Raw genomic sequence first — 112,697 nt, forward strand, 5'->3', positions numbered from 1 at the left:
CGGAGCCGACGGAAGCGAGGAAGGCCAGATGCGATTCGAGCACGTCCATTTCACGCTGGAAGGCGGCGCGCATGGCGCGGCGGGCACCGTCGAGCACGGCGCCCACGTCCAGCGCTTCGCGCGAACCGTAGGATGCCTTGCCCTTGATGAATTCGCCCATGCCGGCGTCGAAGATGCGGGCCAGCGCGCCGCTCTGGTCGCGGTTGCCGCTGGCGTTTTGATGCAGCGCATGCAGGTTGCCGCCGGCCCAGAAGCTGCGTTCGAATTCGATGGTTTGCTTGCGCGCCTGGCGCACGGCAAACATCTTGCGGAAAATGTAGGTCCAGCTGGTCAGGGAAATCAGCAGCAGCAGGGCCATGATCAGTTGCACGATCAAATGGGCATTGGTGATGAGCGCGAGGAAAGAAAGATCTTGTGTAACGTTCATTGGCTGGCAGTCTGTTGGGTGAATTGTCCGGGGGTGGCGGGTAGGGCTCAGGCGGCGCGCATGCGGGCCGCCACTGCATCAGGCACGGCGCGCGGGCGCAATGCCGAGTCGACGCAGCCGATCTTGACGCGGGCCGTGTTCAGCAGGCGCTCGCCGCACCAGGCTTGTTGCAGGAAAACGATGGAGGCGCGCCCCATCTTTTCTATGCTTAAGGTTAATCTTACCGTGTCATCGAGCCTGGCTGGCGCATGATAGTCGGCGTTGACGCTTTTGACAACGAACATCGCGTCGTGCTGTTCCAGCAGCTCCTGCTGGCCCACGTCGATGGCGCGCAGCCATTCGGTACGCGCACGTTCGAAGAATTTCAGGTAATTTGCGTAATAGACGATGCCGCCGGCGTCGGTGTCTTCATAGTAGACACGTACGTTCCAGATAAAGACTGAAGGCATGTTTATTGCGCCAGTAGTGAGATTGAGCAACATTTTACGCGATTTTTCTTCTTGTGACGGTGGGCGCTTGCTGGAAAGCCATGCAAAAGCTGCATATAAGTTGCACCGCAGCATTGTAAATCGGGGGTGCATAATGGCAAGCTTCGTAACATACGCTTACATGCCGCAGCCAGGTTTAAGTTCAGCTTAAGAGCCGCAGGCAAGCCCCGGGGCGGTCTGTGGCCATGCCCGGGCTGCGATGGCGCGCGGCGATTATAGCTGCACGGTTGCATTCCTTGCTCAATTTGGGCACTTAACTTACAATTTGATTTCCATTACGTCTCACGTGACTGGCGAAAAGTCGGGCGATCTCCCTGGATGGTGATCGGCAAACCGGCGAAAGGTGGGCACCCACCGGGAAACGTGAGATTTTTCATCAGCCGTTCGCCTGGGTAGCCACTATGGAAAAGCACGAAGAGGCTGCCCGTCCAATGTTGTTATTCAATTAACGCCGGCTCCCCTCATTCGATCCAACCTGCCAGTACAAGCACCCTCATCCTTGGAGTTTTTACATGTTTGCAAAAGATCACACCCTCGCCAACGTCGACCCTGAATTGTTCGCCGTCATTCAAAAAGAGAACACGCGCCAGCACGACCACATCGAACTGATCGCGTCGGAGAACTACACATCGCCGGCCGTAATGGAAGCGCAAGGCTCGCAGCTGACGAATAAATATGCCGAAGGCTATCCAGGCAAGCGCTACTACGGTGGCTGCGAATACGTCGACGTGGCCGAGCAACTGGCCATCGACCGTGTAAAACAGCTGTTCGGCGCCGAATGCGCGAATGTGCAGCCGAACTCCGGCTCGCAGGCGAACCAAGGCGTGTTCTTTGCCGTGCTGAAACCAGGCGACCTGATCATGGGTATGTCGCTGGCCGAAGGCGGCCACCTGACCCACGGCATGCCGCTGAACATGTCCGGTAAATGGTTCGACGTCGTATCGTATGGCTTGACGGCGGAAGAAGACATCGACTACGAGGCTATGGAGCGCCTGGCCCGCGAACGCAAGCCCAAGCTGATCATCGCCGGCGCGTCGGCGTTCTCGAAAAAGATCGACTTCGAGCGTTTCGGCAAGATCGCCAAGGAAGTGGGCGCCTACTTCATGGTCGACATGGCCCACTACGCCGGCTTGATCGCCGCCGGCCTGTACCCGAATCCGGTGCCGTTCGCCGACTTCGTCACCTCGACCACGCATAAGTCCTTGCGCGGCCCTCGCGGCGGCATCATCCTGATGAAGGCTGAACACGAAAAAGCCATCAACTCGGCCATCTTCCCTGGCATTCAGGGCGGCCCGCTGATGCACGTGATCGCCGGCAAGGCCGTCGCCTTCAAGGAAGCGCTGAGCCCTGACTTCGTTGAATACCAGAAGCAAGTGGTCAAGAACGCCGACGTTCTGGCGAAAACCCTGATCAAGCGCGGCCTGCGCATCGTTTCCGGCGGCACCGAATCGCACGTCATGCTGGTCGACCTGCGCGCCAAGAACCTGACGGGCAAGGAAGCCGAAGCCATCCTCGGTTCCGCGCACATCACCTGCAACAAGAACGGCATCCCGAACGATCCGCAAAAACCTTTCGTCACCTCGGGCATCCGCCTGGGCAGCCCGGCGATGACGACGCGCGGTTTCAAGGAAGCGCAAGCGGAAGAAGTGGGCAACCTGATCGCCGACGTGCTGGACAATCCGCATGACGCCGCCACCATCGAGCGCGTGAAAGCGGCCGTGAAAGTGCTGGCCGATGCACACCCGGTGTACGCCGCGTAATTATTTGTCCAGAATGTGTCATACAGAGTAAGATTCTGTCTGACACATTCCAGTCGTGCCCAAGGGCGCCCGGAGTGATTCGGGCGCCCTTTCATTTAAGGGCGGCGATTTCCCGTAATTATTACTATAAAGTTGTAGCCAGCCCATGAAATGTCCATTTTGCCAGCACGGCGACACCCAGGTCCTCGATACGCGCGTATCGGAGGACGGGGATGCCATTCGGCGGCGCCGCCGTTGCGGTAAATGCGACAAGCGCTTCACCACCTACGAACGCATTGAACTTATCATGCCGGCCGTCGTCAAAAAGAATGGCAGCCGGACGGAGTTCGCTGCGGATAAGTTGCGCGGCAGTTTGATGCTGGCCTTGCGCAAGCGTCCCGTCGCGGCCGCCTCCGTGGATACGGCCATCGCTTCCATCCAGGAAAAATTGCTGACCAGCGGCTTGCGCGAAGTCGATTCCGGCTATATCGGCGAACTCGTCATGCAGGAACTCAAGCGCCTGGACAAGATCGCCTACATCCGCTTCGCCTCCGTCTACAAGAATTTCGAAGACCTGGCCGAGTTCCAGGATGCGATTGCCGAAGTGGGACAGGCGCGCGGCAAGCCCTGATGTCCCCTTTTTGAAAACGGGGCCGGTCCTGCGCCCCGTGTTCATCACGCCAGCGTTCGCCTGGCAAGCGATCCGATCAATCCCAACGCTGTTCTTCTCACCTTTTCGCCGTGCTGTTTGCGCTGGCGCAGACGCGGTTGTTTGCGCGCGCCTATCGTGTAAGTGGGCCGGGCGCCGGCGCGGCTCCCGTCCTGGTTACATTCTGTCGGCAGGAGAAGCTCATGCACAGTGGCACGCGTGGTCCCATGGATGGCAGCAGTCTTGTCGAGGTGCTGGTATCGCTGCTGCTGTTGGCGTTGGGCTTGCTGGGCGCCAGCATCCTGCAACTGAGTTCCCTGCGCGCGCGCCATGAGTCGGCGCTGTTGTCGGCGGGTGTGCAACTGGCCGCCGGCATGGCCGAACGCATGCGGGCGAACAGCGTGCTCATGCATGGCCCCGATGCGGGTAATCCCTACCTGAGCGTTGCCTACGCGGCGGAGGACGGCGCCGAGGCTGGCGGCGGCGCGCCCGGCTGCTTCGGCGCCGCCGTCTGCAGCGCGGCCGAGCTGGCGCAATTCGACATCGCCGAATGGAAACAGCAGCTGCAGTCGGCCTTGCCTGGCGCGCGGCTGCATATCTGCCGCGACCTTGCCGCGTGGGATGCCGCCGCCCAGGGTTTGCACTGGGCGTGCAGCGGCGGCAAGGGCGCGCCCATCGTCATCAAGCTGGGCTGGCGCGGCAGGCAGGCCGATGGATCACCCGCCGTGAATGCGGCAGGCGAATCGTTGCCCAGGCTGGCATTCCAGCTTGGGGGAGGCGGCGCATGAACACTGTCTTGCGCGGGCATCGAGGCATAAGCCTGCTTGAATTGCTGGTGGCCCTGTCGCTGGGCGCGCTGTTGATGCTGGCGGCCAGTACCGTGCTGCTGGCTTCCAGCGGCAGTTATGGTGAGCAGTCCGCCAGCGCGCGCCTGGATGACAATGGCCGCTATGCACTCGACACCATCGCCCGCGCCGTGCGCCAGACAGCGTATGTGAACTGGGACAGCAGCGCCGCGCCCGTCGCCCATGCGGATTACGACAGCGCGAGTATCGCCGGGCTCGACGCGCGTAGCCTGGGCAAGGACAGCGAAGGCATCAGCGGCGCGTTGCCCGACGCCGTGCAGGGCAGCGACGTGCTGGCCCTGCGCTATTACGGCGCCGGCAAGGAGGAGGGCGGCGACGGATCCGTGCTCAATTGCGCCGGCTTCGCCGTGGGCGCCGCGCAAACGGAGGCGCAGCGGGGCTGGAGCATTTTCTATGTGGCCCAGGGAGCCGATGGCGAAGGCGAGCTGCGTTGCAAATATCGCGGCGCGAACGGCTGGGGCGCGGACGCCATCATCCGCGGCGTCGACAGTTTCCAGGTGCTGTATGGCCTCGATACGGATACGCCACCCGACGGCGTGGCGAACCGCTATGTCAACGCCAGCGCGCTTGACTCCGACGATGCGGCGCTGGTACTGGCGGGCGCGGATGCGGCCGCGCGCCAGCGCGATTTTTACCGGCGCACGCACTGGAAGCGCGTGGCCAGCGTGCGCGTGGTGCTGCTGTTGCATGGCGAGGCGGGCCAGGTGGACAAGATGGCGGAACTGGGACCGGCGCAGTTCGACCTGTTCGGCAAGGCGTATGCCGAAGCGCACGGCGCCGGCGACACGGGCGTGCGCATCGCGCGCGCGGCCTTGCCCGCAGCAACGCGCTCCAGGCTGCGGCAACTGGTGCAGACAAGCATCATGCTGCGTAACGGGCCGGCATAGGCGGGCGCCACCGTGGCTTGCATGGGCGTCCGTTGTTGTCCTGGCTGCTACATTCCGGGCGCGCAAGGGCGTGGCGCCACCATGGTGTATGTGCTGTGCCTGCTTGTGATCATCTTGCTGCTGGGCATATCGGCGGCGCAGATGGCCTTGCAGGGCGAAAAGGCGGCACGCGGCGAGCGTGACCGGCAGATCGCGTTTCAGGCGGCGGAGGAGGCATTGGTGGATGCGCAAAACGATATCGAAGGCTTGCCTGGCGCGCCGGGCCGGGCAAGCCTCTTTGCGCCGGGCAGTGCGGCAGGGTTTGCCGCCGGCTGCGGCGAAGGGGGCGCACTGGGCCTGTGCCTGCCCGCGCCCGAGGATGCGCCGGCGCTCTGGCTGAGCATGGACCTCGATGGCGCGGACGCTGGAAGCCGTGCGGTACCGTATGGCCAGTTTACGGGCGCGGTCATGCAGACGGGGCAGGGTTTCCTGCCGTCGCGCCGGCCCCGCTACCTCATCGAACTGCTGCCGTTCCACCCTCCCGGCGCACAGGCAGCGGCAGTGGCCGGCGGCCTGGCCACGGAAAGCTATGTGTACCGCATCACGGCCATGGGGTTTGGCGCGCAGGAAAGCACGCAAGTCGTGCTGCAAAGCTACTACCGCAAAGAGGCGGCGGGAGCGGGGCCATGAGGGCTATGTGGTCTTTCTGCTTGATACTGCTGACTTGCCTGGCTAGTGGCGCCGCTGTCGCGGCCCAGCCGACGGTGACGCTGGCGCGGGCCGACGCGGGCTTGCAGGGCGCCAGAGTGCCGCCGAATCTGTTGCTTAACCTGTCCTTCACGCATGCGGCCGCTGCGGCTGCGTACGGCAGCGACTATGCGCCGCAGCGCGAGTACGCCGGTTACTTTCATGCGCGCATGTGCTACAGCTATCCGTACCGCAGCAAGGACGGCGTCATGCTGCCGGACTTGCGCGTAGCGACCGCTTACTTCTCCGTGCTGAAACCGGCCGATGCGCTGCACGGCTGCGGCGGCGATAGTTTCAGCGGCAACTTTCTCAACTGGGCCAGCGCCAGCATGCTCGACATCGTCCGTTACGCCCTGACGGGCGGCGACCGCGTCATTGACGAGGTGCGCAAGACGGTGCTGCAGCGCGCCTACCTGCCCGATGCCGACGGCCCCATCGACTATTTTGCCCATCCCACCTTTTTTCCCCGCAAGGTCTTGCATGCAGGCGTGGCGGCGGCGACGCCGTTTGCGCTGGCGCAACTGGCCATCGTGTCCTGCCGCAACCGCCTGCTGTTCGGCGATGCCAGCCTTGGCCAGCCCGCAGGTGGCAGTTGCGACGCGCCCGGCTTTGCTGCCACGCATGGCGTGTTTCTCGCGCGCGTGCGCGTTTGCGACGCCGATGAGGGGCCGCTGCGCGAGGATTTGTGCCTGGCATACGGCAAGAATTACAAGCCGGTGGGGGCCGTGCAGCGCCATGGCGGCAGGGTGCGCGTGGGCGTGTTTGGTCACTTGAACGGCACGCCCGCCAGCGCCGGTCCCGTGTATGGCGGCGTGCTGCGCGCGCCGCTGGCGCACGTTGGACGGCAGCGCTGGACGGCGCCCGACTATATGCCGCAAGACAACGCCGATGCCGAGTGGAATCCCGCCACTGGCGTCTATATGGCGCAGGCTGTGGCCCAGGGTGCGAGCCCTGGTGGCGGGGTGACCGCTTACATCAATGGCCTGGGCCGCAGTAATGCCGGGCACCCAGGTGCGTACGCCAGGGCGGCGCCGCTGGCTGAATTGCTGTATGAATCGCTGCGCTACTTGCAGGGGCGGCAAGCGAGTACCGCTGTGCCGCCTGCCAAGGCCGCGCCTGCCATCGATGAAGGCTTGCCGGTCGTGACGTATTGGAGCGACCCGCAATCGGCCAGCTGCCAGCGCCACATCGTCGTCAGCCTCGGCGATGCGGGCATGGCGGGCGACCGCTACGTGCCCGGCAATGTTCCGGCGACTCCCGCATCAAACGGCGACCGCGCACGCGCCGCCGATGGTTTTGCGCCGCCGCCGTTCGATGCGATGGCCTGGACGCATGCGGTGGGCAGCCTGGAAAGCAGTGGCGCGCAGGGTAATCCTGCGCCACGGACCGAACTGGCGGCACTGGAATTGCTGGCCGACGGGGCGGGCGGCGCCAGCTACCATGCTGCAGGGCTGGCCTACTGGTCGCATGTGCAGGCGCTGCGTCCTGGCGCCAGGAACGACGGCGTTGCAAAGGTCGAGCACTATGCGGGCGACTTGCGCCAGGGCGACCCCGCGGGCGTGTCCGCCGTCATGCCCGCCTCGACACCCTTGTTGCTGGTGGCCAAATATGGCGGCTTTCTCGATGCGAACGGCGACGCCAACCCCTACAAGAGCGCGACGGGCAACGCGCTGGAGGAGTGGAGCGTGGACGGCCGTTGGCCCTCACATTACTTGCCCGGCAGCGATCCGGCTGCCCTGATTGCGGGATTGCGGGCAGCTTTTGCGGCAGCCGACATGGGCAGCTTGCCGGCGACGCTGGCGGGGCCGGCCCTGATGGCCTTGGCCAGTGGCACGGAAGAGGCATACTGGTTCCAGACGCAGATGCGCCTGGCCGATGGCAGCATGAGCTTGTCGCGCACCGCGTTTGCCGTGGGTGCCGACGGCGCGCTGCTTCCCGGCAAACCAGGGTGGCGCGTTGGCGGCCAAGAGAAGTTGGTGCCGGATGGCACGCCCGTGTCCTTGCGTCCCGTCTACACGCTCGACGCCCGGGGCAGCCTGATGCCGCTGGCCTGGAACCGTCTCGACGCGGAACAGCGCGGCGCATTCGAAGGCGGCAATGGCCAGGCGGGCCAGGGAGAGGCGCGCCTGGCATATCTGCTGGGCAAGCGCACGCACGAGGTGGGCCAGCCGGGCGGCTTCCTGCGGCGCCGTTCAGGCAGCCTGGGTGCGGCGCCATATGGCAATCTGCTGTACGTGGGCGCGCCGGGGCTGGGCGTGCCGGGCGCCGGCTATGGCTTGCACCGCAAGTTGCTGCTGCAGCGTCGGAAAATGCTCTACCTGGGGGCCAACGATGGCTTGCTGCATGCGTTCGATGCGCGCACGGGCAGCGAATTGTTTGCCTATCTGCCGCAAGCGCTGCTGCACGCGGCGGCGGCCGCTGCGAGCACTCGCTACAGCCCCGGCCCGCTGCTCGATGGCGCGGCGGCCACGGCGGAAGTACAGGCATCGGGACGCTGGAAGACGGTGCTGGTGTCGGGCCTGGGTGGCGGAGCGCAAGGCGTGTTTGCGCTCGATATCACCGACCCGGCGCGCTTCGCGCAAGAAGGGGCGCTGTGGGAATTCACGGACCGCGACGACAAGCTGATGGGCAATGTGCGCGCGCCGCCCGCCTTTGCCCGTATCAATATGGGCGGCAAGGAGGGGGCGCCGGCTTTCCGCGATTTTGCCGTCGTCGCCAGCGGCTATAACAACCATGCGGACGACGGCAAGGACACGACGGCCCCCGCATCGGCCGCCGCCATCTTCCTGCTGGCGCTGGACAAGGCGCCTGGCACGCCCTGGCAATTGGGAAGTAATTACTTCCGGCTCAAGGTGCCCGTGGCCAGTGATGGCCATGGCGGCGATGCGGATGGGACGGTGGGCGCGGAAGCCGTGTCCCAGGCGCTGGGCCCGCCGGCCGTGGTGCCGGGCGCCGATGGCGAACAGGTTTATATCTATGCGGGAGATTTGCAGGGCAATATCTGGCGCCTCGGCATGGCTGGCGGGCCGCCGTGGAAGGAGGGACAGGCGCGCAAGCTGGTGTTTGTGGCGCGCGATGTGCAGGGCAGGCGCCAGCCCGTGACGCAGCGGCTGAATGTGGCGTATGCGCCCGGTGGCGGCTATGTGCTGCTGTTCGGCACGGGCAAGCTGGTCGAAGCGGCCGATACTTGGCCTTCCGCCTTTCTGCCGCAGTCGTTTTACGCCGTGCACGATGATTTGCGGGAGTCGTCCCACACACGCAGCCGGGCCGACCTGGAGCAGCGCAGCCTGGGCGAGGCGGTGGGCGGCGTGCGCGTCGACGGCGCCGAGTTGCGCTATACGGGCAGCGACGCCATGCGGGGCTGGTACCTCGATTTTCTCCATACCGCGCAGACGGGCGAACGCAGTGTCAACAGTCCCGTACTGGCTGCCGGCAAGGTGCTGTTCAATACCGTACTGCCGGGGCGCGACTCTTGCGTCAAGCCCGCCACGCGCCTGTATGTGCTCGATGTGCTGAGCGGTTTTGCCGCCGATGGCGCCGGTCTCGTGCAGGCGGGGGCACAGACAGGGCGCTTGTTCGATGGCCTGGCGCGCGCGCCGCCGCTGGCGTTGGAGCTGAACAGCACGGTGGGCGCCGTGACGGCGTCGGGGCGTGCCGAGGGGCGCAAGGAACTTGCCGTGCTGCAGCCTGGCTTGCCCGGCGCGGCCAGCGGGGTGGGGCTCAAGGTCGTCAGCGCGCCGCTGCCGGCCCGGCGCCTCAGCTGGCGGGAAGTGGCGAACTGGCGCGAATTGCACGAGGCGGCCAAGAAGAAATAGGCGCCGGCATGGCTGGCGTGCGGAAAGCTAAAGCGGTACTGGCTGGCGCAGCGGCTGGCACTTTTTTGGAGAGGGGGAGATCCCATGGGCGTGCTGGCAAGGCGGAATGAGCCCGCTGCAAACGGTGGCGCCCCTGCAGCCACCTTAGGCTTCAGCCTGATCGAACTGCTGGCCGCGCTGGCGATCATGAGCCTGCTGCTTGCGCTGGCCGTGCCCGCTTATCACGGCCATGTCGTGCGCGCCAAGCGGGTGCAGGGACAGGCGGCCCTGCTGCGGCTGATGCAGCAGCAGGAGCGCTATTATTCGCAAAACAATCACTATCTGGCCTTTTCTTCGGCGTCGCCGGCGACCCAGGCGCAAGCGTTTCCGTGGTGGTCCGGCGAAGGGGGGGCGCCCGGCAGCGCCTATGAAATCGAGGCGCTGGCCTGCCCCGGCTTGACGATCGGGCAATGCGTGCTGTTGCGGGCCATACCGGGCACGTCCAAGGTCGATGCGCGGTTCCAGGATGCCGATTGCGGCGTTCTCTCCTTGAACAGCACGGGCCAGCGCGGCAGCAGCGGTCCCGCCAGCCATTGCTGGCACTAGGCCATGGCCACGCATCAGCGCCCACGGTGGACAGGGCATACCTTGATCGAATTGCTGGCCGTGCTGGCGATGGCCGCGCTGCTGGCGGCCGCTGCCATGCCCGGCTTGCAGCATCTGCTGGCGCGCCAGCAGGTACGCGCGGCGGCCACGGACCTGTTTTCGGCCATCGAACTGACGCGGGCGCAGGCGATGGCGCGCAGACAGCGCGTACTGCTGATGCCGGCTGGACCAGGGGGCACGGACTGGGGCACGGGCTGGCTGGTCTTTATTGACCGCAATGCCAACCTGGCGTTCGACGACGGCGACGAATTGCTGTTTCGCCAGGGGCCGCTACCTGCAGGCATCACGGCGCAGTTCGCGTTTTCCTCGGCCACGGCGCCGTTTTATATCGCCTACAATGGCGCAGGACGCAGTTGCAGCGCGACCAATAGCCTGGCCGCGCGCTGGGGTACCTTGTCCCTGACTTTGGGAAAGCAGGTGCGCCATATTAAAATCAATATGCTGGGCAGGGTGCGTGTCTGTGACCCGCAGCAGCAAGCGGCCAATTGCAGCGGCGTGGCCGACAGTTCATAACCCGACTCACCTATCACTCACTATCAAAGAAGCCCGTGGAAATACTCAACGATATCGATGGCATGCGCCTGGCGCTGGAATGGGCTGCGCGCGGTTTATATACGACCTCGCCCAATCCCCGCATCGGCTGCGTGATCGTCAGGGATGGCCAGGTGATCGGCGCCGGCGTGACGCAGGCGGCGGGGCAGGATCATGCCGAGGTACAAGCCTTGGCGAATGCGGCTGCTCGCGGCAACGACGTGCGCGGCGCCACCGCTTACGTCACCCTGGAGCCGTGCAACCACCATGGCCGCACGCCGCCCTGCTCCGATGCGCTCGTGCGCGCAGGGCTGGGGCGTGTCGTGGCCGCCATGACGGACCCGAACCCGCTGGTGGCGGGGCAGGGGCTGGCCAAGCTGGAAGCGGCCGGCATCGCCGTCACCACGGGCGTGCTGGCTGACGAGGCGCATGAAATGAATATCGGCTTCTTTTCGCGCATGCAGCGTGGCAAGCCGTGGGTGCGCATGAAAACGGCGGCCAGCCTGGATGGCATGACGGCTTTGCACAACGGGCAAAGCCAGTGGATCACGGGGCCTGCAGCGCGTGCCGACGGCCATGCGTGGCGCGCGCGCGCCTGCGCCATCCTGACGGGCATCGGCACGGTCAAGGCGGACGATCCGCAATTGAACGTGCGCGCCGTCGAAACGCCGCGCCAGCCGCGCCGCATCGTCATCGACAGCCGGCTCGACATCAGCCTCGACGCGCGCATCTTGCAGGGCGGCGGCACCTGGATCGTGGCGGCCGTCGCCCATCCCGAGAAGGAAGCGCAGCTGCGCGCCCTGGGCGCGGAAGTCATCGTGCTGCCGAATGCGGCCGGCAAGGTCGACCTGGCCGCGCTGATGCTGGAACTGGGCCGCCGGCAATGCAATGAAGTCCACGTCGAGGCCGGCTCCAAGCTGAACGGCTCCTTGATCCGCGAAGGCTGCGTCGACGAGCTGCTGGTCTACCTGGCGCCCACCTTGCTGGGCGATGCGCAAGGCATGTTTGCCTTGCCCGCCTTGACGGATATCAAACAGCAGCGCACTTTGCAATTTCACCAGGTTCAGCAAGTGGGCGAAGATGTGCGTATCCTTGCCAGATTCGCCAAGCGCAATTAATACTTTCACACTTTTTATAGGGTATAGCTCCATGTTTACAGGAATTGTTGCCGCCATTGGCAAGATTGACACCGTGCAAGCACTCGAAGGCGGCCTCGATGCCGGCGTGCGCCTGACCATTCACGCGGGCGGCTTGCCGCTGGCCGACGTGGCCCTGGGCGATTCGATCGCCATCAATGGCGCCTGCATGACGGTGGTGGAAAAGTCGGACACGGGCTTTGCCGTCGATGTCTCGCGTGAAAGCCTCAATTGCACAGTGGGCCTCGATACGACCACGGAAGTGAACCTGGAAAAAGCCCTGACCCTGGCCGAGCGCCTGGGCGGCCACCTGGTTTCCGGCCACGTCGACGGCCTGGGCATCGTGCGCAAGTTCGAAGCCGTGGGCGAATCGTGGGAACTGGTCATCGAAGCACCGCACGAACTGGCGAAATACCTGGCCTTCAAAGGTTCCGTCGTCGTCAATGGCGTGTCCCTGACCGTCAACCGCGTGGAAGACCTGGGCGCGGGTGCCGTCAACGGCTGCCGCTTCTCGATCAACCTGATACCGCACACCATCGCCATGACGACCCTGAAACACTTGACGGTCGATGGCAAGGTCAACCTGGAAATCGACCTGATCGCCCGCTATGTCGAGCGCATGCTGTCGCTGGACAAGGCCGCCGCCTGACATGGCAGCGTAAAGGAGCAACACCCCCGTCGGCCTTTCGTCGTGCCAAGCGTGTGTTGCTTTTCTTCCAGACGCGCATACTATGAAGCTTTCCGCAGTGGAGGCTAGCCATGGACCCGATTTCGCGCGTAACCGTGCCCAATGCCATACCGGCGACGCCTCGCGTGGGCGGGATGGCACCGCTGGCGCCGGCGCAGCCTGTGCCGTCTTCCAGCGCGGCGGCGGCCCTGGCCATTCAGTCATCGACCCAGGTCGACCTCTCCCCGCTGGGCCAGTTCCTGTCCGGCGTGGCCTTGTCGCGCCGGCAACTGCTGGCCTTGCAGGGCGCCACCGAGCAGGCCGGCGCGGCAAATATCCCCGTCAACGTCAATGACGACTTGCTGGCGCTGGCGCGGCAGCTGACGGAATCGTTCACCCAGTTGCAAACGAGCGGCATCGATGCCAGCCAGCTGGCGACGGCTGGCGACACGACGGGCAGCCTGGCGCAGCGCTACGATTTGCTGTCGGGCGATGGCACGACGGGTGCGGCGGCCGCGCTGGCGCAGGACGGCGGCTTGCTCACGCAAGCACAGCTGGCCCGCATCGGCATCGATTTGCGCAATGAAGATGTCAATGCAGCAACTTTGCAAGCCGCATATGCGGCTGACAGTCATGCCACCCTGGACGCCTTGCAACAGGGAACGGACGTGCTGGCGCAGGTGGGCGCCATGCTGGCCCGGCAGCAGGGCGCGCCGCTGGCGGCCAGCGTCGAAGCGGATTTGGCGGGTGCCGCCGTGCCGGCGTATGCCGCGCAGGCCGTGGCTCAAGGGGTGCCGACGCAAACGGCTGCCATTGCACAACGACAACTGGAACTGCAGCAGCAGCTGGAGGCGGAAGAGCTGAACCTGGACTTGCAGGAATTGCGGCCCCCGCCGCAGGCGCAAGCCGCCACCGATGCAGCGCAATTGCTGCAGACGCAGCGCACGGACAAGCAGCGCGCCGATACCGCGCGCCTTGACGCCGAACGCCTGGACAGCGAACGCATCAATACAGATAAGCAGGCGCAGCAGCAGGAAGTTGCACGGGTGGACGATCTGCGCCAAGGACAAGTGCAGCAGCAGGGCTTGCAGCAGCGGGCGCAAGCGGCAGCGGATGATGCGGCGCGGGCCCAGCTGGCCGCAAGCGACGCGCAAATGGCGGCCCAGGCGGCCAGTGAGCGGGCGCAATCGCTGGCACGCGCAGCGCAAGTGCAAGCCGATGCGGGCCAGGCGACGGCGCAAGCCCAGCTGGCCCAGCAAAATGCGCAGGCGCAAGAGCTGGCCGCGCAAAACGCGGGCATGACTGTACCGCCGCCGTCAGCGCAAGATCCGTCGGTGGCGGCAGCCATCGCCGCCTATAACCTGAACAATGCAGCCCTGAATCCGGGCTTGATGAACCGGCCATTGCCGGCCAGCGACTCGCGCCTGCCACTGGTGGCGCCGGTGGCCGCCGTGGAACCCGTCAAGCCCGTGACTAAAATCTAGGGCAGCAGGCTGGCGTCCAGGGTAATGTTGGCTTTAAGTAACTTCGACACGGGGCAGCCGGCCTTGGCCTTCGCCGTCAATGCCTCGAATGTCGCCTGGTCGGCGCCCGGTATTTTTGCTTTCAGGATCAGGTGGACGGCCGTGATGGCAAAACCGTCGTCCCCCTTGTCGAGGGTCACTTCAGCCGTCGTCTCCATCTTTTCCGCCGTCAGGCCCGCTTCGCCCAGGATCAGCGACAGGGCCATGGTGAAGCAGCCCGCGTGGGCGGCGCCGATCAATTCTTCGGGATTGGTGCCGGGTTTGCCTTCGAAGCGGCTGGCAAAGCCGTAGGGATAGTCCTGCAAGGCGCCGCTGCGTGTGCTGATGGCGCCCTTGCCGTCCTTGATGCCGCCTGACCAGATGGCCGATCCGTTGGTTTTCATGTTGCCGCTCCTGTGTGGGTATCGCTGCGAGTGGGGTGTCAGCGCCGTGGTGGTGACTGGCTGATCTTATGCTCTTCGCAAGACTGATGGCGCGCGTTTTGCCGTCGCCGTGTGCGCTGGATCGGGGAAGCGGCGCTTTGCGGGGCAAGCAGGGCGGCGGCCTGCATATTGGTGTTGCTGGGCTGTCTTATTTCAGGTCTGCAAGCGCTAAATCCTTTAAAATAGCAGGTTATAAGAAAATTCCCGGAAATTCGCGGAATATTCGCGCTCGACGTTTCAATTTCAGTTTCAGTTTTTAGTTACATTAACAACGCCCGGAAAAACCGTCGCGAGCGGAAGGGAGAGGTGGCTGAGAAGCGCAACCGTACGAAGGTACGGTGAGCATCGCAGGCCGCCTATACCAACGCGCAGCAGGTTTTGCCTGGCGTCTCAAGAGGATGAATAATGTCTATATCCAGCACCGAAGAGATCGTCGCTGAATTGCGCGCCGGCCGCATGGTGATACTGGTCGATGAAGAAGACCGGGAAAATGAAGGCGATCTGGTGCTTGCCGCCGATTTCGTGACACCTGAAGCCATCAATTTCATGATTACGCATGCGCGTGGTCTGGTCTGCCTGACCCTGACGGAAGAGCGTTGCGACGAGCTGAACCTGTCGATGATGACCTCGCGCAACGGTACCGCCTACGGCACCAACTTTACCGTCTCCATCGAAGCGGCCGAAGGCGTAACGACAGGCATATCCGCCGCCGACCGCGCCAAGACCATCCAGGTGGCCGTGGCCAAGGGAACACAGCCCAGCGATATCGTCCAGCCTGGCCATATCTTCCCCCTGAAAGCGCAAAAGGGCGGCGTGCTGATGCGCGCAGGCCATACGGAAGCCGGTTGCGACCTGACGGCCATGGCCGGCCTGACGCCCGCGTCCGTGATTTGCGAAATCATGAAGGACGACGGCACCATGGCCCGCCTGCCGGACTTGCTGGTGTTCGCTGAGCAGCATGGCCTGAAAATCGGCACGATTGCCGACCTGATCCATTACCGCAGCCAGACGGAATCGCTGGTCGAACGCGTTGCCGAGCGTAAGCTGCACACGGCGCACGGTGAATTCCGCTTGATCGCGTTCCGCGACAAGCCCAGCGCGTCGGCCCACCTGGCCCTCGTGCATGGCGACCTGGCGCCCGGCCTGGAAGCGCTGGTGCGCGTGCACCAGCCTGTTTCCCTGCTGGATGTGCTGGAAAGCGAAGCGACCACTCACTCGTGGACGGTGGCCGCCTCGATGGCCGCCATCAAGCAGTCCGAGCGGGGCGTGATGGTTTTGCTGAACTGCGGCGAAACGTCGGGCGAACTGTTTGCCCAGTTCGCCGCGCTCGATACGCCGCAAGCCAAGCCGAAAGGCCGCGCCGCCAGCATGGACTTGCGTAGCTACGGCATCGGCGCGCAAATCCTGCGCGACCTGGGCGTGAGCAAGATGCAATTGCTGGCCAGTCCACGCAAGATGCCGTCGATGGCCGGTTTCGACCTGGAAGTGACAGGTTTTCAGTGCCATCCGGGCCAGGACGCCTAACTAAATCTACTGCGCGTCGCGATTTGCGGCCTGCGATGCTCACTGTACTATTCGTACAGTTGCGCTTCTCGGCCACAACTCGCTGCCGCTCGCTACGATTTTGTCAGGCGTCGATGTGAGAGTAAACGATGGCGGCATGTGCGTGTCGCCCAGAACCACCAGATTAAAGAGGCATATGATGACCGTAGGAACATACGAAACCAATTTTGCCGGCGAAGGTTTGCGCGTCGGTATCGTCCAGGCACGATTCAATGAAATCGTCGGTGGTGGCTTGCTGTCGGCATGCCTGGAAGAGTTGAGCAAGCTGGGCGTGGCCGATGAAGATATCCTGCACGTGACCGTGCCGGGCGCCCTGGAAATCCCACTGATTCTGCAAAAAATGGCAGAAACCGAGCAATTCGACGCCCTGATCGCACTGGGCGCCGTGATTCGCGGTGAAACCTACCACTTCGAGCTGGTATCGAACGAATCGGGCGCAGGCATCACGCGCATCGGTCTCGATTACGGCATCCCCATCGCCAACGCAGTGTTGACGACCGAAAACGACGAGCAGGCGGAAGTGCGCATGCTGGTCAAGGGAGCCGAAGCGGCACGTGTGGCAGTGGAAATGGCCAATCTGGCGCAAGCGCTAGAAGAGTTGCAAGACACAGACGAGGATTAATCGTGCTTGCGCCGCGGCGTGCTGTCCAACAGCACGCCGCGGTATTCGTCACTATTTGCAGTACATACGTATTTAAGAACAGGTAACAATCATGACTGAGAAAAATTTGCTCGCCAATCCCAGCAAAAACCGCACGCCGCGTCACCGCGCGCGCGAGTTTGCGCTGCAGGGCTTGTACCAGTGGCTGCTGAACAATGAAGACGCGACCACCGTCGTGAACAATATTCGCGCCGCGCATGGCTTTGACAAGGCCGATGGCGATCACTTCACGGTGCTGCTGTATGGCGCCATCAAGGATTCGCTGGCGCTGCGCGACAGCATGGCACCCTTGATTGACCGCAATATCGCGGAACTGTCGCCCATCGAACACGGCATCCTGCTGATTGGCGCGTTCGAGCTGAAGAACAACATGGAAATCCCGTACCGCGTCGTCATCAACGAAGCGGTCGAACTGGCCAAGTCGTTTGGCGGTATCGACGGCCACAAGTATGTGAACGGCGTGCTGGACAAGCTGGCAGTGAAATTCCGCGAGGAAGAAGTCAACGCCAACAAGCGCAAGTAATATAGGTAGGGATCCAGCGGCGAAGGCCGCAATGGATGCAAAAAGGGCAGACTGAAAAGTCTGCCCTTTTTGCTGTCGGAGTGTTGCGCATTAACGCATCGGCGCCTCTTCAAACCGTAGCGAGCAAGCCCGATGTCGGGTTGAGTAACGCAGCTGTACTGGAGTACAGCGAGTAACGCCGACCCGAGAGCGGGCTGCGCAGTAGGTTGGAAGAGCGCGCTACTACAGGCCGGCGATCTCGTTGTGGGGCAGCACTTTGATGGTGATGCCGCTTTCCGCTACCGGCGCCTTGGCTGGCGCTGGCGTGTTCGATGCCATCACCGGCGTCGTCGTCGGCACGCGCTGGCCTGCCGACACTTGCTTCAGGCGGCGGTATTCGGCCAGCACGCGCGAGCCGTAGCCCGAGTCGGTGGCGAAGTTGGCGGCGCCCACGTAGGTTTTCAAGCCCGCTTCGACGGAACCGCCACGCGTGACGTAGTCTTTCAGGATCAGGGAGCCGACACGGATGTTGGCGACCGGGTTCAGAGCTGCTTGTACGCCGCCCATTTCCTGGAAGCGCTCATGGTGCACTTTCGACATGACTTGCATCAAGCCTTGCGCGCCCACGGGGCTTTCCGCGAACGGGTTCAAGCCCGATTCGATGGCCATCACGGCCAGGATCAGCAGCGGGTCCAGCTTGATTTCACGTGCTGTCAGGTAGGCCGTCGACACGAGCATATTGGTGGCGTCGTTGGCCACGCGGTAGCGCTTGGAGAGCCAGTTGGTGACCCATTGCTGCTGCTTTTGCGTGCCCAGCAAGGCTTTTTCTTCTTTGCTCAGCGGTGCCTCTTTGGCGGCGGCCGTTTGCACGGATGCAGGCGCTTCCATCAGTGCCGACAGAGCCGGCGCTTCGACAGCTTGCGCTTCTGCCATCGGCAGCGGGAACAGGCTGTGCGTCAGTTGCTTGCCCAGGTCGGGGCGGAACATCAGCAGGGCGATCAGTGCCAGGGCGGAAATGCCGAAGACTGTCAGTGTATGTTGCGCCGTGGTCAATACGCCACGGGCCGAAATGGCTTGTGCGCGGGCGCGCAAACGCGCCAACGCTGGCTGGCCAGCCACGGTTGAAGCAGGCAAGGCTGCTTCAGTGCTACGATGAGTCATAGAGTTCCCCGAAATGTCGCGTCAACAGGCAGTCCCTCCGCGGTTTCGCGGTGTTGTGGGTACTGCCAATGCCGTGCATCAGAAATATCATCGTTTCCGCCGCGTATGGATGCGTGCGAGAAACGCCGTCATTGCTTGCTTGAGCTGATCGGTCCCATGCTGGTATTGGATCAGTCGCAATACAACTTTTACCGGGGGTAAGGCAGACGCCTTTTGAAAACACTCCTTAAAATGTCATGTGGAGCCCCGACTCCGTGAATGAAAGAGAAACGCTAAAATCAAGCTCTGGGCCGGCGTGCTCTTTCAAGTTGGGCGAATTGTAGAAGCCGTTTTATATCAAGTCAATACTAACGAATCGATTCTTTATTACTTTTATGTCTTACTTTTTGTCTTGCATTGTGCCAAAAGCCAATAAAATCAATTACTTGGCATAGATCCTTCAGCAACGGCGTCCGACGTCAAAAAAAATTAAAAACACATGAAATATTCAGATTTGCGAGATTTTATTTCTCAACTGCAACAAATGGGTGAACTTAAGCCCATTTCGACCCCCATTTCACCGATTTTGGAGATGACCGAAGTGTGCGACCGCACCTTGCGCGCAGGTGGGCCTGCCTTGCTGTTCAATAATCCCACGGGATACGACATGCCGGTGCTGGGCAATCTGTTCGGCACCACGCGTCGCGTGGCGCTGGGCATGGGGGCGGAGGATGTCAGCGAGTTGCGCAAGATCGGCCATGTGCTGGCGCGCCTGAAGGAACCGGAACCGCCGAAGGATTTCAAGGATTTGCTGGGCCTCGGCTCGCTGGTGAAATCCGTGTGGGACATGTCGCCGAAAGAGTTGCGCGGCGCCAAGTGCCAGGAAATCGTCTGGGAAGGCAACGACGTCGACCTGGCGCGCCTGCCCATCCAGCATTGCTGGCCCGGCGACATCGCCCCCCTGATCACCTGGGGCCTGGTCATCACCAAGGGGCCGAACAAGAAGCGGCAAAACCTGGGCATTTACCGCCAGCAAGTGCTGGGGCGCAATAAAGTCATCATGCGCTGGCTGGCCCATCGGGGCGGGGCGCTGGACTTCCGGGAGCATGCGATTCAAAGCAAGGGCAAGCCGTACCCGATCGCCGTGGCGCTCGGTGCCGATCCCGCTACTATATTAGGGGCCGTCACGCCGGTGCCGGACAGCCTGTCCGAATATCAGTTCGCCGGCTTGCTGCGTGGCAGCCGCACGGAGCTGGTGAAAGCCATCGGCAGCGAGCTGCGCGTGCCCGCGTCGGCCGAAATCGTGCTCGAAGGCCATATCTACCCGGACGAAAATCATCCGAGCGGCTATGAACACGCGCTGGAAGGGCCGTATGGCGACCACACGGGCTACTATAATGAGCAGGACAGTTTCCCCGTGTTTACCATCGACCGCATCACCATGCGCCGCGACCCGATCTATCACTCTACGTACACGGGCAAACCACCCGACGAGCCGGCCGTGCTTGGCCTGGCCCTGAACGAAGTGTTCGTGCCCCTGCTGCAAAAGCAGTTCAGCGAAATCACCGACTTTTACCTGCCGCCCGAAGGCTGTAGCTACCGCATGGCCGTGGTGCAGATCAAGAAGCAGTACGCGGGCCACGCCAAGCGCGTGATGTTCGGCGTGTGGAGCTTCCTGCGCCAGTTCATGTATACCAAGTTCATCGTGGTGGTCGACGAAGATGTGAATATCCGCGACTGGAAGGAAGTCATCTGGGCCATCACCACGCGCGTCGACCCCATCCGCGATACCACCCTGGTCGACAACACGCCCATCGATTACCTGGACTTCGCCTCGCCGGTCAGCGGCCTGGGCAGCAAGATGGGTATCGATGCGACGAATAAATGGCCGGGCGAAACGACGCGCGAGTGGGGCACGACGATAGCCATGACGCCGGAAGTGAAGGCCAAGGTGGATGGCATCTGGCAGGAGCTGGGTTTGTAGGTATTGGGTAGGTCGGAGTAGGTCGGGTTAGCGCTTGCGCGTAACCCGACGTTGCTTGCATGTTCACGATCTGCATACTCGGCAGTGTCGGCTTACGGCCTGCGGACTAAGCCGACCTACGCAGCATTGACACGGCAATTTCCCAATCCTGCGCAGACCGGTTATAATTGTCCCTGGCGGGCCCCTGCGCATCGTGGCATGGCTAACCTGGTCAGGTCGGGAACGAAGCAGCCACGGCTATTAACCATGAGTGCCGCAGATCAGGCTCGCCTCCTTCGGGATTGTTGTATCGGGATCGTCAATCAAGCTGCCATGGGCAGCTTTTTTGCTTTTACGGCCACATTTTCCCGTGGCGCCGCAGCATTGCCGGGCTTGCCGTGTTTTCCATATTTCCACCTGGCCATGTTATACAATTGCTGCTTTGCCGCGTTTGCCAAGTCTTGCTTGAACTTGACCTGGCCCGGCCATGAGGCTTGCGCCCGTCGCGCAGGATCACCCGCAAAATCGCATGGTAAAATCTCAGCATGTCCTATCAAGTCCTCGCCCGTAAATACCGCCCCAAGAATTTCGAGACGCTCGTCGGCCAGGAGCACGTCGTGCGCGCGCTCACGCATGCCTTGCACAGCGGCCGATTGCATCACGCCTATCTGTTCACGGGCACGCGCGGCGTCGGCAAGACGACCCTGTCGCGCATCCTGGCCAAATCGCTCAATTGCATCGGCCCCGATGGCACGGGCGGCATCACGGCCCAGCCTTGCGGCGTGTGTGTAGCGTGCACGGCAATCGATGCGGGACGCTTTGTTGACTATATAGAGATGGATGCGGCATCGAACCGCGGCGTCGATGAAATGGCGCAGTTGCTGGAACAGGCGGTGTATGCGCCAAGCAATGCGCGCTTCAAGGTCTATATGATCGATGAGGTGCACATGTTGACGAACCACGCGTTCAATTCCATGCTGAAGACGCTGGAAGAGCCGCCCGAGCACGTCAAGTTCATCCTGGCCACCACGGACCCGCAAAAGATTCCCGTGACCGTGCTGTCGCGCTGCCTGCAGTTCAACCTCAAGCAGATGCCGCCCGGCCACATCATCAGCCACCTGGACAATATCCTGGGACAGGAAGGCATCGCCTTCGAACAGCCGGCCTTGCGCCTGCTGGCCCAGGGCGCCCACGGTTCCATGCGCGATGCGCTCTCCTTGACGGACCAGGCCATCGCGTACGCGGCCGGTGCAGTCACCCTCGATGCAGTGCAAGGCATGCTGGGTGCGCTCGACCAATCCTATCTGGTGCGCCTGCTCGATGCGCTGGCGCAGCAGGACGGTGCCGATCTGCTGGCTGTGGCCGACGAGATGGCCTCGCGCAGCCTGTCCTACAACGGCGCCCTGCAGGATTTGGGCACCTTGCTGCACCGCATTGCGCTGGCGCAAACCGTGCCGGCCGCCTTGCCGCAGGATTTGCCCGAATACGCGGACATTGTCCGTTTGGCTGGTGCGTTTGACGCAGAAGAAGTGCAGCTGTTTTACCAGATTGCCGTGCATGGCCGCAATGAGCTGGGCCTGGCGCCCGACGAATACGCGGGCTTTACCATGACCTTGCTGCGCATGCTGGCCTTTCGGCCCGGCATAGGCGGCGCCGATGGCGTGCCGGCGGCCGCGCCAGCATCAGCTCCGGGCAACCGTCCCGGCTTTGTCGCCGCCGCGCGCGCCGCAGCAGGTTCGGCTCCCGCCGCCCGCGCCGCCACGAACAGCGTGGCCAGCCATGCAGCCGTGACACCGCCTGCCGTCGTGGCCGCCACTGCCGCCAGCATGGCCCGCAGCGAAGCGCCGCCGCCACGCGTGCCTGCTCCTGCACCTGCACCGGCACCGGCACCCGTTTCCGCCCCGGCGCCAGCTCCGGCCGCGCCTCCGCCAGCCGCTCCGGCTGCGGCTGCCCCGGCCGCATCGGGCGCCCCTATCAGTTCCGCCCGCGCCGCCATCAATGCCGCGCTGGAAGCGGCACGTGCCGCCTCGAAAGGCCGCCCGGGCAGTGCGCCGTCGGCGCCATCGTCGGCGCCCAAGCCAACCGCACCGGCACCGGCCGCTGCCGTAGCCACGCCAGCCCCAACCGCGCCCGTCCAGGCAGCGCCGCCACCGCCCGCCGCCGCGAAAGCGCCGGCGCCATGGGAAGATGCGCCACCCGTGGCCGTCATGGAAGCGCCCACACTCGTGCAGCCGGCACGCCAGGCGCCGCCGCCACAGCAGGCGCCGGCCGACGACGACTTGCCGCCGTGGGTCACCGAATTTTCCGACGATAGCGCCTCGGCTGCCGTGTCGGCGCCAGCCGCGCAAAGTGCCGAGCAGCCTGCTGTCGTCATGCCACAGCGTGCCGCCAAGCAAGCCGCGCCCAGCGGGCCGTATGTGATTACGCCCGTGCCGGGTCTGGACTGGGATGGCAACTGGCCGGCCGTCGCCGCCGTGCTGCCCTTGCGTGGCGTGGCCCAGCAACTGGCCGTGCAGGCCGAGCTGATCGAATGCCTGCACGACGGCCACAGCACCACGTTCCGCCTGCGCGTGCCCATCGACACGTGGCGCAGCCCCGCCAACGTGGAAAAGCTGGCTGCCGCGCTGACCGAACGCTTTGGCCGCAAGGTCAATGTCGACACGGAACTGGGCGCCGTCTGGTACACGGCCAGCGCGGAGGCGCAGGCCCACCGCGAGGCGTGCCAGCTGCAAGCGGAAGAAACCATCGCAAGCGATCCCTTCGTGCTCGACATGAAGCGTGCATTCGACGCTTTTGTCGTGCCGGGCACGATTACCCCTGCACCGGCCGGCTCCGCCGCGCCGACCCTGCATTGATGATTAACACACTCACAAACTGAATTGAACGGAGCATTCTCATGATGAAAAATCAACTGGCTGGCCTGATGAAGCAGGCGCAAGCAATGCAAGACAACATGAAAAAGGCCCAGGAACAACTGGCGCTGGTGGAAGTGGAAGGCCAGTCCGGCGCCGGTCTGGTGAAGATCGTCATGACGTGCAAGAACGACGTCAAGCGCGTCTCTATCGACCCATCCTTGCTGGCCGACGACAAGGACATGCTGGAAGACCTGGTGGCCGCTGCCTTCAACGACGCCGTGCGCAAGGCGGAAGCGACGTCTGCGGAAAAAATGTCAGGCTTGACCGGCGGCATGAACTTGCCAGCCGGCTTCAAAATGCCATTCTGATGCCATACCGCATGCGCTCGATCTGTGGCACGGGGCAGGGTTGATCCATGTCCAAGTCGCTTGAATTTTTGACCGAGGCGCTGCGGCGCCTGCCCGGCGTCGGCCCCAAGTCGGCGCAGCGGATGGCGTTTCATTTGTTGCAGCACGATAGGGAGGGCGCGGCCATGCTGTCGCGCGCCCTGTTCCAGGCCGTCGATGCCGTGCATCACTGCGGCCTGTGCAATACCTTTACCGAACACGAAGTGTGCGAGACCTGTCTCGACGAAGAGCGCGACAAGCGCTTGCTGTGCGTGGTGGAAACGCCCGCCGACCAGCTGATGATCGAGCAAACGCTGACCTACAAGGGCCTGTATTTCGTGCTCATGGGGAGATTATCTCCGCTGGACGGCATCGGGCCGAAAGATATCCACCTCGAAAAACTGCTGAGCCGTGCCAACGATGGCGTGGTCGGTGAAGTGGTGCTGGCCACCAATTTCACCAATGAAGGCGAAGCGACGGCCCATTACATCAGCGAAATGCTGAAGGCGCGGGGCTTGCGCGTGAGCCGTCTGGCCCGCGGCGTGCCCGTGGGCGGCGAACTGGAATACGTCGACGCGGGCACGATTGCCCGCGCGATGCTCGACCGCAGGGCAACCTAAATCATGCAAGAGAAAACGTCGGCTGGTCCTTTGGCGGGTATCAAAGTCCTGGAACTGGGCACCCTGATCGCGGGGCCGTTCTGTGCCCGCATGCTGGCCGAATTCGGCGCCGACGTGATCAAGATCGAGTCGCCCGATGGTGGCGATCCCATCCGTACCTGGCGCGTGCTGAAGGATGGCACCTCGCTGTGGTGGTCGGTGCAGGCGCGCAACAAAAAAAGTCTGACCTTGAACCTGAAAGCGCCGGAAGGCCGTGCCATCGCGCGCCAGCTGGCCCTGGAGGCGGACATCATCATCGAGAATTACCGCCCCGGCGTGCTGGAAAAGTGGGACCTCGGCTATGAGCAGCTCAAGCAGATCGAGCCCTCCCTCATCATGGTGCGCCTGTCCGGCTTTGGGCAGACGGGGCCGATGAAGGACTTGCCCGGCTTCGGCGCCATCGGCGAATCCATGGGCGGCTTGCGCTATGTGTCCGGCTTTGCCGACCGCCCGCCCGTGCGGGTCGGCGTATCCATCGGCGACTCCGTGGCGGCCCTGCATGGCGTAATCGGCGCCATGATGGCCTTGCGCCACCGCGACGTGACGGGCGGTGCGGTCGCCGGTATAGGCCAGATGGTCGACGTGGCCCTGTACGAATCCGTGTTCAACCTGATGGAGTCCCTGGTGCCCGAATACGACCAGGCGGGCGTGGTGCGCGAGCGCACGGGCGGCGCTTTGCCCGGCATCGTGCCCTCGAATACCTACACCACGGGCGATGGCGAAAACATCGTGATTGCCGGCAATGGCGATGCCATCTTCAAGCGGCTGATGCTGGCCATGGGCCGCATCGACATGGCGGGCGACCCGCAACTGGCGCGCAACGATGGCCGCGTGGCGCGCACGCAGGAAATCGACGACGCCATCGGCGCCTGGTGCGCCACGCACACGATAGACAGCGCGCTGGCCGTGCTGAAGGCGGCCGACGTGCCGTCCGGCAAAATTTACTCCGTGCGCGACATGATGAGCGATCCGCAGTTTCTCGCCCGTAATATGATCGAGCAACACCATTTCGCCGACGGCACGCCTGTCAAATTGCCCGCCATCAGCCCGAAACTGTCCGCCACGCCGGGCAAGACCCAGTGGCTGGGACCGACCCTGGGCCAGCACAACGATGAAGTGCTGGCGTCGCTCGGCTATGACGCTGCCGCCATCGCGCGCTTGAAGGCGGATGGGGTGGTGTAATTCGTTATTAACCCACACAACTAAAGCTGGGGTCAGACCCGGCGGGTCTGACCCCGGAATTTGCTTCCTGACTTATTTGATACCGATCATGCCTCCATTGTTCCGTACCGCGCTTGCCCTGGCGTCCGCCGCCATCCTTCTCTCCGCCTGTGCCAGCTTCCCGCATGACGCGCCGATTGCCGGCCTGCGCCTGATCGGCGAGCAACGCATCGCCTTGAAACAGGCATTCCAGGGCACCACCGTGGGCGGCTTGTCCGGCATCGACTATGATGCGGCCAATAATAGCTGGGTGATGGAAAGCGATGACCGCTCGGAAATCAATCCGGCCCGCTTCTACCGCGCCACCCTGGCCTATGACAGCAAGGCGTTTAGGAGCGTGACGCTGAGCAGCGTGCATTTCTTCACGCAGCCCGACGGCAGCCGCTATCCGAACCTGGCGCATGCCAAGCTCGACAGTGGCGACCAGGTGCCCGATATCGAAACCATCCGCGTCGATCCGCAGGACGGCAGCCTGTGGTACGGCAGCGAAGGAAACCGCAAGGTGGGCTTGCACCCGTTCGTGCGCCACGCCGATAGCGGTGGCCACTACCTGGCAACCTTGCCCACGCCCGCCATGTTCAATGTCTCGAAGGACGAGGTGGGTTCGCGCAACAACATGAGCTTCGAGGCACTGTCGTTCTCGTCGGATGGCAAGAGCCTGTGGCTGGGCATGGAAGCGGCCCTGTACCAGGATGGCCCGTTGGCCACGCCCGGCAACGGTTCCGTTGTGCGCATCACGCGCCTGGACCGCGCCGGCAAGGTGCTGCGCCAGTATGCGTATGCTATCGAACCGGTGGCGTCGCGGCCCGCGCCGGGGCGCGAAGCGGACAATGGCGTGTCGGAAATCCTCGCCGTGAACGACCACCAGGTGCTGGTAGTGGAGCGGGCCGGCGTGGAAAACGCGGACGGCATCTATACGAATCACGTGCGCGTCTACGCGATGGAAACGGATGGCGCCACCGATATCCAGGCCATCCCGGCCCTGGCGGGCGCGGCCTATGTGCCGGCGCGCAAGCGCTTGCTGCTGGACCTGGAAAAGATCGGCCTTGAAAGAGTCGACAATATCGAAGGCATCAGTTGGGGCCCGCGCCTGGAAAACGGCCGCCGCAGCCTGGTAATGATTTCCGACGATAATTTCAACGCCCAGCAAGTCACGCAAATCCTTGCTTTCGAAGTGCTCTAGATTGCAGGCTGGCCAGCGGACCCTTCTGCCTGGCCAGCATGGCCGTGATCGTGTCGTGCGGCGAGGGATGGCCCAGGAAATAGCCTTGCGCCATGTCGCAGCCGTATTTTTCCAGCATCAGCAGCTGCTCGTCCGTCTCCACGCCCTCGGCCACCACCACCATCTTCAAACCGTGCGCCATGGCGATGATGGCGCGCGTGATGGCCGCGTTTTCCGTATCCTGCGGCAAGCCGGCAATAAAACTCTTGTCGATTTTTAATGCCCGCACGTCGAAGCGTTTCAGGTAATTCATCGACGAGTAGCCCGTGCCGAAGTCGTCGATGGACAGGTACACGCCGATGCCGCGCAACTGCTCCAGGGTCACCATGGTGGCGCGCGCATCGTCCATCAAGGTTCCTTCCGTCAACTCCAGCTCCAGCAGGCGCGCGTCGAGGCCCGTGTCGGCCAGGGCCGAGAGCACGATCTGCATCAGGTTTTCATCCTTGAATTGTTTGGCCGACAGGTTCACGGCCATGCGGATGGCGCGTCCGCCATCGCTTTGCCAGGCCTTGGCCTGGTTGCACGCCGTGCGCAGCACCCATTCGCCGATGGGCACGATCAATCCCGTCTCTTCGGCCAGCGGGATGAATTCCGTGGGCGAGATGATGCCCCGCTCGGGGTGGCGCCATCGGACCAGCGCTTCCACGCCCACGATCTGTGTGCTCGGTACGTCTATCTGCGGCTGGTACAACAAGTACAGCTCGTTGTTCTGCAAGGCCTTGCGCAGCCCCACTTCCATCTTCACATGGCTCATGATTTCCATCGTCAGCGAAGAGCTGTACAGCTTGGCGTTGTTCTTGCCGCAGTTCTTCGCATGGTACATGGCCGTGTCCGCAAATTTGAGCAGCGAGTTGCAATCCTCGCCATCTTCCGGATACAGCGAGATGCCGATGCTGGCCGTGACGAAAATCTCGTGCCCCTCGATCATGAAGGGCCGCCGCATGGCTTCCTTCACCCTGTGCGCCACGTTCAGCGCGTCTTCCACCCGCTCCAGGTCGGGAATTAATATCGTGAATTCATCGCCGCCGAGACGCGCCAGGTTGCTGTCGCCGAAGGTGGCCTCACAATCGTGCTCGGTGCGCAGCACCAGGTCGCTGGGGCGGATGGTTTCGCGCAGGCGCTCGGACACCACCTTGAGCAGGTGGTCGCCCACGTCGTGGCCCAGGGTGTCGTTGATGCGCTTGAAGGCATCGAGGTCCATGAACAGCACGGCGAATTTCTTGTCGTGCTCTTTCGAGCGCAGCAGTTCGCGTTCCAGTGTTTCCAGAAAGGCTTGCCGGTTGGGGATGCCCGTCAGGCTGTCGCAATAGGCGAGGCGGCGGATCTGTTCTTCCGTGCGCTTGCGCTCGCTGATATCGCGCACCAGGCCCAGCACTTCGTCGGCCCCCGTCGCCACCAGGCGCGCCTCGAAGTGACGCGTGCTGTTTTCGTGGGTGAGTGTGTAGTCGACCGAGCCGATGTGCTGCGTGGCCAGCACGGCGTGCGCCTTGTCCAGCAGGCGCGCGGCGATTTCGGGCGGCAGCACGTCGCGGATATGGCTGCCCACGCAGTCGCTGAGGGAAAAGCCGGCGCTGGCGTCGTGGCCCTGTTCGTAGTCGAGATAAAAGCCTTCGCGGTTCAGGCGAAAGAAGGTGTCGGGGATGGCGGCCAGCACGGCGCGGTTGTGCGCGTCGGCAATGCGCAGGCGGGCGATGGCGTCGCTGGCGCGCAGGACGTACAGTGCGCGATGGCCCAGGATGGGCCAGTTGATGGGCTTGGAAATGAAATCCGTGGCGCCCACTTCGTAGGCACGCGTGACCGCATCCAGCTCGTCGTCGCCCGTGACCATGATGATGGGCACGGTGCCGCCCACTTCCTGGAGGCGGATTTCGCGGCATACGGCAAAGCCGTCCAGGGCCGGCATGTCGACGTCGAGCATGACCAGGTCCGGCCCGCTGTGCTTGTAGCTGGCCAGCGCCTGCACGCCGTCTTCGGCCTCGATCACGTCCAGGCCCACCTGCGTGAGCATTTTCCGCATCAGCATGCGCATCACGGGATCGTCGTCGGCAACCAGCACCAGGCCGCGTGGGGAAGGGAGGGGCGCTGTCATGTCAGTGTTCCTTCACGAGGATGGCGCTCAGCGATTCGCGTACTGCCAGGAAGGCTTGCTGCATCTGCAGCAGCAGGATAGTCGCACCGTCGGTACTGCCAGCGCGGCCCAGTTTTTCCATCTCCTTGCATAGCTGCGCCAGGCGATCGGCGCCCACGTTGGCGCTGCCCGACTTGAGGCTGTGGGCCACCTTGCGCAGCGCATCCGCATCCGCGCCGGCAATCGCTACGCGCATGGCGCTCAATTGGCGCGGCGTCTCGCTGGTAAAAGCGAGGATGACCCGCTCGAGCAGCGCATCGCCATCGGCGCGCGACAGGGTGCGGATGTTTTCCAGCGCCTGCCGGTTCAGCGGCTGGCACGCTGGGAGGGCGGCGGCCAAAGGCGGCGCCACCTCCGGCGGTGTCTGCGGCTCTGGCTCTGGCTCTGGCGCCACGCTGTGGTGCACGGTGGCCGCGCGCGGCAGGGTGATCCAGCGCGCAATCGTGTGGCCCAGGTCTTGCTGCGTAAACGGCTTGCTCAGGTAATCGTCCATGCCGGCCGCCAGGCATGCTTCGCGGTCGCCCTGCAACGCATTGGCCGTGATGGCGACGATCGGCAGCACGCGCGCATGGCCGCACTGCTGTTCATGGCGGCGGATTTCCGACGTGGCGGCAAAGCCATCCATCACGGGCATCTGGCAATCCATCAGTATCAAATCGAAATCCTCGGCCTGCGCCGCCTGCAAAGCCTCTTCGCCGTTGCCCGCACACACCACGTCCAGACCCAGGCTGTCGAGCATGGCCAGCGCCACTTCCACGTTGACGCGATTGTCCTCGGCCAGCAGCACGCGGCGGCGCTGGCGCCGGCCCACCTGGCGGGCCGTGTATGGCGGATGGATGCGCATGCCCTCGCTGGCCCGCGGCGGCGTGACGATGCAATCGAACAGGTCGCATTCGCGGGCCGGCTTGATCAGCTGGAAGGCCACGCCCGCCTCGCGCCGCTGCACGGGATCGGCCGCCGCCTGCTCCGTGCTCAGCAGCAGAAGCTTCAGGTCGGCCAGCAGCGGCTCGCTCTTGATGTTGGCCGCCAGGGCCAGGCCGCTGGTGCGCGGCAATTCCATGTCGAGCAGGGCCACGGCATACGGGGTGCCCGCCTGCGCGGCCGCGCGCAGCTTGGCCAGGCAGTCACTGGCCGTGCCGGCGCTGTCGCTGACGATGTGCCAGCTGGCCAGCTGCCGTTCCAGCACGGCACGCGTGGCGGGTGTGTGGTCGACGATCAAGGCGCGTAATCCTCGTGTGGTTTTCAGGTTGAAGGACGGGTCGTCGCTGTCGACCCGTCGCTTATCGAAATTTACTTCGAACCAGAAGATCGATCCTTGCGTTAAAGCATTATCAACGCCGATAGTGCCGCCCATCAGTTCCACCAGCTGTTTCGAGATCGTCAATCCCAGGCCCGTGCCGCCGTGCTTGCGCGTGGTCGAGCCGTCCGCCTGCGAGAATGATTCGAAGATGCGCGTCTGTGCCTCGTTTGACACGCCGATGCCCGTGTCGTGCACCTCGAAGCGCAAGCCCACGCTGGCCGCATCTTCGCTGCACACTGCCACTGTCACGGTGACCTTGCCCGTTTCCGTGAACTTGATGGCGTTGCCCAGCAGGTTGACGATGATCTGGCGCAAACGGTTGGGATCGCCGCAAATGGCAATGGGAATGTCAAACGCGATATCGAATTCCAGGCTGATATTTTTCGCTTCCGCCTGCGGCGCGAACACGTGCTCTATATCGTCGAGCAATTCGCGGAAATTGAAGCGGATGTATTCCACGCTCAGCTTGCCCGCCTCGATCTTGGAAAAGTCGAGGATATCGTTGATGATCACCAACAAATTCTGCCCCGAGCGCTGCACCATGCTCGTGTAGTGGCGCTGCTGCGGGCTCAAAGGGCTGGCCAGCAGCAGTTCCGTCATGCCCAGCACGCCATTCATGGGCGTGCGGATTTCATGGCTCATGGTGGCGAGGAAGGCACTTTTTGCCTGGCTGGCTGCCTCGGCTGCATCCTTGGCCTTTTCCAGCTGCGCCGTGCGCACGCCCACCTGGCGCTCGAGCTGGTCACGGTAATTGGCCAGGGTGCTGTCGCGGCTGTCGATCTGCGCCAGCATGTCGTTGAAACTGTCGATCAGCACGCCCAGCTCGTCGCTGCGCTGGTGCGCGATGCGGTGGCTGTAGGTCTGGCTGCGGGACACTTTTTGCGCGGTATCGATCAGCTTGGTGATCGGCTCGGCGATCACGCTTTTGAAACGCCGCGCCAGGAAGACGGCGATCAGGAAGGACAGTACGGTAGCGCCGCCGATGGCGCCCACGTGGCGGCCGATGTTGCGCCACATGTGGTTCAGGTCGGCTTCGATCAGTACGGCGCCGACGATCTGCTGCGGCGCGCCCAGCCGGTAGACGGGACGGTACAAGCGCATGGTGGGCGCCAGGGGCGTGCCCGCGCCTTGCGTGACGGGCTGCACGGCCATGTCGGCCAGCAAGGCCGGGTCCATGTCTTCCGGCGTCGCCAGGCCCGCCAGCTCCTTGTCGTGCTGCGGCGCGCGGTACAGGGCGAACAGGCGTCCGCCCCGGTCGAACAGGGCCGCCTGGGCGATCTCGTCGCGCGCTGCCAGCGCCGCCAGCATCTGTTCCGCCTGCGGCTGTGCCGATTTTCCCACCATCAATGGCGCCGCGCTGGCCGCACCGATCACCCCCGCCAGGGACAGCAGTTGCTTGCCTTCATCGTTCTTGTGGCTGAGCACGGACGTCAGGGCTAACGCCACGAACACCAGCAGCAGCGCGCAGCCCGACGACAGCACGGAGATCATGGTCAGCTTCTGGCTGATGCTGGAGCGGTGGAAATTGAACATGGTGGCGGCGCTTCCCCGGTCGGCCCCTTGACTGTTTTTTAATTCCTATTGGAAAAATATAGACGCGAAGACACACCCTGATGTTGATATGGGTCTAAGGGAGGAGAGGGGAGGGGAACTTATACGAGATGAAACAAATAGGGCGGTTCCGCAAGACCGCCCTCAAATTATTGCTGACCAACAACATCTGACCCAGCCGTAGCGAGCGGAAGGCAGAGGTGGCCGAGAAGCGCAACCGTACTGAAGTACGGTGAGCATCGCAAGCCGCCTATGCCGACGCGCAGCAGGCTGGGTCAGGTGTCACCACAACTAGCAACAGCCGCCGCGCTTGCCGGCTCCGCCGTAGCGGGCTTCCTGGCGTTCGCGGAAGAACTCTTCATACGTCATCATCGGCTCGCCGGGATGGGTCACTTCCCGGTGCGCCACATAGGTGTCGTACTCGGGCAAGCCGCACATCAGCCGCATGCTTTGCCCCAGATACCGTCCAGCCTTGATGATTTCATCGATCATCATTGCACCGTGGGCATGGCCTGGAACGGCGTTTCCTTGGTGCTCGGACGGCTGTCGGCGCGCGCCTTCATGATGGTGCGGATGCCGAAGAACAGCACGCTGATCACGACGATGACGAAGAAGGCGGCCAGGCCGGCGTCCAGGTAATCGTTGAAGATGATCTGCTGCATCTGCGCTACCGACTTGGCCGGCGCCAGCAGGGTGCCTTCATCCAATGCCGCCGAATATTTCTTCGCGTGCGCCAGGAAGCCGACGCGCGGATTGGCATCGAAGATCTTTTGCCAGCCGGCCGTCAGGGTGCACAGCAGCAGCCAGATGGTCGGCGTGATGGTGACCCATGCGTACTGGCCCTTCTTCATCTTGAACAGCACGCAGGTGCCGAGGATCAGCGCTATCGCCGCCAGCATCTGGTTGGCGATGCCGAACAGTGGCCACAGGGTGTTGATGCCGCCCAATGGATCGACCACGCCCTGGTACAGGAAGTAGCCCCAGGCCGCCACGCACAGGCCCGTGGCCAGCAGGTTGGCGATGACGTTTTCCGTCTGTTTCAAGCTTGGCACGAAGCTGCCCAGCAAGTCTTGCAGCATGAAGCGGCCCGCACGCGTACCCGCATCGACGGCCGTCAGGATGAACAGCGCTTCGAACAGGATCGCGAAGTGGTACCAGAAGGCCATCATGGCCTTGCCGCCGATGGCGCCGGAAAGAATCTGCGCCATGCCGACCGCCAGGGTGGGTGCGCCGCCAGCGCGCGAAATGATGCTGTGCTCGCCCACGTCCTTGGCCGTCTGCGTCAGCATTTCCGGTGTCACATAGAAGCCCCATTGCGAGATCGCCTGTGCGGCGGACTCTGCCGTAGTGCCGATCAGGGCGGCCGGGCTGTTCATGGCGAAATAGATGCCCGGCTCGATGGTCGAGGCGGCCACCAGGGCCATGATGGCAACAAACGATTCCATCAGCATGGCGCCATAGCCGATGAAGCGGGCATGGCTTTCGTTTTCAATCATTTTCGGCGTAGTGCCCGAGGAAATCAGCGCGTGGAAGCCGGAGACGGCGCCGCAGGCGATCGTAATGAACAGGAAGGGGAACAGATTGCCCGACCAGACGGGGCCGGAGCCGTCGATGAACTTGGTCATGGCCGGCATTTTCAGGTAAGGCGCGACGACGATGATGCCGATGGCCAGGCCCAGGATGGTGCCGATTTTCAGGAAAGTCGACAGGTAGTCGCGCGGCGCCAGCAGCAGCCACACGGGCAGCACGGAAGCGATGAAGCCGTAGCCGATCAGCATCCACGTCAGTTCCGTGCCGGTAAACGTGAACATCGGGCCGAGAACGGCGTGTTCCTGCACGTACTGGCCGCCGATGATGGCCAGCATCAGCAGCACAAAACCGATGATGGAAATTTCGCCGATGCGGCCCACGCGGATGAAGCGTGAATACACGCCCATGAACAGGGCGATAGGGATGGTCGCCATGACGGTGAAGCTGCCCCATGGGGAGCCCGTCAGCGCCTTGACCACGATCAATGCCAGCACGGCCAGAATGATGACCATGATCATGAAGCAGCCCAGCAAAGCGATCATGCCAGGAATTTCGCCCAGTTCAGCCTTGATCAGGTCGCCCAGGGAGCGGCCGTCGCGGCGCATGGAAATGAACAGCACGATGAAATCCTGCACGGCGCCGGCAAACACGACGCCCGCCAAAATCCACAGCATGCCGGGCAAATAGCCCATTTGCGCAGCCAGCACGGGGCCGACCAGGGGGCCGGCGCCGGCAATCGCTGCGAAATGGTGGCCGAACAGCACATATTTATTCGTCGGCACGTGGTCCAGGCCATCGTTGTGCTTGAAGGCGGGCGTCATGCGGCGCGCATCCAGTCCCAGTACCTTGTCGGCGATGAACAGGCTGTAGAAACGGTAGGCGATCAGGTAGACGCAGACGGCGGCGATGACGATCCAGATCGCGCTGATCGGTTCGCCACGTTGCAGGGCGACGACGCCCAGGGACCCGGCGCCGGCCAGCGCAAGCGCTGCCCAGCCGAGCTGTTTGAAAATGCGGTTCATGCTTCCTCCAGAGATTTGACGGGCGCTATGCCGTGCGATGATGGTGTTTTGCTCCTGGTCGTCGCCAGTTTGATGTTACTTTTGGTGTATTTGCAGCTTATGGCGAGTATTCAGGAATCGTATAATTGCCGCAAGCGCACGACTACGCAGTAACGCTCAGTATTACTACGCAGGGCGATTGCCACGCCGCGACGTAAAATCACGGATTCCCACCAGCATCGACGCCGCCGGAGCGCCAGGCCATGAAACTCAGACAGAAAGTCATCTTCCTGGCTATCACGCCGCTCATTCTTGCCCTGTGCGCCATCGCGTTTGCCGTGCGGCACCAGGCCATCACCCTGGCCGAGCAGCAGCGCGCCACCATCCAGCAAGCCTATCTGGCCAGCAAGGAAGCCGAACTCAAGCATTACGTGACCCTGGCCAGCCATTCCATCGCGTCCCTGTACCAGTCGGGGCGCAAAGATGCCGCCACGCAAGAGGAAGCCAAGCGCATCCTGTCCGCCCTCAGCTATGGCGACGATGGCTATTTCTTCATCTATGATTTGCAGGGCAAGTCGCTGATGCACCCGCGCCAGCCCGAACTGGTGGGGCAGAATCTGTGGCAATTGCGCGACGCGGACGGCAATCTGACCATCCAGCGCCTGATGCAGCGGGCGAAGAGCGGCGGCGGCTTCGAGCGCTACAACTGGATCAAGCCGTCGACGAACAAGTCCGCACCCAAGCTCGGCTATGTGATCTTGATGCCGGAATGGGGCTGGATGATGGGTACCGGCATTTACATGGATGACGTGGACCAGGCGCTGGCCAAGGTCGACGCCCAGCAGTCGCGCAATATCCGCTCGACCATGGAATTGATCGCCGCCATCGCCATCCTCGGCTCCCTGCTGGTGGCCGCCTGCGGCCTGGTGCTCAATTTGCGCGAATTGAGGGTGGCCGACGCCAAGCTGAAAGTGCTGGCGCAGCGGGTGGTCGAATCGCAGGAGGAGGAACGGGCGCGGCTGTCGCGCGACTTGCATGACGGCATCAGCCAGTGGCTCGTTTCCATCAAGCTGCAGATCGAGGCGGGCATCGCGCGCCTGGCCGGCAATGCCGAGCAGAAAGAAAAGGCGCCCGTCACCTTCGAGCGGGCCGCCGAGCAACTGAACAAGGTGCTGGGCGAGGTGCGGCGCATTTCGCACAACCTGCGCCCCGCCATTCTCGACGACCTGGGCCTGGCCGCCGCGCTCGACCACCTGGTGCATGAATTTAACGACAGCAGCAGCGCGCAAGCCAGTTTCACTGCCAGTCCGGCGGCGGCGGGCGAGGGCTTGACCGACATGGTCAATACCGTGTTGTTCCGTATCGCCCAGGAAGCGCTGACCAATTGCGAGCGCCATGCCCACGCCAGCGGCGTGGAAGTGAGCCTGCACGAGGCGGGCAAGGCGGTGGAGTTGCGCATCCAGGATAATGGCGGCGGCTTCGACTTTGACGGCATCGCCCTGCATCCGCAGCGCGGCATCGGCCTGCGCAACATGACGGAACGCATGGAAGCCATCGGCGGCAGCCTGCACATCACTTCCTCGCCGGCCGGCACCATGGTGCTGGCGCGGCTCGCCCTTCCACCCACACATTAATTAATAGATTCCGAGACATGACCGAGACGATCAACATCCTGCTGGTGGACGACCATCCCCTCGTGCGCGACGGCTTGCGCGCGCGCCTGGAGGCGGTGGCGCATTTCGACGTGGTTGCCGAGGCGGGCGGCGCCGACGAAGCCCTGGCCCAGGCGCGCCTCCACCAGGTGGACCTCGTGTTGATGGATATCAATATGCGTGGCATCAACGGCATCGAAGCGACGGCGCTGTTCAAGCAGGCGTTTCCGCAGATTGCCGTGCTGATCCTGTCCATGCACGACAAGCTCGAATATGTGTCGCAAGCCATCGCCGCCGGTGCGCGCGGCTATGTGCTTAAAGATGCTCCAGGGAAAGATATCGTCTTCGCCATCGAGACGGTGATGTCCGGCGGCATTTATTACAGCGCGGCCCTGGCGCGGCAACTGTCGCGCCCGCAAGTGCACGATTCCTTCCTCACCACGCGCGAACAGCAAGTGCTGCAGCACATCGCGGCGGGCCAGTCGAACAAGCAGATCGCCCGCGACCTGGACCTGAGTGTGCGCACGGTGGAGACGCACCGGCTGAACATCAAGCGCAAGCTGGGCATCGAAGGGCAGGCTGAATTGATCAAATATGCGGTCGAGCACGCGCATGGCGGCAGCAACTGACGAGGCGCACGCCGCGCCGTGCTTTATCAAACCCGCATGACAGGCGGGTCTCGCGGGGGAATGTTCTTTTTGAACATTTATTGCCAAAATTAAACTGTTTCGCGGGTGAGATTCGGATAGAATGATTCTCGCTGTCGAGGGCATCCCTGTCGGGCCAGGGTTGCCAATGCTGGTCAGTTTATTTACTATGGCGCCCTACCCACACTGAGATACCGATGTCAGCGTCTGAATCAAACCTGTTTCCGTTGGTGGGATTACAAGCAGTGGCCAATGCTCATAATGAGTGGGTCGCTGTCACCCTGCATGTACCGCAGGCATCGACGGCGCCGCTGCTGGCGGCGCTGGCCGCTGCCGATGCGTATGCGTTTCTGGCACCGCTCGACTGCATCATTCCCCTGGCCGACCCGCATGGCGTGGACGAGGCCGTGCTGGCGCAACTGGCGCCACAACGCACTATCTTCCGTTTGCCGGCCCAGCTTGCCGGCGACAAGCAGATCCAGAAAAAATGCCAGCAATGGCGCGACGCCGGCTACCGCATCCTTCTCGATGGTGCCGATGCCGGTCCCGTGGTGGCGGCGCAGGTGGACGCGCGCGCGCTGAGTTTTGACGCGGCGGGCGCACGCCCGGCCCTGCATCAGCTGCTGCCCTTGCCGGGGCCGCACCTGGCCTACAATATCGTCGACGCGGGGCAGTTTGCTGCCTTGCAAGAAATCGGCGTGAGCTGGTTTGCCGGCGACTATGCCCTGCACCATGCACGCCAGCAAAGCGAGCCGGAAGATGCCACCTCGCGCCGGCGCCTGCTGGCGCTGCTGGGCCTGCTGGCCCGCGATGCCGACGCGCACGAGCTGGAAGTGCCGCTCAAGCAAGACCCATCGCTCAGCTATCATTTATTGAAACTGGTCAACTCAGCCGCCTTCGGTTTCACGGCGCCGATTACCAGCTTCAGCCAGGCCATCACCCTGCTGGGACGGCGCCAGCTGCAGCGCTGGCTGCAACTGCTGCTCTATGCGCGCCAGCAAGACGACGGCAAGATCCATGCGCTGCTGCCGCTGGCGGCCGTGCGCGCGGCACAGATGGAAGCGCTGTGCCAGCTGCGCGGCGGCGATCGCGATGCGCAAGACCTGGCCTTCATGGCGGGCGTGTTTTCCCTGCTCGACGTCTTGTTGGGCATGCCGATGGAAGAGATTATCGCCACCCTGAACCTGGCGCCTGAAGTCAGTGTAGCCTTGTTGGAACGCAATGGCGAGCTGGGTACCTTGCTGGCGCTGGTCGAAAGCGCCACGCCGCCGCCGGAAGGCTTGCGCCGTGCCGGCATCGATGGAGAAACCTATTGGCGCAGCCTGCTACAGGCCTACCAATGGGCGATCCAGGTCAGCCGGAACCTGTAGCATGACCTTGCTGCCGGTGTCGGATTACCTTGGTGACAGCGCCGCCCTGTGCGATGCCGTCGTGCGTTTGCGCGGCCCCGCGCTGGTAGCTGAACTGGGCCGTATCGCCAGCGCCGTGATGGCCAGCCCGCATGGACAGTTCCTGCCCTCAGTCAGCGCCGATGGCGCCACGTCAGCAACGCTGCCCGCGCTTTTCCCACGCGATACGCCCGCCTTGCTGCAGGAAATCAGTTTCGACGGCCACTGCTTCGGCCATTACAGCGTGGCGGGACGCAGCCTGTACAACGACGCCGACCGCCGCCACCTGGCCAGCCTGGCTTCGTTGACGGCCGGCGTGCTGCAGGTGCATTCGCTGGCGCAACGCTCGACCCATGCTTTTGCGCAAGTTGAAGCCTTGCTGGCGCAGCAGACCCAAATCCTCGACCAGTTACACGAATCCGTGCTGACGATGGACTTGACGGGCTACATCACCAGCTGGAACAAGGGCGCCGAGCGCCTGTTTGGCTACACCTCGGTGGAAGCCGTGGGGCGCAACATCCTGTTCCTGTATGACGATGAAGACACGGCTTTCCACGACGCCTTCCTGGAGCAGGGAGGCCGCCTGATGGAGGTGCGCCGCCGAAAGAAGTCGGGCGAGATTTTCTGGGCCAGCCTGTCCTTGTCGCCGCTGCAGGACATGGACGACAAGCCCATCGGACTCATCGCCTACCTGACGGACATCACGGAACGCAAACTGGCCGAGGAGCGCCTGCACCACCTGGCCTATTACGACCCGCTGACCAGCCTGCCCAACCGCACCTTGCTGGCCAAGCTGGTCGACCAGGCCCTCAGTGTGGCGCAGCGCAGCAAGATGCTCGGCTGCGTGCTGTTCATCGATCTGAACCGTTTCAAACTGATCAACGACACCCTGGGCCGGCGCATCGGCGACGAACTGCTGCGCCAGGTCTCCTTGCGTTTTCGCAAGGTATTGCGCGATCAGGACTTGGTGGCGCGCCTGGGCGGTGACGAGTTTGCCGTTGGTCTGTTCGACATCGGCCAGCATTTCGAAGCCAGTATGGTGGCGCAAAAGCTGCTGGCATCCCTGGTGCAACCGTTCCTGATCGAAGGCCACGACTTGCGCGTGGGCGCCAGCATCGGCATCAGTGTGTATCCGCAAGACGGGCATGACGCGGAAACCTTGCTGCGCCTGGCCGACATCGCCATGTATCGCGCCAAGCAGGACAGCGGCGGCGAAGCGGAAAGCGTGGCCTTCTACAGCCAGGACATGAATGTGGGCATGCAGGCGCGCATGCGCCTGGAAACAGGCTTGCGCCAGGCATTGTCGGAAAAGCAACTTTTGCTGCACTACCAGCCGAAGTACGCTTTGGGCAGCGGCCGCATCATCGGCGCCGAAGCCCTGGTGCGCTGGCACCACCCGCAGCACGGCATGATTCCGCCCGCCGAGTTCATTCCCCTGGCCGAATCGACGGGCCTGGTGGTGCAAGTGGGCGAATGGGTGCTGGAAGCGGCCTGCGCCCAGGCGCAGGCGTGGAAGCTGGCCGGCCTGCCGCCCATTCGCTTGGCCGTCAATGTGTCCGCGCGCGAATTCACTTCGGCCCTGCCCGCCAGAGTGGCGGCCACTCTCGCCCGCTACGGCCTGGAAGCGGCCTGGCTGGAACTGGAAATCACGGAAAGCACGCTGATGCACAACATCGAGCGCGTGATCGGCATCATGGACCGCATCACGGCCTTGGGCGTGGCCTTGTCGCTAGACGACTTCGGCACCGGTTATTCAAGCTTGTCCTACCTCAAACGCTTCCCCATCGACACCTTGAAAATCGACCGATCGTTTACCACCGGCATCCCCACCGACGCCAGCGACTGCGCCATCGCCAGCACCATCATCAGCATCGCGCAGCAGTTGCATCACAAGGTGATCGCCGAAGGCGTGGAAACGGCCGAGCAGCTGGCCTTTCTGAAGAGTTCGGGCTGTGACGAAGTGCAAGGTTATTTGTTCTCGCGCCCGTTGCCGGCGGCGGAGTTCGAGAGGGCGCTGCGGGAAAACTGGGGCCTGTAGTTCATGCGTGTTGGCTCTTTCCTGTCAGAAGAACGAGTTGCGACAGTGCCAGCCATTGGTAAGCCACGGACCTTTATGTATAATGCTGCCATCAGGAAGCGTGGCCGAGTGGTTGAAGGCACTAGTCTTGAAAACTAGCGACGGGTTAAACTGTTCGTGAGTTCGAATCTCACCGCTTCCGCCAGAAACATGAAAATAAGCCCTTGATTATCAAGGGCTTATTTTTTTTGTGCTGTCGACTGCAAAATCCCTGATGTAAAACATCAGTTTCAACTTGGCGCCAATTCGCGGAAATGGTTTCCGCAACTCGCCGCTAGCGGGTAGGGCGGACAGCCTGGCCAATGCGCCGATAGACCTTTTCCGTGATGACTTTTTCACTATGTCCCAGCAGGGAGCTGGCGGCGCCCAGGTCGGCAATGTCGCTGGCAGAGCGCGCCCGGATATCGCGGAACTGGAATGCCTTGATGCGGCGGTCAGCTCTTCGTCTCCAGCCTTTAGCGCCAGATCGGCTGCAGCTTTCCGTGCGCTATCGAAGCGCAGGCGCAAATGCCACTTCTTGACCTGGCAACCATTCGGCAGCGCGACGATGAAGGTGGTGCGCGGCCGGTGCGGGCGCGCGTGGATGCGCTCGATGACCTTCGCCAGTTCGGACTTGATGCCGTCGTGCTCGAGCACGATGCGCAGATGCCAGTTTTGGGCACCAACTACATGGAACTGTGCTGACGAACCTATGCAGACACGCTCCCATTCGTCGCATAAGCGTTTGAGGCGGTCCACTGGCTCATGGATATGCCAAACTGGCGCACCGCGCTGACCATGACCGCCACGCCGCGATAGCTGGCAGGGCGGGGCCGCGATAGCCCAGCCGCGCCAGAGCGCGCCAGCCACCACCCAAGCCGCCCATGAGGCGGCTTTTTCACGTCCCGCCGATTAATGTTGCTCTTGGAGCAAGAAAAAGGTTGGTTTCGGCCCGGCGCACGCAGTTTTCCCCCTCCACTCCTGCCCGCTAGTTAGGGGTCTTTTGACTCAAATTTGCGCCATGGCCGGAGGCGCATGAGGACTGGCGTGGCGGGGCGAAGAGGGGGCGCGCGATTTGACGCATTTTGACGCACTTTGATAGAGAGTTAATGTAGCTAGTTCCTCGCTAAATCAAGCAACAACGCAATATTGTGAAACTTTGCCTATCCACGTTTAATTCATATCTCCGCAGATCGCGAAATTAACAAGTTAATAATATTTGTAATTCCGACAAAGTTTGTCGGGAATTGCTTAGGTTTGCTCAGATTCAAATTAACATAATGTGTTGGATTTTAAGTAATGTTTTGTGATAATCTTTTTAATTTACATAATTACAAAAATAGATGTAGATATAGTCAATCGGTTTGCTAATAGTGTCTAACTAAAGTGTTATTTTTTTTGACACTCTCTCTTTTATCAGAGGGGGAAGTCTGGAGAGTTCATGAGAGTATCAATTTTCAACTTCATTCCTTGGCTGACGAAGAGAATGGTGTCCGCCGGATTACTGCTCGTAGCCTTGCTGCTTGTGAATGTCGCGCAAGCAGCAGGTCCCACGATTGTCTCGCCACCGTCCGGCACTGTCTTGCCGACCATACCGGTAGGTCAGGTGATGAACATTGCGATCACAGCGGTATTAGATGGTGATGGGCGGCCGATCGACAGGTGGGCTGAATGCGACATCGACGACCCCGATTACGACGGTGTCACACCATGCCTACCACCAGGACTGATACTAGACGCTTCCCCTGGCAGTTTGACTACCAGGCTGTATGGTTCGCCTACCAAGGCGGGCAACTACACGTTTGCCATCGGAGTCAACGACCAGAGCAACCGCGGCGGCGTCGCAACCTATACCTTAGTCGTTACCGGTAGTGCCAATCCGACATTGACTTCGCTTACCCCTGCCAGTGGAAGTAGCTCCGGCGGAACTTCGGTGACACTGACTGGTACCAATCTGACTGGTGCAACAGCAGTCAGTTTTGGCGGTACTGCAGCCGCCAGCTTCATCGTCAACAGCGCCACGACGATTACCGCCACGACACCTGCCCATGCAGCAGGCGCGGTGAATGTGATCGTTACAACTTCAGGTGGAACAGCCACGCTGACCAACGGTTATACATATACACCACCACCTCCTCCTCCTCCGCTGGCCAATGCAGTCAGCGCCACGGTGGCGGCCAACAGCAGCGCCAATCCCATCACCCTGAGCCTCGGCGGCGGCGCAGCCACCAGCGTGGCGGTGGCATCGGCCGCCAGCCATGGCACGGCGACAGCCAGCGGCACGGCCATCACCTACACGCCAACAGCCGGCTACTCGGGCACGGACAGTTTTACTTACACGGCGACGAACGCCGGAGGCACCTCCAGCGCAGCGACGGTAACGATCACTGTCAGCGCACCCACCTTGATCCTGACGCCGGCCTCACTGGGCAATGGCACGACGGGCACGCCTTACGCTGCCACCATCAGTGCCGCTGGCGGCACCGCACCGTATAGCTTCGCCATCACCGCGGGCACCTTGCCGGCAGGCCTGAGCCTCAATACTAGCACCGGCGCGATTAGCGGCACGCCTACTACCAGCGGCACGACGAACCTGACCATCACGGCCACCGATGCCAACAGCGTGACGGCTTCGAAGCCTTACACCCTGGTGATCGGTGTCCAGGCGCCAGTGGCCAATGCCGTCAGCGTCACAGTTGCCGCTAACAGCAGCGCCAATCCCATTACGCTCAACCTGAGCGGTGGCACCGCCAGCAGCGTTGCCATCGCCAGCGCCGCCAGCCATGGCACGGCGACAGCCAGCGGCACGGCCATCACGTACACGCCAACAGCCGGCTACTCGGGCACGGACAGTTTTACTTACACGGCGACGAACGCCGGAGGCACCTCCAGCGCAGCGACGGTAACGATCACTGTCAGCGCACCCACCTTGATCCTGACGCCGGCCTCGCTGGGCAATGGCACGATGGGCACGCCTTACGCTGCCACCATCAGTGCCGCTGGCGGCACCGCACCGTATAGCTTCGCCATCACCGCTGGCTCCTTGCCGGCAGGCCTGAGCCTCAATACTGGCACCGGCGCGATTAGCGGTACGCCTACTGCCAGCGGCACGACGAACCTGACCATCACGGCCACCGATGCCAACAGCGCGACGGGTTCGAAGCCTTACACCCTGGTGATCGGTGTCCAGGCGCCAGTGGCCAATGCCGTCAGCGTCACAGTTGCCGCTAACAGCAGCGCCAATCCCATTACGCTCAACCTGAGCGGTGGCACCGCCAGCAGCGTTGCCATCGCCAGCGCCGCCAGCCATGGCACGGCGACAGCCAGCGGCACGGCCATCACGTACACGCCAACAGCCGGCTACTCGGGCACGGACAGTTTTACTTACACGGCGACGAACGCCGGAGGCACCTCCAGCGCAGCGACGGTAACGATTACCGTCAGCGCACCCACCTTGATCCTGACGCCGGCCTCACTGGGCAATGGCACGACGGGCACGCCTTACGCTGCCACCATCAGTGCCGCTGGCGGCACCGCACCGTATAGCTTCGCCATCACCGCTGGCACCTTGCCGGCAGGCCTGAGCCTCAATACTGGCACCGGCGCGATTAGCGGTACGCCTACTACCAGCGGCACGACGAACCTGACCATCACGGCCACCGATGCCAACAGCGTGACGGCTTCGAAGCCTTACACCCTGGTGATCGGCGCCCAGGCGCCAGTGGCCAATGCCGTCAGCGCCACAGTGGCCGCCAATAGCAGCGCCAATCCCATTACGCTCAACCTGGGCGGCGGCACTCCCACCAGCGTGACGGTGGCATCGGCCCCCAGCCATGGCACAGCCACGGCTAGTGGAACCAGCATCACGTACACGCCAAATGTCAACTATTCGGGCACGGACAGCTTTACTTATACGGCAACGAACGCTAGCGGTACCTCCAGTGCTGCCACCGTGACGATCACCGTCAACGCGCCGACGATCAGCGTAGGGCCGGCAAGCATGCCATTGGGTAAGGTTGCTCAATTGTATAGTGTTCAATTGACAGCGGCAGGCGGTACCGCACCATATGACTATGTGGTGGCGAATGGCAGTGCTTTGCCGCCTGGCATGAGCCTCGGCATCACGGGACAGGTGATTGGTACACCCACAGCCAGTGGCGAGTTCACCTTCGACATTCAGGCAATCGATGCGCATGGTTTTACCGGAAGCCGCACATATACGCTAGTCGTGGCGTCAGCGACCATTAGTCTGGCGCAGGCCCGCTTGCCCAACCCCACAGCGGAAAGTGTCTATGGCGCGAGCCTGACTGTGACTGGGGGCACCGCGCCCTATCATTTTGAGGTGAGCGGCAATTTGCCGCCCGGTCTGGTGCTCGACATGCTCACCGGTACGCTGTCCGGCACGACGAATGTGGCGGGCAGCTTCTCCTTCAGCATCAAGGTCACGGATAGCAGCACAGGCGTGGGTGCACCTTATAGTGTTAGCCAAAACTATACGCTGGTGGTAGCCGCGCCAGCCTTGACGCTCTCGCCGTCCAGCTTGGCCGGCACCCGTGCCGGCGACGCCTATCGTCAGCGGTTTACGGCTGCGGGCGGCGTCGCGCCGTACGCGTATTCCCTGAGCAGCGGCGCCTTGCCGGCTGGACTGACGCTCGATGCGGCGACCGGCATCGTCAGCGGCACGCCGACGGTGGCGGGCAGTTACAACTTCACCTTGCACGCCAGGGATGCGCACCAGTTCACGGTGCAGCAAGCGTTGACCCTGCAGGTGAATCAGGCGCCGCCACAGATTGCCAATGAAACGGCGACCACCCCGGTCAACCAGGGGTTGAGCCTGACCATCGTTTCCACCGATGGCAGCCCGATCACCGACGTCACCATCGTCACGCCGCCGCAGAACGGGCGCGTCACGGTGGTGTCGACGGGAGCACTGGCGCGCATGGCGCGCGCCGTGGGCGCGAGCTTCAAGTTGACGTATGTGCCGAATGCCGACTACTTTGGTCCTGACGCCTTCAGCTACACGGTCACGGGCCCTGGAGGCACGTCCGCGCCGGCCACGGTCAGCGTGACGGTGGCGCCGCAGCCAGTGCCCGTGCCTGTCGCCAAAACGGCGACGGTATTGGCCGGCACGCCGGTGACCCTGCATGTGACGGAAGGCGCCACCGGCGGCCCGTACACGGCAGTGGCCATCACCACGCAGCCTGTCAGCGGCACGGCAACGGTCAGCGGCATGGATATCCTCTACACGCCAGGCATCAACACCAGCGGCGACATCAGCATCGGTTACACCGTGTCGAACGTGTTCGGCACTTCGGCGCCGGTGAAATCGACGATCAGGGTCAATCCGATGCCGCAAGTGCTCAACCTGAGCGCCACGGTGGTGGCCGGCCTGACGGTAACCGTCGATCTCACTGCGGGCGCCACGGGCGGTCCGTTCACGGCGGCCAATGTGCTCAGCGTCACGCCGGCGGAGGCGGGCAAGGCGGAGGTGCGCGACGTGGGCACGGCCGGCAAGCCGTCGTACCAGCTGAGCTTTGCTGCGTCGGGCAAGTTTGCCGGCGCGGCTGTCGTCAGCTACACCCTGAACAATGCCTTTGCCACCTCGAAGCCGGGCGTGGTCAACGTGACCGTGACGGCGCGTCGCGATCCGTCGGTCGATCCGGAAGTGATCGGCTTGCAGGCGGCGCAAGCCGATGCGGCGCGGCGCTTCGCCAGCGCGCAGCTGTCGAACTTCACGCAGCGCCTGGAAAGCCTGCATGGTGACGGCTGGGGACGTTCCAACTTCGGCCTGAGCATGACGCCGCCGAACGATAGTGGCAACCCGACGGCGGCGCTGGCGCGCTGGCAGGAGCAGGAAGCAGACCGTGCTTTCGGCACGAATCCACGTAAACAAGGACGTCGCACCACCCTGAAAACGGGTGTACAGCAGCCGGGGGCAGCAAGAAGCGGTACCGAGGCGGACTCAGCCGCCTTGCCGGACATGCCGCAAAAGCCGGACGCACAGAAACGGGCCCTGTCCCTGTGGCTTGGTGGCGCGGTCGATTTCGGCCAGCATTATGTGAAGGGCCGCGATACGGGCTTCCGATTCCGCACCAATGGCGTCAGTGTGGGCGGCGATTACCGCCTCAGCGACCTGGCGACCCTGGGCGTGGGTGCCGGTTTCAGCCATGACCGCAGCGACGTGGGTCAGAACGGCAGCCGCAGTACGGCCGACAGCGCCGTGGCGGCCGTGTATGGCAGCCTGCGTCCGAGCAAGGGTGTCTTTGTCGATGGCGTGCTCGGCTACGGCACATTGCAATACGACGCCTCGCGTTACCTGAGCGATGGCAGCGGTTTTGCCACCGGCGAACGTGACGGCAAGCAGGTGTTCGGCGCGCTGGTAGGTGGCATGGAGATGCGCCAGGAAACCTGGATGTGGTCGCCATATGGCCGGGTGGAACTGATGTCGGCCAAGCTCGATCCGTACACGGAGAAGGCGGCGGGCATCAATGCCCTGAGCTACTTCAAGCAGACCGTGCGTTCGCGCATCGGCGCGCTGGGCGTGCGAGCCGAGGGCATCTATGTCGGCGGCCTGGGCACGTGGTTCCCGCGTGCGCGGCTCGAGTACCGCCACCAGTTCCAGGGCGCCGATGATGCGCGCCTGGCGTATGCCGACCTGGCGGCGGACGGTCCCGTGTATGTGATCCGCACCTTGCCGCAGCAGACGGGCAACTGGACGGCGGGGCTGGGCATGAAGCTGCTGCTGTCGAACGGTACGACACTGACTCTGGACTACAACAGCAATCTGAGTATCGATAGCGGGCGTACCCAGTCGGTTATGTTTGGCGTGGAAGTACCGTTGAAATAGTCGAAGGAAAAGTATACATATCGCCCCCCTAGCCTGAGCTCGTCGCAGGCAAGGGGCGTGATGCAATCACTCCACTGATCTTGAGGAGTCGTATTTATTTGATATCATTTTTTCACCGCCTCCTATATTATCTATAAGTTAAATCAGCAAAGCAGTTTGTGGATCGGTACCTTTGGTCTGAATAGTTCGCTCCACAAACGTAAAATGCACCGCATAGATGGCTGCTTATACGGACGTTAGAATGTCATTTTTACGAAGCAGAAACGGGCTGAAAGCCCGCGTGGTTGTTGAGTTCCTTGTCGAGTTTCCCAAGCTTGCGATAGAACGCTGTTAGCTTGGGCTAACGCATGCTTTGCAACGTTGTCTTTGCACAGCAAAATTGTTTCCGCATCATATGTATGTGGTCGCCAACACAGTACGTTGCATGGTTGTGAAAAAAACATTGCGTACGGAACGATATCGCGCGCCCAGCTTTCACGGCACGCAATGCACAAGTCTGTATCTGAATGCCAGAATTGCCCCTCGCGTCCTGTTCCTCAGCAAGTGCTACAAGAACGGCCCGCACGCCGGTTTCCTCCTATACATGGCCGACGTCGCCGCCGACACTCAGGACGTGGACAAGCTGCGCCAGGCCATGCGCGACAGCAAGGGGCCGGGCAACTTCCGTAAACTGTTCATGTACGCGGGCCGAACGGCAAGAAGGACGGCATCCAGATTCTGCCCGCTATATAGGGCTCTTTTGACTCAAATCTGCGCCATGGCCGAAGGCGCATGTGCACTGGCGGGGCGGGGCGAAGAGGTGGGCGTGCGTTTTGCCGGTTTTTGGCGCACTTTGAACGGATTTTCGCGCGCGTGGTGCGATGGTGGGAATGCTGATTTTTGTGCCCTGACGGGGCTGTATTGTAGGCCCAAAGCCTATGCCCATTCGATACTGGCCAGGGGAGTTGCAGGGGGCGTAGCGGTGTACTCTGGCTACAATAATAGGTGTTTTTCTCCTGTGCCTCCTCGCGTTCTTATCTGCATGATTTCATAGCCTTTTGATAGTTAAATTTTTACTGCTTCAAAAACTTGATTAAATAAAATATTTACTCAAAAATGGAAATATAAGTTATCTTTAAGGCAAATAAGAAGAGACATTTTTCTCTTTGTTAATGGGGCAAAAATGCACTCTAATAACTTTGATGTACCCATACCAGCTACTGCAGCTAACCAAAATTATGACTGTTTAAGGCATGACGGTCTTACTGCGCAAAAAGTCGACGTTGGAGTCATTTTTCAAGAAATGCTAGGCACAGCGACTGCGGCCGCATACCTGGCAAAAAACAAAGTTCCTATGCACGTGGCCCTCCGGGTATTGACCCAAACGCGCCGCAAGGCAATGAAATGAGGGTGTTGCTATTGGTGCAGAGTCACAGAGGTACGAAAAAAGGCTGTCAGTTTGTTGTCATTCCTACGCTGTAACAGCCTCTAAAAAATCCAAACAATGACAGCCTTATTTTTGCTAACTACTTGATTCTAAAAAGTTAAGTTGTGGAGGCGGCGGGAATCAAACCCGCCGCGCGCGAAGTCCACTTTGGAGCAGTCCAGGGCTACGGGTTCGGAAATACGCAAGCCGGTTCAGAATGCAAGCTGCAACAGCTTGCGGCCCTTAGCGGTTGCGTGCGTGAAGATGCGTGCTCATGGGGTTTAATTGTCGATCAAGGAACCCAGCATGGCGTGCGCTTGCAGATCGCTCCGGGCCGCCGCCTGTTCCTCGCCGCTTAAAATCCAGTGCGTCCTGCCGTCTTGCGTATGACTGCTGCCATATGCCTGCATCGCTTTGTGCAATGCCTGTTGACGCTCCGGCGGCAGCGCGTCGAGCCTGGACTGGCTGAAAATACTGATGGGATAAACGTCGCGTATGTGCTCATACTGCAGCCCTTTGCGCTTGATGGCGCCCCAGTTATTGCCAGGATCGGGCCTGGCTGGTACATACGGATGGGCTTCATCGATTATCCGGTAGCCGCGTGCGTAACCCGTACCATAGCCTAGCGTTTCGCTGTAGCCGTACACATAATCGCAATGATCGAGCAAGCCAGATATGCCCTCTGCGCATTGAAACAGCTGCGCCAGCGGCATCTTGCTGGCGTGGATAGCCAGCATCAGCGAACAGCTATGTGAATACAGGGCAAGAACGTCGCAGTTCGCCCACTCGTCTATATTGTCGGGTGGTACGACCCGAGGCGAATACAGGCTGATGCTGTCGGCATCAGGTGCGAACAGGGTTTTCTCGTAGTTTTTCTGCGAAAACTTGACGACCTTGCCGGTCTTGCTGCCGTAGCGGTCGACGCGCTCGCCCACTTGCTCAAACCAGGCAAACAGTTGCGCGCTGGCGGCGGCAGGCATAAATGGGCTATTCTTTTTGAATTCGCCTACCAGGAAATGAAATTGCTCCATGTGTCACCATAGTGAATGTGCTGCGCGCATGATGCCATGCGCGCGGCCATGCGGCTAGTGTGCGAGAGAGTGTGCGGGGGGCGAATGCTGTCGTGACTTTCATCGTAAAGCGGCCTGAGTAGACGGGAAATATTAGTTTGCCGATGGGGAGAATTGTTTGCGAGGTAGTCTGGTAGGTATGGTTGTTCAATTGTTCGTAAGAGGCGCATAAAACCTGTTTATTCGCATTACACGGTTTCCGCCACAACGATGAGAGTAAGCCCTTGATTATCAGGGAATAATTTTTTTGCTCAAAATTTCACGATGCATAGATCTGATATTGGCCCTGGTACCGAGGACTAGTCACCTTGCGTTTTCGATAATTTTTTTGCAAGAAATGTGACTGTTCAGCAGCTAAGCAGATCCAGGCATTGAGCTGGATAGGATTCAGCGGTGCCCCCCCGCCGCCGGCTGGTGTGGGTAACGCTTCCCCCCGCAAAATTCATCCGCATAATACTGAGCCGTTTTGGGACCGTAAACCCTATGAAAGGGCGGCTTGGCGCCACCATCGTGCAGAGAGGCGTTGAGGCGGTGCCTGTAGCGGGTATTATGGTCAATCCGAGTAACTGGGAGGTTCTTCCCAAAATGGAAGGAGGGGATGTTGAGAACGCAGAAAAGATGCATGGGCTATGTGGCCATCGTCGTCGACGATTACGATCGGGCGATCGAGTACTACACAGAAAAACTCGGATTTACGGTGGTCGAAGATACGCCACAAGCAGGGAAACGTTGGGTGGTTGTAACGCCGAACCCAGAAAGCGACTGTAATCTTTTGTTGGCGCGTGCCTCAAACGACAGGCAGGAGGTATTTATTGGCAATCAGTGTGGCGGGAGGGTTTTCCTATTTCTTCACACAGACGATTTTTGGCGAGATTATGGTGCCATGAAGGCTGCGGGCGTTCACTTTTGTGAGGAACCGAGGCAGGAAGAGTATGGAACGGTCGTGGTATTTGAAGATCTCTACGGAAATCGCTGGGACCTGTATCAAAACAAATGATGACTGGTCGCAGCGCATTCATTGTCTGCGGTAAACGCGATGGATGCCGCATCGCTCGTCCAGGTCGCCGGATGGTAAATCCTGACCCTCGCGCCCGCACAGCCCTCGCGCTCCGTACCGTGCTTTCTGTTTTGGGTTCTGAAAAATTCCACCAGGTGTACCTTGTCCGTCCAGAAGTACTGTGTAAAAATACAGTGTCAACATTCAAAAAGGACACTTCATGATCAAAGGCAGTTGCTGCTGTGGTTCGGTAAAGTTTGAATTGGCATCCCCCCCAAGCATGATGGGCATGTGTCACTGTTCTCGTTGTCGGAAGGCCGGAGCGAGTGCCTTGGCCTTCGTTGATAAAAATTCCTTTTCCTTGCTGGAGGGGCGAGAATTTATTCAACGATATGAGCCAGAGCCTCCCTTTAAATACGCAAGAACTTTTTGCAAAAACTGCGGGACTTCTTTGGGGGAAATTGGCTCAGAGAATGATTCATTTCCGGTGTCAGTTAACTGCCTGGATGATGACCCTGAGGTAAGAATACAATTTCATGTTTATGTTGGTTCCAAGCCGGCATGGTATGAAATTTGTGATCATGCAAAACAGTTCCAAGAAAGTCCAACATAGAAAAGAGCCAGTCAGTTGACTGGCTTTTTTATCGCACTCTTGATATTTTGAAGAATTTCGATGTTCGTTCTCTGCCTTCGCGCCCTGCCGTGAGATTCGAACGGCTGGGCCTGCCGGTCCAGCCCGCCCTTAATCCACCAACGGCAGCATCGCGTCCACCTCGGATCTCAAATCATCGACTCTTTGAAATCACACCACTCATGTATTGATTTAAATCGCGAAAATCCTGGACCTTCCATGCGTACGGCGATATTTTTACGCCATTTTCTCGCAAAGTTTTTGGAATCAAGTCGCCATTTGGGCGAAGTATGACTGATGAAACAATGACGCCCGGATAGTCTTTTAGTCGTTTTTTGAAAGCCGATGTTGTAAGATCAGGTGTTGGAGGAGCGCTTTTATTCGCCAATGGTCCGGTTCCTTTGATATCTATTCCGTGGCACATGGCGCATCTCTGTACATAGAGATTTTTCCCGTTAACATTATCCGCGAAGGATGGAGGCGTTTGAATGAGCGATAGCATTCCCAGGGAGGAAATGAAGAATATGTTGATTTTCATGGGGTATTGTCGCATCAATAAAATCTGAGTCGATTATTGTATATGCTGTTGTTCGCTTGCACTAGGCCGGAGATTTCAGGCGCGAAATTGTGGTGGCAGTGCCAAGGCAGTTCCGCGTACCGCAGGCGCGCGTTCGCGGTTCTGCTTATCTCATCGGCTGAGCCAGATTCTGCGACGTCCAGCACATCAGGTCGTGTACAAACAGCAGGCCTGATCCTCGCGACCATGGACAGTTAAATCGATCATGCCCCCGCCGTGATCATTTATGCGCCATCGGCCTCTTATCGATTGGTACGAACACTTGCCATTTCTTTTGCATGGTAGGCTTGACGGTCTTGTCGCAAATCACAGCGACATTCGGCCCAGACAGGCCATGGCTTTTCGGAACCCATGCCACCCGCAAAGATAGGGCACATTTGGCAACCAGAATCTTCCGGTTCGGCTCCATGGCCTGCCACCGTGTTCCATTTTTCAGATTCTCTGCTGCAATGAACTTTACAGCTGCATCCCTTATCTCAAACAATCCATGTATGTCACCTCTAGTCCGATCTTCGTCAAGCGTGCTAGCGAGTGGCGATGAAATACCCGCAACAAGAAAAAAGGAGCCAGCAAGGGCGGCGTACAGGCGTTTATTCAATCGTAACGGTAGCAACATATTTACAATCCTTGCCAAGTTTTCTCTTTATCAGACAGGTTTTAGCGTGCCTGCTACGTGACCTGAGCGCCCCGGTCTTGATGGGTGTTAATTGTGGGCATGCGTCTTGTCTATGGCACGGCTGGCACCGTACGACGCGCCAGCCCCTGCCCGCATGACGGAAGCGCTTATTGCGCCATGACCTGGCATGTGCGCGTTGGCGTGTTCCACGCCATGACAAAGTCAGGCTTCTTCATTCCGTCTGAATACGAATTGTTGGCGGCTAATGCCTTGCGTGACAAAGTCTGCATCCGGCGGTATCGTTTCCCAGAAAAATACATGTTTGAAAATTGGGATTTTGTTGAATTTTCGCGAACGAAATATCCATCTGTTTTTCGTAAAATCGCTGTAGCGGTCCCCTTTGAACTGCTGGTGTACAGCCGTGAAAGGAAGCAGTCTCTCCGCAATGTCCGGGAAAGAATAATCTGGATGGTCGTCTTTGATTTTTTCAAAAATGGCAAACTGATCTCTGCAGATGACTTGAATGGCCGTTTCCGGGAAACGATAGCGCGGCGACCACAGGACATTCCAGCCTGATTCTATTTCATTGATGAAATTTACCAGGCGAGGCGTCATGATATAGGCGTCAGACTCGATGTGGATGATTTTATCCACGCCTAATTCATTGGCCACCTTGACCGAGTGGAGAAAACTGCGCCACCAGCCAGGGTAGTCAGCCCCGCTTTGTCGTCCAAGATTGTTATCGAAGCGAATGATGAGATTTTTGTCTGTATTTGAAGCCAGCGGAGCGCTATGGGAAATTGTATTGATGATTTCGGCGGGTGGAAGAAATGGCGAGCCATCGTCAATCATTATTTTTTTTATTGCATTGATTGGTATGTCTTCGTAATAATCGAGCCACCGTTGATACCGGCTTTCCCATGATGGGGCATCTTTTATAAAGCTGGTGCAGAATATAATGGCTTTCATTTGCTAAGCACATTCCTTGTGGCTAAAAAATACGGGTTATTCATGATCTAATCACTAAATTTTTGAACTATTTTAACAGATTGGGGGCGCTTGAATAAGCGTGGCGGCATGCCAGCGATGTGGTCGTTGGCAGCATCGAGCCTCTGGCGCCTCTCGTTCTCGACGCTGGCGCTCAAGCATCGGCGCCAGGGACCCGACTTTTCACTTATGTCGTATCGTCCACATGCCTGGACCATCGCTGCCTGGTTATACTATTTGCATAGAAGAGATTTCGCATGGGCGATTTCCTTGCACCCGTGAACCGATGAAAAATATCACTGTCGAATATCGTCATAACTTTCCTCTTGATCCGTTGGATGTTGCTCGTGTCTTCGATCATTCCGGCATCAAGCGGCCCACCAGCGAGCTCCCGAGAATCGCGCGCATGTTTGCCGCGCCTTGCCTCTTGCTGTCGGCATGGGTGGATGGCGAGCTCGTGGGGTTGGCCCGGTCGCTGACCGACTATGCGTATTGCTGTTATCTCTCGGACCTGGCGGTAGACAAGCAATACCAGGGCCTGGGTATCGGCAAAGAGCTGGTCAAGCGCACCCAGGCAGTCATCGGCGACGAAGTGTCCCTGATATTGCTCTCCGCTCCCGATGCCATGTCCTACTATCCGACGCTTGGTTTTGAAGCTGCCGGCAATGCATACGTTATTCGGCGCAAACATTGAGTGAGCGCTTTCAGGCACTTTTGCGCCCCCAAGAAACGCCTCTACGCCTTCGCCGAAACGCTGGCACAAGACCCCGCTCGCCTCGCCAAGACGCTAGCCCAGACCCCACTTGGGCCTGTAAGGCAGCCACGGCCTGTTCGCCTCCGACCTGTGGCGGGAAAGCATCAAAGCGGGACACTGATGGCAGTGTCAATGTCGCGCGTATCGTGCTGGCAGGGTACTGCGCTTTGCCGCCACACCACCCATCTGCGCAGAATTGATTCCGGACAAGTTTCCCACCGAAATGCATTTGACCGGCGTCTGCGCCTGGCCTAGAGTCAACAGTAAGACCTCAACCGACTCCGTCGCCCCTCCCATGGCCAAGCCTTTTCCCTTGAAGCCCAAGAACCCCGAACGCATCTGCTGGGGCTGCGACAAGTATTGTCCGCCGGACGCCATGCGCTGCGGCAATGGTTCCGAGCGCACGCAGCATCCGATCGAGCTGTTTGGAGAAGGCTGGAATGACTGGGGGCTGGCGGCGGCCGACAGGGAAGAGGCTGAGAAAACACCTTGACGGTGACAGCCAGCTAACGAAGCAGCGACCCGCTACAATTGCTCATCGCGCCGAGTTGAGGAAGCACAATGCATGAAACCCTTTCCCGCTGGCTGGCAAGCAACGCCGGTGATGACACTTTGGTCGAGCACCCGGCCGTGCACACCATCGATGAAGCTCTGATTCACGTGCCGGCCATGCCGGGCCTGATGGTGAAAAACCTGTTCGTACGCGACGAGAAGGGCCGCCGGCATTTGCTCGTCATCGTTCCCTTCGACAAGCGCATCGACTTGGCTGCGCTGGGGCGCTTGCTGCCGGCCAGCAAGCTGAGCATGGCCTCGCCCCAGCGCCTGCAGCAGCACCTGGGCATCACGCCCGGATCCGTCAGCCTGTTTGCCCTGATACACGACAGCGCGCAGGCGGTGGAATTGGTGCTGGACCAGGCCGTGTGGGAAGCTGAATTTGTGCAAGCCCATCCGCTGCGCAACACGGCCACGGTGGCGCTGTCGCACGCCGCCCTGGTCAGTTTCCTCACGCATACAGGCCATGTGCCCCGCATCGTGACGGTGCCGGCGGCTGATTAAACGGCAGCTATTTCAATGCCCGGCGGCGGGTGCGTTACCGCTGCGCCGTCCCGGTCGGAAGCCATGTTTGCAGGCCGACCAGGCGAGCACGAAAGCCAGCACGAGCAAGGAAAGCATGGCCCATGGGAAGGCGCCCGCGCCCCAGGTTTCCAGCAGGGCGCCGCCCACCACGCCCGCAGCCGCAATCGCTCCATTCCACGCCACCACATTCATCGACAAGGCCACGTCGGCGCCGCTGCCGGCCGTGTCGGCCAGCGCCGTTTGCAACAGCGTTGCCGCGCCGCCAAAGCTCAGGCCCCAGACGGCCATGCCGGCATAGATGACCGCAGGCATGTGCGAGGCCAGGCCCAGCACGAGGGCCGTTGTGGCGAACATGGCCAGGCTGGACAGCACGGTGGCGCGCAAGTGGCGTTCAACCAGCTTGCCCGTGATCCAGATGCCAGCCATGGCGGCGGCGCCGAAGACGAGCAAGACCAAGTCGATGCGGCCCGTCAATCCGGCAGGCGCCACGAACGGGGCGATGTAGGTGTAGAGAATGTTGTGCGCCAGCATCCAAGCAATGACGACGGCCAGCACGGGACGCACGCCGGGCGTCGTGAAGACGCGGCGCAGGGGCATGCGCTCATGGACGGACTGGCCCGGGTAGTCCGGCACCTTCGCCAGCACCCAGGCGATGAGGATCAATGTCAGTGCGGAAATGATCCAGAACGCGGCGCGCCAGCCGACCAGCGAACCGAGCAAGGTGCCCAACGGCACGCCCAGGGACAGGGCGACGGGTGCGCCCACCATGGCCAGCGCCAGGGCGCGGCCTTGCTGCTGCGGCGCCACCATGCGCCGCGCATAGCCGGCCAGCAAGCTCCACGCCAGCCCGGCTGCCATGCCGGCAAAGAAGCGGGCCGCCAGTGTCAGCCAGTAGTGGGATGACAGGGCCGTGACGGTATTGAACACGAGAAAGCCGATGACGGTGAGCAGCAGCACCTTGCGGCGTCGCCAGCCGCGCGTGGCGATGGTAAGCGGAATGGCTGCCAGCAAGGAACCGAGGGCATAGGCCGTGACCATTTGCCCGGCCATCGCGGCGCTGATGCCGAGTCCCGCACTGATCTGCGGCAGCAAGCCGGCGGGCAAGGTTTCCGTGACGATGCAGATAAAACCCGTCATTGCGAGGGCCAGGAGGCCCGAGACGGGGAGGCGGAGGGCCAGCGCTGGGCTGGGTCCGGTGGTGAGCGTGACGTGATGCAAAGCTGAATATCCTTGGAAGTGTGACGAGTCGGCCAGGCGCAGGAGTGCCCCTGAGCGTCGCTGCGGAATATATGTATCGATCGGTACAAATATAGGCGATGGGGTGCAGCGTTGTCAATGACTTCTGTATCGAGTAGTATGTAAGTGGCTTTTAAGTGGATGAGAAGGAGCGATGGATGGCGCAAATGGGACGGCCGCGCACGTTTGACCGGCAGGCAGCGGTCGAGCAGGCCATGTTTTTATTTTGGCAACAAGGGTATGAATCCACGTCCTTGAGCCAGCTCAAGGCGAGCCTGGGAGGCGGCATTTCCGCGCCCAGCTTTTACGCGGCGTTCGGCTCGAAGGAAGCGTTGTTCCGCGAGGCGGCGCAGTGCTACCTGGATACCTTTGCGCGCGTGACGGAGTGTTTGTGGGACGAAGGCATGGCGCCGCGCGCGGCCATCGAGCTGGCCTTGCGCCAGTCGGCCAGCATGCAGTCCGAGCCGGGTCACCCTCCCGGCTGCATGGTGGCGCTCGGCTGCATGAGCGCGCCGACGGCCGAACATGCGGCCGTGGCCGAGCCGCTCACGGCATCGCGCGCGCGCACGCGCAGCGGCTTCGTGCATTGCGTCGAGCGTGGCATGGTCAGCGGCGAATTGCAGGCGGGTATAGACGCGTACGCGCTGGCGGCTGTCTTCGACAGTTTCTTGTCGGGCGTCTCCATCCAGGCCCGCGATGGCGTGGCCTACGCCGTGTTTGATGCAGCCATTACGCAGATCCTGCGCGTGTGGGATGCCAACCGCGTGTTGAGCTAGACGCTAGGCCGGAAAGCGAAACTCCAGTACGTCGTCGCCATACTTGTCTGTCTCGCCCGTAGCGGTCCAGCCCAGGTAGCGGTAAAAGCCGTAGGAGCGCGAGGCGGGGTCGCTGGAACAGCCGAGGAACAGCCGTTGATGGCCCTGCGCGCGCAGCTGCGCCATGATCCCCTCCAGCAAGGTCTTGCCGATGCCCAGTCCTTCGAATTCCGGCAGCAGGGCCAGGACGATGATTTCGCCCGTGTCGCGCTCGCCAAAGCAGTAGCCGACCAGCTGGCCGTCGTGGTGGCAGACCTGGCCGGGCAGGCTGCCCGAGCGCATCATCTCGGCCCAGGATTCGGCCGTGATGCCCACCTCGGCCAGGCGTTCACTGGAAATGGCGTTTTGCCGCGTCTTGCCGCGCAATGCGATGAAGGCGGCTGTATCGTCCGCATTGGCGGCATGGAAGGTGATGGAAGCGGGATGTGTCGTCATGTGTGCGTGAATGGTTGGATGGAATTGAGGGATTTACTCCCAGGGTTTGCGCATGATTTGCGCATGGCGCTGCCAGTCAACTACTTTGGTATTTTCGATGGCCTGCTGGCCTGGATTGCCGCTATCGATGATTTCATCCTTGACGAGTATCAAGTCATTCTTTTCATTTAAGCGATACTCCCGATAGCGCTCGCAATCCTGCTCGCGCCGGGCGATGGCAATTAATCTGTTCGCCTGCCAGGCATAGCTGTCTTCATAAAAGCATTGTGCCGCGCAGCCGCAATTGGCGATGCCGCCCGCGATTCCTTGATCTGCAATGCTGATGTCCAGATTCGGAATTGCTGATAATGGTTTGTTGAAACTGTATTTTTTCGCTTGCGCATCCCATAGCCACACATCGGAACAGCGGACGCGTCCCTGGCTATCCGTGTAGCCGGTGACCCACAGGTCGGCATGGCCGTCGAAATTCATGTCCAGCAGCAGCGCGTGCAAATTGCCCGTGCCGCTGCTGCTGCAACTGCCAGGTATCCATTGCTTCCCGATTTTCAGCTGGTAAGTCTGTTTTTCATCGTGATTCGCATAGCGGATATCGGCGGCTTGCCGCACTTTGCCTGTCGCGGCTTTGTCCAGGTGCAGCGTGCCGCAATAAGCCGAGGTGGAAATCATGGATAAAAGCAGAGCAATCAATTTCATGGCGATATTCGTGGGCGGGCATTGAGGCACAATGCCCCGATGGCATCAGGCGGAGAGTGATCATACTGCATGATTTGGGCAATATGCCACACCATTCCCTATCGTGCATTCTGCGCGGAACAGTGCTGTGTACAATGCCCAAAAATCCCCGATTAAGGAATTCTTATGACATCCTCTCCCGAATCTTTTAATGAAGCGGGCATCCTCGCTTATAACGACGGTCATCACGCCGAAGCATTCAAGCAATTCGACGCGGCCGCGCGCACGGGCGATCCTGCCGGCCAGCATTTATTGGCCAGCCTGTATTACCAGGGGCATGGCGTCGAGCAAAATTTGCCGAAGGCGGTAGAACTGTTCACGGCGGCCGCGCAAGCGGGTTTTCCGCCCTCGCTGGCCAATCTGGCCTTGATGTATGCGAGCGGGGATGGCGTCGCGCAAGACATCGCGCAATCGCTGGCCTATGGACGCCAGGCGGCCGAGGCGGGCGATGGCCAGTCGCAATTCAACCTGGCGCAGGCGTACCGCAAGGGCGATGGTGTACCGCAAGACTTTGCCGAGGCGGCGTTCTGGTACAAGCAGGCGGCCGAAGCCGGTTCCCTGTCGGCGCAGAATGAATATGGCTTGCTGTACGCGCAAGGGCAGGGCGTGGAACTCGATTACGTGCAAGCGTATGCATGGATCGCCATGCCGGCCGAGGCGGGCAGCGTGCAGTCGGTCAAGAACCGCGACCAGTTGCTGGAAATCCTCACGCCCTCACAGCAGCAGGCGGCGCGCGCGCTGGCGGCCGAGTATGCGGCGCAGTACGGCGTCAATCCCCACTGAACGACGATTTTGCCGCCAACTTGGTGAGCACGCCCGCCGCATCGATCTCATAACTGTCGAAGTCGCGCGCCAGGAACAGTTCACCCGAGTAATGCAGCCGCGCTTCCGCTTCCAGTTCGGCCATGCCGTCCGCATTGTGATAGCGGGCGCTGAAGTGGGTGAGGATCAGGTTCGGCAAGCGCACCGCTTCGGCAAACTGCGCCACGCGCTGCACGGAACTGTGCGTGGGACCGGGGCCTACTTTTTGCAGCATCGCTTCCGTGTAGGTGGCTTCATGTACGAGCAACTGCGCGTCCGCGCAAGCCTCTGCCAGCAACGCTGGCGTGTCGTTGTCGCCGCCGATCACCACCGTGGCGCGCTGCGTTTCCATCTGGCGGAAAGTGGCAGCGTGCAAGACCGTGCCATCGTCGAGTCGCGCATCCTGGCCCGCCTGCAAGAGCCCCCAGGCGGGGCCGGGCGGCGCACCAGCCGCCTGCAGGGCGGCCTTGTCCAGCTTCCACCTGCTCGTTTCCAGCGCAAAACGGTAGCCCACGCTAGGTGCGCGGTGCGATAGCGCATGGCGCTCGATGGTCAAGCCCGCCTCTTGGTGGAGCACTTGCGCGCTGTCGACGTCGATGTGGATCAGCGGATACGTCAGGAACAGTTCCGTGTGCAGCAGGGTGGCGTCGATCCAGGCCTTGATGGCGGCCGGGGCGATCAGCAGCAAGGGCTTCTTGCGCCCCGTCATGGAGGCGCTGGCGAGCAAGCCCGGCAGCCCATAGCTGTGGTCGCCATGCACATGAGTGATGCAGATGCCCACCAGGTCGTGCACGGACAAGGGCAGGCGCTGCAGCCGGTGCTGCGTGGCTTCGCCGCAATCGATCATCCACCAGTCGCGGTTGTGCGTGGTTTGCAGGGCCAGCGACGTGACGTTGCGGTGGCGCGTGGGCACGCCGGAAGACGTGCCAAGAAAAGTCAGTTTGAACATGCCCGCATTATGCGGCAGCCGTGCCGGCTTGCCAACGTTCTGTTCCTCAGTGCGCCGACGGCACGGCATCGGTGCGGATGGCCGGCGAGGCGGGCGTCATGGTTGTCGTTTTGTGCTGCGATAGCACGGTGACCATGGGCATGCTGCGGCAAATGCGTGGCGTAGGCTATGATGGCGTCACCAACAAGGACAGGCTGCTGGATATTTCCACTGCGCTGTCGTCGGCGATCTATTATGTGCCTGGCATCGATGCATTGCTGGCAATGGGTATTTCGCCGGCCATTCCCGATTATTACTTGACAAGGAGTTTTCCATGCGTATTCGTCCCGCCACATTGCTGTCCGGCCTGATACTCGGCAGCGTCGTCTTCAGCGCATCCGCTTCCGCCGTCGGGCTGGGTTTCCTGGCCGACACGCCGATGGCTTACCTGAACAAGAACGACAAGCCTGTCTTCGTGAAAGCCGTCACCGACGTGCTCAATGACAAGAAGGATGGCGAAACCGTGCAATGGAGTAATGAAGGCTTGCGCAATTCCGTGCGCATCGCCGCCGAAATTACGGCCAGCGACACGGAAAAGACGGATGCGCAAACCTGCCGCAAGGTGCAGGTGGGCTTGAGCGCCAAGGGTCAGGAACAAACCCTCAAGCTGAAAGTCTGCAAAGCCGGCACGGCCGCCTGGAAAGTGGCGAAGAGCTGATTGCCCGTGCATTGCCCTTGCCGGTTCTGTACCGGCAAGGCGAAGACTTTCTCATAAGTAAGTGTTGCAGCGGTTAGAATCACGCTTTACCTTCACTTTTACCATCTGCATGCAGCAAAGTCGCCTCCTGTTTTTCCGCCTGGTCGGCCAGTTTCGCCGCTACGGCGCCATCGTTGCCGCCACTTTGCTGGCCGTGGGCGTGGCGTCCGCCACCGATGTGTTGTTAATCCGCCAGCTACAAAACGTCGTTGACGCCATGCGCACGACGGCCAGCGCACAGGTCGCGCCTGCGTCCGGCGTGATGGGCATGCTGCAGGGCTGGGTCGACCGTTTCCTGCCGGCGCAGGCAGGGCAGGTGGACTTGTGGGTCATCCCCGCCACCATCCTGGGGCTGGCCGTGCTGCGCATGGTGTCCAGTTTTGCCGGCGATTACGGTTCCGTATGGCTATCAAGCCGTGTGCAGGCCGACCTGCGCGAAAAGATGTTCGCCACCATCATGCGTCTGCCCAGCCGCTTTTTCGATACCACCACCACCAGCTTGACGCAGTCGCGCGTGGCCTTCGACGCCAGCCAGGTGTCGCAGGCGGGCTTGAACGTGCTCAATGTGATGGTGCGCGATTCCGTCGCCACCATCGGCTACCTGATCCTGTTGTTCAGCATCGATGTGAAACTGGCCCTGTTCTGCATGGCGTCGATGCCCATCGTGGCCATCGTCGTGACCCTGGCCGGAAGGCGCATGCGTCATTTGAGCAAGAGTTCGCAGCAAGCCGTGGGCGAGCTGACCTCCGTTCTGGACGAAAGCATAGCCGGCCAGCGCGTGGTGAAAATCTTCGGCGGCCAGGATTATGAACAGGCGCGCTTCGTTGACGTCGTCAAGCGCAACCGCCAGCTGGCCGTCAAGCATGCAGCTACCTCGGCCATGAATTCCGGCTTCATCATGATGCTCGTCGGCATTACCCTGTCTTCCGTGATTTATTTCGCCATGTTGCGTGCGCAAAGCGGCGCCATCACGCCGGGCGCCTTCGTTGCCTTCATGGGCGCGCTGATGGCGATGCAGTCGCCGATCAAGAATTTGACCAAGATCAATGAACCGCTGCAACGGGGCCTGGCGGCGGCCGAATCCGTCTTCGGCCTGATCGACACGCCGCTGGAACCGGACCCGGGCAGCATCGCCCCGGCGGCCGTGCAAGGCAATCTGTCGCTGCAAAACGTTCAATTCCGCTACAACAGTGACGATCCCGATGCGCCCACGGCCTTGAGCGATATCACGCTCGACATCCGCGCCGGCGAAACGGTGGCCCTGGTGGGCGGCTCCGGTGGCGGCAAGACAACCTTGCTGGGTTTGCTGCCGCGCTTCTATGACGTCAGCGGCGGCCAGATCCTGCTCGATGGCGTGGACCTGCGCGACTACGCCTTGCTGGCCCTGCGGCGCCAGTTCGCCCTCGTCAGCCAGGACGTGATCTTGTTCAACGACACGATGGCGGCGAATATCGCGTATGGCGACCCGGCCCCGGACATGGCCCGCATCGAAGCGTCGGCGCGCGCCGCCTACGCGCACGACTTCATCATGCAGTTGCCGCAAGGTTATGCAACGCAGGCTGGCCAGAACGGTTCGCGCCTGTCGGGCGGACAACGCCAGCGCCTGGCCATTGCGCGTGCCCTGTACAAGGACGCGCCTATCCTCTTGCTCGACGAAGCCACCAGCGCGCTGGACACGGAGTCGGAGCGGCAGGTGCAGGCGGCGCTGGAAGTGCTGATGCGCAAGCGCACCACCATCGTCATCGCCCACAGGCTGTCCACCATCGAAAGCGCCGACCGCATCGTCGTCATGCAGGGCGGGCGCCTGGTGGAATCGGGCAGCCATGCCGCCTTGCTGCAACAGGGCGGCGCGTATGCGCGCCTGCATGCAAGCCAGTTGTCGCCTGTCAAGGATGGCGCGGCTTAGAACACGTGAATTTCCTGTAATACCAGCCTGGCGCCCAGCGCCGTGCTCTCCACACGAAACGTGGCGGTGAGATCGGACCAAACGCCATTCAGGGGCAGCGAATGGCGCGCTTCGGCAAGCGCCGCGCCGCCGTCCTGGCTGGCCGGGCGCTCGACGCAGCGCTCCTGCCGCGTGCCGCTGGCCTCTGCCGCCGGCGTGACGCGATATACCGTGCCATCCGCATACGGCTCCGGCGAACCATACCCTTCGATCACGACGCGCAGCAGCGCCGGCGTCCAGCCGTAATACGCGTCGTGCGCCGTGCGCGCATGGGCGCACGCGTAATCGCCGCGCGCCAGGTCGGCGATCCAGGCATCGATGATGTCCAGTATCTGGGTGTCGCCAGGGCGCGCGGGCAAGTGCATGGATTTCTTTCGTGACGGGGGAAAACGTTGCTTTCCATTATGATTGCAGCCGCACAATAACATTGCAACGGAACTCAATGCACATACAACAGACGATGCGCTGGCTGCTGGCTGCCGCGCTGGGCATGGGCGCAGCCCTGCCGCTGGCAGCGCAGGAACAGTCGGCGGCGCCAACGCCAACCTTACAGGAGGAAGACCACACCATGTATTTGGATATAAATTTTATGCCCAGCAACCAGCGCCGTGCCGTATATGCGCTGCGCACGCCGCCCGTGCGCGACGAGGCGCTGGGCGCCTGGCATGTGCGGCTCGAATTTCCCGACACACCGGGTGCGCTGGCCTTTGAAACCTACACCACCGACCTGGACTTGAGTCAGGTCAGGTTCGTGCGCTTTCGCAAGCATTACTACGAGAATGGCCAGCTGCTGCGCGAAACCTATTTCAATGCCCAGGGCGAGGAGCTGCTGGGCGGCTGCGTGTACTTCGAGAATGGCCAGGTCCAGCAGCGGGTGACCGCGTTGCCGAACGGGCGCGACAGCATCTCGGAAACGTATCACGAGAATGGCCAGCTGGCGCACAAGACGCTGTATCACGATGACGAGATGGCCGATGGCGAGCAAGTGTCGTATGCCGCGAACGGGGCCGTCAGCCACCGCTCGTATCAACGCAATGGCAAGATGGATGGCGTGCAGGAATCGTTTTATGACGATGGCAAGCTGTTCCAACGGGGACAGTTTGTGAATGGCAAGCGCGAGGGCGAGTTTGTCACCTATGCCAAGGACGGCAGCCTGCTGGCCAGGACCGTCTGGGTGCACGACCAGCCCGACGGCTGGTCGTTTGAAAGCCATGGCAATGGCGTCGTGTCGAGTAAAACGCTGTACCGGAAAGGTGCCGTGCTCAGCTTGCAAACGTGGGAGCCGAGTGGCCGGCCCAATTTTGCGTGGCAAAAAGACGCACAGGGGCGCGACCACGGCGACACGACGGACTGGCATGCCAACGGCGTGCGCGCCAGCGTGACACCGTTTGTCAAAGGCCAGCGCCACGGCTTGCTGCAGACCTGGTACAGCGATGGCAGCCTGCGGCAGATCGTGCCGTACGAACACGGCAAGAAGCACGGCATCGAGCGCCAGTGGGACAAGGCCGGCAAGCTGGTGCTGGAACAGGCGTGGCAGGATGGCCAGCCGGTGGCGGCGAAGTAGGGGATCACATGCCTTATCGACAGACCATGCGGACCGTGCGCCTGGCGCTGCTGGGGGCGCTCATGACGGCCCTGCCGCTGGCGGCGCAGGAGCAGACACAGGAGCAACAGCAGGCTGCGGCACAGTGGCAGCAGCAAGCGCAGGACAAGAGCATCTACCTGGACGAAGACTATGCGGCGAGCGACGTGCGCCACGCCGCGTATGCGCTGCGCACGGCGCCCGTGCGCGACGAGGCGCTGGGCGCCTGGCACGTGCTGCTGGAGTTTCCCGACGCGCCGGGCACGGTGGCGCTGGAAACCTACGCCACGGACCTTGATTTGCGCCAGGCCACGTTCGTCCACCTGCGCAAGTGGTATTACCCGAATGGACAACTGGCCCGCGATGAGAGGCTGGACGCCAAGGGCAATGTGCTGACCGGTGGCGCGTCATTCTATGCCAACGGGCAGGTCAAGCAGCGCGTGACCCTGCTGCCGAACGGGCGCGACAGCATCTCCGAGAATTACCATGAAAATGGCCAGCTGATGAACCGCATCAGCTACCACGGCAAGCAGATGGCCGATGGCGAGTACGTGTCATACGGGCCGAATGGCAAGATGAGCAGCCACGCCTTCCTGAAAGGCGGCAAGATGCATGGCGTGCAGGAAGTGTTTTACGCCAATGGCAAACTGTTCCAGCGTAGTCATTTTATTAATGACAAGCAGGATGGCGAGTTCCTCACCCTGGCCGAGGATGGCAAGGTGCTCGCCCGCAAGGTCTGGGTGGATGGCGAAGCCGACGGCTGGTCATTTGAAAGCCATGACAATGGCCAACTGGCGCAAAAGGCACTGTACCGCAAAGGCAAGCTGCTCAGCATGCAGAAGTGGGGCAGCAACGGCAAGCCGTCGATCGCCTGGCAGCAGGACGCGCAGGGGCGCGAGCAGGGCGATGTCACGCAATGGCATGACAACGGCGTGCGCGCCAAGGTCATCCCCATGCGCGATGGCCAGCGCCATGGCTTGCTGCAAGTCTGGGCCAGCGACGGCAGCCTGCTGCAGCTCGTGCCGTATGAGCACGGCAAGAAGCAGGGCATCGAGCGCCGCTGGGACAAGCTGGGAAAACAGGTATGGGAGAAGGCTTGGCAGGCCGGAGCGCCAGTGCCTGCCGGGCTATAGGCAGTAGAGGGCCGCCCGCCTTTGCAGGTATCATGTACGGATTCCGGCCCGCCAGCAGGCGTGAAGCCGGCAGGATAACTGGAGGCAATGGTGGTGGAAGCGGAAGGTTCGGCGATGGCCAAGGCGCAAGGCATGGCCTTGCAAAACATGCGCGTCGTCATGCGCGCGGCGCAGCGGCACTCGGCACAGATCGAGAAACAATGTGGCGTGTCGGGCGCGCAATTGTGGGTGATGCAGGAATTGCTGGAGCAGCCAGGCTTGCGCATGGGCGAGCTGGCCAGCAAGATATCCATCCACCAGACGACGGCCAGCAACCTGGTCGATGCGCTGGTGAAAAAAGCCTATGTGCGCAAGGCGCGCGACCAACCCGACCAGCGCGTGGTCACGTTGACCTTGACGGCGGAGGGCCAGGCCGTGATCGCCGGCGCGCCGCAGCCGGCCCGCGGCTTGCTGCCCAGCGCGCTGGCCCAGCTGGACCCCGACAGCCTGGCGCACCTGAACCAGGGCTTGAACGCCTTGCTGGCCGTGGTCGCCCCCGATGACAGGCAGGCGGGCATGCAGCCGTTTCCTTTCACCATGTAATCCAGGGGCAAGCGTGTGGCGGGACTGCCCCGCTTGCCATTATCATCGGCGCTGTCGCACCGTTGATGAGAGTTCGCATTGAAGATAGTCATACCCGTTTTGCTGGCCACCGTCCTGGCCAGTTCTCCCATCATTTCCATGGCCAATGAGTCGGCCATCCTGGCCTTGCCTTCCGGGCAATCGCCGGCCACCCTGCATTTCGACGCGGATTACCAGCCCGCCGTACCCGCTGCGGCCGTGTACGAGCAGCGTGCGCCGCTGCGCCATGATGCGGCCCGCCAGGCCTGGCATTGGCAGCTGCATTTCGCGCAGCCGCCAGGCAAGCTGCACATGGATGCCTGGCTGCTGGACGCCGACGTGGCGTCGCCCCGCTACGCCTACCAGCGCAGCGTGTATTTCGCCGATGGCCAGCTGGCCCTGCTGGAAGAGCGCAACGGGGAGGGCGATTTCGACGGCGTGAGCGTCGAGTACCATGCGAACGGCGTGGTGAAGAGCCGCAAGGCTTACCGCGACGGCGAGTTCGAGGGCTTGCACAGCCATTATCATGCGAATGGCCAGCTGAGCCGTGAATTGCGGTACCAGGCGGGCCAGCCCGCCGATGGGCAATACCTGAGCTTTGATGCCCATGGCCAGGTGAGCAACCGCGCGCATTTTGCCGATGGCGTGCTGTCGGGCGAGGCGCAAGCGTTTCATCCGAATGGCAGGCTGGCTGAGCGGGGGCCGTATCTGGAAGGCCAGCGCAACGGCCTGCACCAGACGTGGTGGCCGGATGGCCGTGAAAAGTCGCGCCTCAATTTCCTGCATGGCAAGCCGCAGGGCTGGTCGCTGCTATATTTCGCGAATGGCCAGCTGGACCAGAAAAACCTGTTCGAGGATGGCGTCCTGCTGAGCACGCAAAGCTGGCGCGAGGATGGCACGCCACTGCACGCCGTCGAGTATGTCGACGGTCGCAAGCACGGCCTGGAGCGCAGCTGGGGCGAGGGCGGCACGCGCACCCTCTGCGCCTGGCAGGAGGGCCGTTTGCTGCGCCCCTGCAGCCATTTTTAGTTGGGTGGCGCCGGCAGCCGTTGCAGCTGCAACTGCGCCAGCGCCCCGTACAGCGGTTCGCTGAGCACGCGCGACACGGTGCTGGCCACCACGGCGCAGGCCATCAGGCTCAGTACCATGCCGTGGCCGTCGACCATTTCCATGACAATGATGAAAGCTGTCAGCGGCGCTTGCGTGGCGGCGGCCAGGAAACCCACCATGCCCAGCGCGATCAGGGCAGGCGCGTGCGGGTAGTGCAGCAGCACGGCGATATCGTGGCCGATGCCTGCGCCGATGGCCAGAGAGGGCGCGAAGATGCCGGCCGGCACGCCCGACCAGACGGTCAGCCACGTGGCCACATATTTGAAGGCAACAAAGGCGGGCGAAGCGTCGCTGGCGCCATCGAGCATGGCGCGCGTGGCCACCGTGCCGCTGCCGAACGTGGCGCCATGGCTGGCGATGCCGATGGCTGCCACCAGCAGACCGCAGACGGCGGCGAACAGCACGGGCCGGCCTTTTCTCCACGCGGACAATCGGCCCAGCGGATTGCCCCGGGCGGAGGCCAGCAGCAGCCGCGCAAACAGGCCGCCGGCCACGCCCGCCACCAGGGTCACCAGCAAGCCGGGCAAGGCCAGCGCCAGGCCGATAGGGCCGGGGTGGATGATGCCGAAGTGGGTGGCGTTGCCGTGGATCGACACGGCCATCATGCCGGCCAGCACGATGCCTGCCACGATCAGGCCGCTGTTGCGCTGCTCGGGCGAGCGCGACAGTTCCTCGATGGCAAACATGACGCCTGCCAGCGGCGTATTGAAGGCGGCCGCGATGCCGGCCGCGCCGCCCGCGACCAGCAGTGAATGGGCGCTCACCTGCGAGTGACGGGGCAGCCAGCGGCGCGCGGCCAGCATCACGCCGGCGGCGATCTGCACGGACGGCCCTTCGCGCCCCAGTGACAATCCCCCCAGCAAGCCACCCGCCGTCAGGACGATCTTCGCGGCGCTGAGCTTCAGGGAGACGAACAGCGAACGCTGCTCGGGCGCCACGGCCGCGTCCAGGGTGGCCATCACTTGCGGGATGCCGGAACCGGCCGCTCCCATGGCGTAGCGGCGCGTCAGCCAGACCAGCAAGGCGGCGCAGGCTGGTGTCCACAGCAGGGCGAACCACCAGGCTTTGCCGTTAAAAAAGAGAAACAGGTCCAGTGCTTCCTCCGCCAGCCACGTAAAGCCGACGACGACGAGGCCCGCGATGGCGGCCATGCCGACGACGACGGCGCGCGACCACCACAGGCGCGGGTTGGCAAATTCATGCTTGAAGGCAGAGGGGATGTCGTGCAAGTGCTTCATTGCGGCAAGTCCAGGGTAGGGCGCGCAGGGCGTCGGGGAGACTTGCCATTATATCGATATATTTGCGCAAATGTATTTCATGCGCCTGATCCGTGGGCGGCTGGCAACAGAATGCCTGCCTCGGCCAGGAAATCGACGAGCGCCCGCACTTTTGGCGCCAGGTGCGGCCCGGACGGCCACAGCAGCCAGCAACTGTGGGCCCGATGATCGGTGATCGCGTAGTCCTTCAGCACCTCGACCAGACTGCCTTCGGCCAGCGCGCCGCGCGCATGAAAGTCGGGCAGCCAGGCGATACCCAGGCCTTGCCTGGCGAAGTGCAGGCGCGCATCGACGTTGTTGCACACCATCGACACGGGCAAGTCCAGGGGCGCAGCGTCCGCCTCCTGGCGCAGCTGCCACTGTTCGATCTTGCCGCTGTGGCGGAAACGGTAGTGCAGACAGGCATGCTGTTGCAGCTCAAGAGGATGGCTGGGCGTGCCGTGGCGCGCCAGGTAGGCGGGCGAGGCCACGAGGCAGGAGCGGAACTGGCCCAGCTTGCGGGCGGCCAGGCGCGAATCGCGGGGCGCGCCGATGCGGATGACGGCGTCGAAGCCATCGCCGACGACGTCGGCCAGCGCGTCGGAAAAGTCCAGGTCCAGCGCGATGGCGGGGTGCTGCCGGGAAAATTCGGCCAGCGCGGACAGGAACAGGCCGCCCAGTTCCGGCAAGCCCAGGCGCAGACGGCCGCGCGGCGCCAGATTGCCCGCCAGCTCCTCCTGCGCCACCTGCATTTCCGCCAGGATGGTCTCGCTGCGCGCGAGAAAGAGCTTGCCCTCGGTCGTCAGACTCAGCTGGCGGGTGCTGCGCTGGAACAGGCGCGCGCCCAGCCGTTGCTCCAGGCGCGCCAGACTCTTGCTGACGGCCGACGGCGAAATGCCGGCCTGGCGCGCGGCGGCGACAAAGCTGCCCGCCTGTGCCAGTTGCGCGAACAGGGCCACGCCGGAGAGGTTATCGGTATTCTGCTTTTGCATGATTCATGACAGTTTGGTCAGGTGTGAAACGCATTGAAGCATATTTTTCTTTGTCGCGTGGCTGCTTACCATGGGCTTTTAACTGCAGGGAGCATGCAATGAAGATGATTGGATTCAGGAAGGGCAGTAGCTTGGAGGAGAACGATGGCTTGTTCGACATGATGGGAGAATTGCCTGTGCCGGGCCCGCGCGAGGTGCTGGTGCAAGTGCGCGCCGTGGGCGTCAACCCGCTCGACACCAAGGTGCGCGCGGGGCTTGTGAACGTGCCGGAGCGTGTCGTGACCCTGGGATGGGATGCGGCCGGCATCGTGCATGCCGTCGGCAGCGAGGTCACCCTGTTCGCGCCGGGACAGGCCGTGTATTACGCGGGCTCCTTCGACCGCACGGGCGCGAACGCCGAATACCACCTGGTCGACGAGCGCATTGCCGCGCGCATGCCGGCGACCCTGGATTGTGCACAGGCGGCCAGCGTGCCATTGGCGGCACTGACGGCGTGGCAGCTGCTGTTCGAGCGCTTTGCCATCACGCCCGGCGACCGGCAGCCACGGGGCAGCCTGCTGGTGCTGGGCGGCGCGGGCGGCGTCGGTTCGCTGCTGATCCAGCTGGCGCGCCAGTTGACGGGATTGACCGTGATCGCCACCGCCTCGCGCAAGGACAGCGCGGATTGGTGCCGGGCCATGGGCGCGCATCACGTGATCGACCATGCGCTGCCCATGCCGGCACAGGTGGCGGCCCTGGGCGTGGCTCCCGTGCACCATATCGCCGCCCTGTCGCATACGGCGCAGCATGTCGCGGAACTGGTGGAGCTGATCGCGCCGCACGGCAAGCTGGCCGTCATCGACGACCACGATGTTTTTGATGCGGCGCCGCTGAAGGGCAAGAGCATTTCCCTGCACTGGGAAATGGTGTTTACGCGGCCTTTGTACGCTACCGGCGATATGCAGGAACAGCAGCGCATCCTGACCCGCGTGGCGGCACTGCTGGACGAGGGCGTGCTGCGCCACACGCTGCAGCAGCGCCTGTCGCCCATGGACGCGGCCACCTTGCGGCGCGCGCATGCGCTGCAGGAGCGGGGCGGGCAGCCGGGCAAAATCGTGGTCAGCGACTGAACAGGCTTACACGAACAGTTCGTGCCGCGCGCTCTGGCTGATGGCGATGGTGGCCGGGTGGCTCAAACGCCGTTCCGTGGTGATCGCGTAGACTTGCTCGACCAGGCTGTCGACCCGGCCCAGCGCCATCACGGCGTACTGTTCGCAGACCTGGGGCGCGATGACGGTGGGCGCGAAAAACAGGCCGGCGCCGGACTGGCCGAAGGCCTTCATCATGGCGCTGTCGTCAAATTCGCCGACGATGCGCGGGTGCAGATGATTGTCGCCTAGCCACTGCAGCAAGCGCCCGTAAATGGCGAAGTCTTCACCGGGCAGCAGCAGCGGCGCGCCATCCAGGCATTGCGGGAAGCCTCCAGTCAGGGTGGCGGCCAGGGCTGGCGTGCCGAACAGGGTCATGCCGCTTTCGCCCAGCAAATGGTTAAAACCGCGCACGCTCAAATGGGCCGGCATGGGCCGGTCCGCCATGATCAGGTCGAGCCGGTGCACGGCCAGGTCCGCCAGCAGGCTGGCCAGCCGCCCTTCGCGGCAAATGATGCGCAGCGGTTCGGCCAGGCCCAGCGCGGGCGCGACCAGGCGGCAGGCGATCAGTTTCGACACGGAATCGGCGCAGCCCACGCGAAACGTCGTCGTCGCCGTGCGCGACTGGTCGCGCACGATTTCCAGCAATGCGTCACCCGTGCTGAAAATGCTTTCGGCATGGCTGAGGATGCGCCGGCCCGTATCCGTCAATTCCAGCTGGCGCCCGCTGCGGCGGAACAATTCCACGCCCAGGGTGTCGGCAAACTCGCTGAGCTGCCCGGAAATCGATTGCGGCGTCAGGTGCAGCTGTTCGGCCGCGCGGGCGATGCTGCCCGTCTTGGCCACCATCCAGAAATAGCGCAAGTGCTTGAAGTTAAGTGTGGACATGCTTTTCCCTGAAATAAATACATCGATTTTTTCGATGTATTCGTCAATTATATTCGATTTGTTCGATGTTTATATTCAGACTATGATGGTTGCTCAATTCATGCAAGGAGAGTGCCATGGGCATCAGGATAGAGACAGACAGTTGCGGAGGCCACCGATGAACGGCCTGGAAAGTATTGCGACGGCACCCATGTGGGCCGGCTTCATCGCCTTTGTCCTGGTGATGCTGGCACTGGACCTGTTCGTCTTCGGCGGCAACAAGGCGCACAAGGTCAGTGTCAAGGAAGCGGCGACGTGGTCGCTCGTGTGGGTCAGCCTGGCCCTGCTGTTTAACGGCGGCCTGTGGTGGTATCTGAACGGTACGGCCGGTCCCGAGATCGCCAACCAGAAGGCGCTGGAATTTTTCTCCGGCTACCTGATCGAGAAAGCGCTGTCGGTCGATAACGTGTTCGTCTTCCTGCTGATCTTCAGCGCCTTCCAGGTACCGATCCAGTACCAGCGCCGCGTGTTGATTTACGGCGTGCTGGGCGCGATCGTCATGCGTGCCGTGATGATCATGGCCGGGGCCTGGGTGGTAAGCGAGTTCAGCTGGGTGCTGTATCTGTTTGGCGCCTTCCTGTTGATTACCGGCATGCGCATGCTGGTGGCGGCCGATGCAGAGCCGGACGTGGCGAACAACCCCGTGCTGCGCTTTGCCCGCCGCCACTTGCGGGTAGCGGACGGCGACCATGGTGAGCGTTTCTTCGTGGCAAAGGGTGGCTTGCGCTATGTCACCCCGCTGTTCCTGGTGCTGATCCTGATCGAGGTGACGGACCTGGTGTTCGCGGTCGATTCGATCCCGGCGATCTTCGCCATCACGACGGACCCGTTCATCGTCTTCACGTCGAACCTGTTCGCCATCATGGGATTGCGGGCCCTGTACTTCCTGCTGGTGGACGTGGCTGACCGCTTCCACATGCTCAAGTATGGCCTGGCGATGGTGCTGGTGTTCATCGGCGCCAAGATGCTGATCATGCCGTGGTACCACGTGCCGGTGGAAGCTTCGTTGCTGGTGGTGGCAGTGCTGATCGTATCGAGCTGCGTGGCGAGCGTATTCATCACCCGCAGCGACAAGAAATAAACAGCAGTACGGCGCGCCCCGCAAGGCGGTGGCGCGCCTTTGAACGCTTTTTAATTAATTAACTGAGAAAGTAGAAAATCATGCGTACCTATGAAATGAACAGTCCCCAGGCAGCGGGACGTATTTTGGCCCTGATGATGGTAGTCGACGGCAACCTGGCCAGCGCCGAGCTGCAAGCCATGCACCGCAGCAAGATTCTCGAGCATATCGACCTGGCGCCAGCCACTTTTCAGCAACTGTTGCAAGACTTGTGCGACGACATGCTGACGTCGACCGTGCATGGCGCCGTGCAGCTGGCCAATGGCGTGATCGACAGCCTGCTCGATGAAATCGATGACCCGGATCTGCGCCGCAAGCTGCTGCAAGCCATGTGGAAGATCGCCGATGCGGACGACTGGCTGGCCGATGGCGAAGCCGTGTTGCTGGCCCGCGCCAGCGCGGCATGGTCGGCGGAAACGAATTTCCGCGCGCATGGTGCCTGATGCACATCAAGCCGCTTTGTGCCCCATGGCAATGACGGCGGCGCCGGCCAGGGCCAGGCCCACGCCCGCGATGTCCGTCCAGGCGGGCGTGATGCCGTCGACCAGCCACAGCCATCCCAGGGCCGTGGCGATATAGATGGCGCCATACGTGGCATACACCCTGCCGCTGGCGGCTGGATGCAAGGTCAGCAGCCACACGAAGATCAAGAGGCTGATGGCGGCCGGCAACAGCAGCCAGGCGCTGCCTTTGTTGCTGAGCCACAGCATGGGCAGGTAGCAGCCCAGCAGTTCAGCCACGGCCGTGACGGTAAACAGCCCGAAAGTGCGGGCAAGACTGGTCCATTCGATGGCGTCGTTCATGGTATTCCTGTGATGTGCTCAAGACGCTATTCTAGCTGCCAAGCAATTTGGCAGCCGCTGGCGCGGGCAGCGTCGGCCCTGCTATGATCGGGATCGGATACCCGAGGAGAACACAATGACGACGCCCCCAGTGCCGCGCGCCTTGCTGCAAGCCATGTTCCACGCCGCCATCGCCGCGGCCCAGCCATCGCACTGCATACCGCCCCATCTGCCGCCCGCGCCCAAGGGGCGTTTGATCGTCATCGGCGCCGGCAAGGCGTCGGCCGCCATGGCGCAAGCCGTGGAACAGCACTGGCCGGGGCCGCTGTCGGGACTGGTCGTCACGCGCTATGGCTATGCCGTGCCGTGTGAACGCATCGAGATCGTGGAAGCCTCGCACCCCGTTCCCGATGCGGCCGGCATGCAGGCGGCGCAGCGCATGCTTGATCTGGTCGCCAACTTGCAGCCCGACGATACCGTGCTGTGTCTGATTTCGGGCGGCGGCTCTTCCCTGCTGGCTTTGCCGCTGGATGGCATCAGCCTGGAAGACAAGCAAGCCTTGAACCGCGCGCTGCTGGCATCGGGCGCCACCATCGGCGAAATGAATTGCGTGCGCCGGCATTTGTCTGCCATCAAGGGAGGCCGGCTGGCGGCCGCCTGCCATCCGGCGCAAGTCATCACTTTGGCCATTTCCGACGTGCCCGGCGACAAGCTCGGCGATATCGCTTCCGGCCCCACCGTGGGCGACGCCACCACCTGCGAGGATGCGCTGGCCATCGTGCGCCGCTATGGCATGGACTTGCCGGACAGCATACGAGCAACGCTGGAAAGCGGGCGCGGCGAATCGGTCAAGCCTGATGACCCCCGCCTGGCGCGCACGCAGACGACCCTGATCGCCACGCCGCAGATGGCGCTCGAAGCGGCCGCTAGCGTGGCGCGCGCGGCCGGCGTCAAGGCGTATATCTTGGGCGACAGCCTGGAAGGCGAGGCGCGCGACGTGGGGAAAGTCATGGCTGGCATCGCGCTGCAAACGGCCTTGCGGGGCCAGCCGTTCCCCGCCCCGTGCGTGCTGTTGTCGGGCGGCGAAACGACGGTCACCGTGCGCGGCAAAGGCCGCGGCGGGCGCAACGTGGAATTCCTGCTGGCGCTGGGTATCGCGCTGGAAGGCCAGGAAGGCATCCACGCGCTGGCGGGCGACACGGATGGCGTCGACGGCCAGGAAGACATCGCTGGCGCGGTCCTGGCGCCCGACACCCTGCAGCGCGCCTGGGCGCTGGGTATCAAGCCCCGCGACAGCCTGGACAACAACGATGGCCACGGCTTCTTCCAGGCGCTGGGAGATAGTGTGATCACGGGCCCGACGTTGACGAATGTCAACGATTTCCGGGCCATTTTGATTACCTGATTACTGGAAATTTTCCAGCACGATTTTTCCTTTTGCTGTGTTACTTTCCAGGAGGGCATGCGCGCGCTTCAAATTTGCCGCGTTGATCGTGCCGAAGCGCTCGGCCAGGGTCGTCTTGATGATGCCGGCATCCACCAGCTGCGCCAGCTCATCCAGTAGTTCATGCTGCCGTACCATGTCGGCCGTCTGGAACAGCGAACGGGTAAACATCAGTTCCCAGTGCAGCGACACGCTCTTGCCCTTGAACTTGCGCACGTCGATGTGCTCGGGGTCATCGATCAGGGCGAACTTGCCTTGCGGCGCGATCAATTCGACGATCTGGTCGAAATGCTTGTCGGTCTGGTTCAGGCTGATCACATAATCGACGGGTGGCAAGCCCAGGCGCGTGATTTCCCCCGCCAGCGGCAAGCTGTGGTCGATCACGTGGTGTGCACCCAGGTCCGTGACCCAGGCGGCCGTTTCCTCGCGCGAGGCCGTGCCGATGATGGTGACACCCGTCAATTGCCGCGCCAGTTGCACCAGCACGGAGCCAACACCGCCGGCCGCGCCGATCACCAGCAGGGACTTGCCCGTCAGAATCTTGTCGCGGCTGATCTGCAGGCGGTCGAACAGCAATTCCCAGGCTGTAATGCTTGTGAGGGGCAGGGCAGCGGCCGCAGCGAAATCGAGGCTGGCCGGCATGTGGCCGACGATGCGCTCGTCGACCAGCTGGAATTCGCTGTTGCTGCCGGGGCGGTTGATGGCGCCCGCGTACCAGACCTTGTCGCCCACCTGGAACAGGGTCACGTCGGGGCCGACGGCGGTGACGACGCCGGCCGCATCCCAGCCCAGCACTTCCGGCTGGCCGTCCTTGGGCGCGCGGTTATTGCGCACCTTGGTATCGACGGGGTTGACGGAGATGGCCTGGACTGAGACGAGCAGGTCGCGCCCCGTGGCGACGGGCGTGGGCAGCTCGATGTCGAGCAGGGCGTCGTCATCCGTGATGGGCAGGCTGTGGTGGTAGGCGATGGCTTTCATGCTAATCCTTGGTCAAGAGTGGGGAGGCGATGACGTATGATGGTTGCTTTCGCGCTCAGGAAAAAGAGGGCGCGTACCGAAACACTTTCAAGGGAATGCTGAAAATTGCTGCGACTCGATGACTTGCAGGTGTTTGTGCGCACGGCCGACCGGGGCAGCCTGTCGGCGGCCGCGCGCGAGATCGGCATTTCGCCTGCGCTGGCGAGCGCCGCCGTCAAGCGCCTGGAAGGGGAGCTGGGCTTGCGCCTGCTGACCCGCACGACCCGGTCGCTGAGCCTGACGCCGGAAGGCACGCAATACCTCGAGCACGCGCGCGAAGCGCTGCGCCTGCTGCGCGCGGGCCACGATGCGCTGCTGGCCGGCAAGGACAGTTTCGGCGGAACCTTGAAAATTGCCATGCCTTCGGACCTGGGGCGCAACCTGATGCTGGGCTGGCTGGACGAATTCCAGTCGCGCCACCCGAAGCTGCACTACCAGCTCAGCGTCAGCGACCGGGTGGCCGACATGGTGCGCCAGCAAGTCGATATTGCCCTGCGATACGGGCAGCAGGACGATTCAAGCATGATCGCCCTGCCCATCGCGCCCGCCAACGACAGAGTGCTGGTGGCCTCTCCCGCTTACCTGCGCGAGTATGGCCCCCTGCTGGCGTTGGAAGACTTGTCGCAGCGCAATTGTTTGCGCTTCGCGCTGGAAGACGGCATGCACGACCGCTGGACCTTTTACCGCCTGCCCCAGCGCGAGCAAGTTACCGTCCAAGTGAGCGGCAACCGCAGCGCGGACGATGCTGAGCTGGTGCGGCGCTGGGCCGTAGCGGGCCTGGGCATCGCCTACAAATCACGGCTCGACGTTGCTGGGGATGTGGCGGCGGGCCGCCTGCACGTGCTGCTGCCCGAGGTGGCGGGCGAGGCCACGCCCTTGCAGCTGCTGTGCATGCACCGGGCCCAGGTGACGCCGCTGGTGCTGCAGCTGCGCGATTTCCTGCGCGACAAGTGTGAAGAATTATTAAAATAACATCTTTGATTACAACTCGTTGCAAATGGCAATCATGTGCGGGTCAACCTGGGCGTACCCTCAAGCATTCTGCATGAAACCGCTTGAAGGACCGCCATGACCCCGCACCGATTATTGCCGACCACCTTGATTTCCCTGCTCTTGCTGGCCGGCTGCGCCGCAACCGGACCTGCCGTCCAGTCCGATCCTCGTGCGCAGACCAGTTCCACGCAGGACATTGCCATGCTGGAGCGGGTCAGCTGGGGCGTGAATGGGGGCAGCGTGCGCCAGGTACAGGCGCAAGGCTGGAACGCCTACCTGCAGGCGCAGTTGCATCCACGAAAAGCGGCCTTGCCGCCGGCTATCGCCGCGCAAATCGACGCCATGACCATCAGCCAGGTACCGCTGGATCAATTGGTGCTTTCCATGGAGCAAAAGCGCAAGGAGTCGGCCGGCGTGATGGACGACATGGCGAAGCAGCAGGCGCAAAAGGAGTACCAGCAGGAACTCAACCGCCTGGCGCGCGAGGCGGCCACGCGCTCCCTGCTGCTCGACGTGTATTCGACCAACCAGTTGCAACAGCAGCTGAGCTGGTTTTGGCTCAACCATTTCAGCGTGCACCAGGGCAAGCACAACTTGCGCGCCATGGTGGGCGATTATGAGGCGAACGCCATCGCGCCACATGCCCTGGGGAAATTTCGCGACTTGCTGGGCGCAACCGTCCACCATCCGGCCATGCTGCGCTACCTGGACAATGAAGCCAATGCTGTCAAGCGCATCAATGAAAACTATGCGCGCGAGCTGATGGAACTGCACACGCTGGGTGTCAACGGCGGCTACAGCCAGGCTGACGTGCAAGAGCTGGCGCGCATCCTGACGGGGGTGGGCGTCAACCTGGGAGCGGATACGCCGAAAGTCAAGCCGGCGCTGCAGTCGCAATATGTGCGCCGGGGCTTGTTCGAGTTCAATCCGAACCGCCACGATTACGGCGATAAACAATTTCTCGGGCAAACGGTGAAGGGCAGGGGACTGGCCGAGCTCGATGAAGCGCTGGACCGCCTCAGCCGTAGTCCCGCCACCGCGCACTTTATCAGCGGCAAGCTGGCGCAGTATTTCGTCGGCGACAATCCGCCCGAGCCGCTGGTGGCGCGCATGGCGGCTACCTTCCAGAAAAGCGATGGCATGATCGCCGACGTGCTGCAGACCATGTTCAGCAGCCCGGAGTTCACGCAATCGCTGGGCAAGAAATTCAAGGACCCCATGCATTATGTGGTGTCGGCCGTGCGCCTCAGCTATGACGACAAGCCCATCCTGAACGCGGGTCCCATGCTGAACTGGCTCTCGCGCATGGGCCAGCCCCTGTACGGGCGCCAGACGCCGGACGGCTACCCCTTGACGGATGCATCCTGGGCCAGCCCCGGGCAGATGACGACGCGCTTCGATATCGCCCGCACCATCGGCTCGGGCAGCGCCGGCCTGTTCAAGACGGAGGGCCCGCAGCAGCAGGAAAAGGTGGCGTTTCCCCAACTGGCCAGCGCCCTGTATTACCAGTCGCTGCAGCCGGCTTTGAGTTCCGCCACGCGGCAGGCTCTGGAGCAGGCCGCCTCGCCGCAGGAGTGGAACACTTTTTTGCTCTCTTCGCCAGAAATGATGCATCGTTGAAAGGATTGCCATGAACCGCCGTGACCTGTTGAAAGCCCTGGCTGCCGCTCCCTTGTTGTCTCACGCGGGTAGCTTGCTGGCCGCGCCCGCCACGAATGCCAGACTGCTGTTCGTCTTCTTGCGCGGCGGCTATGACGCCAACAATCTGCTGGTACCGGTCGGCAGCGATTTTTACTATGCATCGCGGCCGAATATCGCCATTGCGAAACCGGGTGCGGACAACGGCGCGCTGGCCCTCAATAGCGACTGGGCCTTGCATCCGGCCTTGCGCGAGACCGTTTACCCCATGTTCAACGGCGGCGAGGCGGCCTTCATCCCGTTTGCGGGCACGACGGATTTGACGCGCAGCCATTTCGAGACGCAGGACAGCATCGAACTGGGACAGGAGATCGGCGGACGCCGCGATTTCCGCTCGGGCTTTTTGAACCGGCTGGCGCAAAGCCTCAATAGCAACCAGGGCAACCACGCCATTTCCTTTACGGACCAGCTGCCCTTGATCTTCCAGGGCGGTGTGCAGGTACCGAACATGGGGCTGCGCTCCGTGGGCAAGTCCGGTATTGATGCGCGTCAAAGCCAGGTCATCGCCGCCATGTACAAGGGCACACCCTTGCAGCAACCCGTCAGCGCGGGCTTTGCCGTGCGCGACGATGTGACGAAGGAATTGACGGGAGAGATGCAGGCGGCCAACCGCAACGCCATCAGTACCAAGGGCTTTGAACTGGAAGCGCAACGCATCGCCCGCTTGATGAAGGATAAATACAACGTCGGCTTCGTCGACGTGGGCGGCTGGGATACGCATGTGGGGCAGGGCGGTGCCACCGGCTACCTGGCGGGGCGCTTCGATGAGCTGGGGCGTGGCCTGGCCGCGTTTTCTCAGGAAATGGGCAGCGAGTGGCGCAATACCGTCGTCGTCGTGGTCAGCGAATTTGGCCGCACCTTCCGCGAAAACGGCAACCGCGGCACGGATCACGGCCACGGCAGCGTGTTCTGGGTGCTGGGTGGCGGAATCAAGGGCAAGCAGGTGGCAGGCGAACAGCTGGCGATTTCGCAGGCGAACTTGTTCCAGAACCGCGACATGCCCGTGCTCAATGAATACCGCGCCGTGCTGGGCGGCTTGCTGCGCCGCACGTTCGGTTTGACGCCGGCGCAACTCGATCATGTGTTTGCCGGCGTCAAACCGGTGGAGCTGGGCCTCGTATAAATTGCCATGCCGCCGTGTTACGCTACGCCTGCGCAACTGGCGCGTAAGCAAGCCCCATCCCTATCCCCGGTGCGGGGCGCGAATGGAGTGGTATGAGCGATACCCAACGCGACATCGTCAGCGCAGGCTTTTCCCTGGCCCTGATCGCCGTGACGGCCTTCGTCATGCAGCGTTTCTTTTTGCCGCTCGTGTGGGCCGGCATCCTGTGCGTGGCCACCTGGCCCCTGTACCTGCGCGTGCGCGCGGCTCTGGGCCAGCGCACCATCATCGCGGCGGCCGTGCTGACTCTGGCGTTCGCCTGCATCTTCATCATTCCCGTGCTGTTCGGTGTGGCGCAGGCGGCGCGAGAAGTGCCTGTGCTGGCCAATTTCGTCGTCAACGCGAATACCAACGGCTTGCCCGTGCCGGATTGGGTGGCGCACATTCCGCTGGCGGGCAGCGCCATCGGTGACTGGTGGCTAGCCACCCTGAGCCAGCCCCATGGTCTGGGCCACTTTTTTGCGGGCAGCGCCGTGGGCGGCTTTCATTCGGCGCGCGACATACTGAAAATCCTTGGCGCGGACGTGTTCCACCGCCTGGTCGACTTCGGCCTGGCCTTTTTGTGCCTGTTTTTCTTTTACAAGGATGGTGAGGCGCTGACGCGTCAGATCACGGCCGTCGGCAGCCATTTCTTGCGTCCCGAACGCTGGGGCCGCTATGCGCAAAAGATTCCCACTGCCATACGCGCGACAGTTAACGGCCTGGTGCTGGTGGGCCTGGCCGAAGGGGTGCTGATCGGTATCGCCTACGCCATCGCCGGATTGCCGTCGCCGGCCCTGTGGGCGTTTGCCACGGGCATCCTGGCCATTATCCCGTTTGGCGCGCCGCTCGCTTATCTGTGCGCCGCAGCCTTGCTGGTCTTCCAGGGCAATGTGGGCGCCGCCATCGGCGTGGCCGCGTGGGGCACCATGGTGCTGTTCGTGGCTGATCACTTCGTGCGTCCCGGCATGATCGGCAACGCCACCCGCTTGCCCTTCCTGGCCGTGCTGTTCGGTATTCTGGGCGGCGTGGAAACCCTGGGCCTTGTGGGCCTGTTCATCGGCCCCGTCGTGATGGTGCTGTTCGTGACCTTGTGGTATGAAGCGAATGTGTTTGACAAGGTGTTTCCAGTGAAAACACCTGCCAGTCCGGCCGCACCGGAACGCACACAGTAATGAGGGGTCGGCCAGCGTTGCCGCTGGCCGGTACTGGTGCGCTCCCGGCGTGGCCGGACGAGGCTTTCAAGCAAGGTGTCGAAAGCCCCGGAATACGCCGAGAAAAATCGTAGCGAGCGGCAACGAGTTGTGACTAAGAAGCGCAGCTGTACTTTAGTACAGCGAGCATCGCAGGCCGCAAATCGCGCCGCGCAGTAGATTTTTACGGCGTATTTAATGCGCCTTGGATAAGATAAGCAACCAACGGCGCATCAGCAGCACTTCAACATAGCCCGGCTCGATGCCCGTACCGCACTCGATCAAGGGATTGACGGTGTAGTAGCGCTTGCGGAAGTCGCGGCAAACGAGGATTTCGCGCTTGCCCATGCGGACGAGGAAAGAGCTTGGGACGTATTCCAGGCCGAACCGTGAGCCAAAACCGCTATTCAATGTTGCCATGACAATTCCTTTGAGGGAGATGTGTTGAACGAGTCATCAGAATAGCATAACTACTGTATGAAAACACAGCTACTGTATGAATAAACAGTATTTTTTTACTGGTGTGGTTTTTTTGATCATCACCGCGAACGGGAAAGTGAGAGCAGTTTGCAAGAGAAGAATGACATGGGCATGACCGCGGGCTGGACCACGAAACTGCGCCGCTTCGTCGAGGCGCGTTTGTCGCCCGAGGGCGAACTGGGCCTGCATATGACGGTCGGCGTGGCCCTGATGCTGGTGGCCATCGTGGTATTCCACGAGATCGCCGAAGCGGTGATGGGCATGCAGCAAATTACGGTGATCGACATGCAGGTGGCGCAGTGGTTTAACCAGCATGCCGTGCCGTGGATCACCAGTTGCCTGCTGGTCATCACGCACCTGCATGGCGTGATCGGCGCCATTACCCTGGCCGCCTTGCTGGGCTGGTATCTGCACCGCAAGGGCGCCACCTACTGGCTGTTTACCCTGCTCATCACCATGCCGGGCGTCATGTTTTTGAACTTGCTGCTAAAGTTCATTTTTGTCCGCGCGCGGCCCAGTTTTGACGAGCCCATCTTGCCGACGGCCCTGAGCACCTACAGCTTTCCCAGTGGCCATACGGCCACCTCGACGGCCCTGTACGGCTTGCTGGCCGCCTACCTGATATGCCAGACGGCGCCGGGCGCCTGGGGCAAGCGCATCGCCATCGCGCTGGGCGCCTTCCTGATGGCGGCGCTCGTGGGTTTCAGCCGCATTTACCTGGGCGCGCATTACCTGAGCGATGTGCTGGCGGCCATGGCGGAAAGCTATGGCTGGCTGGCCATCTGCATCGCCGGCGTGTCGACCCTGCGCCGCCGCCGGCATATCCGGCAAACCAAATAAGGGGAAACGATCCTGAGCAAGATTGCAGTCATCATCAATGGGGGCGCCGGCTGCGGCTACGCGCCCGACTGGGCGCAGCAGCTCGAAGCGAAATTCGCGGTCGTGGGACTCGACGTCGCCATCACGCTGGCCGCCAGCGGCGCCGAGATGATCGCCACGGCCGAGCAGGCCCTGCGCGATGGCGCGCCCATCGTCGTGGCCGGTGGCGGCGACGGCACCATCAATGCCGTCGCTTCCGTCGTTGTCGGCAGCGGCACGCCGTTTGGTGTCTTGCCGCTGGGAACCCTGAACCATTTCGCCAAGGATTTGAACATCCCGCTCGAACTCGATGCGGCGATTGCCAATGTGGCGCAGGGCGTGCCGCACCAGGTCGACGTGGGTGACGTCAATGGCCGCATCTTCCTGAACAATTCCAGCCTGGGCCTGTATCCGGACATCGTGCGCGACCGCGAAAAGCAGCAGCGCCGGCTGGGACGGGGCAAGTGGCTGGCCTTCAGCTGGGCCCTGGTGGCCGCCTTGCGCCGCTATCCCTTCCTCAGCGTGCAATTGAAACTCAATGACGCCGTGCATGCGCGGCGCACGCCGTTTGTGTTCATCGGCAATAATGAATATCTGATGGAAGGCTTGAATATCGGCGAGCGCGAGCGGCTCGATGGCGGCCAGCTGAGCCTGTACATGGCGCAGCGTCCGGGCCGCCTGGGCTTGCTGAAACTAGCCTTGCATGCACTGTTCGGCAAACTGTCACAAGCCAAGGATTTCGATATGCTGACGGCCAATGACCTGGAAATCGCCACCAAGCACCGCCGCCTTCGCGTGGCCACCGATGGCGAGGTGACCATCATGAATACGCCACTGCAATATCGTATCCGCCCGGCCGCGCTGGCGGTGCTGGTACCCGCACGTGCACCTTCCGGGGAGTAAGGCCATGCGTACCCTCGTGCATTTATCTGATTTGCATTTCGGCCGGGTCGATGCTGCCTTGCTGGCGCCCCTGCGCGCGCTGGTCGAGCGCCTGGAACCGGACGTGGTGGTGGTTTCGGGCGACCTCACGCAGCGCGCCCGCAGCAGCCAGTTCCAGCAGGCGCGGCATTTCCTCGATAGCTTGCCGGGGCCGCAGATCGTGGTGCCTGGCAACCATGACGTGCCCCTGTACAACCTCTTTTCCCGCTTTTTGACGCCGCTGGTGAAATACCGGCGCCATGTGACGGAAGATATGTCGCCCGAATATGTGGACGGGGAAATCGCCGTGTTGGGCATCAACACGGCCCGCTCCCTGACGTTCAAGGATGGCCGTATCAGCCACGAACAGATTGGTACCCTGCGTGAACGCCTGGGCAGTTTGCCGCCCGGGTTGACGCGCATCATCGTCACGCATCATCCCTTTGACTTGCCCGAGCATTTCGACAAGGATGACCTGGTCGACCGCGCGCCGCTGGCGCTGCAAATGTTTTCCGAATGCGGCGTGGACCTGTTGCTGGCCGGACACTTGCATGCCAGCCATGCGGGCGATACGTCGGCGCGCTACAAGATCGACGGCTACGCTGCCCTGATGGTGCAGGCAGGCACGGCCACGTCCACGCGAGGCAGGGGCGAGTCGAACTCGTTCAATGTCATCCGTATCGACGACAGCTGCATCCGCGTCGAGCGCTACAGCTGGAATGAAGGCAGTGCCGACTTTGAAAAGGTCAGTACGGAAGCGTTCGAGCGCCAGGGCGGGGTATGGGCCAGCTTGCGGCCCTTGTAGGTCGGATTGGCGGGGCGCAGCCACGCGTAATCCGACGCTATTGTTGGCTTTGGTCATAGCTGTGGTGATGTCGGATTACGCTCCGCTAATCCGACCTGCGCCGACCTGCCGGGGCACACTTCTGTGCCTTACAGCCAGTAATTCATGAAACGCGCCGCCCACTCCTTCATGCGGTCCGAGATGGGTCGCGTTTCCCATTTCGCTTTGGTGATTTCTTCCGAGTCGCGCAAGTCTTCCTGGAAGGCATTCTCCATTTCGCGGCCGAAGCTGTCTCCCAGTACGATCACGTTCAGTTCGCTGTTATGCAGGAAGCTGCGCATGTCGATGTTGGTCGAGCCCACGGTCGACCAGGCGCCGTCGATGACGGCCGTCTTGGCGTGCAGCACGGCCAGTTTCAAATGAAAAATGCGGATGCCGCCAGCCAGCAACTGGTCGTACAGCGCGTGTCCCGCATGAAATACCAGGCCGCTGTCGGACACGCCGGGCAGCACCACGGTGACATCCACGCCCCGCTTGGCGGCTGCGACCAGCGCGTCGACTGTCTGCTGGTCGGGCACGAAATAGGCGGAGGTGATGTGGATGGACTTTTTTGCTTCCTGGATGGCTAAAATATACGCCTTGTAGATTTCAAAGCCGCCGTCCGGCTCGCTGGCCACCACGCGCACCAGCTTGTCGCCCACTTCGGACAGCACGGGGAAATAATTGGCGTCCGGCAAGTCGGCCTGGTCTTGCTGGGCCCAGGTGCGGATGAACAGCCACTGGAAGGCGGCCACGGCCGGGCCTTCCACTTTCACGTGCGTATCGCGCCAGCCCACGTCCTTCTTGTCGGTGGGTTTCGATTTCGAGCGGAACAGCGAGCTCTTGGCATAGGTATCGCTGATATTGATGCCGCCCGTAAATGCCATCTTGCCGTCGACGATCAGCACCTTGCGGTGATCGCGGTTGTTGATCTTCCAGTCGTCGCCCTTGAGCTTGGCGGGATTGACGGGGTTGAACGCCACCAGGTGCACGCCGGCCGCGCGCATGCGGTCAAAGAAGGCTTGCGGCACGCCCAGGGTGCCCACGCTGTCGTAGATGACGTTGACCGTCACGCCCGATTGCTGCTTTTCGATCAGCATGTCGGCAAATTTCAGGCCCAGCGGGTCCTGGTCGAAAATATACGTTTCCAGGTTGATGCTGTTCTTCGCTTCGCTGATGGCCTGGAACATGGCGGCCATGGTTTGCGGGCCGTCAAACAGCAGGGTCACCTTATTGCCCTTGATCAAAGGCACGCCCGTGGCCGCCTCTTCCAGTGCGGCCTGGGCCTTCAAGTCCATGCCGGACTTGGCCCAGCGCTTGTTGAGCAGGGCGGCGCGGCTGTTGACGTTCAGCAAGGCGCCCTTGCCCGTGATCACATTGGGCTTGGCTACGGGTTCCAGGGTGGTATTGAGGTTCTTGACATTGGGCAGCGAGGCGCATGCAGCCAGGGTCCAGCACAGCAGTAGGGCGGTGAGACAGGGTTGCATGCGCCTGGCGGTCATTTTTGAGCCTTGGTCGTGGGTGACAGGTTTGCCGAATCATCGGCCAGTGCCAGTGGTGGCGGGTTTTTCGAGCCGAAGAAGAAGACGATGGGCGAGCGCAGGAAGCGCTTGCCCAGAATCTTCAACAATTGCATGCCGTGCTTGAAACGCACCTGGCGCGAACGCAGTGCCACCCACAGGGCCAGACCGAAACTGACCAGCAGGTTGGCCGTGCCGATGGCGAAGATGCCCGACAGCGACTTGACGGCCAGCTGCCAGCTCATGTTGTGGTCGAGTCCCACCAGCGCGGTCGCAAAGTTGGCGGCCGAGAAAGTGATGTGGCGGATATCGATCGGCAAGCCGATCAAAAAGCCCAGGGTGCCGATGGATCCCAGCAGGATACCGAAATAAAAATTACCCATCAGGCCGCCCAAGTTGTTTTCCAGGTACAAGCCCAGCCGTTGCAAACGATCCTGGCCGATCACGCGGCCCAGGCCGCGCAATTGCGCGATGCGCTGCGCCCAGCGCGTGTACAGCGCCTGGTTGTCATAGTAGCCCGAAATCAGGCCTGCCACGAACAGGCACACGCCGGCGATCATGGCGTAAAAGATGGCGGGGCTGCCGATAGGGTCGATATCGTGCAGCAGATGCATGGCTTTTTCCGGCGACACCAGGTGGTGGCCCGTGATTGCCTTGTAGCCGAGCGCGATCAGCCAGGCCGTGGGGATAGCCGTGGCAAGGTTGCCCAGCACGGCCATGTTTTGCGTGCGGAAGACCTTGTTGATCAGTTCCGCCATGCTGTCGAGGTCGATATTTCGCCCATCCTTGCTGTGCAGGCCGGCGGCGATGCGCGAGGCCGTCATGGCCGGCTGCTTGGTAGCCACCGTAAAGTGCAGCAAGTGGATGAACATGAAGCCGATCGAGTAATTCATGCTGAACATGAACGCTTCGACCAGTGGCGCCGAGCGCAAATACGACATCAATATCTTGAACAGGGCCATGAAGCCGATGATGATGCCCGCGCCCGCCGAGGACAGGAACATGGCGCCCATTTCGCGCCGGCTTTCCGCGATGTAGTGCTCGCCCGTGCGGCTGGCGTTTTCCGTCACATTGCGTGCCAGCAAGTTGATATTGTCGGAAAACAGGTCGCTGACCTTGTACTTGTGGTTATGCGCGCGTATCAGTTCCAGCGCCAGTCCGACGGCGCCTGCGCGGCGGCGGCTGACAGGCTGCGGGTGCAGCAAGTCCTGCGTGGCGTCCACCGTGATGGCGGCGATGTCCACGTTGCTGGATGCGGGCAGCTCGCCGCTCGTGTCGACCAGGAACAGCAGCTTGCGCAGGCGGTCGATGCTTTGCGCCAGCGCCACCAATAAATACGTGAGGGGAATGCTGGTGCCCTGGTACAGGGCCTTCTTGCGGATCTTGGCGATGACGGCGTCGCACTGGTCCAGCATCACCAGCAAATGGCGCGCATCCTCGATGTGCTCGATATTGCCGTGCAGTAAATTCGTGTAGGCGTCCAGGTAGGCGTTCACTTCCGTGTTCTGCACCATGAACGGCGACTGGAACACTTCGATTTCATTGTGGAAACGCGTCAGTTCCGGTTCCAGGCCCATGGCGCAGACGCGGTAGGACAGGGTGCGGATGGCGTCCAGCATGCCCGGCAGCATGATATTGCCATCGCCGACGGCCAGTTCGATATCGTCGCTGGTGAGCACGTCGAACAGTTCCAGCCAATCCGTAGCGGGCACGTTGCTGATCCACAAATAATCGGTCTTCAGGTACAGCACCTGGTCGAGCGCGTCGTTCAGGTACTCGTCGCCCAAGGCGGGCGGCAGCATGCGGTAGGCGATGCGGCGTTTCAATTCCGTGAAAAAACCGCTGTTCGACAGCACGCCGATGTCCGTGTACAGGCTGGCGTGACGACGCGCGGCCAGCACGCGCAGCACGTATTCGTGCAGGGCGCGCGCTTGCGCGGGGTTACCTTTGAGAAGCTGGCGCAGGGTGCGCACGTTGGCGATCGCGGTAGCGCTGTCGTGGGGGCGCTTGGGACGCAGTGAGTTGAATAATTCCACCAGCAAGTCGATATTGCTGGAGTTGGGGTCAATGCGTTCGAGGATAGCTAGCATGCAGAAAAAACGGGCGAGCCGCTGTCGGTAAAACCAGTAGTGTACCGCCTGCGTCAAATCGCGCAACGTTCGCCACCGAACATTGCTTTGCGGCAGGGCCTGCTTTTAACGCCATTTTGCCGTAAGTATCCCAATCATGGTCAAACTTGCGTGTGGTCAGTGCGCGACTCTTTTCCCGGGGCTAAGCTGAAGTTTTCTGTTGTACAACGCACTGATGGCTAGACAAAAAGCGAGGATAAGGTAACACTAAGATCAGACACACAGCGCATGTCCTGATCAATACCGGAAAGTTTCAACTCACGTGACCGAGATATTTATCATGAAGACCTCGTATTTTGCGCTTGCTGTGATAGGGATGGGGCCATTTGCGCTGGGCGCACCGGCCCAGGCTGCCGATGGCGCGGGCAGTGCCGCATCCAGTAACGTTGCCGTGTATGGCGTGCTTGACGCGGGTGTCGTGGCCGAACGGGGCTGTGCAGCCAATTGCGCCGGCACCAAGGTGTCCGGCGGCGCTGCGTCCGGCTCGCGCCTTGGGCTGCAGGGCCGCGAAGCGCTAGGCAATGACGTGTCCGCCGTATTTACCCTGGAAGCGGGCGTGCAGAACGACACGGGCCAGTCGGAAGACGGCCGTCTGTTCGGCCGCCAGGCCTATGTGGGCCTGGACAGCCGCCTGGGCGCGCTGACCCTGGGGCGCCAGTACAACCTGCAATACCTGACCCTGACCGACGTGGCCGACCCGTTCAAGGGCGGCATGGCCGGCAGCGCCAGCAACCTGGCCGGCTACAGTGTGAAACGTTACGACAATACGGTCAAATATGTGACGCCCGCCTTGCGCGGCGTCTCCGCCAGCGCCATCTACAGTTTTGGCGAGTCGCCGTACAGCAGCGCCAACAACCGCGCGTATGGCGCCACCCTGGGCTATTCGGCCGGCGCCGTGAATGTCAGCGTGTCGCACCAGCGCAAGAACAACTTCATCCTCGCTTCCGGTACCTTGCCCGCCATCGACATGTCGTCGCGCAACACCCTGATCGCGGCGAATATCGACCTGAAAGTGGCCACCGCCTTTGTCGCCGTGGGCGTGAACAAGGGCTATGGCAGTTCGCCTTGGGACCCCAGCAATGCGTACAGCTCGCTGGCCCTGTCGATGTCGTCCTCGGACAGCCGCGACACCTTGCTGGGCGTGTCCGTGCCCGTGGGCGGCTTCAAGCTGCTGGCGTCATGGGTGCGCAAGGATGACCGCGACCTGGCCAACCGCGACGCCAGCCAGGTGGCCGTCGGCCTCACGTATTCCCTGTCAAAGCGCAGCGATTTCTACGCGTCCTACGCGAAGATCCACAACAAGAACGGCGCCCGCTACACGGTGGGCAATGCCAGCGACGCGGGACGTGGCGACGCCGCTTTTAATATAGGCTTCCGTCACGGCTTTTGAGCTGCCGTCGTAGCTGGGGCAGGGCAACTGGCGCCCAGCCACTTGCCGTTGCTCGTCACGTTCACCTGTTCCGGCGTGCCGCGCGCGCTGGTCGTCACCGCCAGCTGCATGCTGAAAGCCTGGTCGCCACTGAAGCGCACCTGGCCTTCGCCGCTCGATTTCGGGTTCGCGCAGGTGAACGATATATTCATGCCGCCCGCGATGTCGGTATTCTTCGACTTGCAATCGCCGGGCTGGCCCGTGGGAATCTGCTTGCGCGCAGCCATTTCCGGCGTCACGCACGCCGTCACGCGCACGGCGCCGTCGGCGCCTACGGTGGGCATGGCCATGCCGCGGCTGGCGGCCATGCTTTCGAGCTGCTTGCGTTGATCGGGAGGAAGGTTGCCCAGCTGCTGCAGCACCATGGACATGGCGTTGTCGGTGGCGGCATCGGGCGATGCCATCTTGCTGTCGACTTGCCACAGGCCCGGCTTGATGGCGGTGGATGGCGAGGCGGCCTGGGCGCCGGCCTGGGCGCCGATGGCGGCGCAGGCCAGCAAACTCAGGCGTAGCAGGGAGTGGTTCATGTTGGCATCTCCAAAAAAGGCAGACTCCAGCATACGGCATGGCAAGCGGTGCACGCTTGCCATTGTGTTACAAACTGTGATCGGGCTCGATGCGGCGCACGTCCACGCAGGCGATGCGGCGCTCGTCGGCTTCGACGATTTCATAGCGCAAATCATCGAGCTCCAGCACCTCGCCCACGGCCGGCATGTTTTCAAAGTGCGCCAGCAGGAAGCCGGCCAGCGAGTTGTACTCGCCGTCGTCGCTGACCAGCGATTCCGTCTCGAAGACTTGCTCCAGGTAATGCAGGTCGGTGGCGCCGTCGATGCGCCAGTGGCCGGGCCCCAGCACTTCCACGTCGGGTAGCTCGTCCTCGTCGGGGAATTCGCCGGCGATGGCTTCCAGGATGTCGATGGGCGTGAGCACGCCTTGCACGGTGCCGAACTCGTCGACCACCAGCACCAGCTGCCCGCGCGAGCGCTTCAGGGTTTCCATGGCTTTCAGTACGCCGGCCGCTTCTGGCACGACGACGGCTTCGCGCATGCTGGCCGGGTCGATCTTGCCATGCGAGACCAGATCCTCGATCAGGTCCTTGCTGCGCGCGATGCCGATCACATTGTCCAGGTCATCATTGCAGACAGGAATCATGCTGTGCGGCGTTTCGCGCAGCAGTTGCAGCATCTTCGCGCTGCTGTCGTTCAGGTTGACCCACGAGACGTCGCCGCGCGGCGTCATCACGGAGCGGATCGAGCGTTCGGCCAGGGTCAGCACGCCGCTGACCATGTTGCGCTCTTCCACGCCAAAGGCGGAGACGTCGGGTATTTCCTTGACTTCATGCTCTTCGACGGCTTCGCGGCCCTTGCGTCCGCCCAGCAGGCTCAGGACGGCTTGCGCCGTGCGGTCGCGCAACGGCGCGTTCGACTGCAGTTTGAGGAAGTTGCGGCGGGCAAGCTGATTGAAGAACTCGATGACGATCGAGAAGCCGATAGCGGCGTACAAGTATCCCTTCGGAATATGGAAGCCCAGGCCTTCGGCCACCAAGGAGAGGCCGATCATCAGCAAGAAGCTCAGGCACAACACCACGACGGTAGGGTGGGCGTTGACGAAGCGTGTCAGCACCTTCGAGGCGAGCATCATGACGACGATGGAAATGACGACGGCCGCCATCATCACGTACAGGTTGTCCACCATGCCGACGGCCGTGATGACGGCGTCGAGCGAGAAGACGGCGTCGAGCACGACGATCTGCGCCACCACCAGGCCGAAGCCGGCGTACACTTTCGGGCCCGTCTGGGCATGGGTGACGCCTTCGAGGCGCTCATGCAACTCGGTGGTGGCCTTGAACAGCAAAAACAGACCGCCGATGAGCAGGATCAGGTCGCGTCCGGAGAACGAGAATGTCCATAGGGAAAACAGTGGCGTCGTCAGTGTCACCAGCCAGGAAATCAGCGAGAGCAGGCCCAGGCGCATGACGAGGGCCAGGGTCAGGCCCAGCACGCGCGCCTTGTCGCGCTGGTGCGGCGGCAGCTTTTCGGCCAGGATGGCGATGAAGATCAGGTTGTCGATACCCAGTACGATTTCCAGTACGACCAGCGTCAGCAGGCCGACCCAGATTGTCGGGTCAAATAACCATTCCATGTGTGTAACCTTGTAAAGTCAATCAATATAAAGCGTGCCCGGCGGCGGATTGCCCCGGGCCTGAATGCGATGCGTGCTGCGGTGTCAGTGGCGGACACGCGGCGGCCGGGTGGCCTGCCGCGCGTCCGCTTCGGCAAGTGCGCCCGGTCCCGTTTGCCAAATGATGGCGCAAAACGGCGCCCCCTGGCGCGAGGGCGGGTACAGCGTGATGGGGTCGTTGTCGCATTCTTCGGCGTCGCAGTTGTCGCCGGGCTGGCCCGCATGGGCGCCGGGGTCAAGGCAATCCGCGACGAAGGCAGGCGTGGCAGTAGTGCCGGCCGCGATTGCATGCTGGAATGGGGAAGGGCTGGCGTAAGCCATGCTGGCGAACGCCTGGGGTAAGGCGATGAAAACAAAAAGGCAGAGCAGGACGAGAGCTCGTCTCATATACAGGCAGATAGTTCTGGAACTGAGGAGTATAACACGGGCAGATAACAGCTCCATGACAGGACTTGCGTAACTGATAAGTATGCCGTAAATTGGGAGGGCAATCATTTCCCTGGGCGGCGAAGACGCAGCGCGGACCTGTGGCAATTCTTGCGTTTGTATCGCATTGTGCTTACGCATCTTTCGTTTGTGCATCTTTCGCACTTTTATATCGTAGTGTTAATAGGACTCCGACTTGAAACCAATTACCGCTCTCCTGCTTGCCGCCGGCATCCTTTCGCCTTCCTTCATCCTGGCAGCCACCCCGGTGGAAACCGCACCTACCCAGAAAACCGGCAAGGCTGCACCCAACCGCAGCGCCGCCGTCAAAGTCACCTCCGTCGAAGGCATCACCGAATACCGTCTGGCCAATGGCTTGCGCGTGCTGCTGTTCCCCGACGCCAGCAAGCCTACCTTGACCACCAACATCGTCTACCTGGTCGGCTCGCGCCATGAAAACTATGGCGAAACGGGGATGGCCCACTTGCTCGAGCACTTGCTGTTCAAGCCCAGCGCCAACTTCGGCATCAAGAAGGGCACGAAAACCCCCGTCGAGATCCTGAACTCGACGGGCGCGCAGTTCAACGGCACCACCTGGTACGACCGCACCAATTACTACGCCACCTTCCCCGCCAACGACGACAACCTGCGCCAGATGCTGGCCATGGAAGCGGACCGCATGGTCAACGCGGCCATCGACCAGAACGATCTGTGGAATCCGAAGACGCAGAAGGGTGAAATGACGGTCGTGCGCAACGAGTTCGAGATGGGCGAGAGCGATCCGATCGGCGTGACGAGCGAACGCATCCAGGCCATTGCCTATGATTGGCACAATTACGGCAAGTCGACCATCGGCGCCCGTTCCGACATCGAGCAGGTGAACATTCCCCGCTTGCGCGCCTTTTATCATAAGTACTACCAGCCGGATAATGCCGTGCTGATGGTGGCGGGCCGTTTCGATGAAGCCAAGGTCTTGAAGCAGATCAATGAGCTGTTCGGCAAGATTCCAAAACCGACGCGCGTGATCGAGCCGACCTACACGGCCGAACCGGTGCAAGATGGCGAGCGCGCCGTGACGGTGCGCCGCAGTGGCGGCACGCAATTCGTCGGCGCCGGCTATCACGTGGCGCCGTCCGGCAACCCCGATGCCGTCGCCATCGAGGTGCTGGGCCACGTGCTGACGGATGCTCCTGCCGGCCGTTTGCACAAGGCGCTGGTGGAAACCAAGCTGGCCAGCAAGATCGAATACAACTCGGTGAGCAACCTGGAGCCCGGTTACAACCTGTTTGGCGCGCTGGTGCCACTCGAAGGCAACCTTGATGCAGCGCAAGCGGCCATGTTGAAGGTGCTGGAAGAGCTGAAATCGCAGCCGGTCACGGATGCGGAAGTGGCGCGCGTCAAGCAGCAATTGAACAAGCAGATCGAACTGGCCACCTCGAACACGGCGCGCCTGACGATTGCCCTGACGGAGTCCCTGGCGGCCGGCGACTGGCGTCTGTTCTTCCTGCAGCGCGACCAGCTCGACAAATTGACGACGGCGCAGGTGCAGGCGGCGGCCGAGAAATACCTGAAGAGCTCGAATCGCACCCTGGGCCGCTTCATTCCTACCGATGCGCCGGACCGCACTGTCGTGCCGGCCTACGCCGACGTGGCGCCGCAACTGGCCGGCTATACGGGCCGCGCCGTGGTGGCGCAAGGCGAAGCGTTCGATCCCAGCCCGGACAATATCGAAGCGCGCACTACGCGCTTCACTTTGCCGAACGGTTTGAAGGGCGCCTTGCTGCCGAAGAAAACCAAGGGCAGCACCGTCAGCGTCGTGCTGAAATTGCAGATCGGCAGCGAAGAGAGCTTGCGCGGCAAGGGGGCAGTGGGCAGTTACACGGCTAATCTGCTGTCGCGCGGCACGGATAAACTGTCGCGCCAGGAAGTGAAGGACAAATTCGACCAGCTGGGCACGCAAGTGGCCATCTCGGGCGGCGCCGAGGGCGTCACGGCAATGCTGACGGGCAAGCGCGAGAACTTGCCGGCCGCCATGGACCTGCTGGCGCAAGTGCTGCAAAAGCCGGCCCTGAACGAAACGGAATTCCTGGAATTGCAGCGCGAACGCGTCGGCCGCGCCGAGCAGGAATTGCCTGAACCGCAACCGCAGGCCGTGAACGCCTTCCGCCGCCTGCTCGATGCCACGCCGCCAGGTCATGTGCGCCATATCGGCACCTTGCCAGAAGAACTGGCGCAATGGAAAGCCATCAAGGTAGCCGATGTGCAAGCCTTCCATGGCGCCTACTATGGCGCGTCGAACGCCACCTTTACCGCCGTGGGAGACTTCGACCCTGCCGCGCTGAAGGCGCAAGTGGCCAGCCTGTACGGCAGCTGGAAGGCGAAGCAGCCGTATGTGCGCATTCCTGACGCCGTCAAGCCCGTCAGTGGCGAGAAAGTCACGCTGGAAACGCCGGACAAGGCCAATAGCGTGCTGTTCGCCATCCAGCCGATTCCCCTCAAGGATGACGCCGCCAGCTATCCGGCCTTGCTGATCGCCAATCACATGCTCGGTGGCGGCGCCTTGCGCAGCCGCCTGGCGGACCGCATCCGCCAGAAGGAAGGCCTGTCGTACGGCGTCGGCTCGCAAGTGACCGTGCCATCGCGCGAGCCGGCCGGCTTCTGGATGGCGTATGCCATCAGCGCGCCGCAAAACACGGTCAAGGTGGAAGCGGCCCTGCGCGAGGAAATCGCCAAGGTGCTGGCTGACGGCTTTACGCAAGAGGAATTGGTCGAGGCGAAGAAAGGCTGGCTGCAATCGGAAGAAGTGGGCCGCACGCAAGACAGTGGCCTGGCGCGTGGTCTGGCCGAATACCTGGCGCAAGACCGTACCATGGCTTACGACAAGGACCTGGAAGCGAAAGTGGCAGCATTGACCCTGGCGCAAGTGAACCAGGGCTTGCGCGAGTACCTGAAGCCATCGGCCATCTCGATCGTGACGGCCGGCGATTTTGCCAAGGTGGCGAAAGAGGGTGAGAGCGGCGCGAAGGCAACGACGTCGAAATAAGCTGTTTTACAGACAAAAAACCCGCCGGCAATGACCTTGCCGGCGGGTTTTTTTATTGATGCGTGTCAGCTTAGCGTGGTGCCATTTCGGCTACGTAGATTTCCACGCGGCGGTTGCGTGCGCGTCCCGAGGCATCGGCGTTCGAGGCGATAGGCTCGCGGGCGCCGCGGCCTTCCGTGACGACGCGGGTCGGCGAGACGCCGCGCATGGACAGGTAGTCGCGCGTGTGAGCCGCGCGTTCCACCGACAGCGGTTCGTTGATGGAAGCGCTGCCCGTGCTGTCCGTATGGCCGATGATACTGACCGTGGTGTTCTGGTTTTCGTTCAGGGTGGCGGCAAAACGGTCGAGAATGGGGCGGAAGTTGCCCTTGATGTCGGCGCGGTTGGTGTCGAAGGAAATGTCGCTTGGAATTTCCATTTTCAAGCGGTTATCGGCCGTCTGCGACACTTGCACACCAGTACCCTGTGTCGCTTGTTCCATCGCGCGCTTCTGGTTTTCCATGCGGTTCGACCAGATATTGCCGATGACGGCGCCCGCTGCCGCGCCGATCAGGGCGCCGCCAGCCGTGCGGCCGCCGCTGCCGCCACCGGTGGTGCCGCCGATCAAGGCGCCCAGGCCTGCGCCCACGCCTGCGCCCGTGGCCGTGCCACGTTGTGTGGCGGACATATCCGCGCAGCCGCTAGCGGCCAGTGCGATAACCAGCATGCCGATCAGGGATTTGGCGCCAGGGCCTTTTTTGAATGTTTCTTTCATGGATTTTCTCCTTGTGTTGTTATTGGGACATACCCAGGAATTACCTGCACACGTTACTGCAAAATGCCGCGGCTTGCCAGCGTGTGCACACTGTACATAAAAGGCGACAAAAAGGCGGCGCCCGTTTGCACGTGCGCCGCCCTGTCACCCCGCGCTAACGGCCTGGGCTATAAGCCGCGCCCGCTGATCAGGCGCAACAGGATCATGATGACCGCCACCACCAGCAGAATGTGGATGAAGCCACCGATGGTGTAGGAAGTTACCAGGCCCAGCAGCCAAAGAATAATGAGTACGACGGCGATTGTATACAGCATGATATGTCCTCCGAGAGTAATGTGTGGATGACGGCGACTGCCTTGGCCTTGTGAGGCGCTGGCGTCTGGCGCTGTCATCGGCTTTTTGTCATTGCGCGGCGACTGGGTCGCTGAACGCTGATGCCATGACTTAGTGTCTACTTTGTTTCCCTTGTGTTCTGTACGCTGTCGTACACAAGGATCAACTATTGGGGCCGGTCGGCGTGTTCGTCTGCCATGCCCGGTATCCAGGCCAACATGCCGGCCATGCCGACGGCGCCCGCCAGGCAACTGACCATGCCGCCCGTCAGCAGCAGCATGACGCCGAACACGGGCGCGCTTGCTTGCAATTGCGCCAGGTCCAAGGCGCAGAAGCCCAGCGCGGTGGCCAGGATGCCGCCACCGATAAAGCCGAGCCAGATCCGGTTGGCGCCTGTCTTGTCGTTTTTCATCGCATCTCCTTGAAGATATCCGTTGAGCTTTCCTGAGTGCATCATCTCGCGGGACGGCAAGCTCATCTGTACGCCAACGAACATGGCCAAAAAGAAAACGCCCGGACAGGCCTGGCGTGTGTGTAATGTGCCACATTGTCGGGCGGCGCGCTGGCCGCCGACCGCTTAGCCGATGGCGCGCAGGCCGCCATTGACGACGCGCACGCGGTCGCCCTGGCGCCAGTTCGGCGCGGCGCTCTGGTGTACGGTGCGCGTCTTGCCGTTGTCGAGGCGCACGACGATGTTGTAGCTGCGCGTGGCGCGCACGCTGCCTTCGATCTGGTTGCCAGCCACGGCGCCGCCAACAGCGCCCAGTACGGTGGCCAGCTGCTTGCCATGGCCGCCGCCCACCTGGTTGCCCAGCAAGCCGCCAACGACGGCGCCGCCGGCCGCACCCACGCCGCTGCCTTCGGCGCGCGTATTGACTTCATGGATGGCCTCGATCACGCCGCAATTGCCGCACACCTGCGGCGCCGGGGCTGCCGCATATTGCTGCTGTGGTTGCTGTTGGGGCTGCGGCTGGCGCACGGGTTCCCGCTGTTGCGGCGGCGGCAGGGCAGCCAGCGCTTGCGCGCCTGCAGGCTGCAGGTTCGTTTGTGGCTGGTTCGCCTGCAGGCTGGCCAGCTGTTCTGCCGAAGTGCTGGCCGCCAGTGGCTGGGCATCGCGCTGCGAAGAGGGCAGCCAGCCCATCAGGGCCGCCGTGCCCACGCCGCAAAACAGCAGGACGGCGACGGCGGCGGCAAGCACCAGCGGATGGAGGGATTTGGTGGTGGTGGTCATGGAGAGCTCCTTGGTTTTTTTAAATAATGAAATGGGTAGTGCGTGTTATCCGTGCATGCAGCCAGTGTGCTGTGCTGCGTGCCCCGCTTCCGTGCGTCACCGTACATACAGGGACGGTACTGCACCGTAGGCTAAGTAAAAATTATGTCGAGTTGTAACGACACCAGGGAAAAGCAATGCCACCAAGGAACGTCAGCATGACCCTGTCCCGCGACACAGGCCGATCCGGCCTGGGCACGCCTGCGGGCACGCTTGACGCTGGCAACCGTTTGCTGGCCAGCCTGCCCGAGCCCGACTTGCGGCACCTGACGGCGCTGTTCGATACGGTCACGGTCGAGGTGGGCGAGGTGCTCTACGAACCGGGCCAGCCTATTGGCCACATCTATTTCCCCAGCGACTGCCTGATCTCGCTGCTGGCCGTGGCGGAAGGCCGGATGACCCTGGAAGTGGGTTCCGTCGGCCGCGAAGGCGTGCTGGGCGCTTCCGTCGCGCTGGGCCATGACTTGGCGCAGGTGCGTGCCGTGGTGCAACGTTCCGGCAGGGCCAGTCGCATCGGCCGGGCCGAGTTCTGCGCCGAGTTCGCCCAGCTCGATTCCCTGCAGCGCCTGCTGTATCGCTACACGGACACCTTGCTGGCGCAAGCCATCCAGATTGCCGTGTGCAGCCGCTTTCACGTACTTGAGGCGCGTCTGGCCCGTTCGCTGCTGATCACGCGCGACCGCCTGCAGTCGGAAAAATTTCACCTGACGCATGAATTCCTTGCCCATACCCTGGGCGTGAGGCGGGTTGGCGTGACCAAGGCGGCCAGCGCGCTGCAACAGCAAAAACTGATTACCTACAGCCGCGGCAATATCGAAATCCTCGATTCGGCCGGCCTGGAAGCCGTCTCCTGCCGTTGCTACGCGCTGGTCAAGGATAGCGGCGCCATCGGCATGGCCAACGTCTTCGTCTGATTTTCCTCATCCTCGTGCCGCAGACGCAAAAAAGCGGGGCGGGCGCCTGGGCACCCACCCCGCTTTCTTGATCAGCAATTACTTCGGCTTGACCTGGTTACCGATCACGCCGCCGACGGCGGCGCCGCCGACTGCGCCGACGGCGCTGCCGCCCGTCAGCACGGAACCGGCAACGGCGCCGACACCGGCGCCGATGGCCGTGTTTTTATCCTGGCCCGACATGTTGGCGCAAGCGGTCAAGCTCAGCAGCAGAGCTGCAACGGAAGTGGTAGCGGCGATTTTTTTAATGATTTGCATGATAGTTCTCCTATGAATTCGGACCTCGTGGCGCCGGCTTGGTAGTGGCCGGTGGAATTTCGTATCGCCACGTGTTCAGGCACGATCACAGAATAGGATTGTGACAAGGCAGGGTCTGTTCGGCAACGCACATAGGGGTGTAACAATTGTAAATGCCCCCGGTTGTCGTACCGTTCAGCGGCTTTTGCCCGCTGTCCTGCCTGGTTTTGGCGCCACCGGCTTGACGCGCGCCTGGGCCAGCAGGCTTGCACATTCACTGTCCTCGCCGGGACCGGTATTGACCAAGGGCAGCAGGGCGGCCACGGGCGCCACCACGGCCAGCGCCAGGGCGCCGCCGGCGCGCAGGGCCAGCACACCCTTGTCGACGCTCACGTCGGGCTTGCTGAAAGTTCCCTGCACATACAGGGGCGAACGTAGCGAAAAGACGCGCAAGCCCTTGCTGTCCGGCTGCAGAGTCAGGTCCAGCTGCTCATTGGCCAGGTTCACCGTGCCATCGACATGCAGCAGGGCATCGTCCGTGTCGACGATGAACTGGCGCGTGCGCATCATGCCCTTGGTGACGACGAAATCGGCGGCCATGCAGTTCAGCTTGACCTGCTTGTCGCCCACCAGCTTGGTCAGCACAATACTGCCGATATTCAATCCCATTTCTTCCAGTAGCAGCTTGCTGATGCTGCCCCGGTTGATCAGCGCCCGCACTTCGCCATTCGAACTGCCCAGCAGGCTGGCGACGGAATTGCCCGTGGCCGACAGCGAAGCATCGCCATTGATTTCACCCATGCTCGCTTGCAGCGCCGGCAGGCGGGGAAACAGTTGCTGGATGTGCAGATGGCGGGCACTGGCCTTGAGCTCGGCCGCGATGCCGTTGGCAATGACCTTGCCGCTGCCGTCCAGCTTGATCTGCGAGCTCAGCGTGCCGCCCGCCACATTGAAGTTGAGCGGCGTCAAGGACAGCACTCCATCCGTCAGCACCACATGCGTGTCGAGCTTGCTGATCGGCAACTCGGCATCGCGCGTGATTTTATCGGCCGTGTAGCGCACGTCGGCGTCCAGGCTGGTCCAGCGTTCCGTCTTGAACGTTTCTACCGGCAGCACGCGGCCAGCCGGCTGCGTCGACGGCACGCCCCGCTCCTTCTTGCTGGCGCTGGAATCGGCACCTACCAGCGGGCCAAGGTCGGAAAACTGCAGCAGGCGCGAGTGCACTTCGCCCGTCAGGCGCTTGCGCGGCGTGTTGGCCGAAAACGCCAGCTTGCCGCTAATGTCGCTCGACCCCACCTTGCCGCTGAACTTGTCGTAGACCCATTCGCCGCCGCGGGGCGCCAGGGTGCCGGTCAAATGGCCTTCCGTGCTGAAGTGCGGCGTTTCCGGCAGCAACACGCCCGTCAATGGATACAGGCGCGCCATGCTGGGCCCGGATATTTTCAGGCGCACGTCGAGCGCGGCAAGGTCTGCCGGGCGCGTCAGCGTGCCTTCGATGGCCACGCTGCTGCCGCTCGCGCGCATGTCGGCCTGGATGGGGAAGGGTGTGCCTTGCTGCTGCAGCGACAGCACGCCGCCCGCCTTGCCGCCGCCCTGGATGTTTTCGCCACGGTATTTGCCGGCCAGCTTCCAGGCGATGCCGTAGCGCGCATCGTCCGCGATGGTGTCGACATCGGCGCGCATCGCCGTGTGCGTGACTGCATCGTCCAGCGTCACAGTGCCCTTGCTGAAGACCACGCTTTGCAGTTCCAGCTGCCACGGCGATGGCTGCTCCTGCTTGTCGAAGGTCCAGTTGTTTTTGCCATCTTTGTTGCGCAGCAGGCGCACCTGCGGCGTGTCGAAGCGCAATTGCGGGATGATGATTTTCTTGTCCAGCAGGGCCAGGGGATTGAGCGTAAACGCCAGCTGGCTCACGCTGGCCAGTGGCGCCTGCTCATCCGCCGCTGCCATGGTACTCGGGTTGCCCAGGCGTACGTCTTGCGCCTGCAAGTGCGGCCACGGCAGGTAGGTACGCCAGCTTTGTTGCCCCGCGGCGGGTGGCTGCTGCCACGTCAGCGACAGGTCGCCCGCGATGGCGAAGGGCCGGCCCAGCGCTTCGCTGGCGCGCGCATTGAGCCAGGGCTTGGCGCGGTTCCAGTCCATATTGAGCAGGACGACGGCGGCCGTGACGGGCAGGGCGACCAGCACGGCGGCGCTGGCGAGGGCGATTTTCTGGCGGCGCGAGAGAGAGATAGAACGTGGCATAGGGTGTGGGGTAAGAAGTGTTTCTTTCTGAACAGAAGCACGATGCTACAGGAATCGCTTAAAAACCGGGCCCGTTTCAGGTTTTGCTGTCGCAGGCGTGCGCTGGCGCACGTTGCCCATGCAAGTATTGTCGATTTCTTACTCTATGTGCGGCACCGAACGGATATGCGGTGAGCCGGAGCCTATAACGTCATACATCAAACGCAGTTCCTGATTCCAGATGCACTGACATCACCCCTCACGCTTAACATTCTCCAGGAGAAGAAAAATGACAAACCGAGATTTCAAGATTTCCCCGCTGGCCGCTTTCGCCGCATGTGCCACAGCCGTCGTCCTGATGACGGGCTGTTCCAGCATGAAAACGCCTGCCACGGCCGACGTCGCCGTGTCGCGCGCCGCCGTCGATAACGCTGCCAGCGCCGGCGCCGCCGAACTGGCTCCCGATGAAATGCGTTCGGCCCGCGAAAAAATGCGCATGGCCAACCAAGCCTTGAAAGACCGCGACTACAAGACGGCACGTGACCTGGCCGACCAGGCGCAAGCCGATGCCAAGCTGGCGCAAAGCAAGGCCAACTCGGCCAAGGCCACCAGCGCCGCCGATGAAATCAACGAGAACATCCGCGTCATGCGCGAAGAGCTCGATCGTGCCAACCAGCAAGCCCCAAAACAATAATTAATCAATAACCAATAACAATAACCAGGACCCCATCATGAAAAAAACTACTTACACCACACTTCCCGGCCTGTTGGCCATGGCCGCTTTTGTTGCCGCCTGCAGCTCCGCACCGACCACCACCAGCCTGCTCGACCAGACGCGTGGCGACTACATGGCGGCGCAATCGAACCCTATCGTGTCGACCTATGCGCCACGTGAGTTCCGCGAAGCGAGCGCTGCGCTGGAAGCGGCGAACGCGGCTGCCACGCGCCAGGAAGATAGCGAAAAAGTCGACAAGCTGGCCTACCTGGCCAAGCAAAAGATAGCCACGGCGCAAGAAGTCGCCAAGCAGAAGGCAGCTGAGGCGGATATCGCCAACGCCGGCAAGCAGCGTGACCAATTGCGCCTTGATGCGCGCACGCAGCAGGCTGACCAGGCCACGGCCCGCGCCCAGGCGGCGCAAGCCGATGCGGAAGCAGCCAAGGCCCAGGCGCAATCGGCCGAAGCGTCGGCGCGTGACGCCACCGCCCGCGCCGCCGCGCTGGAAGTGCAGCTGGCCGACCTGGCCGCCAAGAAAACCGAACGCGGCATGGTGATCACCCTGGGCGACGTGCTGTTTGGCACGGACAAGGCGAACCTGACGGCCGATGGCGCGAATACGGCGCGCAAGCTGGCCGACGTGCTGAAAAACAACCCGCAGCGCACCGTGCTGATCGAAGGCTTTACGGATAGCACAGGCGGTTCCGCGCACAATCTGGAATTGTCGCAGCGCCGCGCCGAATCCGTGCGCAATGCGCTGCTGGAGCAAGGCATCAGCCGCGACCGCATCGCCACGAAAGGCTACGGCGCCGCCTATCCGGCCGCCGGCAATGACAGCGCGGCGAATCGCCAGCTGAATCGCCGGGTGGAAATCGTTCTGTCGGAAGATAACACGGCGATTCCCGCCCGCCGATAGTATTGGGTCGCCGCCGAGTGCGGCAGTACCCAGGCAGCACCGGCCGCAGGTCGGCCGGTGGATACCCATGCAAGACTTGAAAGGAAACATCATGACACCAACATCTGTTGAGATTCCAGCTGGCATCGATACGGCCGCCATCCGAGCTGCCGCCAAAAACCTGGACGACGGCGCCGTGACGGCCGGCTACCAAGCCGACCGTGAGGAGTTGATCACCCTGTTGAATGGGGCGCTGGCCACCGAACTGGTGTGCATTGCGCGCTATAAACGCCATTACTACACTGTGAGCGGGCGCGACAATGGCAGTATCAAGGCCGAGTTCCTCGAGCATGCGCAGCAGGAGCAGGAACATGCCGATTGGCTGGCCGAACGCATCGTCCAATTGAATGGCAAACCAGATTTTAATCCTGCAACATTGCTTGCGCGTAGTCATGCCGAGTATGATGACTCCGAAGACGTGCAGAGCATGGTGCGTGCCAATTTGATCGCGGAACGGGTAGCAATCGAGTCGTATCGCCAGATGATCGTGAAAATTGGCGACAAAGACCCGACCACACGCCATTTGTTGATCAAAATCATGGCTGTCGAGGAAGAGCACGCCGATGATATGCGCGATCTAATGGAATAGTGTTTTTGAGTAAAGTAGGTATAGTAACTACATTCATCCACAGCTAAGGAGCTAAACCATGTTGGAAAACAATATCACCACCGTCAATAACGATGTCAAAACCCTGGTCAAGGATGCGCAAGCCCTGTTCAGCGCCGCTGCCGCCCTGACCGGCGAAAAAGCCGATGAAGTGCGCGTCAAGGGTATGAAAACCCTGGACGCCGCGCTGGCCAAGGCGCATGAGGCGCAAGCATCGGCCATCGTTGCGACCAAGCAGCTCGCCTCCCAGGCTGACGGTTATGTCAAGGAAAACCCATGGCGCACGGTGGCCGTCGCCGCTGGCGTCGGCGTGCTGGTCGGCTTCATCCTGGGCCGCAAGTAATCCACTGTCAGGAGCGATATGGACAAGTCTGCTTCGTCTCACCAGGGGCCGGGATTGATCGGCTCGGTCGCCGGCCTGGCCAAGAACGCCGTCGGACTGATGTTGTCGCGGCTGGAACTGGCCACCATCGAACTGTCGGAAGTGCGCAATCACATGCTGCAGCTGGTGGTCATTTTCGCGCTGGCGACGGTGGCGGGCTTGTTTGCCATCGCTTACGGCAGCGTGCTGATCGTTTTCCTGGCCTGGGATAGCCTGGGCTGGAAGATCCTGGCGATCATGACGGTCGTGTTCGTACTGCTGGCCATCGCGCTGGTCACGTATGCGCGCGCCATGCTGCGTCAAGGAAAGTTGTCCATGCCCGCCACCATGGCGGAATTGAAGGCCGACCGCGACATGCTGATGTAAGCTGCTGGCGGGAACCAGCCGGACCTGTGCCGGCGGGTCTCGCCATGTCCAGCCTGCCTTACGAGGAGAATTCATGTCGGAACACGACAAACTGGCGGCGCAAGCCGCCCGCAAGCGCCTGCTGATCGCCCAGGGCGAAATGTACCGCGTGGGCATCGTGCATGCGCGCGCCAACGTGGGTTATGCATTGCGTCCCGAATCGCTGCTGCAGGGCGTGGTCGAGACGGCCGTCGGCTTTGCCGGCCACCGCGTCGAATCCTTGCTGGCGCCGGGTGGCATGCGCTTGCAAGGCGCCATGCCCTACGTGCTGACGGCGCTATCGTTTATCGGACGCAAGAAGCTGGTCAAGCCGGCCCTGGTCCTTGTGGCCGTGGCCGCCGTTGCCGCCAGCTGGCTGCGCCGCAAGCGCTGACGCTGGAACTGCCTGGAACGCCGTCATCGACGGCGTTTTTTTTTTGCCCGTACACAAGGTCCACCACATGCCGATGCAAGCGCGGACGCAAGCGCGGGGACAATCCCTTACAATGATTCACGCCGCATTCCCCGCGGCAAACAGAGGGACCATCTTGATGACGCATACGAAGACACCGATCAATCAGTTAAATCCCTCGCGCCTGCGCATCGTGCTGGTGCTGCAGGGCGGCGGCGCACTGGGCGCCTACCAGGCCGGCGTCTACCACGCGCTGCACGAACATGGCTTGGCGCCCGACTGGGTGGTGGGCACTTCGATCGGCGCCATCAATGCCGCCATTTTGGCCGGCAACAAGCACGAGGACAGGCTGGTGCGCTTGAAACAGTTCTGGCAGCGCGTGGCGCACCGCGACAGCATCGACATGAACCTCGTTTCAGACCAGCAGCGCCGCTCGAACATCTGGCTGGCCACGCTCGATACGGTGCTGCGCGGCGTGCCCGGCTTCTTCAAGCCGCGCGCCTTCAGCCTGTTTTCCGCAGGAATCGCCGTCAAGCCGGAAGAAGCGAGTTTTTATGACACCAGCGAACTGGCCAGCACCCTCGATGAACTGGTCGATTTCGATTACCTGAACCAGCCGGGCGGCATGCGCCTGACGGTCAATGCCCTGCGCGTCAAATGCGGCAGCCTCACCAGTTTCGACAGCCTGCAACAGCCGCTGACGGCGGAGCATATCCGCGCCAGTGGCGCTTTGCCGCCTGGCTTTGCCGGCGTGCGCGTCGATGGCGACCTGTACTGGGATGGCGGCCTGTACTCGAATACGCCGCTGGAAACCGTGCTCGACGACACGCCCCACGTCGACACCCTGGTCTTCATGGTCGACCTGTGGAGTTCGGAAGGCCCGGAACCGACCACACTGGATGAAGTGCAGACGCGGCAAAAAGATGTGACCTTCGCTTCGCGGTCGAAGCGGCATATCGCCGATTATGTCAGTACGCACACCTTGCAGCGCAAATTGCGCGAACTGTACGCCAAGCTGCCTGATACGGCGCACAACCGCCAGCAGACGGAAGAACTGGTAGCGCTGGGCTGCGACAGCACCATGCACATCGTGCGCCTGCCATATGCGGGGCGCGACTGGCATATGGCGGCCAAGGACATCAATTTCTCCAGGGGCTCCATCGAGTGGCGCTGGGAGCAGGGCTACCAGGATGGCTTGCGCGCGATCAAGGCGGCCGGCTGGCTCGCTTTTGTCACGCAAGACACCCCACTCGTGGTGCACGAGTTGCCCCCGTACGAACGCGACGCCGTTTAGTGACGCCTGTCAAAACCTGCTGCGTGTCGGTATAGGCGGCCTGCGATGCGCACCGTACCTTCGTGCGGTGGCGCTTCCTGGCCACCTCTCCCTTCCGCTGGCGACGGTTTTGTCAGACGTCGCAATAACGTGTTCATCACTGCGGATGGGCCGCTACGCGCAGTTTTTCCGCGTTCGCCATGTCTTGCCGGTAAGTGTCTTGCGCATCCTTCAGGCAAGTGGCCTGCGTGGCAGACGGTTCCAGACGGCAGGCTTTTTTTGCCTCGGCCAGGGCGGCGGCAATCTCCTTGCGCAAGGTGCGCAGCTGGGCTTGCACCGTGCTGTCTTCCTGGTACCAGCGTTGCGGGTCGCCCGGCTGTGGCATGGCTGTCTGGGCCAGCGCCAGTGGGGCCAGGCTACAGGCGAACAGGACGCTCAATAGGGTGTTGTGGGTAGTCATGATCTTTCCTCCTCAAAATAAGAAAGGCGCCGCAGCGCCTTTTTTTACAACCTGCCTGTCAGTAATAGCAGGATCAGTATCACGACGACCAGGCCGGCGATGCCGCTGGGGCCGTAACCCCAGTTGCGGCTATGCGGCCAGGTAGGCAGGACGCCGACCAGGGCCAGGATCAAGATGATCAGAATGATGGTGCCCATGGCAACTCCTTGTTATCGTACGATGTATGCGGGATGGCGGACGCCTGCTGGCAAGCTCCGCCGAGAATTAATAGCGGTAGACGCGGCCATCAACGACGCGCACGCGGTTGCCTGGGCGCAAGTCATTCGCATTGTCCTGCACCACGGTGCGGTATTCGCCGTTGTCGAGGCGCACGCTGATCTGGTAGGCCTGCGCTTGCTGCCTGCGGCCTTCCACCTGGTTGCCGACCACGCCGCCGGCAACGGCGCCCGCGACGGTGGCGGCCGTGCGTCCACCGCCCGAGCCTATGGTATTGCCCAGCAGGGCGCCGGCAATGCCGCCGACCACGGCGCCGGCGCCACTGGTTTGACCGCCACCCTGCACGATCTGGATGGAATCGACGGTGCCATACATGGCGGACTCAGGCTGGTTGGCCGGATAATATTGTTGTGACTGGGAAGGGCCGGTGGCGCAACCGCTCAGTACGGCGGTGGCAGCGAGCATCAGTGCAGCCAAGGTGGCATTGGTTTTCATTTTATTCTCCTGACGAGGTGAGGGTGTAGTGCCATCTTAGTCATGCCCCTGTCCCCGGTCTGTACGCTGCCGCACGCACTTATTTCGTGTCGAAATGATATTTTTTCCCCCGTGCGATTCACCAAAACGTTGTTATTTATCCCAGTCTGCCTCCAAGTTCTAAAATAAATTACTTGTGTACGGCAGCGTACAGAAGAGAGGCGACGATCCACGTAAAACGGTAGTCATGCCAAGCAGACATGCTTGTCACCACCAGGGAGAAATACATGAATAAAAATAAGCTTTTCACCGCCATCGTTGTCAGCCTGGCGTGCGCCGCCTGGGGCGGCCAGGCAGTGGCCGCCACGCCGGAAGCGAAAGCAGCCTACAAGGCGGCCAATGAACAGGCTGGCCTGAATTACAAGCTTGCACATGCGGAATGCGAAAAAATCACGGGCAACCCTAAGGATGTCTGCATCGCCGAAGCGAAGGCCGTGCGCACTTACGATGAAGCAGTGGCGCAGGCCCAATATACGAATACCCTGCGTGCCTACACCAAGGCGCGCATCAAGATTGCCGATGCCAATTACGACGTCGACCTGGCCCGCTGCAATGCGCTGACGGGCAACGACAAGGATGTCTGCGTCAAGCTGGCCAAGTCCACCAAGGTGGCGGCCCTGGCCGACGCCAAGGCGGACAAGAAAGTCATCGAAGCGCGCAGCGATGCGCGTGAAGCAAAAAGAAAAGCCGAGTACAAGGTCGCTACAGAAAAATGCGATGCATTAGCCGGCGCAGCCAAGGATGACTGTATCAAGGCTGCAAAAACCCAGTTTGGCTACTGAACGCCATTTGGCGCGCAGTCACCACACTGGTATAAGAAGCTCATTGTGAGCACATTGATTGACCACTCCTAAGGAAAAACCATGAAATTTACTAAATCTATCGCTACTGGCCTTTTCGTCGCTTCCCTGTTCGCTGTTGCAGGTTGCGCTTCGACTCCAACCAAAGAAGGCACGGGCGAGTACATCGACGACGCGGCCATCACCACCAAAGTGAAAGCCAGCATCTTCAATGAGCCTACCCTGAAATCGACGGAAATCAACGTTGAAACCTTCAAGGGTGTGGTTCAGCTGAGCGGCTTCGTTGCCCAGCCAGCAGATGCCGCCAAAGCGGGCGAAATTACCCGTGGCGTCAAGGGCGTGAAGTCGGTGAAAAACGACATCCGCGTCAAGTAATGGCATGACCTGCCGCAGTGCCCGGCTCCACGGCTGGCACTGCGGCCCTCCACCGACCGTCGCGGGAATCGCATGCATATCCAGCCTTCAGATACCCCGCCCGAGCCGGTGGTGGCTGCCTCCACCGAGCCTGCCGGGCCACCCTCAGGTACGCCCACGGAGCACCTGGACCCATCCTTGCGCCTGCCTCTGCATGTCAATGCGCGAGGCCTGGCCCTGGGCATCATCGCTACTGTCAGCTTCATCTATGCGCTGCAGTGGGCGCAGAAATTCCTTATTCCCGTCATCTTCGGCATTTTTATTGCCTACACCCTCAATCCCGTCGTCGCCTGGCTGGAAAAGCTGCGCCTGCCGCGCGCCATCGGCGCCACGGCCGTCACGGCCCTGATACTGTTCGGCTCCATCGTCGTGGTCGAGCGCGTGCAGGGCGAATTTGAATCCATCGTTGAAGAGTTGCCAGCCGCCACGCACAAGCTGTCGCGCCTGATTGCCGCCAGTACGGGCGGCAAGAACAGCACCTTCCAGAAGATGCAGGCCGTCGCCAATGAAATCGAGCAAGTGGCCGCCGGCGCCGAAGCGCGCCGCAACAACCGCCGCGCCGCCGCTGCCGAGGCACCCAATTTCAAGATCATGGACTGGGTCTGGGCCGGTTCGCTGGGCCTGGTGGGCTTCCTCAGCCAGGCGACCATGGTCATCTTTCTCGTGTTTTTCCTGCTGCTGTCGGGCGATACCTTCAAGCGCAAGCTCGTCAAGCTGACGGGACCGTCACTGAGCCGCAAGAAGGTCACTGTGCACATCCTGGAAGACATCAACAGCTCGATTCAGAACTATATGTTCATGCTGCTCGTCACGAATGGCTTGCTGGCCGTTCTGATGTGGATCGCCTTGCGCGTGATCGGCCTGGAAAATGCGGGCGCCTGGGCCATCGTGGCCGGCTTGCTGCACATCATGCCGTATTTCGGCCCCTTGCTTATCACCATCGCCACGGGGCTGGTGGCTTTTTTGCAGTTCGAATCGCTGCAAATGGTCTTGCTGGTGACGGGTACTTCGATGGCCATCGCCACCCTGGTCGGCACCTTTGTTACCACCTGGATGACGGGGCGTATTGCCCGCATGAATCCCACTGCCGTCTTCATCAGCCTGCTGTTCTGGGGCTGGCTGTGGGGCGTCTGGGGCTTGCTGCTGGGCGTGCCCATCATCGTCATCGTGAAGGTGGTGGCCGAGCGCGTGCAGGGCATGGAAGTGGTGGCGGAACTGCTGGGCGAATAGCTTGCCTCAGCGCCAAAGCCAACGGCGCCCGCGGGCGCCGTTGTTGCATCTGGAATGCTGATTTACGACTGGTGGCGTTTCAGTATCTTGACTTGCACATCGCCGTCGTTCGTCTTCGGCATATCCTTCATGCTGCCCAGCTGGAGGGCGAACTGGCGCGTGAATTCGGCGCCCAGGAAGAAGATTTGCGCCGAGTAATACACCCACAGCAGCAGGGCTACCAGCGAACCGGCCGCGCCATAGCTGCTGGCCACGCCGCTATTGCCGATATACACGCCTATGGCATATTTGCCCAAGGAAAACATGAAAGCCGTGCCCACGGCTCCGATCAGCACGTCGCGCCAGGACAGGCGCACGCGCGGCAGCATTTTATAGATGACGGCGAACAGGCTGGCGATGACGGCAAAGCCGATCAGGTTCGACAATATGGTAAACAGCACGGCTGTGTCTTTCCACACGCCTTCCCAGAAGTTGGCGAGGATGGCCATGGCGGCGTTGACCACCAGCGACACCATTAGCAGGAAGGCCAGCACCAGCACCAGGCCGAAGGACAGCAAACGCGTGCGCAGCATGTCCCAGGCGCCCGCTTCCTTCAGCGGCGGCACTTGCCAGATTTCATCGAGACTGGCTTTCAGTTCGGCAAACACGCTGGTGGCGCCAAACAGCAGCAGGGCGCTGGCGATCAGGGTGGCGATACGCCCCTGTTCATGGTTCTTTGCGCCGGCCAGCACCAACTGGATGGCTTCGGCGCCCTGCGTGCCCAGCAAACCTTGCAGTTGCCCCATCAGCTCGCCGCGCGCGGCGGCCGGTCCATAGAAAAAGCCGGCGATGGCAATTACCAGCACGAGGATGGGGGCGATGGAAAACAGGGTGTAGTAGGCGAGGGCCGCGCCCTTGCTTGAAGCGCGGTGTTCCAGCCATTCGGTGACGGAACAGACGAGGACACTGCGCATCTGTTTGCTGAACGGTGCCAGGCCGGCCAGTCTGGGATAGCGGGTAGAAAAATTCATGATGGCTTTCAATGCAAAAAAGGGGCGCGAGCCCCTTTTTTATTCATAAGTGGCGTACCACTGTTCAGCTTACTGCACGCGGCGTTCGATAGTGATTTGTTCCACTTCAACGCGGCGGTTTGGTTCCAGGCACTTGATCAGGTCGGCACGCTTCTTGTTATTGCAGGTGACGACAGGATTGGTGGAACCCTTGCCTTCGGCCGTCAGGCGGTTGGCGGCGACACCGTTAGCGACCAGGTATTCCTTGACTGCATCAGCGCGCTGCTGCGACAGTTTCAGATTGTACTTGGGCGAACCGATGCGGTCGGCATAACCACTGATGACGACGTTGTTGACGTCCGGCGCTGCGTTCAGCACGCGGGCGATTTCGTCGAGCTTGGTCTGTGTCGGACCCAGCTTGGCGCTGTCGAACGCGAACAGTTCCGTTGCTGCCATCGTCACTTTTTCAAAGCGCGGTGGCGGTGGTGGCGGTGGCGGTGGCACGACCACGACGACTTCCTCGCGTACTGGCGGCGGTGGCGGTGGTGGTGGCGGTGCAGGTGGTTTGTCGAACGCGAAGTTCAGGCCCAAGGTGACGTAGTAGTTGTTGGACTTGCTGCTCGGATCGAAGGTATTGCCGCGCAGGAAACCGTGCACATTGCGCACGTCGGCCTGGAACGACAGTTGATCGGTGATGGTGGACTGGAAGCCCAGGCCCACGCTCGCGTATGGCGAGCTCTTGCTGCGTTCACCGAAAGCGAAGCTGGTGTCCTTGTCGCGCTGCATGCCGGCACCGACCAGCAGGAAGGGGCGGAAGGCTTTGCGAGAGAACATGTACAGACCGTCTACGCCCAGCGTATTTTGCTGGTAGCGCTGACCGCCATCCTTGGAGCGGGCATACGTGGTGCCCAATTGGATATCCCAGTCCTGGGAAACGGGTTTACCGAAACGCAAGCCTGCGCCATAGCCGGTTTTATCCGTGGCGAAGTCGGAATCTGGCTTGAGTGCGTTGAGGCTAGGTTGAATGTACCAGGAAGGATTGATTTCCTGGGCCTGTGCGCCGAGGGCGGAGCACAGAACTGCGGCGGCAACGGCGATTTTTTTTAGTTTATTCACAAGTAACTCCCAACGTTGATAAGAGATTTTCTCTATTGCATCAATGCGACTACTGCCAGACATGCTATTGCTAGAGATAGACAACAATTCCAGGTGCGCTTTCTTGCGATAAATGCACTGCTGTTGGACTAGAGAATACGATGGCAGGTTCGCAAGTTCCGTGCGTTAGCGCACAAAGCATTGTGGTATATCAATGATGTTGCAGATTCACGACAAAGACTTCAGTGTTGAAAAAAACTAATTTGCCTCGGGAAACTTTTGCAATCACAGGCACTTCCCGGGGGCGCGACCAGCGGCAATCGTACGACTTGTTACCCGCGTGCCACTGTATATTAGCAACAATGATGAGCTTGATAACTAATATTACATTGATGTTGTATTCTTGCCGCGTTCTGTTGCCTTGCCGGGCTTCCTCCGGGCAACTTTTGCGCGCCGCAGCCAGCTCCGCCACTTTTCATCAAGGAGTCACCCGTGCCTGACCTGTCCCGTATCTTTTCTTCCCCGCTTGCTGGCAAAGTGGGCCCGCTGGGTCTGCTGTGCCTGCTGCTGTCACCGGGCATGGCTACGCCGGCCTGGGCCGATAGCGGCGTGTCCCTGTTTTCGCCCAGTGGCACGGTCAAGGCCGTGCGCCAGGTGCGGGCCCAGTTCGCCACGCCGATGGTGCCGTTCGGCGATATGGGTTTGCCCGCGCCGTTCGCCATCGATTGCGGCAAGGCCGAGCCTGCCGTCGTGGCGGGTGCGGGGCGCTGGGCCGACGAGCGCAACTGGAACTATGATTTCGAGCGCGACTTGCCGGCCGGCGTAGCGTGCAGCTTTACCTTGAAAGCGGGGCTGAAGGACCTGGCGGGCAAGCCCTTGCAAGGGACGACGTCCTACCGCTTTTCCACGGGAGGCCCGGCCATCGTCGAGGCCGTACCCTATGACGGCCAGCCGTATATCGATGAAAACCAGATCTTCGTGCTGGGCCTGGACGCCGTGCCAAACGAGGCCAGCGTGGCCGCGAATGCATATTGCCGCGCCGATGGCATCAATGAAAAGATCCCTGTGCGGCGGCTTGTGGGCAAGGAGCTGGAGCAGGTACTGACCCTGCGCAAGAGCTTTCTCGACCGCTACTTGACCGTGTACTTCAAGAAGCGGGGCACGCTGTGGAAAGTGGGTATGCCCGTCGCCAGCAAGGGTGCGCCGCCGTTGCCCGTCACCGTGCTGCAATGCAAGCGCAGCTTCCCCGCCAACGCCAAGGTCTCCCTGGTGTGGGGCGAGGGCATCGCCAGCGCCAGCGGCATCGCCACGGAGAAGGCGCAAACCCTGCAGTTCAAGACGCGTCCCGATTTTACGGCCAAGTTCAGTTGCGAACGCAGCAACCCGAAGGAGCAGTGCATCCCCTTCCTGCCCATGCGCTTGCAGTTTTCCGCGCCCGTGAAAGCGTCGCTGGTGCGCGCCATGACCCTGACAGGGGGCGGCAAGACGTATGCGCCAACGATCTCGAAGGAAGAGGAAAAAGCGGAATTCGTACAAGACGTGACGTTCAACGGGCCATTTCCCGTGCAAGCCAGTTTTGTCCTGAACCTGCCGCCGAAACTCACGGATGACGCGGGCCGTGCCTTGCTCAACCGTGCGCGCTTCCCCATGACGGTGCGCACGGGCGAACAGCCGCCGCTGCTGAAGTTCCCGGCCCCGTTCGGTATCATCGAAGCCAAGGGCGACGGCTTGCTGCCCGTCACGGTGCGCAATATCGAGCCCGTGCTGTCGGGCAAGGAAATCGCCAGGGAATCGGCACCGGCATCGGCCGCCACGGGCGCCACCTTGCGCGTGCCCGACAATGACGACAAATTCATCATCGAGTGGATGCAGCGCCTGGCCGGCAATGGCGACGGGGGAGAATACTGGCAACCGTATGCCCAGTATGCTGGCAACATGAGCAAATCCGTGCTGGCCGGTGCCGCCGGCACGCGCCCCATC

At 61.9% G+C, this 112,697-nt stretch carries 105 protein-coding genes, 1 tRNA gene, 1 other RNA gene and 1 riboswitch (2 of these 108 only partly in view); of the genes, 67 read left to right on the forward strand and 40 right to left on the reverse strand.

From position 1 onward, the window contains the following. Positions 1 to 427, reverse strand: partial view of a protein TolQ gene (gene tolQ / locus CLU92_RS00570; RefSeq protein ID WP_046682323.1) — the 5' portion only. The gene continues 263 nt to the left of window position 1, outside the view; only the first 427 of its 690 coding nucleotides appear in the window; the start codon lies at positions 425 to 427; the stop codon falls past the left edge of the window. A 47-nt stretch (positions 428 to 474) separates the two neighbouring features. Further along, a complete protein-coding gene (gene ybgC, locus CLU92_RS00575) occupies positions 475 to 876 on the reverse strand; it encodes a tol-pal system-associated acyl-CoA thioesterase (RefSeq protein WP_101480284.1) in 402 nt (133 codons plus the stop codon). 315 nt (positions 877 to 1,191) lie between these two features. Then, a riboswitch (ZMP/ZTP riboswitch) is annotated at positions 1,192 to 1,316 on the forward strand. A gap of 111 nt (positions 1,317 to 1,427) precedes the next feature. Between ybgC and glyA the strand changes: the two genes are divergently transcribed. The 11 genes from glyA to CLU92_RS00630 all read left to right on the forward strand — a co-directional run bounded on the left by glyA (position 1,428) and on the right by CLU92_RS00630 (position 14,060). Further along, a complete protein-coding gene (glyA, locus tag CLU92_RS00580; RefSeq protein ID WP_101480285.1) occupies positions 1,428 to 2,675 on the forward strand; it encodes a serine hydroxymethyltransferase in 1,248 nt (415 codons plus the stop codon). Positions 2,676 to 2,820: 145 nt separating this feature from the next. After that, on the forward strand, positions 2,821 to 3,285 hold the full coding sequence (gene nrdR, locus CLU92_RS00585) for a transcriptional regulator NrdR (RefSeq protein WP_101480286.1): 465 nt from the start codon (positions 2,821 to 2,823) through the stop codon (positions 3,283 to 3,285). A 221-nt stretch (positions 3,286 to 3,506) separates the two neighbouring features. Then, entirely contained in the window at positions 3,507 to 4,091 is a 585-nt protein-coding gene (pilV, locus tag CLU92_RS00590; RefSeq protein WP_101480287.1) for a type IV pilus modification protein PilV, read from the forward strand. Beyond that, positions 4,088 to 5,056, forward strand: a complete 969-nt coding sequence (locus CLU92_RS00595; RefSeq protein ID WP_101480288.1) for a PilW family protein — start codon at positions 4,088 to 4,090, stop codon at positions 5,054 to 5,056. The genes pilV and CLU92_RS00595 overlap by 4 nt, the downstream gene beginning before the upstream one ends. 21 nt (positions 5,057 to 5,077) lie before the next feature. Beyond that, positions 5,078 to 5,725 carry a PilX N-terminal domain-containing pilus assembly protein gene (locus CLU92_RS00600; RefSeq protein ID WP_101480289.1) on the forward strand — a complete coding sequence of 216 codons (648 nt, stop codon included), beginning with the start codon at positions 5,078 to 5,080 and terminating at the stop codon, positions 5,723 to 5,725. A 5-nt stretch (positions 5,726 to 5,730) separates the two neighbouring features. Further along, positions 5,731 to 9,597: a pilus assembly protein gene (locus CLU92_RS00605; RefSeq protein ID WP_218973433.1), complete on the forward strand. Its 3,867-nt coding sequence runs from the start codon at positions 5,731 to 5,733 to the stop codon at positions 9,595 to 9,597. Positions 9,598 to 9,681: 84 nt separating this feature from the next. Continuing rightward, entirely contained in the window at positions 9,682 to 10,182 is a 501-nt protein-coding gene (locus CLU92_RS00610; protein WP_101480291.1) for a type IV pilin protein, read from the forward strand. Between the two features lie 3 nt (positions 10,183 to 10,185). After that, positions 10,186 to 10,755 carry a GspH/FimT family pseudopilin gene (locus tag CLU92_RS00615; RefSeq protein WP_243858215.1) on the forward strand — a complete coding sequence of 190 codons (570 nt, stop codon included), beginning with the start codon at positions 10,186 to 10,188 and terminating at the stop codon, positions 10,753 to 10,755. Between the two features lie 62 nt (positions 10,756 to 10,817). Next, positions 10,818 to 11,891, forward strand: a complete 1,074-nt coding sequence (ribD, locus tag CLU92_RS00620) for a bifunctional diaminohydroxyphosphoribosylaminopyrimidine deaminase/5-amino-6-(5-phosphoribosylamino)uracil reductase RibD (protein ID WP_180338612.1) — start codon at positions 10,818 to 10,820, stop codon at positions 11,889 to 11,891. 31 nt (positions 11,892 to 11,922) lie between these two features. Beyond that, positions 11,923 to 12,558, forward strand: coding sequence for a riboflavin synthase (locus CLU92_RS00625; RefSeq protein ID WP_101480294.1), 636 nt, complete (start codon positions 11,923 to 11,925; stop codon positions 12,556 to 12,558). A 110-nt stretch (positions 12,559 to 12,668) separates the two neighbouring features. Beyond that, positions 12,669 to 14,060 carry a hypothetical protein gene (locus CLU92_RS00630; RefSeq protein WP_101480295.1) on the forward strand — a complete coding sequence of 464 codons (1,392 nt, stop codon included), beginning with the start codon at positions 12,669 to 12,671 and terminating at the stop codon, positions 14,058 to 14,060. Here CLU92_RS00630 and CLU92_RS00635 read toward each other — a convergent pair. Next, on the reverse strand, positions 14,057 to 14,482 hold the full coding sequence (locus tag CLU92_RS00635) for an OsmC family protein (protein ID WP_101480296.1): 426 nt from the start codon (positions 14,480 to 14,482) through the stop codon (positions 14,057 to 14,059). The genes CLU92_RS00630 and CLU92_RS00635 overlap by 4 nt on opposite strands. Before the next feature lie 444 nt (positions 14,483 to 14,926). On the opposite strand from CLU92_RS00635, the gene ribBA reads away from it, so the two are divergent. The 3 genes from ribBA (at position 14,927) to nusB (ending at position 17,268) form a co-directional block, all read left to right on the forward strand. Next, positions 14,927 to 16,045 carry a bifunctional 3,4-dihydroxy-2-butanone-4-phosphate synthase/GTP cyclohydrolase II gene (gene ribBA / locus CLU92_RS00640; protein WP_101480297.1) on the forward strand — a complete coding sequence of 373 codons (1,119 nt, stop codon included), beginning with the start codon at positions 14,927 to 14,929 and terminating at the stop codon, positions 16,043 to 16,045. Between the two features lie 178 nt (positions 16,046 to 16,223). Further along, on the forward strand, positions 16,224 to 16,706 hold the full coding sequence (ribH, locus tag CLU92_RS00645; RefSeq protein ID WP_094445951.1) for a 6,7-dimethyl-8-ribityllumazine synthase: 483 nt from the start codon (positions 16,224 to 16,226) through the stop codon (positions 16,704 to 16,706). Between the two features lie 91 nt (positions 16,707 to 16,797). Then, positions 16,798 to 17,268: a transcription antitermination factor NusB gene (gene nusB / locus CLU92_RS00650; protein WP_070219581.1), complete on the forward strand. Its 471-nt coding sequence runs from the start codon at positions 16,798 to 16,800 to the stop codon at positions 17,266 to 17,268. Between the two features lie 222 nt (positions 17,269 to 17,490). Here nusB and CLU92_RS00655 read toward each other — a convergent pair whose 3' ends face one another. Beyond that, a complete protein-coding gene (locus CLU92_RS00655; protein WP_166674840.1) occupies positions 17,491 to 18,408 on the reverse strand; it encodes a lytic transglycosylase domain-containing protein in 918 nt (305 codons plus the stop codon). Between the two features lie 478 nt (positions 18,409 to 18,886). Here CLU92_RS00655 and ubiD point away from each other — a divergent pair, with 478 nt between their 5' ends. From ubiD to CLU92_RS00690, 7 genes are all read left to right on the forward strand, one after another. Next, a complete protein-coding gene (gene ubiD / locus CLU92_RS00660) occupies positions 18,887 to 20,371 on the forward strand; it encodes a 4-hydroxy-3-polyprenylbenzoate decarboxylase (protein ID WP_099380300.1) in 1,485 nt (494 codons plus the stop codon). Positions 20,372 to 20,546: 175 nt separating this feature from the next. Further along, positions 20,547 to 20,645: signal recognition particle sRNA small type (ffs, locus tag CLU92_RS00665), an RNA gene on the forward strand. Positions 20,646 to 20,895: 250 nt separating this feature from the next. After that, positions 20,896 to 23,205 carry a DNA polymerase III subunit gamma/tau gene (gene dnaX / locus CLU92_RS00670; protein WP_101480299.1) on the forward strand — a complete coding sequence of 770 codons (2,310 nt, stop codon included), beginning with the start codon at positions 20,896 to 20,898 and terminating at the stop codon, positions 23,203 to 23,205. Between the two features lie 41 nt (positions 23,206 to 23,246). After that, positions 23,247 to 23,573: a YbaB/EbfC family nucleoid-associated protein gene (locus CLU92_RS00675; RefSeq protein ID WP_101480300.1), complete on the forward strand. Its 327-nt coding sequence runs from the start codon at positions 23,247 to 23,249 to the stop codon at positions 23,571 to 23,573. Between the two features lie 47 nt (positions 23,574 to 23,620). Beyond that, a complete protein-coding gene (gene recR / locus CLU92_RS00680; RefSeq protein WP_086138528.1) occupies positions 23,621 to 24,211 on the forward strand; it encodes a recombination mediator RecR in 591 nt (196 codons plus the stop codon). 3 nt (positions 24,212 to 24,214) lie between these two features. After that, complete coding sequence (locus CLU92_RS00685; RefSeq protein ID WP_101480301.1) at positions 24,215 to 25,432, forward strand: CaiB/BaiF CoA-transferase family protein; 1,218 nt, start codon at positions 24,215 to 24,217, stop codon at positions 25,430 to 25,432. An 88-nt stretch (positions 25,433 to 25,520) separates the two neighbouring features. Next, positions 25,521 to 26,654, forward strand: a complete 1,134-nt coding sequence (locus tag CLU92_RS00690; protein WP_101480302.1) for an esterase-like activity of phytase family protein — start codon at positions 25,521 to 25,523, stop codon at positions 26,652 to 26,654. Here CLU92_RS00690 and CLU92_RS00695 read toward each other — a convergent pair. From CLU92_RS00695 to CLU92_RS00710, 4 genes are all read right to left on the reverse strand, one after another. Continuing rightward, entirely contained in the window at positions 26,623 to 28,782 is a 2,160-nt protein-coding gene (locus CLU92_RS00695; protein ID WP_101480303.1) for an EAL domain-containing protein, read from the reverse strand. The two genes, CLU92_RS00690 and CLU92_RS00695, sit on opposite strands and share 32 nt — an antisense overlap. 1 nt (position 28,783) lies before the next feature. Further along, the gene (locus CLU92_RS00700) at positions 28,784 to 31,654 is read right to left on the reverse strand and encodes a response regulator (RefSeq protein WP_101480304.1); all 2,871 of its coding nucleotides are present in this window, start codon (positions 31,652 to 31,654) and stop codon (positions 28,784 to 28,786) included. Positions 31,655 to 31,963: 309 nt separating this feature from the next. Continuing rightward, on the reverse strand, positions 31,964 to 32,164 hold the full coding sequence (locus CLU92_RS00705) for a YbdD/YjiX family protein (protein ID WP_010396213.1): 201 nt from the start codon (positions 32,162 to 32,164) through the stop codon (positions 31,964 to 31,966). Then, on the reverse strand, positions 32,164 to 34,224 hold the full coding sequence (locus CLU92_RS00710) for a carbon starvation CstA family protein (RefSeq protein WP_101480305.1): 2,061 nt from the start codon (positions 34,222 to 34,224) through the stop codon (positions 32,164 to 32,166). The genes CLU92_RS00705 and CLU92_RS00710 overlap by 1 nt, the downstream gene beginning before the upstream one ends. Before the next feature lie 242 nt (positions 34,225 to 34,466). Between CLU92_RS00710 and CLU92_RS00715 the strand changes: the two genes are divergently transcribed. The 5 genes from CLU92_RS00715 (at position 34,467) to CLU92_RS00735 (ending at position 40,112) form a co-directional block, all read left to right on the forward strand. Then, complete coding sequence (locus tag CLU92_RS00715; protein ID WP_101480306.1) at positions 34,467 to 35,837, forward strand: cache domain-containing protein; 1,371 nt, start codon at positions 34,467 to 34,469, stop codon at positions 35,835 to 35,837. A 17-nt stretch (positions 35,838 to 35,854) separates the two neighbouring features. Continuing rightward, positions 35,855 to 36,484 carry a response regulator transcription factor gene (locus CLU92_RS00720; RefSeq protein WP_101480307.1) on the forward strand — a complete coding sequence of 210 codons (630 nt, stop codon included), beginning with the start codon at positions 35,855 to 35,857 and terminating at the stop codon, positions 36,482 to 36,484. Positions 36,485 to 36,747: 263 nt separating this feature from the next. Further along, on the forward strand, positions 36,748 to 37,872 hold the full coding sequence (locus tag CLU92_RS00725; RefSeq protein ID WP_306821351.1) for an EAL and HDOD domain-containing protein: 1,125 nt from the start codon (positions 36,748 to 36,750) through the stop codon (positions 37,870 to 37,872). Between the two features lies 1 nt (position 37,873). Next, on the forward strand, positions 37,874 to 39,928 hold the full coding sequence (locus CLU92_RS00730; RefSeq protein ID WP_101480309.1) for a bifunctional diguanylate cyclase/phosphodiesterase: 2,055 nt from the start codon (positions 37,874 to 37,876) through the stop codon (positions 39,926 to 39,928). Between the two features lie 94 nt (positions 39,929 to 40,022). Then, positions 40,023 to 40,112, forward strand: a tRNA-Ser gene (locus CLU92_RS00735). Positions 40,113 to 40,138: 26 nt separating this feature from the next. Here CLU92_RS00735 and CLU92_RS27295 read toward each other — a convergent pair. Further along, entirely contained in the window at positions 40,139 to 40,705 is a 567-nt protein-coding gene (locus CLU92_RS27295; protein ID WP_143452497.1) for a hypothetical protein, read from the reverse strand. 850 nt (positions 40,706 to 41,555) lie between these two features. Between CLU92_RS27295 and CLU92_RS00740 the strand changes: the two genes are divergently transcribed. Then, a complete protein-coding gene (locus CLU92_RS00740) occupies positions 41,556 to 46,793 on the forward strand; it encodes a putative Ig domain-containing protein (RefSeq protein WP_143452498.1) in 5,238 nt (1,745 codons plus the stop codon). Between the two features lie 424 nt (positions 46,794 to 47,217). Then, positions 47,218 to 47,826 carry a hypothetical protein gene (locus CLU92_RS28455; RefSeq protein ID WP_143452499.1) on the forward strand — a complete coding sequence of 203 codons (609 nt, stop codon included), beginning with the start codon at positions 47,218 to 47,220 and terminating at the stop codon, positions 47,824 to 47,826. A gap of 653 nt (positions 47,827 to 48,479) precedes the next feature. On the opposite strand, the gene CLU92_RS00750 is transcribed toward CLU92_RS28455, so the two are convergent. Beyond that, a complete protein-coding gene (locus tag CLU92_RS00750; protein ID WP_143452500.1) occupies positions 48,480 to 49,178 on the reverse strand; it encodes a hypothetical protein in 699 nt (232 codons plus the stop codon). A 712-nt stretch (positions 49,179 to 49,890) separates the two neighbouring features. Here CLU92_RS00750 and CLU92_RS00755 point away from each other — a divergent pair. Beyond that, complete coding sequence (locus CLU92_RS00755; RefSeq protein WP_243858209.1) at positions 49,891 to 50,265, forward strand: VOC family protein; 375 nt, start codon at positions 49,891 to 49,893, stop codon at positions 50,263 to 50,265. 220 nt (positions 50,266 to 50,485) lie between these two features. Next, the gene (locus CLU92_RS00760; protein WP_101480313.1) at positions 50,486 to 50,878 is read left to right on the forward strand and encodes a GFA family protein; all 393 of its coding nucleotides are present in this window, start codon (positions 50,486 to 50,488) and stop codon (positions 50,876 to 50,878) included. A 172-nt stretch (positions 50,879 to 51,050) separates the two neighbouring features. Here CLU92_RS00760 and CLU92_RS00765 read toward each other — a convergent pair whose 3' ends face one another. From CLU92_RS00765 to CLU92_RS00775, 3 genes are all read right to left on the reverse strand, one after another. Continuing rightward, positions 51,051 to 51,434, reverse strand: a complete 384-nt coding sequence (locus CLU92_RS00765) for a cytochrome c (protein ID WP_101480314.1) — start codon at positions 51,432 to 51,434, stop codon at positions 51,051 to 51,053. Positions 51,435 to 51,693: 259 nt separating this feature from the next. Further along, positions 51,694 to 52,089: a hypothetical protein gene (locus tag CLU92_RS00770; protein WP_101480315.1), complete on the reverse strand. Its 396-nt coding sequence runs from the start codon at positions 52,087 to 52,089 to the stop codon at positions 51,694 to 51,696. Between the two features lie 222 nt (positions 52,090 to 52,311). Beyond that, entirely contained in the window at positions 52,312 to 53,058 is a 747-nt protein-coding gene (locus CLU92_RS00775; RefSeq protein WP_143452501.1) for a hypothetical protein, read from the reverse strand. Between the two features lie 304 nt (positions 53,059 to 53,362). Between CLU92_RS00775 and CLU92_RS00780 the strand changes: the two genes are divergently transcribed. From CLU92_RS00780 to CLU92_RS00790, 3 genes are all read left to right on the forward strand, one after another. After that, on the forward strand, positions 53,363 to 53,770 hold the full coding sequence (locus tag CLU92_RS00780) for a GNAT family N-acetyltransferase (RefSeq protein WP_101480317.1): 408 nt from the start codon (positions 53,363 to 53,365) through the stop codon (positions 53,768 to 53,770). A 355-nt stretch (positions 53,771 to 54,125) separates the two neighbouring features. Beyond that, on the forward strand, positions 54,126 to 54,323 hold the full coding sequence (locus CLU92_RS00785) for a DUF3079 domain-containing protein (protein WP_101480318.1): 198 nt from the start codon (positions 54,126 to 54,128) through the stop codon (positions 54,321 to 54,323). A gap of 68 nt (positions 54,324 to 54,391) precedes the next feature. Continuing rightward, positions 54,392 to 54,886, forward strand: coding sequence for a prolyl-tRNA synthetase associated domain-containing protein (locus CLU92_RS00790; protein WP_101480319.1), 495 nt, complete (start codon positions 54,392 to 54,394; stop codon positions 54,884 to 54,886). A gap of 12 nt (positions 54,887 to 54,898) precedes the next feature. Here CLU92_RS00790 and CLU92_RS00795 read toward each other — a convergent pair whose 3' ends face one another. Beyond that, positions 54,899 to 56,044 carry an MFS transporter gene (locus CLU92_RS00795; RefSeq protein WP_101480320.1) on the reverse strand — a complete coding sequence of 382 codons (1,146 nt, stop codon included), beginning with the start codon at positions 56,042 to 56,044 and terminating at the stop codon, positions 54,899 to 54,901. Positions 56,045 to 56,358: 314 nt separating this feature from the next. On the opposite strand from CLU92_RS00795, the gene CLU92_RS00800 reads away from it, so the two are divergent. Next, a complete protein-coding gene (locus CLU92_RS00800) occupies positions 56,359 to 56,919 on the forward strand; it encodes a TetR/AcrR family transcriptional regulator (RefSeq protein ID WP_257560759.1) in 561 nt (186 codons plus the stop codon). 3 nt (positions 56,920 to 56,922) lie between these two features. Here the strand turns inward: CLU92_RS00800 and CLU92_RS00805 are convergent, their stop codons facing one another. Together CLU92_RS00805 and CLU92_RS00810 are read right to left on the reverse strand one after the other, a co-directional pair. After that, positions 56,923 to 57,393 (reverse strand): GNAT family N-acetyltransferase, encoded by a 471-nt coding sequence (locus CLU92_RS00805; protein ID WP_101480322.1) that lies wholly within the window; start codon positions 57,391 to 57,393, stop codon positions 56,923 to 56,925. Positions 57,394 to 57,426: 33 nt separating this feature from the next. Further along, positions 57,427 to 58,086, reverse strand: coding sequence for a hypothetical protein (locus CLU92_RS00810; RefSeq protein ID WP_143452502.1), 660 nt, complete (start codon positions 58,084 to 58,086; stop codon positions 57,427 to 57,429). A gap of 165 nt (positions 58,087 to 58,251) precedes the next feature. Between CLU92_RS00810 and CLU92_RS00815 the strand changes: the two genes are divergently transcribed. Continuing rightward, a complete protein-coding gene (locus tag CLU92_RS00815; protein ID WP_101480324.1) occupies positions 58,252 to 58,908 on the forward strand; it encodes a tetratricopeptide repeat protein in 657 nt (218 codons plus the stop codon). On the opposite strand, the gene CLU92_RS00820 is transcribed toward CLU92_RS00815, so the two are convergent. Beyond that, entirely contained in the window at positions 58,895 to 59,875 is a 981-nt protein-coding gene (locus CLU92_RS00820) for a ribonuclease Z (protein WP_101480325.1), read from the reverse strand. The two genes, CLU92_RS00815 and CLU92_RS00820, sit on opposite strands and share 14 nt — an antisense overlap. A gap of 98 nt (positions 59,876 to 59,973) precedes the next feature. Between CLU92_RS00820 and CLU92_RS00825 the strand changes: the two genes are divergently transcribed. The 3 genes from CLU92_RS00825 to msbA all read left to right on the forward strand — a co-directional run bounded on the left by CLU92_RS00825 (position 59,974) and on the right by msbA (position 62,517). Beyond that, positions 59,974 to 60,225 (forward strand): hypothetical protein, encoded by a 252-nt coding sequence (locus tag CLU92_RS00825; protein ID WP_143452503.1) that lies wholly within the window; start codon positions 59,974 to 59,976, stop codon positions 60,223 to 60,225. After that, entirely contained in the window at positions 60,189 to 60,572 is a 384-nt protein-coding gene (locus CLU92_RS00830) for a hypothetical protein (protein WP_143452504.1), read from the forward strand. The genes CLU92_RS00825 and CLU92_RS00830 overlap by 37 nt, the downstream gene beginning before the upstream one ends. Before the next feature lie 109 nt (positions 60,573 to 60,681). Next, a complete protein-coding gene (msbA, locus tag CLU92_RS00835; RefSeq protein WP_101480328.1) occupies positions 60,682 to 62,517 on the forward strand; it encodes a lipid A export permease/ATP-binding protein MsbA in 1,836 nt (611 codons plus the stop codon). Here the strand turns inward: msbA and CLU92_RS00840 are convergent. After that, positions 62,514 to 62,921, reverse strand: coding sequence for a hypothetical protein (locus CLU92_RS00840; RefSeq protein ID WP_101480329.1), 408 nt, complete (start codon positions 62,919 to 62,921; stop codon positions 62,514 to 62,516). The genes msbA and CLU92_RS00840 overlap by 4 nt on opposite strands. A 77-nt stretch (positions 62,922 to 62,998) precedes the next feature. Between CLU92_RS00840 and CLU92_RS00845 the strand changes: the two genes are divergently transcribed. The 4 genes from CLU92_RS00845 to CLU92_RS00860 all read left to right on the forward strand — a co-directional run bounded on the left by CLU92_RS00845 (position 62,999) and on the right by CLU92_RS00860 (position 66,900). Then, positions 62,999 to 64,120 (forward strand): toxin-antitoxin system YwqK family antitoxin, encoded by a 1,122-nt coding sequence (locus CLU92_RS00845; protein WP_101480330.1) that lies wholly within the window; start codon positions 62,999 to 63,001, stop codon positions 64,118 to 64,120. A gap of 8 nt (positions 64,121 to 64,128) precedes the next feature. Beyond that, the gene (locus CLU92_RS00850) at positions 64,129 to 65,271 is read left to right on the forward strand and encodes a toxin-antitoxin system YwqK family antitoxin (RefSeq protein WP_143452505.1); all 1,143 of its coding nucleotides are present in this window, start codon (positions 64,129 to 64,131) and stop codon (positions 65,269 to 65,271) included. Between the two features lie 87 nt (positions 65,272 to 65,358). Continuing rightward, complete coding sequence (locus tag CLU92_RS00855) at positions 65,359 to 65,853, forward strand: MarR family winged helix-turn-helix transcriptional regulator (protein ID WP_101480332.1); 495 nt, start codon at positions 65,359 to 65,361, stop codon at positions 65,851 to 65,853. Positions 65,854 to 65,931: 78 nt separating this feature from the next. Beyond that, positions 65,932 to 66,900: a toxin-antitoxin system YwqK family antitoxin gene (locus tag CLU92_RS00860; protein WP_143452506.1), complete on the forward strand. Its 969-nt coding sequence runs from the start codon at positions 65,932 to 65,934 to the stop codon at positions 66,898 to 66,900. Here the strand turns inward: CLU92_RS00860 and CLU92_RS00865 are convergent. Together CLU92_RS00865 and CLU92_RS00870 are read right to left on the reverse strand one after the other, a co-directional pair. Beyond that, positions 66,897 to 68,219 carry a chloride channel protein gene (locus CLU92_RS00865; protein WP_101480334.1) on the reverse strand — a complete coding sequence of 441 codons (1,323 nt, stop codon included), beginning with the start codon at positions 68,217 to 68,219 and terminating at the stop codon, positions 66,897 to 66,899. The genes CLU92_RS00860 and CLU92_RS00865 overlap by 4 nt on opposite strands. A gap of 77 nt (positions 68,220 to 68,296) precedes the next feature. Next, positions 68,297 to 69,229, reverse strand: coding sequence for a LysR family transcriptional regulator (locus CLU92_RS00870; RefSeq protein WP_101480335.1), 933 nt, complete (start codon positions 69,227 to 69,229; stop codon positions 68,297 to 68,299). Positions 69,230 to 69,327: 98 nt separating this feature from the next. Between CLU92_RS00870 and CLU92_RS00875 the strand changes: the two genes are divergently transcribed. After that, positions 69,328 to 70,338, forward strand: coding sequence for a zinc-binding alcohol dehydrogenase family protein (locus CLU92_RS00875; RefSeq protein ID WP_101480336.1), 1,011 nt, complete (start codon positions 69,328 to 69,330; stop codon positions 70,336 to 70,338). A 6-nt stretch (positions 70,339 to 70,344) separates the two neighbouring features. On the opposite strand, the gene nhaR is transcribed toward CLU92_RS00875, so the two are convergent. After that, positions 70,345 to 71,244, reverse strand: a complete 900-nt coding sequence (nhaR, locus tag CLU92_RS00880) for a transcriptional activator NhaR (RefSeq protein ID WP_101480337.1) — start codon at positions 71,242 to 71,244, stop codon at positions 70,345 to 70,347. Between the two features lie 157 nt (positions 71,245 to 71,401). Between nhaR and CLU92_RS00885 the strand changes: the two genes are divergently transcribed. Together CLU92_RS00885 and CLU92_RS00890 are read left to right on the forward strand one after the other, a co-directional pair. Further along, positions 71,402 to 72,364: a TerC family protein gene (locus CLU92_RS00885; RefSeq protein WP_035826186.1), complete on the forward strand. Its 963-nt coding sequence runs from the start codon at positions 71,402 to 71,404 to the stop codon at positions 72,362 to 72,364. Between the two features lie 80 nt (positions 72,365 to 72,444). After that, positions 72,445 to 72,846 carry a TerB family tellurite resistance protein gene (locus CLU92_RS00890; protein WP_243858205.1) on the forward strand — a complete coding sequence of 134 codons (402 nt, stop codon included), beginning with the start codon at positions 72,445 to 72,447 and terminating at the stop codon, positions 72,844 to 72,846. 6 nt (positions 72,847 to 72,852) lie between these two features. On the opposite strand, the gene CLU92_RS00895 is transcribed toward CLU92_RS00890, so the two are convergent. Then, positions 72,853 to 73,206, reverse strand: coding sequence for a YnfA family protein (locus CLU92_RS00895; protein WP_101480338.1), 354 nt, complete (start codon positions 73,204 to 73,206; stop codon positions 72,853 to 72,855). A gap of 115 nt (positions 73,207 to 73,321) precedes the next feature. Between CLU92_RS00895 and CLU92_RS00900 the strand changes: the two genes are divergently transcribed. Further along, positions 73,322 to 74,590 carry a glycerate kinase gene (locus tag CLU92_RS00900; protein ID WP_101480339.1) on the forward strand — a complete coding sequence of 423 codons (1,269 nt, stop codon included), beginning with the start codon at positions 73,322 to 73,324 and terminating at the stop codon, positions 74,588 to 74,590. On the opposite strand, the gene CLU92_RS00905 is transcribed toward CLU92_RS00900, so the two are convergent. After that, the gene (locus CLU92_RS00905) at positions 74,591 to 75,607 is read right to left on the reverse strand and encodes a zinc-binding alcohol dehydrogenase family protein (RefSeq protein WP_101480340.1); all 1,017 of its coding nucleotides are present in this window, start codon (positions 75,605 to 75,607) and stop codon (positions 74,591 to 74,593) included. A 105-nt stretch (positions 75,608 to 75,712) separates the two neighbouring features. On the opposite strand from CLU92_RS00905, the gene CLU92_RS00910 reads away from it, so the two are divergent. The 4 genes from CLU92_RS00910 (at position 75,713) to CLU92_RS00925 (ending at position 80,653) form a co-directional block, all read left to right on the forward strand. Beyond that, positions 75,713 to 76,618, forward strand: coding sequence for a LysR family transcriptional regulator (locus tag CLU92_RS00910; RefSeq protein ID WP_101480341.1), 906 nt, complete (start codon positions 75,713 to 75,715; stop codon positions 76,616 to 76,618). Positions 76,619 to 76,714: 96 nt separating this feature from the next. Beyond that, the gene (locus tag CLU92_RS00915) at positions 76,715 to 78,259 is read left to right on the forward strand and encodes a DUF1800 domain-containing protein (protein ID WP_101480342.1); all 1,545 of its coding nucleotides are present in this window, start codon (positions 76,715 to 76,717) and stop codon (positions 78,257 to 78,259) included. A gap of 10 nt (positions 78,260 to 78,269) precedes the next feature. Beyond that, positions 78,270 to 79,460, forward strand: coding sequence for a DUF1501 domain-containing protein (locus tag CLU92_RS00920; RefSeq protein ID WP_101480343.1), 1,191 nt, complete (start codon positions 78,270 to 78,272; stop codon positions 79,458 to 79,460). A gap of 92 nt (positions 79,461 to 79,552) precedes the next feature. Then, entirely contained in the window at positions 79,553 to 80,653 is a 1,101-nt protein-coding gene (locus CLU92_RS00925) for an AI-2E family transporter (protein ID WP_101480344.1), read from the forward strand. A gap of 213 nt (positions 80,654 to 80,866) precedes the next feature. On the opposite strand, the gene CLU92_RS00930 is transcribed toward CLU92_RS00925, so the two are convergent. Then, the gene (locus CLU92_RS00930; protein WP_101480345.1) at positions 80,867 to 81,091 is read right to left on the reverse strand and encodes a hypothetical protein; all 225 of its coding nucleotides are present in this window, start codon (positions 81,089 to 81,091) and stop codon (positions 80,867 to 80,869) included. 165 nt (positions 81,092 to 81,256) lie between these two features. Between CLU92_RS00930 and CLU92_RS00935 the strand changes: the two genes are divergently transcribed. From CLU92_RS00935 to CLU92_RS00945, 3 genes are read left to right on the forward strand one after another with little or no spacing between them, the layout of a single operon-like run. Further along, entirely contained in the window at positions 81,257 to 81,991 is a 735-nt protein-coding gene (locus tag CLU92_RS00935) for a phosphatase PAP2 family protein (protein WP_101480346.1), read from the forward strand. 12 nt (positions 81,992 to 82,003) lie between these two features. Next, complete coding sequence (locus CLU92_RS00940; RefSeq protein WP_101480347.1) at positions 82,004 to 82,912, forward strand: diacylglycerol kinase family protein; 909 nt, start codon at positions 82,004 to 82,006, stop codon at positions 82,910 to 82,912. Between the two features lie 4 nt (positions 82,913 to 82,916). After that, positions 82,917 to 83,735, forward strand: coding sequence for a metallophosphoesterase (locus tag CLU92_RS00945; protein ID WP_101480348.1), 819 nt, complete (start codon positions 82,917 to 82,919; stop codon positions 83,733 to 83,735). Positions 83,736 to 83,863: 128 nt separating this feature from the next. On the opposite strand, the gene cls is transcribed toward CLU92_RS00945, so the two are convergent. Next, positions 83,864 to 85,240, reverse strand: a complete 1,377-nt coding sequence (cls, locus tag CLU92_RS00950) for a cardiolipin synthase (RefSeq protein WP_373917165.1) — start codon at positions 85,238 to 85,240, stop codon at positions 83,864 to 83,866. Positions 85,241 to 85,251: 11 nt separating this feature from the next. After that, entirely contained in the window at positions 85,252 to 87,363 is a 2,112-nt protein-coding gene (locus CLU92_RS00955; RefSeq protein ID WP_101484431.1) for a site-specific recombinase, read from the reverse strand. Between the two features lie 319 nt (positions 87,364 to 87,682). Between CLU92_RS00955 and CLU92_RS00960 the strand changes: the two genes are divergently transcribed. After that, complete coding sequence (locus CLU92_RS00960) at positions 87,683 to 88,792, forward strand: porin (protein ID WP_101480350.1); 1,110 nt, start codon at positions 87,683 to 87,685, stop codon at positions 88,790 to 88,792. Here CLU92_RS00960 and CLU92_RS00965 read toward each other — a convergent pair. From CLU92_RS00965 to CLU92_RS27300, 3 genes are all read right to left on the reverse strand, one after another. Continuing rightward, positions 88,780 to 89,358, reverse strand: a complete 579-nt coding sequence (locus tag CLU92_RS00965; RefSeq protein WP_101484432.1) for a DUF3617 domain-containing protein — start codon at positions 89,356 to 89,358, stop codon at positions 88,780 to 88,782. The two genes, CLU92_RS00960 and CLU92_RS00965, sit on opposite strands and share 13 nt — an antisense overlap. A 67-nt stretch (positions 89,359 to 89,425) precedes the next feature. Continuing rightward, positions 89,426 to 90,973: a TerC family protein gene (locus CLU92_RS00970; protein WP_101480351.1), complete on the reverse strand. Its 1,548-nt coding sequence runs from the start codon at positions 90,971 to 90,973 to the stop codon at positions 89,426 to 89,428. An 84-nt stretch (positions 90,974 to 91,057) separates the two neighbouring features. Beyond that, positions 91,058 to 91,333, reverse strand: a complete 276-nt coding sequence (locus CLU92_RS27300) for a hypothetical protein (RefSeq protein WP_143452507.1) — start codon at positions 91,331 to 91,333, stop codon at positions 91,058 to 91,060. A 301-nt stretch (positions 91,334 to 91,634) separates the two neighbouring features. On the opposite strand from CLU92_RS27300, the gene CLU92_RS00980 reads away from it, so the two are divergent. Then, the gene (locus tag CLU92_RS00980) at positions 91,635 to 94,481 is read left to right on the forward strand and encodes a pitrilysin family protein (RefSeq protein WP_101480353.1); all 2,847 of its coding nucleotides are present in this window, start codon (positions 91,635 to 91,637) and stop codon (positions 94,479 to 94,481) included. Positions 94,482 to 94,551: 70 nt separating this feature from the next. On the opposite strand, the gene CLU92_RS00985 is transcribed toward CLU92_RS00980, so the two are convergent. The 4 genes from CLU92_RS00985 to CLU92_RS00995 form a co-directional block, all read right to left on the reverse strand. Beyond that, positions 94,552 to 95,187 carry an OmpA family protein gene (locus CLU92_RS00985; protein WP_101484433.1) on the reverse strand — a complete coding sequence of 212 codons (636 nt, stop codon included), beginning with the start codon at positions 95,185 to 95,187 and terminating at the stop codon, positions 94,552 to 94,554. 215 nt (positions 95,188 to 95,402) lie between these two features. Beyond that, positions 95,403 to 95,549, reverse strand: coding sequence for a lmo0937 family membrane protein (locus tag CLU92_RS27305; protein WP_121670992.1), 147 nt, complete (start codon positions 95,547 to 95,549; stop codon positions 95,403 to 95,405). Positions 95,550 to 95,734: 185 nt separating this feature from the next. Beyond that, positions 95,735 to 95,980, reverse strand: coding sequence for a hypothetical protein (locus CLU92_RS00990; protein WP_101480354.1), 246 nt, complete (start codon positions 95,978 to 95,980; stop codon positions 95,735 to 95,737). Positions 95,981 to 96,145: 165 nt separating this feature from the next. Then, the gene (locus CLU92_RS00995) at positions 96,146 to 96,799 is read right to left on the reverse strand and encodes a glycine zipper 2TM domain-containing protein (RefSeq protein WP_101480355.1); all 654 of its coding nucleotides are present in this window, start codon (positions 96,797 to 96,799) and stop codon (positions 96,146 to 96,148) included. Positions 96,800 to 96,996: 197 nt separating this feature from the next. Between CLU92_RS00995 and CLU92_RS01000 the strand changes: the two genes are divergently transcribed. Next, complete coding sequence (locus CLU92_RS01000) at positions 96,997 to 97,752, forward strand: Crp/Fnr family transcriptional regulator (RefSeq protein WP_243858201.1); 756 nt, start codon at positions 96,997 to 96,999, stop codon at positions 97,750 to 97,752. 78 nt (positions 97,753 to 97,830) lie between these two features. Here the strand turns inward: CLU92_RS01000 and CLU92_RS01005 are convergent, their stop codons facing one another. Together CLU92_RS01005 and CLU92_RS01010 are read right to left on the reverse strand one after the other, a co-directional pair. Beyond that, the gene (locus CLU92_RS01005) at positions 97,831 to 98,049 is read right to left on the reverse strand and encodes a glycine zipper 2TM domain-containing protein (RefSeq protein WP_034758955.1); all 219 of its coding nucleotides are present in this window, start codon (positions 98,047 to 98,049) and stop codon (positions 97,831 to 97,833) included. A 174-nt stretch (positions 98,050 to 98,223) separates the two neighbouring features. Then, positions 98,224 to 100,272, reverse strand: coding sequence for an AsmA family protein (locus CLU92_RS01010; RefSeq protein WP_101480357.1), 2,049 nt, complete (start codon positions 100,270 to 100,272; stop codon positions 98,224 to 98,226). Between the two features lie 268 nt (positions 100,273 to 100,540). Between CLU92_RS01010 and CLU92_RS01015 the strand changes: the two genes are divergently transcribed. The 7 genes from CLU92_RS01015 (at position 100,541) to CLU92_RS01045 (ending at position 105,000) form a co-directional block, all read left to right on the forward strand. After that, on the forward strand, positions 100,541 to 100,945 hold the full coding sequence (locus tag CLU92_RS01015) for a DUF4398 domain-containing protein (RefSeq protein WP_101480358.1): 405 nt from the start codon (positions 100,541 to 100,543) through the stop codon (positions 100,943 to 100,945). Between the two features lie 37 nt (positions 100,946 to 100,982). Then, a complete protein-coding gene (locus tag CLU92_RS01020; protein ID WP_101480359.1) occupies positions 100,983 to 101,882 on the forward strand; it encodes an OmpA family protein in 900 nt (299 codons plus the stop codon). Between the two features lie 67 nt (positions 101,883 to 101,949). Then, a complete protein-coding gene (locus CLU92_RS01025) occupies positions 101,950 to 102,510 on the forward strand; it encodes a bacterioferritin (protein ID WP_373917172.1) in 561 nt (186 codons plus the stop codon). Positions 102,511 to 102,568: 58 nt separating this feature from the next. Continuing rightward, a complete protein-coding gene (locus CLU92_RS01030; RefSeq protein ID WP_034786336.1) occupies positions 102,569 to 102,871 on the forward strand; it encodes a YqjD family protein in 303 nt (100 codons plus the stop codon). Positions 102,872 to 102,889: 18 nt separating this feature from the next. Beyond that, a complete protein-coding gene (locus CLU92_RS01035; RefSeq protein ID WP_101480360.1) occupies positions 102,890 to 103,276 on the forward strand; it encodes a phage holin family protein in 387 nt (128 codons plus the stop codon). A 73-nt stretch (positions 103,277 to 103,349) separates the two neighbouring features. After that, positions 103,350 to 103,688: a hypothetical protein gene (locus tag CLU92_RS01040; RefSeq protein ID WP_100429292.1), complete on the forward strand. Its 339-nt coding sequence runs from the start codon at positions 103,350 to 103,352 to the stop codon at positions 103,686 to 103,688. A 157-nt stretch (positions 103,689 to 103,845) separates the two neighbouring features. Beyond that, entirely contained in the window at positions 103,846 to 105,000 is a 1,155-nt protein-coding gene (locus CLU92_RS01045) for a patatin-like phospholipase family protein (protein WP_101480361.1), read from the forward strand. A gap of 136 nt (positions 105,001 to 105,136) precedes the next feature. Here the strand turns inward: CLU92_RS01045 and CLU92_RS01050 are convergent, their stop codons facing one another. From CLU92_RS01050 to CLU92_RS01060, 3 genes are all read right to left on the reverse strand, one after another. After that, the gene (locus CLU92_RS01050; RefSeq protein WP_133992782.1) at positions 105,137 to 105,439 is read right to left on the reverse strand and encodes a hypothetical protein; all 303 of its coding nucleotides are present in this window, start codon (positions 105,437 to 105,439) and stop codon (positions 105,137 to 105,139) included. Between the two features lie 44 nt (positions 105,440 to 105,483). Continuing rightward, the gene (locus tag CLU92_RS01055) at positions 105,484 to 105,636 is read right to left on the reverse strand and encodes a DUF3309 family protein (RefSeq protein ID WP_010396415.1); all 153 of its coding nucleotides are present in this window, start codon (positions 105,634 to 105,636) and stop codon (positions 105,484 to 105,486) included. 67 nt (positions 105,637 to 105,703) lie between these two features. Then, the gene (locus CLU92_RS01060) at positions 105,704 to 106,150 is read right to left on the reverse strand and encodes a glycine zipper 2TM domain-containing protein (RefSeq protein ID WP_070278587.1); all 447 of its coding nucleotides are present in this window, start codon (positions 106,148 to 106,150) and stop codon (positions 105,704 to 105,706) included. Positions 106,151 to 106,416: 266 nt separating this feature from the next. Between CLU92_RS01060 and CLU92_RS01065 the strand changes: the two genes are divergently transcribed. The 3 genes from CLU92_RS01065 (at position 106,417) to CLU92_RS01075 (ending at position 108,633) form a co-directional block, all read left to right on the forward strand. Next, entirely contained in the window at positions 106,417 to 106,971 is a 555-nt protein-coding gene (locus CLU92_RS01065) for a hypothetical protein (RefSeq protein WP_046682431.1), read from the forward strand. 81 nt (positions 106,972 to 107,052) lie between these two features. Next, positions 107,053 to 107,364 carry a BON domain-containing protein gene (locus tag CLU92_RS01070; protein ID WP_034786324.1) on the forward strand — a complete coding sequence of 104 codons (312 nt, stop codon included), beginning with the start codon at positions 107,053 to 107,055 and terminating at the stop codon, positions 107,362 to 107,364. 72 nt (positions 107,365 to 107,436) lie between these two features. After that, positions 107,437 to 108,633 (forward strand): AI-2E family transporter, encoded by a 1,197-nt coding sequence (locus CLU92_RS01075; protein WP_373917177.1) that lies wholly within the window; start codon positions 107,437 to 107,439, stop codon positions 108,631 to 108,633. 62 nt (positions 108,634 to 108,695) lie between these two features. Here the strand turns inward: CLU92_RS01075 and CLU92_RS01080 are convergent, their stop codons facing one another. Together CLU92_RS01080 and CLU92_RS01085 are read right to left on the reverse strand one after the other, a co-directional pair. Continuing rightward, entirely contained in the window at positions 108,696 to 109,643 is a 948-nt protein-coding gene (locus tag CLU92_RS01080; RefSeq protein ID WP_101484434.1) for a YihY/virulence factor BrkB family protein, read from the reverse strand. Between the two features lie 69 nt (positions 109,644 to 109,712). Then, entirely contained in the window at positions 109,713 to 110,738 is a 1,026-nt protein-coding gene (locus CLU92_RS01085; RefSeq protein ID WP_101480364.1) for an OmpA family protein, read from the reverse strand. 471 nt (positions 110,739 to 111,209) lie between these two features. Here CLU92_RS01085 and CLU92_RS01090 point away from each other — a divergent pair, with 471 nt between their 5' ends. Then, positions 111,210 to 112,697 carry the start of an alpha-2-macroglobulin gene (locus CLU92_RS01090; protein WP_257560781.1) on the forward strand. The gene runs 4,275 nt beyond the window's last position, so 1,488 of the gene's 5,763 nt are visible here — the first part of the coding sequence; its start codon is at positions 111,210 to 111,212; its stop codon lies beyond the right edge, outside the window.

It is taken from the genome of Janthinobacterium sp. 61 (assembly GCF_002846335.1).
In the GTDB taxonomy this organism is placed as follows: Bacteria; Pseudomonadota; Gammaproteobacteria; order Burkholderiales; family Burkholderiaceae_D; genus Janthinobacterium.

Bases quoted from the DNA above. Each gene is read 5' to 3' on its own strand.
- CLU92_RS00795 (WP_101480320.1), bottom strand. From the start codon at position 56,044: ATGACGGGTTTTATCTGCATCGTCACGGAAACCTTGCCCGCCGGCTTG.
- CLU92_RS00855 (WP_101480332.1), top strand. From the start codon at position 65,359: ATGGTGGTGGAAGCGGAAGGTTCGGCGATGGCCAAGGCGCAAGGCATG.
- CLU92_RS00675 (WP_101480300.1), top strand. From the start codon at position 23,247: ATGATGAAAAATCAACTGGCTGGCCTGATGAAGCAGGCGCAAGCAATG.
- CLU92_RS00655 (WP_166674840.1), bottom strand. From the start codon at position 18,408: ATGACTCATCGTAGCACTGAAGCAGCCTTGCCTGCTTCAACCGTGGCT.
- nrdR (WP_101480286.1), top strand. From the start codon at position 2,821: ATGAAATGTCCATTTTGCCAGCACGGCGACACCCAGGTCCTCGATACG.
- pilV (WP_101480287.1), top strand. From the start codon at position 3,507: ATGCACAGTGGCACGCGTGGTCCCATGGATGGCAGCAGTCTTGTCGAG.
- ubiD (WP_099380300.1), top strand. From the start codon at position 18,887: ATGAAATATTCAGATTTGCGAGATTTTATTTCTCAACTGCAACAAATG.
- ribH (WP_094445951.1), top strand. From the start codon at position 16,224: ATGACCGTAGGAACATACGAAACCAATTTTGCCGGCGAAGGTTTGCGC.
- CLU92_RS00960 (WP_101480350.1), top strand. From the start codon at position 87,683: ATGAAGACCTCGTATTTTGCGCTTGCTGTGATAGGGATGGGGCCATTT.
- CLU92_RS28455 (WP_143452499.1), top strand. From the start codon at position 47,218: ATGGTTGTGAAAAAAACATTGCGTACGGAACGATATCGCGCGCCCAGC.
- CLU92_RS01020 (WP_101480359.1), top strand. From the start codon at position 100,983: ATGAAAAAAACTACTTACACCACACTTCCCGGCCTGTTGGCCATGGCC.
- CLU92_RS00970 (WP_101480351.1), bottom strand. From the start codon at position 90,973: ATGGAATGGTTATTTGACCCGACAATCTGGGTCGGCCTGCTGACGCTG.
- CLU92_RS27305 (WP_121670992.1), bottom strand. From the start codon at position 95,549: ATGCTGTATACAATCGCCGTCGTACTCATTATTCTTTGGCTGCTGGGC.
- CLU92_RS00815 (WP_101480324.1), top strand. From the start codon at position 58,252: ATGACATCCTCTCCCGAATCTTTTAATGAAGCGGGCATCCTCGCTTAT.
- CLU92_RS00600 (WP_101480289.1), top strand. From the start codon at position 5,078: ATGGGCGTCCGTTGTTGTCCTGGCTGCTACATTCCGGGCGCGCAAGGG.
- CLU92_RS00770 (WP_101480315.1), bottom strand. From the start codon at position 52,089: ATGTTGCTACCGTTACGATTGAATAAACGCCTGTACGCCGCCCTTGCT.
- CLU92_RS01015 (WP_101480358.1), top strand. From the start codon at position 100,541: ATGACAAACCGAGATTTCAAGATTTCCCCGCTGGCCGCTTTCGCCGCA.
- CLU92_RS00750 (WP_143452500.1), bottom strand. From the start codon at position 49,178: ATGCCTGCCGCCGCCAGCGCGCAACTGTTTGCCTGGTTTGAGCAAGTG.
- CLU92_RS00985 (WP_101484433.1), bottom strand. From the start codon at position 95,187: ATGCTGGTTATCGCACTGGCCGCTAGCGGCTGCGCGGATATGTCCGCC.
- CLU92_RS00890 (WP_243858205.1), top strand. From the start codon at position 72,445: ATGCGTACCTATGAAATGAACAGTCCCCAGGCAGCGGGACGTATTTTG.
- CLU92_RS00895 (WP_101480338.1), bottom strand. From the start codon at position 73,206: ATGAACGACGCCATCGAATGGACCAGTCTTGCCCGCACTTTCGGGCTG.
- CLU92_RS00625 (WP_101480294.1), top strand. From the start codon at position 11,923: ATGTTTACAGGAATTGTTGCCGCCATTGGCAAGATTGACACCGTGCAA.
- CLU92_RS00700 (WP_101480304.1), bottom strand. From the start codon at position 31,654: ATGTTCAATTTCCACCGCTCCAGCATCAGCCAGAAGCTGACCATGATC.
- CLU92_RS00810 (WP_143452502.1), bottom strand. From the start codon at position 58,086: ATGAAATTGATTGCTCTGCTTTTATCCATGATTTCCACCTCGGCTTAT.
- ribD (WP_180338612.1), top strand. From the start codon at position 10,818: ATGCGCCTGGCGCTGGAATGGGCTGCGCGCGGTTTATATACGACCTCG.
- CLU92_RS27300 (WP_143452507.1), bottom strand. From the start codon at position 91,333: ATGGCTTACGCCAGCCCTTCCCCATTCCAGCATGCAATCGCGGCCGGC.
- CLU92_RS00710 (WP_101480305.1), bottom strand. From the start codon at position 34,224: ATGAACCGCATTTTCAAACAGCTCGGCTGGGCAGCGCTTGCGCTGGCC.
- CLU92_RS00610 (WP_101480291.1), top strand. From the start codon at position 9,682: ATGGGCGTGCTGGCAAGGCGGAATGAGCCCGCTGCAAACGGTGGCGCC.
- CLU92_RS00595 (WP_101480288.1), top strand. From the start codon at position 4,088: ATGAACACTGTCTTGCGCGGGCATCGAGGCATAAGCCTGCTTGAATTG.
- CLU92_RS01070 (WP_034786324.1), top strand. From the start codon at position 107,053: ATGAAATTTACTAAATCTATCGCTACTGGCCTTTTCGTCGCTTCCCTG.
- CLU92_RS00875 (WP_101480336.1), top strand. From the start codon at position 69,328: ATGAAGATGATTGGATTCAGGAAGGGCAGTAGCTTGGAGGAGAACGAT.
- CLU92_RS01065 (WP_046682431.1), top strand. From the start codon at position 106,417: ATGAATAAAAATAAGCTTTTCACCGCCATCGTTGTCAGCCTGGCGTGC.
- CLU92_RS00990 (WP_101480354.1), bottom strand. From the start codon at position 95,980: ATGAAAAACGACAAGACAGGCGCCAACCGGATCTGGCTCGGCTTTATC.
- CLU92_RS00635 (WP_101480296.1), bottom strand. From the start codon at position 14,482: ATGAAAACCAACGGATCGGCCATCTGGTCAGGCGGCATCAAGGACGGC.
- ybgC (WP_101480284.1), bottom strand. From the start codon at position 876: ATGCCTTCAGTCTTTATCTGGAACGTACGTGTCTACTATGAAGACACC.
- CLU92_RS00775 (WP_143452501.1), bottom strand. From the start codon at position 53,058: ATGAAAGCCATTATATTCTGCACCAGCTTTATAAAAGATGCCCCATCA.
- CLU92_RS00730 (WP_101480309.1), top strand. From the start codon at position 37,874: ATGACCTTGCTGCCGGTGTCGGATTACCTTGGTGACAGCGCCGCCCTG.
- CLU92_RS00840 (WP_101480329.1), bottom strand. From the start codon at position 62,921: ATGCACTTGCCCGCGCGCCCTGGCGACACCCAGATACTGGACATCATC.
- CLU92_RS00900 (WP_101480339.1), top strand. From the start codon at position 73,322: ATGACGACGCCCCCAGTGCCGCGCGCCTTGCTGCAAGCCATGTTCCAC.
- CLU92_RS00920 (WP_101480343.1), top strand. From the start codon at position 78,270: ATGAACCGCCGTGACCTGTTGAAAGCCCTGGCTGCCGCTCCCTTGTTG.
- nusB (WP_070219581.1), top strand. From the start codon at position 16,798: ATGACTGAGAAAAATTTGCTCGCCAATCCCAGCAAAAACCGCACGCCG.
- CLU92_RS00785 (WP_101480318.1), top strand. From the start codon at position 54,126: ATGGCCAAGCCTTTTCCCTTGAAGCCCAAGAACCCCGAACGCATCTGC.
- CLU92_RS00870 (WP_101480335.1), bottom strand. From the start codon at position 69,229: ATGCAAAAGCAGAATACCGATAACCTCTCCGGCGTGGCCCTGTTCGCG.
- CLU92_RS01005 (WP_034758955.1), bottom strand. From the start codon at position 98,049: ATGCAAATCATTAAAAAAATCGCCGCTACCACTTCCGTTGCAGCTCTG.
- CLU92_RS00885 (WP_035826186.1), top strand. From the start codon at position 71,402: ATGAACGGCCTGGAAAGTATTGCGACGGCACCCATGTGGGCCGGCTTC.
- CLU92_RS01055 (WP_010396415.1), bottom strand. From the start codon at position 105,636: ATGGGCACCATCATTCTGATCATCTTGATCCTGGCCCTGGTCGGCGTC.
- CLU92_RS00930 (WP_101480345.1), bottom strand. From the start codon at position 81,091: ATGGCAACATTGAATAGCGGTTTTGGCTCACGGTTCGGCCTGGAATAC.
- CLU92_RS01080 (WP_101484434.1), bottom strand. From the start codon at position 109,643: ATGAATTTTTCTACCCGCTATCCCAGACTGGCCGGCCTGGCACCGTTC.
- CLU92_RS01050 (WP_133992782.1), bottom strand. From the start codon at position 105,439: ATGACTACCCACAACACCCTATTGAGCGTCCTGTTCGCCTGTAGCCTG.
- glyA (WP_101480285.1), top strand. From the start codon at position 1,428: ATGTTTGCAAAAGATCACACCCTCGCCAACGTCGACCCTGAATTGTTC.
- CLU92_RS00755 (WP_243858209.1), top strand. From the start codon at position 49,891: ATGGGCTATGTGGCCATCGTCGTCGACGATTACGATCGGGCGATCGAG.
- msbA (WP_101480328.1), top strand. From the start codon at position 60,682: ATGCAGCAAAGTCGCCTCCTGTTTTTCCGCCTGGTCGGCCAGTTTCGC.
- CLU92_RS00780 (WP_101480317.1), top strand. From the start codon at position 53,363: ATGAAAAATATCACTGTCGAATATCGTCATAACTTTCCTCTTGATCCG.
- CLU92_RS01025 (WP_373917172.1), top strand. From the start codon at position 101,950: ATGCAAGACTTGAAAGGAAACATCATGACACCAACATCTGTTGAGATT.
- CLU92_RS01060 (WP_070278587.1), bottom strand. From the start codon at position 106,150: ATGAAAACCAATGCCACCTTGGCTGCACTGATGCTCGCTGCCACCGCC.
- CLU92_RS00995 (WP_101480355.1), bottom strand. From the start codon at position 96,799: ATGACCACCACCACCAAATCCCTCCATCCGCTGGTGCTTGCCGCCGCC.
- recR (WP_086138528.1), top strand. From the start codon at position 23,621: ATGTCCAAGTCGCTTGAATTTTTGACCGAGGCGCTGCGGCGCCTGCCC.
- CLU92_RS00705 (WP_010396213.1), bottom strand. From the start codon at position 32,164: ATGATCGATGAAATCATCAAGGCTGGACGGTATCTGGGGCAAAGCATG.
- CLU92_RS01045 (WP_101480361.1), top strand. From the start codon at position 103,846: ATGACGCATACGAAGACACCGATCAATCAGTTAAATCCCTCGCGCCTG.
- CLU92_RS00690 (WP_101480302.1), top strand. From the start codon at position 25,521: ATGCCTCCATTGTTCCGTACCGCGCTTGCCCTGGCGTCCGCCGCCATC.
- CLU92_RS00800 (WP_257560759.1), top strand. From the start codon at position 56,359: ATGTTTTTATTTTGGCAACAAGGGTATGAATCCACGTCCTTGAGCCAG.
- CLU92_RS00915 (WP_101480342.1), top strand. From the start codon at position 76,715: ATGACCCCGCACCGATTATTGCCGACCACCTTGATTTCCCTGCTCTTG.
- CLU92_RS00805 (WP_101480322.1), bottom strand. From the start codon at position 57,393: ATGACGACACATCCCGCTTCCATCACCTTCCATGCCGCCAATGCGGAC.
- CLU92_RS00825 (WP_143452503.1), top strand. From the start codon at position 59,974: ATGGTTGTCGTTTTGTGCTGCGATAGCACGGTGACCATGGGCATGCTG.
- CLU92_RS00865 (WP_101480334.1), bottom strand. From the start codon at position 68,219: ATGAAGCACTTGCACGACATCCCCTCTGCCTTCAAGCATGAATTTGCC.
- CLU92_RS00845 (WP_101480330.1), top strand. From the start codon at position 62,999: ATGCACATACAACAGACGATGCGCTGGCTGCTGGCTGCCGCGCTGGGC.
- CLU92_RS00605 (WP_218973433.1), top strand. From the start codon at position 5,731: ATGTGGTCTTTCTGCTTGATACTGCTGACTTGCCTGGCTAGTGGCGCC.
- CLU92_RS00945 (WP_101480348.1), top strand. From the start codon at position 82,917: ATGCGTACCCTCGTGCATTTATCTGATTTGCATTTCGGCCGGGTCGAT.
- CLU92_RS00850 (WP_143452505.1), top strand. From the start codon at position 64,129: ATGCCTTATCGACAGACCATGCGGACCGTGCGCCTGGCGCTGCTGGGG.
- CLU92_RS00765 (WP_101480314.1), bottom strand. From the start codon at position 51,434: ATGAAAATCAACATATTCTTCATTTCCTCCCTGGGAATGCTATCGCTC.
- CLU92_RS00760 (WP_101480313.1), top strand. From the start codon at position 50,486: ATGATCAAAGGCAGTTGCTGCTGTGGTTCGGTAAAGTTTGAATTGGCA.
- CLU92_RS00740 (WP_143452498.1), top strand. From the start codon at position 41,556: ATGAACATTGCGATCACAGCGGTATTAGATGGTGATGGGCGGCCGATC.
- CLU92_RS00695 (WP_101480303.1), bottom strand. From the start codon at position 28,782: ATGACAGCGCCCCTCCCTTCCCCACGCGGCCTGGTGCTGGTTGCCGAC.
- CLU92_RS00685 (WP_101480301.1), top strand. From the start codon at position 24,215: ATGCAAGAGAAAACGTCGGCTGGTCCTTTGGCGGGTATCAAAGTCCTG.
- CLU92_RS00965 (WP_101484432.1), bottom strand. From the start codon at position 89,358: ATGAACCACTCCCTGCTACGCCTGAGTTTGCTGGCCTGCGCCGCCATC.
- CLU92_RS01000 (WP_243858201.1), top strand. From the start codon at position 96,997: ATGACCCTGTCCCGCGACACAGGCCGATCCGGCCTGGGCACGCCTGCG.
- CLU92_RS01075 (WP_373917177.1), top strand. From the start codon at position 107,437: ATGCATATCCAGCCTTCAGATACCCCGCCCGAGCCGGTGGTGGCTGCC.
- nhaR (WP_101480337.1), bottom strand. From the start codon at position 71,244: ATGTCCACACTTAACTTCAAGCACTTGCGCTATTTCTGGATGGTGGCC.
- CLU92_RS00615 (WP_243858215.1), top strand. From the start codon at position 10,186: ATGGCCACGCATCAGCGCCCACGGTGGACAGGGCATACCTTGATCGAA.
- CLU92_RS01010 (WP_101480357.1), bottom strand. From the start codon at position 100,272: ATGCCACGTTCTATCTCTCTCTCGCGCCGCCAGAAAATCGCCCTCGCC.
- CLU92_RS00715 (WP_101480306.1), top strand. From the start codon at position 34,467: ATGAAACTCAGACAGAAAGTCATCTTCCTGGCTATCACGCCGCTCATT.
- CLU92_RS00720 (WP_101480307.1), top strand. From the start codon at position 35,855: ATGACCGAGACGATCAACATCCTGCTGGTGGACGACCATCCCCTCGTG.
- CLU92_RS00955 (WP_101484431.1), bottom strand. From the start codon at position 87,363: ATGCTAGCTATCCTCGAACGCATTGACCCCAACTCCAGCAATATCGAC.
- CLU92_RS00790 (WP_101480319.1), top strand. From the start codon at position 54,392: ATGCATGAAACCCTTTCCCGCTGGCTGGCAAGCAACGCCGGTGATGAC.
- ribBA (WP_101480297.1), top strand. From the start codon at position 14,927: ATGTCTATATCCAGCACCGAAGAGATCGTCGCTGAATTGCGCGCCGGC.
- CLU92_RS00630 (WP_101480295.1), top strand. From the start codon at position 12,669: ATGGACCCGATTTCGCGCGTAACCGTGCCCAATGCCATACCGGCGACG.
- CLU92_RS00905 (WP_101480340.1), bottom strand. From the start codon at position 75,607: ATGAAAGCCATCGCCTACCACCACAGCCTGCCCATCACGGATGACGAC.
- dnaX (WP_101480299.1), top strand. From the start codon at position 20,896: ATGTCCTATCAAGTCCTCGCCCGTAAATACCGCCCCAAGAATTTCGAG.
- cls (WP_373917165.1), bottom strand. From the start codon at position 85,240: ATGCAACCCTGTCTCACCGCCCTACTGCTGTGCTGGACCCTGGCTGCA.
- CLU92_RS00925 (WP_101480344.1), top strand. From the start codon at position 79,553: ATGAGCGATACCCAACGCGACATCGTCAGCGCAGGCTTTTCCCTGGCC.
- CLU92_RS00935 (WP_101480346.1), top strand. From the start codon at position 81,257: ATGGGCATGACCGCGGGCTGGACCACGAAACTGCGCCGCTTCGTCGAG.
- CLU92_RS01035 (WP_101480360.1), top strand. From the start codon at position 102,890: ATGGACAAGTCTGCTTCGTCTCACCAGGGGCCGGGATTGATCGGCTCG.
- CLU92_RS00830 (WP_143452504.1), top strand. From the start codon at position 60,189: ATGCGTATTCGTCCCGCCACATTGCTGTCCGGCCTGATACTCGGCAGC.
- CLU92_RS01030 (WP_034786336.1), top strand. From the start codon at position 102,569: ATGTTGGAAAACAATATCACCACCGTCAATAACGATGTCAAAACCCTG.
- CLU92_RS00820 (WP_101480325.1), bottom strand. From the start codon at position 59,875: ATGTTCAAACTGACTTTTCTTGGCACGTCTTCCGGCGTGCCCACGCGC.
- CLU92_RS01040 (WP_100429292.1), top strand. From the start codon at position 103,350: ATGTCGGAACACGACAAACTGGCGGCGCAAGCCGCCCGCAAGCGCCTG.